Raw genomic sequence first — 114,567 nt, forward strand, 5'->3', positions numbered from 1 at the left:
ACGTCCTGGAACGTGACGACCCTCCCCAGCAGCTCGCGGTCCCCGGTCAGGATCGGAGACGCATGCACCTGGACATGAAGCGCGGCGGCGCCCGGCAGGTCGGGAGCGCTCAGCGCGAGCTCATGGAGAACCGGCTCGTGCGCCGCCGCGCCGCCGCGTCCGAACGACGCTTCGGCTTCTTCCGGAGGCGGCCCTTGGGAGCGCAGATAGGCGTCCAGATCGAAGCGGTCGCCGCTCTGTACGCTCAGGTAGCGCTGGAGCGAGCGGTTGGCCTCGAGCACGGTGCCTTCCGCATCGAGCACGAGCAGTCCCGCCGACATCGAATCGGCGATGTCCTGCTGGGCGATGCGCACGATGTCGAACACGCGGTAGCGGTCGATGGAGATGCAGAAATAAAGGGCCGACAGCGCGAGGCCGAACGAGGAGATGCCGGCGATGTCCGGGAAGCGGCTGTCGTAGACGACGTTGACGAGCAGGTCCAGCCAGCCGAACAGCAGGAACAGCAGCAGTCCCTTGAGCGCCATGCCGACCTGCTTGCGGTGGCGAAGGGTCGTCCCGCCGCGCAGCGCCGAGACGATGCAGGCGATCGACAGCGCCGCGAACAGCACGAGCTGGGCGCACAGCACCCAGAACAGCGGGCCGAGCTCCCGATCCGACGCCACGCCATGCTCGGAGCGGACGAACAGATGCAGCGGATTAGCGAGCACGAGCGCCGCAAGCAGCACGGTCGGTCCGGCCAGCAGCGCGAGCGCCCGTCGGGTCAGCAGGTAGGAGCGCCCCGTCAGGAAGCAGACGAAGACAAGCCACCCGAGGCCTTGCAGCGACAGCGCCGCGAAGGAGATCGAGAGGAAAAAGAGCTGATGCGGAACTACGTCCGTCGTATGGATGAGGAATTGGGAGAACGGCCACAAGAGCATGAAAAAATGAAACACCAAATACGCCTTGTGCAGGCGTGTTATTGGATTATGGATAAAAATATAAAAAAACAGGCCCAGCATGAAGACAGACAAACTGAAATCAATCCAAATCCATGATTCCAAGCCCTTCACCCATCCCTGCATCATTCCATTGTCTTCCATTATAGCACAGGATGGAGGCAATACCAGCACGGATTGAGACGAGGGACGGGAGGGCGGAGCCTCTTCCGCCGGGCCTGAAGGCGCGTCAGTCGGGGAGCCTTCCGGCCTGCCGAAGCATTCCCTCCAGAGCGGGATCGAGGCTCAGCGAGTCGCGATAGCGGCCGTACTCCTCCCACTTTTGGCGGCGGCGCTCGGCAGCCTGCGCCGACTCCCGGCGCCGGACGGCGCGGATGAGCAGGTTTTTGGGCGTATGCTCCGGATCGATGAACTCCAGCACCTGCGTCCGGTAGCCGGCCGCTTCGAGCAGCGAGGTGCGGGCCGCATCGGTCGCGAGCGCGGCGAACCGCTCCTTGAGCAGGCCATGGCCGAGCAGCGGCGCGAGCGTCTCGCTGCGGATCTGGCGGAACGCCTCATGCTGGCAGCACGGCACCGACAGGATGACGGAGGCGTCCCAGCCGACCGCCTTGGCCAGCGCGGCGTCGGTCGCCGTATCGCAGGCATGGAGCGTCACGACCATGTCGGCCTGCTCCAGCCCTCCGAACTGCCCGATATCGCCCACTTGGAACGACAGCTTGTCATAGCCGAGGCGCTCCGCCAGCTGCGAGCAGAATGCGATCACGTCCTCCTTCAGATCGAGTCCGATGACCCGGAGCGGCCGCTTCTGCTCGACGGCCAGCAGGTGGTAGAGGGCGAACGTAAGATACGACTTGCCGCAGCCGAAGTCGACGATCGTCAGCTCGCGTCCCGTCGGCAGCTCCGCCGCCACGTCCTGCACCATCTCGAGAAAGCGGTTGATCTGGCGGTACTTGTCCTGCTTGTCCGCCTTGACCTTGCCGTCGCGGGTCAGGATGCCCAGCTCCTGGAGGAATGCGGGCGGCTCGCCCTCGGCCAGCACGCGCTTCTTCGCCCGGTCATGGGACGGAGCCTCGGCGTCCGCCTTGCCGGTCGGCGGCTTGCGCAGCAGGGCGGCTTTTCCTTTTTTGCCGATCAGGATCTGCAGGTCCGCCTCCTTCGTCTTGACGAGCGCCTGCCGGTAGCCGGCGCGGAGCAGCTCCGCCATCCGGGCGGCCGCTTCGCCGGCCTCGACGTTCTCATGCAGCACCTTCGTCCGGTAGTGCTTCTCGAACTGGTAGCGCAGCCCGGACTTCAGGCGCACCGGCCGGACGACCGTGCGCGGAGGCAGGCCGCCTTCCTCTTCGGCCTTTCCTTTCGCTCCGCTGAACGTCGCCTGCAGCAGCGCCTGCCGCTCGACCGCCTCCTCCAGCGCCTGTTCCCATCCCTCGTTCATCATGCTTGTGTTCGGCCCCTTTCCATTCCGCGGCTAAAAGCAAGGGCCCCGAGCCGCATGCGCCGGCTGGGGCCGCTTTCGCCATCGGCGCCGCTTGCGGCGCCCGGTCGTCATTCCTTGCCTGTCTCGGCGAGCCAAGGCTCGGCCGCCTCCTGCAGCTCCTGCCGGCTCAGCCCTCCGCGCTCGAGGCTCTCATCCGTCAGAAGCAGCAGGCGGCCATAGAACCGGCCCAGCTCGCCCGGCTCCAGCCGGCCGTCCTCGTGCAGCTCGTACCATAGATCCTCCGCGCGGTCGTACCGCCCCTGCTCTTCGCGCCAGGCGGCGATCCGACGCTTGCTGTCCGGCGGTAGCTCGTAGGCGGACAGCTCGGCGAGCAGCCGCTCGGCCGCTTCGTCCGGACTCGGCTGCGCGCCGTACGAGGAGGCGCGCAGCAGCAGGTGCAGCGCCTTCAGCCGCGTCTGGAACGCGCCGCCCTCCCGGCCGAGATCGTCCTGCACGGTCGCCTCCTCCCGCAGCAGCAGACCCAGGCCTAGCAGCATGGACGGATCGGGATCGCCGGATCGGGACAGCATGCGGACGAGATCCTCCTCGGACAAGCTGCGGATCAGCCGGCCGTTCATGCCGAACTGCCGGTCGAGCAGCTCCTCGACGACCTGCAGCGCCTCCTCTTGCTTGCCGGCCCTGCGCAAGCCGAGGATGGCCGCCGATACCTGCGCCATCCCCTCGATCATCCGCATGATGTAATCCCGCTGGAACATGCCGATTCCTCCTTCGTGGATGCCTCGCGACGGCCGTCAGACGACTTTCTCCGGCCCCGCCTGCCCCCGCTAGCGGCTCTGCGCCAGAGAGGAAAGCCAGTCCTGAATGAGGCCGGCCATCCGTTCCGGCTGCTCCATCATGCCCATGTGGCCGGCCCCGTCCAACGTTTCCTTGCGCGTCCGGGGCGCTTCGGCGGCAAACGCCTTGGCCGGCGGAACGACGCCGTCCTCGCTGCCCGCGACGAGCAGCAGGGGCACCTCCAGCGCCTGCAGCACGGAGCTGCGGTCGGGGCGCGCCTTCATGCCGCGGGCCGCCGCGGCAGCTGCGGACGCGGCCGTGCCGTAGCCGATCTCCCTGGCCTTGTCCAGCAAGGAACCGTCGGCACCGGGAGCGAACAGCTTCGGAACGAGTCCGTCCACGAACGGCACGATGCCGTCCGCAGCGAGCGCGGCCGCGGCCTTGTCCCGGCCCTCGCGGGCTTCGGGGCTGTCCGGCAGCGGCGTCGAGTGGATCAGGCCCAGCCCTAAGAGCAGCTGGGGATGCCGCTCGGCCAGCGCGAGCGAGGCGTAGCCGCCCATTGAGTGGCCGAGCACGACCGCAGGTCCCGTCTCGAGCGTCTCCAGCAGCTCCGCGACGTCATCGGCCAGCATCTCCATGCCGATGATCTCCTCGCCGCCGCCGGAAGACTGGCCATGCCCGCGCAGATCGACGGCGATGACCCTCCCGTGCGGCTCGAGCAGCGGCAGCAGCGGCTCCCAGTAGGCGGAGCTGCCGCAGAATCCGTGCAGCAGCACGAGCGCCGTTCCGTCCTCGCCGGCCCTTCCGTTGTCGCGATAGGCGAGATCGGAGCCTCCTTGAAGCGTCAGCCTGCGATTGGCAACCGTTCGATTCGACATGTCTTCCTCATCCTCTCTGATTAGGTTCGACCCTTTCTTACCGCGGCAAGCCCGGCATCAAACCTGCCGTACCCGCCGAGGGCCCCTCCGAGCCCGGCCAGGCGGCAGCGGCCGCATCCGCGATCGTGCGCGCCATGCCGAGCACCCGATACAGGCTCGTCGTCTGGATGATCCAATACGGCTTGTGTCCTTGCGTATTGACGACCGCCGCCACGCTGTAATCGCCGACCGGCGGCAGATGCTGCCCGATCGCCTGGCCCGGCTGCAGCGGACCGCTGCGCACCAGATACAAGCCGGTCGACTCCGCCCGTCCGAGACAAGCGTCGATCGCCACGACGCAGCGCGCCTCCTGCAGCGTCGCGAGGATCGGCCCGACCTGCTCGGAGTCGCATGGATGCTCCAGCGTGCCCAGCACGCGGGGAAATCCCATCTCCGCCAGCAGGGAGCCGGCAAGCGGCCCCAGCGAGTCGCCGGTCGAGCGGTCGCTGCCGATGCAGAGGAAGACCACTTCCTCCCGGGCCGGAAACTTCGCCGCTACCGCCTCGAAAAACGTCTGCAATCCGGCCTTTTCCACGCGAGCCCATTTGGCCGAATCTTCCATTTGGTTCGTTCTTGGTTCCCGATTCATCATCCGCACCCTCATTATTGCGGGCGAAGCGGCGCCTGCTGCCGCCCTCCGCTCCTGCCCGCCCGTCTCGCTTCATTGTAACGGATGAGCGGGAGCAGATTCAACGAAGCCTCGGCGAGCGGCCGCATTCATGGTACAATGGACCGAAACCAGAGCAAGTCCACAGGAGGAACCTATGCCGGATCTCAACGAGCCCACCCCGCAAAACGTCGAATTCATGATCGAGGCGATCAAGGAGAAGCTGCGCATGGCGACGGCCGCCGCCATGCAGGCCTCTTCCTTCTCCACCGACCGCTACGAGGACATCCGCGAGCTGTACGAGGTCGTCGCCTCCAAGCCTTCCTTCAGCATCTCCGAGGTGGAGGCGCTCGTCTCCGAGCTCGGCAAGCTGCGTCAGATCGGCTGACGGCAGCGGCGACATCCGCCCGGCAGCCGGACCGAAACGCCCTTCGGGCATTCCGCCGGCCATCTGCCGACACGCAAAAACAAGGTACCCGCTGCAGCCAGCGGGTACCTTATTTTGCGTGCTTTGCCGTCCAGCCATCCGAATCAGACGGCCGCTTGCTCTTCTTCCGTCGCTTCTTCGTCCGCAGGAGCTTCCTCGGCGGCCGCTTCCACGGCGAGGCGCACCGATACGCTCTTCTGCTCGCCGCGCAGGAAGGCCGCGAGGCGCTCCAGCTTGTCCGCCAGCTCCGGTCCGGTCAGCGTCACGTTGAGCTGGTAGCCGAACTGGTCGGCAGGCAGCTTCTGCTCGCGAGCCGGGTAGGCGTAGCTCGCGCGCTCGCCGGCCGCTGCCGTGGTGCCGTTCAGCTGGTCCGGATAGAATTTATCGGACTTGTTGACGACGCGCTCGTAGATGCGCAGCTTCTTGAGCAGCATGTAGTACTGGGCGGAATGCTTGAAATTCCAGGCTTCGCGGATGTCCTTGAGCGTATAGTCGGCCTTCCAGCGCTTCAGCTTCTCGACCTGGGTGTCCGAATCCAATTTCAGAAATTCCTCAAGCGGCATAATTTGCATCGTGCTCGTTTCCCCTCCACTTTTAACATATCGAACGTGATAATAGTCAATTTATTAACGTTTATATATAAAAAAATACCATAGAAATGAACCTTCTACAATTGATTTTTAATTTTATTTTCAATAAACCTTCCTAGATGACGTCTTTTCTTACCGTTCTCTGAACATCGGTAAATTTCGACCGGAAATTTTGTTCATCCTCCGTCCGAATCGACATGATTCTCCAGCCGATGCGCGATGCAAGCAAAAAAGACGAAGGTCCGAGGGCTATGCCTCGGACCTTCGTCTGATAGTGACATGCGCTTCCAATCGGCTCGGACAGCCGATTCCGTCAGGTCGCGGGCACAAGCCCCGCGAAGGCCAGGAAGCGCCCGAACGCGGCGCGCCCGAACGCGCTCTGCTTGTAGACGCCGGCATCCTGCAGCACTTGCAGGAACTTGTCGCCGGCCGAAGCTTCGACGAGCCGCAGCGCCTCGCCGCCATCCAGCGCCCGGTCCCCGGCCGAAGCCCGGAGCTCCTCCAGCCATCCCCGATGCTGCGCCATCGTCGGCGGTCCATCCGCCAGCGCCTGCTCCCATGTCGCCGAGCCGTCGAGGCAGGAGGCGAGCAGCTCCATCTCCTGCTTGAGCCGGCCCGGCAGCACGGCGAGTCCCATCACCTCGATCAGGCCGATGTTCTCCTTCTTGAGATGATGCAGCTCGCGATGGGGATGGAAGATGCCCTCCGGATGCTCGTCGCTCGTGCGGTTGTTGCGCAGCACGAGATCGAGCTCGTACGAGCCGTCCGCCCCCCTGCGGGCGACGGGCGTGATCGTGTTGTGCGGCACTGGCTCCGCACCCTCGGCGCTGAACGCGAGCACCTCCGCCTCGGGATCGCTGTAGCCGCGCCATGCCGCCAGCAGCTCGCCCGCCGCCTGCCGCAGCCGGTCCGGATCGCGGCCGCTGACGCGCAGCACGCTCATCGGCCAGCGGACGATGCCGAAGCGGAGATCCTCGTAGCCGGGATGGCGGAAGCCGGCCTCGATCGGAGCCGCCTGCATCGGGAACGCATGGCGGCCCCCCTGGAAATGGTCGTGGCTCAGGATGGAGCCGCCGACGATCGGCAGATCGGCGTTGGAGCCGACGAAATAATGCGGCAGCTGCCGGACGAAGTCGAGCAGCCGCCCGAAGCTCTCCTCGCTGATCGCCATCGGCACGTGCTCAGCGCGGAAGACGATGCAATGCTCCTTGTAGTACACATAAGGAGAATACTGCAGGAACCACGCCTCGCCGCTCAGCCCGAGCGGGAGGATGCGGTGGTTCTGGCGGGCCGGGTGGTCCGCTCGTCCGGCATAGCCCATGTTCTCCTTGCAGAGCAGGCATTTGGGATAGCTGGACGGAGGCAGCGTCTTGAGCAGGGCGATCTCGGCAGGGTCCTTTTCGGGCTTGGACAGGTTGACCGTAATCTCCAGCTCGCCGTACTCCGTCTTGTGCGCCCAGCTCCGATTGAGCTCGACCCGGTCCATCCGAATATAGTTGCTGTCGACGTTGAGCCGGTAGAACCAGTCGGTCGCCGCCTGCACGCCGCTCCGGGCCGCCGTCAGGGCGAACCGCGCCTGCGTCTCCGACGGTCGCGGGAGCAGCAGCCCCATGATGCGCGCATCCAGAAGATCCCGCTGCGTCACGGTCCGGTCCGGCACGATGCCCGCCGCAGCCGCATAGTCGAGCAGCGGCGCGAGCAGCTCCGGCATGCTCTCCCCGACCGGGGACGGCAGTGCCGCCGGGTCGCCGGACGTCCAAGCCGGAGGCTCCAGCAGGGCTTGGCGCCAGACCGGCTGCTCCTCCGTGCCGGGCAGCGGAGCGTCGAAGCCGAGCAGGTCGAGCACGGCGTTGCGGGCCGCGCCTGCGTCGAGCGGCTCCAGCAGGCCGCGCTTCAGCGCGCCGGCAATCAGAGCCTCGACCGCCTGCAGCGCCTGTTCGGCGGACGGAGCGGATTGATGCGTTGTCATGGGGTGCAGCTCCTTTCAAGATAGGAAGAACTCGGGCTTAGCCGCGATACCCTTGCGGACGGGCCCGATGCCAGCCCCAGGCGGAGGCGATGATCGCTTCCAGCTCGCTGCGGCGAGGGTTCCAGCCCAGCTCGGCGCGGGCCTTGTCCGAGGCCGCGATCAGCACCGCCGGGTCGCCGGAGCGGCGCGGCTCGATGACCGCCGGGATGTCCCGTCCGGTCACGCGGCGGGCGATGTCGATCACTTGCTTGACCGAGAAGCCCTGTCCGTTGCCGAGGTTGTACACGGCGCTCGCCTCTCCCCGCCGCAGGCGCTCCACCGCCAGGATATGCGCATCCGCCAGGTCGCTGACATGGATGTAGTCGCGCACGCAGCTGCCGTCCTCGGTCGGGTAGTCCTCGCCGAACACCGAGACATGGGGCCTTTGGCCCAGCGCCGCCTGGAGCACGATCGGGATCAGATGCGTCTCCGGATCGTGATCCTCGCCGATCTTGCCGCTCTCGTGCGCGCCGGCCGCGTTGAAGTAGCGCAGCGATACGTAGCGGAACTCGTGGGCCGTCTCGAACCAGCGGATCATCTTCTCCATCGCGAGCTTCGTCTCGCCGTAGGCGTTGGTCGGCTCGGTGCGGTCCGTCTCCCGGATCGGAACGCTCTCCGGCTCGCCGTACGTCGCCGCCGTGCTGGAGAAGACGATGCGCTTCACGCCGGCGCGGTTCATCGCCTCCAGCAGGCACAGCGTGCCGTACACGTTGTTGTGGTAATACTTGCCGGGAAGCTTCATGCTCTCGCCGACGAGCGAGTTCGCCGCGAAGTGAATGACGGAGTCGATCTCGTTCTCGCGGAAGATCCGGTCCAGCAGCTCCTCGTCGCGAAGGTCCCCCTCGTAGAGGCGCCCTCCCGTGACGGCCTCGCGATGGCCTTGCTGGAGGTTGTCGACGACGACGACCTCTTCTCCCTTTTCCAAAAGCGCGGCTACGGCATGCGAGCCGATATAGCCCGCGCCTCCCGTTACCAGTACTGCCATGCTGATCTCTCCTCTCCCAAGCTCATGCGGTCTCTGCTAGGCTTGCCGCCTCTACGATCATACGACAAACCTCGTCCTCCGGCATATGGTCCGCAGAGGCTAGACGTCGATCCGGGACACGCCGTCGCCGATCGAGCAGACGTAGAAGTCCGCCTGCAGCCCCGTCGCCTCGGCGTACTCCGCTCCGACCTGCTCGCGGAACCGGTCCACGCTGTCCCGATGGACGAGCGAGACCGTGCAGCCGCCGAAGCCGGCGCCTGTCATGCGCGAGCCGAGCACGCCCGGCACTTTGCGCGCGGCTTCGACCATCGCGTCGAGCTCCCGCCCCGTCACCTCGTACAGGTCGCGCAGCGAGTCATGCGAGGCGTTCATCAGCCGGCCGAACGCCGCCAGATCGCCCTGCTCCAGCACGTCGACCGACTGCAGCACGCGGTCGATCTCCTCCACGACATGGCGGGCGCGGCGGCGCACCGTCTCGCTGGCGATGCGGCCTTCCTCGGCGCTCAGCTGCTCCGGCGTCAGCTGCCCGAGCAGCGCCAGCTCCGGATAGGCGGCGCGCAGCTCCTGGACCGCCTGCTCGCACTCGGCGCGGCGCTCGTTGTACTTGGAGTCGACGAGTCCGCGCCGCTTGTTGGTGTTGCCGATGACGAGCACATGGTCCGCCGGCTCGAACGGCACATGCCGGAACTCCAGCGTATCGCACATCAGCAGCATCGCCTCGCCGGCGCGGCCGTTCGCCACCGCGAACTGGTCCATGATGCCGCTCTGCACGCCGTTGAAGCCGTTCTCGGCTCTCTGCGCCAGCAGCGCCAGCTCCGTGAGGTCGACCGGATGGCCGCCCTCGGACAGCAGGGCGTAGCCGGTGACGACCTCGATCGAGGCGGAGGAGGACAAGCCTGCGCCGTTCGGAATTTCACCGTGGTAGAGCAGGTCGAAGCCGGTCTGCGGCCCGCGGCCGCTCTGCTGCAGCTCGTGGACGACGCCCTTAGGATAGTTGCTCCAATCGTCCTCCGCGCGGTGCTCGATGCCGTCCAGCGGAATGTCGAACCGCTTGTCCGGGAAGTTCGTCGAGGCGAAGCGCAGCAGGCGGTCCTCCCGCTCCCGCAGCAGCAGCGTCGTGCCGAACGTGAGCGCGGCCGGGAATACGTAGCCGCCGTTGTAGTCCGTATGCTCGCCGATCAGGTTGACGCGGCCCGGAGCCTGATAGTACCGGATGCCCTCCGCCTCTCCGCCAAACCATGTCAGGAACGAGTCCGTCAGCTGTTTCAAATCCGCCATGTCCATCATCCTTTTGTTTGAAATGGTCTTTATAGACAAATCAGGCCCGACCGGCCAATCTTCGCGGATTCGGGTCCGCCTCGCCCCGGCTTGACGCCGCGCTTCTTTCTTGCCTTCAGTATACGTCCGGCTACGCTCGCACGGAATGGGAGCATGTGAACTGGCCATGGATAAATGTGACTTCTTCTGTTCAAGTCCACCCGTCTTGGATACAATGCCTATAGAAAAGGAGGCGATCGCCGTGAAGCCGTTCTACTATCGGGTCGTGTCCGGCGCGGAGGCCGGGTCCGGGCAGCCGCTCGAAGTCCTGTTCGCCGGGGAAAGCCAGACGAGGCCGGGCCACCGGCTCGGGCCGAAGGTGTACGACTTCTACCTGCTCCACTACGTGCTGTCCGGCCGCGGCCGCTTCTCCAGCGGCGGCGCCGAGCATGAGCTCGGCCCGGGCGAGTCGTTCCTGATCGAGCCGGAGCAGCTCGTCTCTTACGAGGCCGACCGCGTCGACCCGTGGGCGTACCGCTGGATCGCCTTTCGCGGCCCTTGGGCGCAGGAGGCCGCATCCGCCTTCGGCGGCGGACGCAGCGTCGCCGACACGGGACGCAGCCGCCGGCCGGCCGCTGCCCTGCGCCTGGCGATGGATGCCCTGCGCCAGCCGGCGGGCGCGCAGCTCGCTGCGGCCGGCGGCCTGCAGCTGGCGCTCGGCGAGATCGCCCGCGCCTGCGCGCGCCGCGAGGAACCGGGCGAGGCTGCGGACGGCGCGGAGGACAACTCGCTCGTGCGCGCGCTGCTGAGGCTGCTGTCGACGCAGTACGCGGAGCCCGTGACGATGGAAGGCATCGCGGAGTCGCTCGGCTACAGCCGGGCGTACCTGTCCCGCGTCTTCAAGCGCTCGACCGGCTCGACGCCGGTCTCCTACCTGCTGCGGCTGCGCATCGACAAGGGCCGGCTCATGCTGCGCGAGCGCAAGGACCTGACGGTCGAGCAGGTGGCCTCCTCCGTCGGGCTGCAGGACGCGCTTTATTTCTCCCGGCAATTCCGACGCTTCTACGGCGAGTCGCCGAGCGAGTACCGCCGTTCGGTATGGGGCTCCTGAAGTCCGGCCAGCGGCTGCGAAGGGAGGGCCTTTCGACCGGCCCTCCGCGCAAAGAAAGGCTGTCCCGACGGGACAGCCTTTCTTTGCCTCCTCCTAGCGCCACTCGAGCTGGAAGGCCGGCCGCAGAAAGCCGGTCTCGGCGCCCGTCGAGCTGACCATCCGTTCCGGGAACTGGGCCCGCACGCCCTCGGCCGCGTCGGACAGCAGCCTCTCCAGGCCGATCCGATCCTCCGGGTGGACGCCTGCCAGGTCCAGCCCGACGCGCAGCTGGTCGAGCAGCTCTGCCGCGATGACGGGCCAGGCGGACTCGCCGCCGTCGTCGACCTGGATCGCCGCGCCGATCCCGGCTTGCGGCACGGCCAGCGCGAACATCCCTTGCGCGCCGCTTTTGGCGAGGATGCCGTGCTCCAGCAGCACGCTCGCGAGCCGGCCCTCGCCTTCGACGAGGGCCGGATGCGCCAGCATCGCCGCCGCCACGCGCCTGGCGGCGGACAGCGCATCGTCGTCCGACACAGCGGCCTCCGGAAGCGCGAGCCGCGCGTAGGTCAGCGCCATCGCCTCGAGAGGCAGCCGGAATACCGGCAGGCCGCAGCCGTCGACCGCGCGGCCGATCTCCTCCGGCTCTAGATCCGCAAAGGCGGCGACCGCCTCCAGCATCCGCCGCTGCAGCGGATGCTCCGGCTCCGTATAGCCTTCGAGCGGCCAGCCCATCATCCGGCAGTAGGCCAGCATGCCGACATGCTTGCCGGAGCACGTATGATAAAGCTTGCGCGGCGAAGCCCCGGCCCGCATCGCCTGGTCGCGCTCCTGCCGTCCGAGCGGCAGATCGTCGTGGAACGCGAGCTGCTCCTCGCGCACGCCCGTAAGCTCCAGCATGCGCTCCAGCAGCGCGATGTGCTCCGGCGCTCCGCGATGCGAGGCCGACAGGAGGGCGATCGCCTCCTCCGGCAGCCCGAAGCGCTCCATGAGGCCCGCTGCGACGGCCGGGGCCGCCTGCACCGGCTTGGCGGTCGAGCGCATGAACGCCTCGGCGTCGGCATCGCCAGCGGCGGCCAGCAGGCGGCCCGAAGCGTCCACGACCGCGATGCGGCCGGTATGGATGTTTTCAGCCCATGGTCCTCGCGTCGTGCCGGACAGCGGCACGCCGGGACGATGCTGTTGCATATAGTCCATCTGCGTCAAGCTTCCTTTCGTCGATCGTGCTGATCGTGCTGATCGTGCTGATTCTATCGTTCTATTCCCGCCGCCTTGGACGCGTGACGTCCGAAGCGGCCGGCATTCCATTATACCAGTCCGCTTCGTCCAAGCACCACCGCGCTCGTTTCAACCGTGCGAATAGCGGTTATCTATCCTCAACGACGAATTAAAGGAGATGAACGGATATGGCAAAGGAAACCGTTAATGGCGGAGGCGTAACGAAAGGCATTCTGATCGGAGGCGCGATCGGCGCGGCTGCCGCCCTTCTGTTCGCACCGAAATCGGGCAGGGAGCTTCGCTCCGATCTCGCCCGCAAGTCCACGGACGCGGCCGAATACGCCAAGAAGCAAGGGGCTCTGCTCGCAGAGCAGGCCAAGTCGACGGCAGCCGTAGCCGGCGAAAAGGCATCCGCGCTCGGCACCAAGGTGCAGGAGCTCGCCGTCAAGGCGAAGGAAGCCGCGCTCGTCCAGCAGGACGCCATCAAGGAAACGGCGGCTACAGCGATGTCCGAGACGAAGGACGCGATCGCGGACGTGAAGGATCACGCCCAGCAGGTGTCTTCCGAAGCGAACCGCCACATCGACAACATCAAGGAAGAAGCCGATGCGAACAAGAAGGACGCGCAGGCTTCCGCCAACGTGTTCAAGAACGGCAACAGCGGAGCCACCTTCTCCAACTAAAGGAGCGATTCCGATGAGCAGCCCTGATCCGAAGGACGACCCGCCGATCCGCGGCGGACAGGCCGGCGCTTCCCACCGGGACATCGGCGAAGCCGAAAACGGGTCGATGGTCCAGGACGTGGAGGACATGAAACGGCTGGGCAACGACATGGAGCGCGTGCGCACCAATGCCGAGCTGGAAGAGGAAGGGCTCGTGCCCGATCCGGTTCAGGAGTAGGCAGCCGGCCTCCCAAGCCCCGCCCCCATCTCTCGAGGATGAGGGCGGGGCTTTTGCCGCGTTCCCGCTCCCCTGCCGGGGAAGGCTCGCGCACGGGCACGCGCATAGCCGCTTCGCCGCCTGGGCCATATTATCAGCAGGAGATGATCTGTCTATGAACGACCACCATGCCGGCAAGCTGTACTGGCCGCTGACGATGACGCATGTGAAGTCCTACCCCGCTCTGACCGGAAAGCAGCAAGTCGAAGTGGCCATCATCGGCGGCGGGATGTCCGGCATCTGCTGCGGCCTCGTCCTTGCGCGCAGCGGCATTTCCGCCTGCGTGCTGGAGCGCGACGCGGTAGCCGGGGCGAGCACGTCGGCCAATACGGGCCTGCTGCAATTTTCCAACGACGTCATGCTCACGGAGCTGATCGAGCAGATCGGCCGAACCGATGCGGTGCGCTTCTACCGCGAATGCCTGCATGCCGTCGAGCAGCTGGCGCTGACGGCTGCCACCCTGCCCGGCGAGATCGGCTTCCGCCGCCGGAGCAGCCTTTATTACGCCAGCACCGAGCAGGACCTTCCCCAGCTCCGCAAGGAGTACGAGGCGCTGCGGGAGCACGGGTTCCCCGTCCATTATTGGGAAGCCGAAGACATCGCCTCGCGCTTCCCGTTCTCCAAGCCGGGCGCCATCGTCACGGCCGGCGATGCGGAGGTGAATCCGTTCCAGTTCGTGCAGGCGATGGCCGATGCGGCATCGGAGGCGGGACTGCTCATTCGGGAGCGGACGGAAATCGCGCTCCACCGCTCGATAGGCGGCAAGCAGGTGCTGGAGACGGCGGACGGCGCGAGAATCGAAGCGAAGCATGTCATTTATGCCGTGGGCTACGAGCCGGAGGAGCTGCGCGGGCAGCTCATCAAAGCCGCGATCAACCGCTCCTTTGCCGGCGTGACGCGCATGCAGCAGTCGCTGGCGCCGTGGCATGAAAGTATGATGCTGTGGGAGACGGCCCGGCCGTATCTGTACCTGCGCACGACGATCGACGGCAGGATCGTCATCGGCGGCCTCGACGAGGAGCGGCCCGATCCCGTCCAAGGCGAAGCGGCCCGCCAAAAGCGCATCGCCAAGCTGTCGCGGCAGCTGGCGGAGCTGTTTCCGATGCTGGACAGCGAGCTGGAGTACGAATGGAGCGCCGCCTTCGGCGAATCGAGGGACAACCTGCCGTTCATCGGCCGCGATCCGGAGCGGGACGGCGTCTACTATTGCCTCGGCTACGGCGGCAACGGCACCGTCTACAGCATGATGGCGGCGCATCTGCTGCGCGACCTGATCCGAGGCGAGTCGCATCCGATGGAGAGCATCGTCGGGCTGTCGCGTCCTTCCCTTCAATAGAGGCAGCAGCCATGTCAAAAGGCCCGCGCGTATGCGCGGGCCTTTGCACGTCGAGAGAGCCCTATCCTTCCAGCTTGCCTTTCGCCGCAGACGAAGCGGCGGCCGCAGCGGCCGGAACCGGCTGCACGACGGCTTCCTGCGGAGACGTCTTGCGAATGAAGAACGCCAGCGCCAGCGCCGCGACGGAAATCCAAGCGGCCAGCAGGAAGGCCGAATTGATGCCGTGGATGTACGCCTCCTGGGTGATATGCGCGACCGCCGCCTGGTTGGCCGCGTCGCTCGGGTCGATGCCCGCCTCGCGGATCATGTCCGCTCCCTGCTGCTTGGCCTGGCTGCTCATGATCGATACGAGCAGCGCCGTGCCGAGCGCGCCGCCGACGGTGCGCAGCGTGTTGGACATCGCCGTGCCGTGGGCGAGCAGCTCGCGCGGCAGCTGGTTGAGCCCTGCCGTCATGATCGGCATCATGAGCAGCGACATGCCGAACATCCGAGCCGTGTACAGCAGGATCAGCGCTTGATAGGACGTCGAGTCCGTGAGCCGGCTGAACTCGAACGTCGTGACGACCGTGATAATGAGGCCCGCGACGGCGAGCCAGCGGGCGCCGACGCGGTCGAAGATCATGCCCGTGATCGGGCTCATGATGCCCATGAGGATCGCGCCCGGCAGCAGCAGCAGCCCGGCCTTGATCGGCGTGAAGCCGAGGATGTTCTGCAGGTAGAGCGGCAGCAGGATCATTGCGCCGAACATCGACATCGTGACGAGGATGTTGATGACTGTCGTCAGGGCGTACATGTTGAATTTGAAAACGCGGAACTCCAGGATCGGCGTCTTGATCGACAGCTGGCGCACGACGAGCAGGATGAGGCTGACAGCGCCGATCGCCAGCATGGCCAGCACGAGCGTGCTGTCCCAACCCTTGGTGCCGGCTTCGCTGAAGCCGTACAGCAGGCCGCCGAATCCGAGCGTGGACAGCACGACGCCCAGGTAATCGAGCTTCACCTCGCGGCGCGGCAGCACGTTTTTCATCGTGAAGGCTCCAAGCAGCAGCGAGGCGATGGCGATGGGCAGCACGATGTAGAACAGCACCTGCCAGTCGTAATGCTGCACGACCCAGCCCGACAGCGTCGGTCCGACAGCCGGCGCGAAAATCATCGCGATGCCCATGAGGCCCATCGCCTGACCGCGCTTCTCCACCGGGAAGATCGTCAGGAAGATGACGTTCATGAGCGGCATGAGCACGCCCGCTCCGGCGGCCTGGACGATCCGGCCGGCCATCAGGACGGGAAACTGCCCGGAGAGAGCGCAGATGACGGTGCCGATGGAGAATAGGATCATGGAAACGAGAAACAGCAGGCGCGTCGTGAAGCGCCCGACGAGATAAGCGCTGAGCGGCACGAGGATGCCGTTGACGAGCATGAAACCCGTCGTCAGCCATTGGGCCGTGCTCGGCTCGATCGACAGATCGGCCGAGATCGTCGGCAGCGCGACGTTGATGAGCGTCTGGTTGAGGAGCGAGACGAAGGCTCCGATGATGAGCGCGGCGACGATCGGCCCTTTGCGGACGGTAGCCGCGGCGGCGCTTGGGGCGCCGGCAGCCGGCATGGACTTGCTCAAGGACAATCCCCTCTTTCCTTCTCATGTTCTTGACAGAAGTATATCTTACTTCTAAAGTATAAGTCAGTCAATGACCGTTTTTCAGGGGATTCTGTCTGTTGAAGACGCCGCGAAAAAACGCAAAGCGGGACGAAGCGGAAAGGTTCTCCGCTTCGTCCCGCTTATAAGCTGCTGCCTTAAAGAATCTTGACCGCTCCGTTCGCCCGGAGCAGCGTCTCGGCTTCGCCGAGGGCGGCATCCGTCGGGCCGTCGGCCACGTAGCGCCCATCCGCATCGTCGTCGCGGTCCGCGATGATGACGATGCGTCCTTCGGAGACGGCGTCGCGGCAAGCTTCCGCTTCGCTTTCGCCGAGGCCGAAATCCTTGAAGATGTTTTCGAACGGGGTATCGCCGTCGTCGATGAGGCCGCCGGCGACAGCGGGGTAGGCGCCTCCCAGATACGGGGCGACGCCCGTGCCGGACAGCGTGCCGCCGCCGAGCGGGGCTGCGCCTACGACGAACGCTCCCGGCACGCCGGGCCCTTCGCCGCCGCGTGCATCCCGAATCTCCTGCAGCTCGTCGGCATGCACGTCCGTATCCGCTTCGACGAACCTCACCGCGTCGCGGTCGCGTCCGACGACCTTGATCTCGTCCGCGGCATAGCCGCCGTCGCGCAGCGCCTGCACGGCCTTGACCGCCTGCTCCTGATTGTCGAAAATCCCGATGGTTCTGCTCATTTCGATCTCCTCCTTTTGCAAGCTAGACTGCCCTTCGCACCGTTCCTTCATCCTCGAGCGGCGTCAGCTCCAGAGCTGGATGCCGGCGCTAGAACATGGGGATGATATATTTGATGAGGAAGTACAGGGCGCCGAAGAAGATGATGATGTATGCGGCGTATTTAATGAACGTAGATGCGACCAGGCTGGAGTCCGATTTGTGCTCTACATGTCTTTCCTCGACTTGCACGTTCCGATTGTCCATGGATGAGGACCTCCTTTGGTTTGGCTCTGCTTATTGCTGTATTAACCCCGCCGCGCGGAACAAAAACCGCTGTTCCCGCAAAAAAAGGACGATTTTCCCAAGGATATCCCGTTTCATTCCTCCGAGAATCGGTTATTATCTTGCTATGAGCTTTATCTATAAAGAAGAAGACCTTATCACTCATGAACCAGGAGAGGGATCTATGAACCAGAATGAGAAGTTTCAACTACGCACCGAGACTCAGGAAGGCCGTTGCATCGTCTACCTGAGCGGAGAGCTCGATCTCGACTCCGCGTCCCAGCTGCGCGCCGCGATGGCGCCCCTTATGGAGCTGACGGACCGCGAGTTGATCCTGAACCTGCGCGACCTCAAATATATCGACAGCACCGGAATCGGCATTTTCGTTTCCGTCCTGAAAGCCCGTCACGCGAAAAATGCCCCCTTCGAAGTCGAGGCCATCCCGCCCGGCATCCGCAAGCTGTTCGACATGACCGGAATCACCTCCTTCCTTACCAAATCCTGAAGCCTCCGGCGCCCAGAAAGGACCGAATCAACCATGACTGCTGAAGAACGAATCACGCTGCGCCTGCCGGCCAAATCCGACTATCTGGACCTGATCCGGCTGACGCTTTACGGAGTCGCCACGAAGGTCGGCTTTACGTACGAGGAGATCGAGGACATGAAAGTCGCCGTATCGGAGGCGTGCAACAATGCTGTGCTGTACGCCTATGCGGGGCGCGCCGACAGCGAGCCGGCCGGCGAGATGGAAGTAAGCTTCGTACGCGCCGGCGATGCGCTGTCGATCGTCGTCCGGGACGAAGGGGACAGCTTCGACGCCGCGTCCGTGGCCCAAAAGGCCGAGCCGCTCCACGGCAAGTCCATTCATGACATTCAAGCGGGAGGTCTCGGCCTTTACCTGATGCAAGCTCTTATGGACGAAGTCGAAGTGCGGAGCGAAAAAGGGACGGAGGTCGTGCTTACCAAACGTCTGGTAAAAAGTGGGGAGATGGCATGAGCATGCAACCGGCCAGCCCTTCTCCGCAGGCAGGAACAGCCCTGATTCTGGAGTATCAGAACAATCCGAACAACGATCTTGCGACGCAGCTCATCCTGCATTACGAGCCGATGGTCAAGATGGCGGCCGGCAAGATCGCCCGCAACCGCCCCGATCTGTACGAGGATCTGTATCAGGTCGGCCAGATGGCGCTGCTGCGGCTGTTCGCCCAGTTCGACGCCTCGATGGGCGTGCAGTTCGAGCCGTACGCGATGAAGAGCATCATCGGCCATATGAAGAACTACCTGCGGGACAAATCCTGGTACATCCAGGTTCCGCGGCGCATCAAGGAAAAAGGCATCGCGGTGCAGCAAGCGATCGACGAGCTGACCGTGCAGCTGGAGCGTTCCCCCCGGATGGAGGAGATCGCCGAGCGCATGGACCTTACCGTCGAGGAGACGCTGGAAATTCTCGGCGGCCGGGACTTATATCATTATATCTCCCTCGACACCCCGATCTCGGAGGATGAGAGCACGACGACGCTCGGCGAGCTCATCGGCTCGCAGGCGGACGACTTCGACACCGTGGACAAGAAGATGGACCTGCAGACCGCGCTCGAGCAGCTCAAGCCCGAGGAGCAGCAGGTGCTGCAGCTCGCCTTCGAGGAAGGCATCCCGCAGAGATTGATCGCCGATCGGCTCGGCGTCTCGCAGATGAGCATCTCGCGCATCCAGCGCCGCGCCATCGAGAAGCTCAAGCGGCTGCTGTCCGAGGACGGGCAGCCGTACGACGAGGCGTGACGTCCTGACGGCAAAAGGCCGCATCCGGCACTTCGGATGCGGCTTTTTTGGCGCTGTCACAGGCGCCGCGCTTGCGACGCAGGACGCCCTGGCTCGGCGACGCAGGACGCCCTGGCTTGGCGACGCAGGACGCCCTGGCTTGGCGACGCAGGACGCCCTGGCTCGGCGACGCAGGACGCCCTGGCCGCCGTCTTGCGGTACCGGAGCCGGTTGTTAAGCGCAGCCGCTTCGGGGTATGATGGAAAGATCGACGCCACGCGCGGGAGGAGGACGAAGCCGATGATTCATCGCCAGCTGAACTACAAGGCCGGATGGGAATGGCATGTCATCCAGGACGACGTCCGCTCCCGCTCCGTCCTCCCGGACGAGGAGGCGCACCCTGTCCTGTCGCGCGCGGCAAGCGGCGGGCGCCGCCCATCCGATCCGGCGAAGGGGCAGGCCGCATGGCTGGCTGTGCGGATCGCCGAGCAGCGGGACGAGCAGCTCCGGGCGCTCGTCGCCGAGCTGCCCTTCTGCTCTCCGTGGCTTCGCGAGACGGAGGGCCGCCGCCGCAACGAGGTGCATTTCAGCCTGGACGAGCGGCAGCAGCCGCTGCTGTCCGGCACCCTCATGGTTCAGGCCGACGCGCGCAGGACGGAGCTGCAGCCGCTGCATTACTGGCTGTGCGGCTCCCGGCTCGTCACCTGGCATGAGGACCCTTGCTTGCCGCTGAAGCTGCAGGCCGGATCCTGGTCCGAATGGATGGAAGGCAGCCCGGGCGCGCGCGAGGCGTTCCTCGTGCTGCTCGGCGCGCTGCTGGAGGTGTTCCATGGCGGCCTCGACGAGTACGAGAGCCGGCTCACGGAGCTGGAGCGAGCGGTGCATAGCCGCAACCGCACCGCCCTGCTGCCCGTCATTTTCGAGCGCCGCCACGAGCTGCTGCACTGGACGCACCTGTTCCTGCCGATCCGCGAGGTGCAGGATTCCTTCAAGGAAGCCTACGTGGACACCGTGCTCGAGACGCCGGAGTTCCAGCGCCTCGGCTACAAGCTCGAACGCATCGACTCCCTGCTGACCCGCTACACGTCGGAGATCGACACGCTCATCGCCATGGACGACGCCATCGCCAGCTTTCGCGGCAACGACATCATGAAGACGCTGACGATCTTTACCGCGCTGTTCGTGCCGCCGACGATCGCCGGCACGCTGTGGGGCGTGAACTTCCGCTATCTGCCGGGCATCGACAGCCGCTGGGGCTTTCCGATCCTGTGCGCCTCCGTCGTGCTGTTCGCCGCCGCCCTGTACGCCTGGCTCTGGTCCAAAGGCTGGACGGGCGACCTGCTGACCGATCGCGCCGAATCGCGCAAGCGCAGCCGGAGGCGCGAGAGCCAGGCCGCCCCGCAGTCCGCCGCAGCGGCGCCGATGCGCTCGCGGCCGGCCAAGGCCAAGCGTCCGCCGGCAGCCGCCGTCGGCAGCCGCAGCCGGCGGCCATATCCCGGCCAAGACGGCGGCTCTGCGGAGCCGCCGCCATCCTGACTGCATCGGATCTCCACTCCCCTTCATGCCGACGATCGCGAGAGGTTCCCTCCCGCGCGTCGGCTGTTTTCATTCATGCCGGTTCCGCCGAAGGTTTTTTAAAAAAAGTGCCCTCGCGTTGAACGATTCGGCTCCCTCCGACGACTTATAGGCAGAATAAAGACAGGGGGCGATGCAAACATGATCCGGTTCGACAACGTGACGAAACGATTCGGAGAAAAGACGGCGCTGCAAGGATTCAGCGCGCAGATCGAGCCCGGTTCGATCACCGGCTTGATCGGGCCGAACGGCGCCGGCAAGACGACGCTCATCCGGCTGCTGAATGGCTTGCTGCTGCCGGACGAAGGCTCGATTTCCGTGGACGGGCTCACTCCGCTGCAGGATGGAGACGAAGTGAGGCGGCGCTGCGGCACGCTGACGGAGCAGCCGGGGCTCTACGAGGACATGACGGGAAGGGCGAATCTGCGCTTCTACGCGGACCTGTACGGCATCCCGGCGGACAAGCGCATCGAGGAGCTGGCCGACGTGCTGTCTCTGCATGCCTTTCTCGATCGGGCGACCGGAACGTACAGCACCGGCATGAAAAAAAGGCTCGGCCTTGCGCGCGCGATGCTGCATCGCCCGTCGACGCTGTTGCTCGACGAGCCGACGAACGGACTCGATCCCGACGGCACGCGGGACGTGCTCCGCTACCTGCGGCGCCTGAACGAGCAGGAAGGCGTGACCGTGCTCATCTGCTCCCATGTGCTGGCCCAGCTTGAAACCGTCTGCAGCCGGTACATCTTTCTCGAGCAGGGGGTCAAGAAAGCCGAAGGCACGCTGGATCAGCTGCGCTCCCGCTACATCCGCAGCCTGCGGGTGGAGCTGCGTGCGGACGGCTGGCAGGGCCGGGACGGCCGCTTCGTCGTCGAGGCGCCATCCTATGACGAGCTGCCGGCGCTCATCGCCCGCGCCGCTGCGGAAAGCCGGCTGTACGAGGCGCGCATCCTGAACGACGATCTCGAGTCGGTCTATTTCCAGATCCGAAAGGAGGAGGTACGATGAACAGAACGGACCATGCTTCGCGCCGCAGCCGCACAGGACCGACATGGGCGATCGCCCTCAAGGACATGCGCGCGCTCAAGGCGAGCCTGCAGCTGTGGCTGCCGATGCTCATCGTGCCGCTGATGTTCGGCGGCATCCTGCCGGCGGTCTTCGTCCTGCTCGTCCGCTTCTACGTCCTCCCCGCCGGTCCCGAGGGGCTGGAGCGGATGGGCGACATGGGCTTCGTGCTGGAGCTCATGCGTACGTCCGCCCCTCCCGCTCTTCAAGCGGAGCTCGCGACGCTGCCGGGCGACATCGAGCGGGTGCTTTATTTCGGCCTGACCTACCTGCTCGCGCCGATGTTCCTCCTCATCCCCGTCATGGCCGCCAGCATCATCACCGCCAACAGCTTCGCCGGGGAAAAGGAGCGCAAGACGCTGGAAGGGCTGCTGTACGCGCCGATCTCCATGAACCAGCTGCTGATCGGCAAGGCGCTGTCGGCCTTCCTGCCGGCCCTCGGCCTGACGCTCGGCAGCTTCGTCTTGTACGGGACGGTCGTCAACACGCTCGCCTACCCGATCTATGGACGGCTGATCTTCCCGACGTGGAACTGGCTGCCGCTGATGGGGCTCGTCGTGCCGGCGCTGACGGCCGTCATCGTGCTGGCGACGATGATCGTATCCGCCAAGGTCAAGGGCTTCCAGGAAGCGTACCAGCTCGGAGGCATCCTCGTGCTGCCGGTGCTCGCCCTGACGGGAGGGCAAGCGACGGGACTGCTGCTGCTCGGCAGCGGAGCGATGCTGGTGATGGGGGCGGCTTTGGCGGCGATCGCCTGGCTGCTGCTGCGCTCGGCTCGCCGTCTGGCGAAGCGGCACCAATTTCTCGAGAAGCTCGGCTGACCGCGCTCGGCGCGGCGGCAACAAGGAAAGGAGGCGGGAGCCGTCAAGATCGGAGCATGGAGCAAGCGTCGGGCGGAAGACCCCCGTCTTCGGCGAGCCGCTCGGGGCGATGCGGAGGCGATGGCCTCGCTGCTGCAGGAGCAGTACGGCTTCTTGCGGAACTACTTGCTCAAGCTGTGCCTGAGCCAGCCGCTGGCGGAGGATCTCGCGCAGGAGACGATGATCCGTGCCGTGGAGAGCATCCGCAGGTTCCGGGGCGAGTCCGCGTTCTCGACGTGGCTCCTCGCGATCGCGACCCGCGTCTATCTCGATGAGAAGCGCAAGGCCGCGAGGCGGGGACGGAAGCTGTCCGCCTACGCGGAAGCGGAGCGCCTGCAGCTGGCGCAAAGCCATCCGGAGCTGCGCCTGGAGCTGCTCGAGGCGCTCGCTTCCCTGCCGGATGAGCAGCGCGCAGCGGTGTTGCTGAAGCATTATTACGGGTATTCGTACGAGGAGATCGGAGAGCTGTCCGGCGTCGCCGCCGGCACGGCCAAGTCGCGGGTCCATCACGGACTCGCCAAGCTGCGGAAGGAGCTGACGGTGGAATGAAGGAGAAGGAGCGTCCGGAGGCGGAACGGACGAATGCAAGTCGGAACGGCGCAGCGCGGTCGGAGGCGGAGTCGGAACAGCCTGGCGCAGCAAGGACCGATGCCGGACGGACTCTCGGGGATCGCTCGGAGGCGAAACAGCCTGGCGAGGATAAGGCGGATGCCGGTCCGACGGCCGCGCAGCGGCTCGAGTCCGACTGCTCCGATGAGCAGGCGCAGGAAGCGTTCGTGCTTCAGCTTCAGCTGGAGCTGAAGCAAATGGACGATTCGCTGTCGGAGGCGGAGCCCGATCCGCAGCAGATGCTCGCCCTCGTCCGCGAGGTCCAGGCCGGCCAGAGACGGCGGCTGCTGCGCGATCTGCTGCGCTTCTGGCTGGCGGCGGCGGTCGTGCTCGCCGGGGGCATCTGGGCTGCCGGAGCGGCGCCGGCGTATTACGTCGGGGCGCAGCTCGCTCTGACGGCGGCCACGTTCGCGCTCGTGGCGCTGGCGGGCCTGCTGCGGCGGCCGCTCGAAGCTCGGCGGTCCGGGAAGCCTGCGGAGAGAGGAGGGGATGCCGCATGAACCGCTCCGATTGGGAAGCGCTGACCAGCCTCCCGCTTTACGTGTGGATATCGATCTTCGCCGCCTTGCTCGCCCAGAGCACCTGGCTGTTCATCGATGCGACCCGGCACGGGCGCAGCCGCTGGTTCTGGGGGCTCTGGGGGCTGATCCAGGTGCCGACGCCGCTGCTCGTCTACTGGCTCTGGCAGGCGTGGGAGCGACGCCGCGACAGGCGAGCCTAAATCGAACGGATGGCCGGCGGGCCGGGTTTCCCGCCATTCGGCCGCGGCGCTTTCTACTCCCTCATGTAGCGGATGCGCCGCGCAGCCGCGAGCCCACGCATGTTCGGCTGCTCGGCCATGCCTGTCTCCACGAACCGATGTGGCATCCGCCGGGCTCACGCTCTGGAACGATCATGGCGCAGGAAGCTCCCCTCAACTAAAAAAGGCCTCAAGCTCCGCATGGCAGAGCTCGAGGCCTTTCTTGATTCTACGGCTGCAATGGGACAGATCGGAGCATCCGCTAGCGGATGCCGATCTGCACGAGGCAGCAGTCATCCGGCCGAGGCCCTTCCTCGGCGAGCAGCAGCTCATGCAGCGAGCCGCTCGCGCGCAGTTCTCCGGCCATGCGCTCCATCAGCATGTCCAGCCGGCCCTCCTCCGGGCCGGTCACCAGCTCCAGCAAGCCGTCGGTGAACAGCAGCAGCTGGTCGCCCGGCCGCACCTCCACGACCTGCTTCTCGAAGGAAACGCCCTCGAACAGCCCGACCGCCATGCCGCCGCCGGATAGCGGCTCCGCCGCCCCGTCTTCGCCCGCGCGCACGAGAAGGCCCGGCGGATGTCCCGCATTGACGTATTCGACCGTGCCTTTCCGAAGATCCACGACCATATACAGCGCGGTGAAATAATACTGGATCAGCTGATCGGCGAACTGCAGCTGCAGCGCGCGGCGGTTGAGCTCCTCCATGACAAGCACCGGCTCGACCTTGGTCACCATCGCGTCCCTCAGCACGGACGCGATGAACATGCACACCAGGGACGAAGAGATGCCATGGCCCATCGCGTCGATGATGGCGATGCCGTAGCGGTGCTCATCGATGCGGTTCCAGGCATACAGGTCGCCCGACAGCTCCTCCGAAGGCTGGTAGATGGCATCGATGACGATGCCGCCTTCCTCCAGCTTCGGCGGGAGAGCCGCCGACTGCACTTCCTTGGCCAGCTGCAGCTCCTCGCGGATGCGGCGATCGCGCTCGCGGTGCCAATCCTTCTCCTGCTTGAGACGCAGCGCCACGCGGATGCGGGCCAGCAGCTCGATCCGGTTGATCGGCTTGGTCACGTAGTCGATCGCGCCGGCGTCAAGCGCCTCGGCGAGCTTCTTGGAATCTCCGATGGCCGTCACCATGATGACCGGGATGTCCCGGAGCCGCTCCGACGCCTGGATCGCCTGGCAAGCCGCAATGCCGTCGATACGGGGCATCATCATGTCCAGCAGGATGAGGTCCACGTCCGGCGTCGGAATTCCTTCGGCCGGCTCTGCCCCGGACTCCTCCAATCCGAGCATGGCGAACAGCTCCATGCCGGAGGAGGCGGCCCGCACGTCCCAATAGCCCGCTCGCTTGAGCATCTCCTGAACGACCGTTATATTCATCGCGTTATCGTCGACAACTACTATCCGCATGATGATTCATTCTCCCCGAAATCGCGGCAAAGGCAAGGCGGCCGAAACGGCCCCCCTGCCTGCCTTTATCGCCAAACATTGGTTCTATCCTAAAACAACTTGCCAGCAAAGTCCAGCCGTCGGACAGCGCGGCTCCTGCAAATCAAGCCTTGGTGCGGCTCGAGCGGATCAGGCGCGCCGCCTGGATGCCGACGTCCAGCCAGCCGAGCCAGGCGGGGGAGCCGGAAGCTTCCTCGGTCAGCACCGGAACCTTCTTCGGCGCTTGACCGGCAGAGGTGCCGCCGGAGCGCAGCGGCACGGCCGTGCCGGCGTAAGCGGCAGCGCTGCCGCTGAGCGGGTCGGTGCCGGCGGCAGGCAGGTTGGCCTTTACGCCTTGGTCCTCAAGCTCGGCCGCGACGGCCGACTCATGCGCCTTGCGGCGCAGGCGGTTCGTCCAGCCGGACGAGAACTCGCGGGCGGCGGCGGCGACTTCATGGACCGTCGTGCCGACTTCGCGCACCGAAGCCATCAGCGGATCGACGGCGTCGATCTGATGGTTGACCTGCTTGGTCAGATCCTTCACGCTGACGACGAGCTCATCGACGTCGCCTTTCCACTCCTGCACCGCTCCTTGGACCTCGCGGATCGCTCCGCTCGCCGCGTCCAGCGACGTCTGCACCTTCTTGAGCGTCTGAGCCAAATAAACGACGAGCACCGCGATCGAAACGGCGATGATCAACACGCTGATCCCAATCAAATAATCCATGTTCCATATCCTCCTCAGACGGCTCTTGTCGACCGAATTTGATTTAAGCGTTAATACCCTCGCCCCAAGCGATCCAATCAACGGATCGCCCGGCTGGAAATCTTTTCAGGCGCTTCACGCCGTCCGGACCGGAGGCGAGGATCGCCTGAAAAATCGTATAAGATGAAAGGCAGGACGGGCTTGCGGAACGATTGTTTAGGCCTCAAGGGTCAGGGTTAATACAGCTACAACAGCGGACGACAAGCAAGCGTCCGGCGGATTCGGAAGTCTCGGACGCCTCCCCAAAAGGCAGCCCGGAACAGCCGAATCCGCAACAACTACTCCCAATTGAAAGGTATGGTGGATTCCATGTTGAGATGGGCCGTTATTTTTCTGATCATCGCCATCGTCGCCGCAATCTTCGGCTTCGGCGGCATCGTAGGAGCCGCAGCCGGCATCGCCAAAGTCCTGTTCTTCGTCTTCCTGGTGCTGTTCGTCATCTCCCTCATTACCGGACGCCGAACAACCCCTTAACGGGCGGTTGAAAGCAGGAACGACATCAGACTGATCGAAGAAGCATCCCGATCCCTTATGACGAGGGTCGGGATGTTTCTGCTTTCCGACAAAGGAGGAATCCGGTCATGAGGCTGGCAAGCGCGCAAGAAATTCGGAAATGGGAACAAGGCGTCATGGAGGACGGGCTGCTGACCGCTGCGGCGCTGATGGAGACGGCCGGACGGGCGCTGGCGGAAGCGGTGCTTCGATATGCCGGCGGCTTGCCGCTGGACGGTCCATTTATGGAAAGGCTGCTCGGCTCTTCAACGCCGACAGCGCTGCTGCTCGGCTCCTCAACGCCGACAGCGCGAAGCGATGGCGATGGCGTTGCGGCCAGCTGCCGCCCGCATGCCGGGGCCGCGCAGCACGGCACGCGGAAGCCCAAGCCGTGGGCGATCCTCGTCGGCAAAGGCCGCAACGGCGGCGACGGCCTCGCAGCGGCACGGCATCTTGCTGTTGCCGGCATCGAGGTGCTGGCCGTGCTCGCCGCGCCGCCGGACGGGCTGCAGGGCGAAGCGCTCCGGCAGCATCGCCTGGCCGAGCGTGCCGGCGTGAGGAGCATCCACTACCGTCCCGGCGAGCTGGACTGGAGCCGCTTCGGCGGCATCGTCGACGCGCTGCTCGGCACCGGCTCCTCGGGCAGCGCTCCTCGCGAGCCGCTCGCTTCGCTCATTCGCGAGGCGAACGGCAGCGGCCTGCCGATCCTCGCCGCGGACCTGCCGAGCGGCGTCGATCCCGATACCGGAGCCGCCGCAGAGCCCGCGATCCGCGCCGCGGCAACCATTACGTTCGGCCTCCCCAAGCGCGGCCTGGCGCAGCATCCCGGCGCGGAGCTGGCCGGGGAGGTGCTCGTAGCTCCGCTCGGCATCGCGCTTGAGCCCGCGAACTCGACGGACGGCGACGCCTTCGAGCAAGAGGGCGGCGACACGGCCCGTAGCAGCCGGGAAGCGACGAGCGAGAGCGGCTCCGCAGCGAGGCCCGTCTTCCTGCTCCGCCCCGAGACGCTGCGCGAACGGCTGTCCGCCGAGCCGCTCGACCGGCGTGCCGCCGACAGCCACAAAGGCACGTACGGCCACGTGCTCGTCGCCGCCGGCACGAAGCTCATGAGCGGCGCGGGGCTGCTGTCCGCCAGCGCCGCTCTAAGGGCGGGAGCCGGCCTCGTCACCTGGGCGCTTCCCGCCGGCGTCGCCTCCGCCGCGATCGGGCTGCGGCCCGAGCTCATGCTCGCCGCTGTGCCGGACGGCGGCAGCGGCGACTGGAGCGATTCGTCGCCAGAGGAGCTCGCCGCCTTGGCCGAGGGCAAGGACGCGCTCGTGCTCGGGCCGGGCATCGGCCGGCTGCCCGGCGGATGGCTGCGGCGGCTGTGGGAGCGGCTGCCGCCGCGGCTGCCGCTCGTCCTCGACGCGGACGCGCTGAACCATCTTGCGGCGGAGGACTTTACCGCCTGGCCCCGCCGGGAAGGCGGCGTCGTGCTGACGCCTCATCCCGGCGAGATGGCGCGGCTGGCGAATCGGCCGACCGCCGATGTCCAGCGCGACCGCATCGGCTCCGCGATGGCCTATGCGGACGGGCATGGCGCCGTTGTCGTGCTCAAGGGCGCGCGTACGGTCATCGCCGCCCCGCTCGGCGCCGCCTACGTCAATCCGACCGGCAACGCCGGCATGGCGACCGGCGGCACGGGCGACGTGCTCGCCGGCATCATCGGCAGCCTGCTCGCGCAGGGACGCCCCGCGATCGAAGCGGCCGCGATCGGCGTCTGGCGTCACGGAGCGGCCGGAGACCGCGCCGCGGCTTCCCGCCCGTCGCCGGCTTCGCTGATCGCCGGCGATGTGATCGAGCATTTGTAGCCTGGCCGCGCGCGTCTTCCCCTCCTCCCCCGCCCGCTCATCGCGGGCATCCGCTTCGGCTCGGCCACGGTCTCCTGCCGTCCCATCCGGCTTAGGCGCAACCGGATGCTCTGGTGCATATACTGCCCTACAAGCACTCTAGCGCCAAAGGAGCTGGGCAGCGTGAGCCGAAAAGTGAAACTCAGCAGCGCCACCCCTGTCATGGATCCGCACACGGCCTTGTTTCTCGCGGCCGTGTGCGGACAAACCTATCTGTTGCTGAAAGGAACCGGCCAAGTGCGGCTGCCGGACGATTACGAGGTCGTCGGCGTCTTTCAATCCGGCGGGCATGGCGGGGCTCCTGCCCAGCCGTTCGGCTTCGTCGCTGAATCGCCGCATGCGGTCGTCGCCGCGTTTCGCGGCACGAGCTCGACCTCGGAATGGCTGACCGACTTCATGGCCGAGCAGATCGAATACACTGTCGTCAAAGACGGCGGCAAAACCCATCGCGGCTTTACTTCCCTCTACGAAAGCCTGCGGCCGCAGCTGCGGGAGCTGCTGGAGCGGACCGGAGCGCGCAAGCCGCTGTTCCTTACCGGACATAGCCTCGGGGGCGCGCTCGCGACGCTGGCCGCGCTCGACCTGGCGAAGAACGGGCCGGGCCGGAACCCGATCGTCTATACGTTCGCCGCGCCGCGCGTCGGCGATTCCGAGTTCGCCGAGTCGTATGCCAAAGCCGTGCCGCGCAGCTTCCGGCTGGCCAACAGCAACGACATCGTCACCTATCTGCCGCCGCTCGTCTACCAGGACCCGCGGACGAAGCTGATCTACTACTACTCCCATGTGAGCGAGCTGGCCGAGCTCGACTTCAGCGGCGGCAGCTTTTCCGGCAATCATGTGCTGCTCGGCTACTTCAACGCGCTGGCCGCCCGGGAGCCCGAGTTCGCCGCCGCCATGTGCCGCAGCCCGATCGGCTGGTGTCCGAACGCGCAGAAGCTGCCCGGCGAGGGCAGCTAGCTAGGATGGCGCCCTTCCCCGGCGGTCGGGGGGAGGGCTTTTTGGATGGGTATTGTGGAAGAGGCGTCTTTCGCTCGTGTCCGGGACGCGCTGCGGGCAAGGCTTCTGCATGTCCGCGCTGCGCTGTGGGGGAATGCTTCTGCCTGTCCGCTCTGCGCTGTGGGGAATGCTTCTGCCTGTCCGCGCTGCGCTGTGGGGAACGCTTCTTTCATGCTTGTCCGCGCTGCGCTATAATGAAGCGATTCCGTGCCGGCTGTCCGGCCAAAGGAGGCTTTTGAACCATGACCACGTCGGACATCCCCGGCCGCGATGGCCTTGGCGGCCGGCTGCGCGCGCAGCGGAAGCGGCTCGGCTGGACGCAGCAGCGGCTAGCGGACGAGCTTTCCATCGCCAAGTCGACCGTGTCCCAGTACGAGAACAGCGTCAATGCCCCCGACTATGACATGCTGCTCCGGCTATGCGGCTTGTTCGAGGTGTCCGCCGACTACCTGCTCGGTGTCCCGGCCTCCCCCGCAGGCGGCCTCGGCATTTCCGGGAAGGCGGCCGCCGGCTCGCCCAGCCCGCCCGCCCCTGCGGCCCGATCCCGGCAGCCGGACGAGGCGGCTTTGGCCGATGAGCCGCTCATGCTGGCAGGGCTTACCGCAGATGAGCGCCAGTTCCTGCTCGCGAGCCTCGACGCTTACCGCGCGGCGCTCGGGCGGCGCGGCTTCTAAGCCCGCGCCTTTCTAAACGGACGAAGGATGCGGCGGATCGTGAGCCCCCTGACGCAGCATGCGCATGCGCGGGTCAATCGCAGACGGGCGACAGCCCGTGGAGGCCGGTCCCCGCATTGACTTTCGCGGCGGGCTCCCTTACAACAGGAGGAAAGAACGAAGGCGGCTGAACGGAGCTTGCTCCGGCAGCCGCTGATCTCAAGGAGAAGAGGGATGGAATGATCGTGAAGTCGAAGGAAGAGCTGGCCGTCATGCGCCAGGCCGGCCGGATCGTGGCGGAGTGCCATGAGCTGCTGAAGGAACGGGTGAAGCCCGGCGTCACGACGCTGGAGCTGGACCGCCTCGTCGAAGAGAAGATCCGCCAGCGGGGCGCCGTTCCGAGCTTCAAGGGGCATCACGGCTTCGCCTATTCGATCTGCTCCGCCCCGAACGACGTCATCTGCCATGGCTTTCCCGACGGCCGGCCGCTTGCGGAAGGCGACGTCATCTCCATCGACATCGGCGCTTTCTATCAGGGCTTCCACGGCGACTCGGCCTGGACCTACGCGGTCGGCGACGTCTCCGAGCCGATCCGCCGGCTGATGCACGACTGCCACGAGGCGCTTTTCCTCGGCATCGGAGAGGCCGTCGCAGGACGGCATGTCGGCGACATCGGAGCGGGCATCGACCGGCTCGCCCGCGCCCGGGGATACGGCAATGTCCGCGACTTCAGCGGCCATGGAGTCGGCCGCGAGCTGTGGGAAGAGCCGTCCGTGCCGCATTACGGCCTCCCAGGGAAAGGCCCGCTGCTCCAGAACGGCCTCGTGCTCGCCATCGAGCCGATGTTCACGCTCGGCGATTGGCGCGCCTTCGTCGACAGCGACGGCTGGACCGCCCGCACGGCCGACGGCTCCATCTGCGTCCAGTATGAGCACTCCGTCGCGATTACGGAGGACGGGCCGCAGATTTTGACCGTGCTGTAGTTCCCAGCTCCAAGGCCTAAAACGGCCTTGAATCTGCGCGATCCTACCTATTCCCCATACCCAAGGCGCATAACTGCCTTGAATCCATTGCATCCGGCTTATTCGTCCTGATCCAAGGCACATTTGTGCCCTGAATCTCTAACTACCGGCTAAAACAAAAAGTCCAAGGCACAAAAGTGCCTTGGACTCAAAAATCGCTGCCGGTTCTATACGGCCGCCTCGCGCCGCCGCCCCGGCCATCCGCACCATACCGGTGCCTCGCGCGGCCGCTCCGGCCATCCCGGTCCAGCTGCCTCCGACGCTTGCCGTGCGCATGCTCCGCGTCGTCGCTGCACGCCGGCTTCACCTCTGCCTCGTCCGTTGGACGCTACAGCACCTTGGACAGGAACTCCTTGGTCCGGGCATGCTGCGGGGCCGCCATGACTTCGCGCGGGTCCCCCTCTTCGACGATGTAGCCGCCGTCCATGAAGATCAGCCGGTCCGCGACCTCGCGCGCGAAGCCCATCTCGTGCGTGACGATAATCATCGTCATGCCGTTCTGCGCGAGCCGCTTCATGACGTCGAGCACCTCGCCGACCATCTCGGGGTCGAGCGCCGACGTCGGCTCGTCGAACAGCATCACCTCCGGCTGCATCGCCAGCGCCCGCGCGATCGCGATGCGCTGCTTCTGGCCGCCGGACAGGCTGTCGGGACGCGCGTCCCGCTTGTCCTCCAGGCCGACGGAGCGCAGCAGCTCCATCGCGATCTTCTCCGCCTCTTCCTTGCCCATCCCCTTGACTTTACGCGGGGTAATCGTCAGGTTGTCGAGCACGGACATATGAGGGAACAGGTTGAAATGCTGGAACACCATGCCCATCTTCTGGCGGATCCCGTTGAGCTCCTTCTGGGCCGCGGTCACGTCGCGGTCCTTGAACCGGATCGTGCCGCCGGTCGGCTCCTCGAGCCGGTTCAGGCAGCGCAGGAACGTGCTCTTGCCCGAGCCGCTCGGTCCGATCACGGCGACGACTTCGCCTTTCTGGATGCTGGCGTCGATGCCTTTGAGCACCTCATTGCTGCCGAATGACTTGCGCAATCCCTGGATCTCGATCATCGCTTGCCCAGCCTCCTCTCCAGCACGCCCAGCAGCTGCGAGAGCGTGAAGGTCATGATGAAGTAGACGCCTGCCGCTACGATGAGCGGCTCCAGCGGAATGAACGTGTTGCCCTGCACCGTGCGGGCGTTGTAGAGCAGCTCCGCGATGCCGATCGTCGAGACGAGCGAGGAGTCCTTGATGATGACGATCAGCTCGTTGCCGATCGCCGGCAGCATGTTGCGGAACGCCTGCGGCAGCACGATCAGGCGCATCGCCTGCGTGCGCGACATGCCGAGCGAGCGGGCCGCTTCCATCTGGCCCTTGTCGATCGCCTGGATGCCGGCGCGGAACACCTCCGCCATGTAGGCGGCGCTGTTGATCGTCAGCGCGACGACGCCGGATGCGAAGGCAGGCAGGTTGACGCCGAAGTTCGTCAGGCCGTAGTGGATGATGAGGATCTGCACGAGCATCGGCGTGCCGCGGATGATCTCGATGTAGGCGCTCGCCAGGAATCGGACGATCCAGATCCGCGACAGCCGCATGAGGGCGAAGCCGATGCCGAACAGCGTTCCGAGCAGCACGCCGAAGAACGACAGCTGCAGCGTCACCCATGCGCCGCTGATGAAGTACGAGCCGTACTCATCCAGAAAGGAAAAGTTCAAGTTCATCTATAGAACGCTCCGTCCGTCGTTTATTCGCCGACGAGCTCGTTCGCTTCCACGACGAAGCGGTCGATGTCGCCGTTCGCCTGCAGGCGGTCGATCGTCTTGTTCACGGCGTCCAGCAGCTTCTGGTTGCCCTTCTTGATCGCGATCGCCGAGCCGGCTTCTTCTTCCGACTGCTCGATCTTGACGTTCGCCAGCGCGATGCTGTCCTGCGTCTTGACGTATTGGTCCGCGACCGGCTTCTCCACGATCAGCGCGTCCACGCGTCCGCTAGTCAGCTCCAGGATCAGCTCCGGAATCTTCGCCAGCGACGTCAGCTTCGCGCCTTCGACTTCCTTGGCGATGCCTTCCTGGATCGAGCCCTTCTGCACGCCGATCTTCTTGCCTTTCAGGTCGTCGAGGGAGCCGTAGCTGCCTTCCTCGCCCTTCTTCACGATGACGCCTTGCTCCGCTTTATAGTAGATCTTGGAGAAGTCGACGTTCTGCTTGCGCTCCTCGGTCGGCGTCATCCCGGAGATGACGAGGTCGACCTTGCCGCCGTTCAGCGCCAGCAGCAGACCGTCGAAGTCCGAGTCGCTGATTTCCAGCTCGGCGCCGAGATCCTTGGCGATCTCCTTGGCGATCTCGATGTCGAAGCCGACGATCTGGTCCTTGCCGTCGATCTTCTTGTGGAATTCATAGGGCGCGTAGTCCGCGCTCGTGCCCAGCACGAGCTTGTCCATCTGCAGTCCGCCCGGCGCTGCCGATGCCCCTGCCGTCGGCGCCGGGGATGACGTCGCTCCCGCTCCGCCCTCGTTCGTCGTCGCCTTCTGTCCGCATGCCGTCAGCAGCAGCGCTGCGGCGATCGTCACCGTCCATACCTTTTTCATTGGCTCTATCTCCCCTGCTTAATAAGTTGTGATGAATTATGCATGAAAAGTAATATTTAATTACCGGAAGCCAGTATAACATTGGAGGACTTCCAGCACAACCGCCGAGCATAAATAGGCAATTAACCTAACATTATTACCCAATATAATCGGTTTTATTCACGAATAAACCATAATTCAAGCGGAAATGAGGCTTTATTGCATCAACGCAATGCCGCTACGCCTCCGCCGCCTCGAAGCAGCAAGAAAGAACTGCCCGCGGGCAGTCCTTTCCATGCATGCGCTGCACGAGGATTCGATCAGGATACCGCCAGCAGACGGCTGACGATGACCGCCGCCTGAGCGCGGTTCGCGTCGCCCTTGGGCGTGAACTTGCCGTCGCCGGTGCCGAGGATGATGCCGCTGCTTGCCAGAAGCGCGACGGCATCCTTGGCATAGCTGCCGATCTTGCCCTTGTCGGAGAATCCGGCAAGCGCTGCGGCGGTGTCCGGAGCGGCTGGCTGCGACGCGCGCTTCCAGACGTTCGCGGCCATGATCGCCATCTCCTCGCGGGTGACGGCGCGGGTCGGCTCGAAGGTGCCGGAGCCGGTGCCCTGCACGATGCCGGCTGCGACTGCGCTGGATACCGCCTCGCTGTACCAGGCTCCCGCCGGCACGTCGCTGAAGCGGGACGCGCCGCTTGCTGCAGGCAGCTCGTAAGCGCGCGTCAGCATCGTCAGGAACTCGGCGCGGGTCAGCGTCTTTTTCGGTCCGAACGTCGTCTCCGTCAGGCCTTTCAGGATGCCCTTGGCCGCCAGCTCCTGAATCGCCGCTCCCGCCCAGCCCAGCACCGGACCGAGATCCTTGAAGTCCGGCACGACGATCGGGGTCGGCGTCGGGCTAGGGCTTGGCGTAGGCGTAGGCTCTGCCGACGGGATCGGGCTCGGCGTAGGCGTCGGCACGACGACCGGAGGAACCGAGCCGCCGCCGTTGCCGCCGGACGCGCCTGCATCCGCGAACTCGGCCTTCGTCGCTGCGTTGTAGATCGCATTGGCCAGCAGGCGGTACTGCGCCTGCGGATGCGCCTTGTTCGTCAGCTCGTTGGCGAATGCCGTCACGTACGTCAGATCCTTGCGGTACGTGAAGCCGATCGTCTGGCCTTGGACCGCGTCATGGCCCGGCCACCAGCCGGCGATGAAGAAGTCTGGAGCCCCGCTTGCCTTGGCGACGACGGTCGCGCCGCTCGGCACGCTCGTCACGAACGTCCCGGACTGCGTGTACAGATAATCGTCCGCTTCGTAAGGAGCGCCGATGACGCTGTCCTGGCTGATCGTCGCTTTGAACAGGCCTTCATGCGTGCTGCCCGTCGTCTTGAAGTCGAAGCCCGGCAGCAGACCGGACGTTTTCAGCGTGCCCATCGCCGCGCGGCCATAGCCGACGAACGGCTTGCCCGCTTCGACGAGCGTCTTGTTCCACGTATTGACGAGCACGTCGCTCGCGGCGGCGTCCGTCGTCACGTTGAAGCCGAGATCCTTGAGCGCGAAGGCCGGCACGCCGGAAGCGGCGACCTTCACCGCCGGCAGCGCCTTGCCGTACACCGCGCCGCCCGGGTAGCGGACGGCTTGCAGCGAGTACTTGGCGAGCAGCGGCTTCAAGCTGTCGTAGGAGACGAGGTAGTCGCCCTTCTCGTAGCCCGAGCCGCCGGCCGTCAGCAGCGTGACGGACTTGCCGGCCGCCGTCAGCTCGTTCACCGCGCGGATCGCGTCGTTGTTCGTGCTGCGGATGACATAGGCGTCGCCGCTTCCCGTCAGGGAGCTGGACGGCTTGGCCGCCTTGGCCACGCGCTCGGCAGCGCCTGCGAATGCGCCTTTGTCGTACACGGCATAGCGGTCGAATCCTCTCATATAAGAGAAGCTCTGCACGATGTCCGCGTACATCTCGCCGAAGTCGGACACGTCGATGCCGTCGTACAGTACCAGGTTCGCGAAGCTGCGCTTGGCCTGATTCATCGGCACGATGTACGTGCCGGCCGGGTACAGCTCGCCGCCGGCCAGGACCGGACGGGTCGTGCGCTCGACCTTGACGCCGTTCCGGATGAGGTAGTCCGCCATGTTGGCCGCTTCAAGCGCGTTCTTTTGCAGCGATGCGTCTACAGGAAGAACATAGAAGTCCGGGAAGAAGCTCTTGCCTTCCGGACGCGGACGTCCGATCGGCTCGTACTCGGCGTTGACGAGGTATTTGTCGACGTTCGGGCTGTCGACGTTGTCCACGCCGCGCTTGTACACCTCCAGCTGGTTCAGGAACAGCTTTTCCTTGTTGTTCACGACGTAGTCGGTCGAGGCGAGCAGCGTGTAGAGCAGCGCCGTCGTCGACTCCTCGTTGAGCTCCGGAATCTCGATCGTATGGCCGAGCGCTCCGTGGTGCATCGCGTAGACCGCCGTGTAGGCCGGGGAAGCGTCGTCCCATCCGGTCGCGTTCGCGATCACCTCGCCCTCCTTGCCTTCGGCCAGCTTCTTGGCTTCGAGATAAGGAATGTGGTACTCGTCATAGTAGGTGTTGGCGATCGCCGCGCGGCCCATCGCGTTCGCCTGGTCGACCATGTTGTCGATGAGCAGGTCGTAGTCGATGTTCGGATCATGCGGCGGCGTGCACGGCTCGATCAGGAACTCGCCTACGAACCCATGCAGGTCCAGGAACGACAGCGGCGACCACTTCGCGATCTCGCTGGCCACGATCTGCGTCTCCGGCTGCGTCTGGTACGAGTTGTCGCGGTTCAGGTCGAAGCCGTTGGCGTTGGCGCGGGTGTTCAGGAAGCGCCCGTCCGGGTTCTGGGTGAAGTTCATCAGGAAAATGACGTTGTCGAGCGCGTCCGCGATGTCGATCGTCACCTGCTGCTTCTGTCCGGCCGCGTCGGTCGTCTCGTACGAGATCGTGTCCTTCTTCGTCATCTCCTCGAAGAAGTTCAGGATCGCGTCGACGCCCGGCGCCTCGTCCGGATGGATGTTGTTGATCCAGATCGGCACCTTGTAGCCGGTCAGCTGGCCGCTGCGGATCTTCGCCTGCAGCGCGGCCGGATCGTCCATCATGAGCGGCAGCGTCTCGTTCACGTACTGGTCGACGGACGCCTTGTCCTTGGCCAGCACGGTGAAGGTGATGTCGCGGCCCTGCACGGACTTGCCGAGCACCTCCGTCTCGATGTAGCGGCCCGGCTTGGACTCGGCCGTGATGCGGTCGACCTCCGGCCGGATCTCGTCGTACGTGCGGTACGTATCGTAGACGTTCAGCTTGATCGGGGCGGACGCGAGGCGCAGGCCGTTCTTGCTCTTGATGGCCAGCTCATGCGTGCCCAGCAGGCTCGGGTAGTCGCGGCGCAGCACGGACGGCGAGACGTTCAGCTGCGCGTACGGCTGGTTGCTGACCTTGTAGGCCTGGTCGAATACGACCGTCGCCGTCACTTTGCCGCTTGCCACGACCGGCTTGTCCTTCAGATAAATGAAGGCATTGCTCGTCGGCTTGGCGCTGGCGTCGCGCTGCTTCCAGTCGGACAGCGGCTTGCCGCCGAAGCTCCAATTCAAGTAGGTATCATCGGCCACGGTGTAGCCCGTCGGCAGGTCGAACTCGACCGCGATCTCGCGCTTTTGCGTCAACGAAGCCTTGTCGCTGCTCGTCGTCAGCTGGGCGCCCGGCTCCTTGATTTCCCGGAGCAGCTGCGTCAGGACGCCGGCGAACGTGCTCAGACGCTCCTCGATGCGGCCTGGATAGTTCGCATTCAGATCGTCCAGCGTATCCTTGCCGGTATGCCAGATCGCTCCGTCCTGCACCGTCTGGGTGTAGCCGTCCTTGTCGCCGAGGCTCCAGTTGGTCGCTTCCAGGTAGCCGTACGGAATGCCGGCGGCTTTGAACGGCGCATGGTCGCTCCAGTCGCCCGTCGTTCCGGCTGGATACTCAGGGTTGTCGCCCGGCTGCGTCTGCACGTTCAGATTCAGCCGCTGCGAGATGGCGAGCGCCTGCTCGCGGACGAAGCCGAACTCTCCGGCATTGCCGTAGACGTACATGTTGTCGCCGGCGGCGAGGCTGTCGAGGTTGATCATCGCGACCGTGTTCGCCTTTTCCTCCGCCGTCATCGCGGCGACGTAGGCTTTGGAGCCCTGCAGGCCGTTTTCTTCCGAGCCGAAGGCGACGAACTTGATCGTGTAAGGAAGATCCTGCTGTTGCGATACCGCTTTAGCGGATTCCAGCATGACGGCGACGCCGGAGGCATTGTCATCCGCTCCCTTGCTCGGCGCGTTCACGCTGTCATAGTGAGCGCCCACAATGACGGTGCGCGGCGACTTGCCGTGCTTGACGGCGACGACGTTGCTCGACTTGCCTTGACTTGTTTTCGTCGTATACGTGAACTCCGTCACCGTAGGGCTGTAGCCCATGTCCTCGAATTGCAGCCGGATGTAGTCCCGAGCCGCCTGCTCCTGGACCGAGCCCGCCGGCCGGGTGCCGATCGTGCCTGCCAGATGATTCAGATGCACATAAGCGTCGTAGCCGGCTTGCCCCGGCTGCAGCGACGTGCCTGCCAGCACGTTGAATGGGACGACGGCTGCCGGCTCCTGTACGGCTGCGGCTGCCGCTTCCTTGGCGTAAGCCCTCGTAGACCATCCAGCCGGCGACACCAGCGTGCCTGCGACGGACAGCGCGACGACCGCCGCCAGGAACGGCTTCTTCGCCTTTTTGCTGCGCTTCTGTTCGACCACCATTCATTCCTCCCCGAATGAAATCTCTCTTCTTCCCCATGCTTCGTCGACTCTATGTATACAATATTCATAACATTGTATATTGTATGGGAGAGATTATAACACCCGGTTCGGTTTCTGCCCAGCCTTTTTTGAATGAAACAGCGAAAAACCGCGAAACGACGCGAATCGGAGCCGTTCTGCATCTTTATCCATCGATTCCGAAACCAAACAAAACCGAACGAATGATTATGCATGCGAAACGAAACCTGCTTGCCCTTCGCTATCTTCCAGGGAGAAAAAAAGACAGTCCCCAGCTTCAAGCGCCTCGCTTGGGGACTGCCTTAAAACAACCTACAGAATCCGCTTGCCGAGCAGCGACGCAGCCAGCTCGACGGCCAGGCGCGACGTGCGGCGGCTCGGATCGAGCAGCGGGTTCACCTCGACCAGCTCCAGCGACGTGGCGAGGCCGCTCTCGGCCAGCAGCTCCATCGCGTAGTGCGCCTCGCGATAGTTCAGGCCGCCCGGCACCGGCGTGCCGACGCCGCAGGCTTCGAGCGGATCGAGCACGTCGAGGTCGAAGCTGACGTGCACGCCGTCCGTGCCGTCGCCGGCGATGGCGATCGCCTGCTCCATGACGGCGTGGATGCCCATGCGGTCGATCTCATGCATCGTGAAGCAGCGGATGCCCTCCGCGCGGATGTACTCCCGCTCGCCCGGATCGAGGTCGCGGGCGCCGATGATGACGACATTCTCCTTGCGGATGAACGGTCCTGCGCCGGGAATGTCCGCCAGCGTGAAGCTGCCGCGTCCGATCGCGGCGGCCAGCGCCATGCCGTGGATGTTGCCGGAAGGCGTCGTATCCTCCGTGTTGAGGTCGCCGTGCGCGTCGAACCAGATGAGGCCGAGATTGCCCCGATGTCCCGTCAGTCCGGCCAGCGTGCCGATCGCGATGCTGTGGTCGCCGCCCAGAACGAGCGGGAACCGCCCGCCCGCAGCGGCCCGGTGCACCTGCTCGCCCAGCAGGCCGGCCATCTCCTTCACTTCGGCCAGATATTTCATCTTGGTGCCGGAGGCGGCCGGCTCGGCGGCGAGCCGCGGCACGTCGACGACGATCTCCTCCGCCAGCTCGAGGCCCATATGCATCAGCTGGCGCTTCATGCCCGCTTCGACGATGCTCTCCGGGCCGAGCTCGGCGCCCGCCCTTCCTCCTCCGAGCCAGAACGGAGCATGGATCAGCTGGATCTTTTTCGCCGCTTCCGGGCGGCTCAGGAACGATTCGGCATAGCTGAACATATCGGACTTCCCCTTTATCGATAGGATGGGAATGGCTGCAACCTCGTGTTCCGTTCCATTCGCTTCAGTTGCTTCGTTCGACCCGACCCTTCACTCGCCGTCGCCGACGAGCACGAGCCGCAGGCGCTCCAGCGCCCATTCGAGCTCCTCCTCCGTGATCGTCAGCGGCGGAGCCAGGCGGATCGTGTTCTCATGCGTCTCCTTGCACAGCAGACCGAGCTGCATGAGCTGCTCGCAGTACGGACGCGCCGGCCCGTGCAGCTCGATGCCGATGAACAGGCCGCTGCCGCGAATCTCCTTGACCGCAGGGCTGCCCATCGCGCGCAGCCGCTCCATGACGAGGCCGCCTAGACGGAGCGAACGGCCGGCCAGATCCTCTTCCTCCAGCACGTCAAGCGCGGCCGCAGCAACGGCGCAGGCGAGCGGATTGCCGCCGAACGTCGAGCCATGCGAGCCGGGCTCGAACAGCCCGAGCACCTCGTCGCTCGACGCGACGGCCGAGATCGGCAGGATGCCGCCGCCGAGCGCTTTGCCCATGATGTACAGATCCGGCACGACGCCTTCGCGGTCGCAGGCGAACGGATAGCCCGTACGGCCGAAGCCGGTCTGGATCTCGTCCGCGGCCATCAGCACGCGGTGGCGGTCGCACAGCTCGCGGATGCCTTGCAGATAGCCGTCCGGAGGAAGCACGATGCCGGCTTCGCCCTGGATCGGCTCGACGAGGATCGCCGCCGTATGCGGCGTGATCGCCGCTTCCATCGCCGCCAGATCGCCGTACGGAACGATCGTGAAGCCCGGCAGGAACGGGCCGAAGCCGCTCTTGTACTCCTCATGCGACGAGAACGAGGTGATGGCGATCGTGCGCCCGTGGAAGTTGCCGCTGCAGACGATGATGTCCGCGAGGCCTTCGGGGACGCCCTTGACGCGGTACGCCCAGCGGCGGACCGCCTTGAGCGCCGTCTCCACCGCCTCCGCTCCCGTATTCATGGCGATGAGGCGGCTTTTGCCCGTATAGCGGGCCAGCTTCTCGTAGAAATCGCCGGCGGCGGTGCTGTGGAACGCGCGCGAGGTGAGCGTCACCTTATCGGCCTGCTCCTTGAGGGCGGCGACGAGCTTCGGATGGCGATGGCCGTGGTTGAGCGCGGAGTAGGCGCTCAGGAAGTCCATGTACGTCTTGCCCTCCGGGCTTTTCACCCATACGCCTTGCGCTTCTTCGATCACGACCGGCAGCGGATGATAATTGCGCGCCGCATACCTCTCGGAAAGTTCAATCGTGCGAGTCGAGTTCATAAATCCTCTCCCGTCTGCATCAATATGCATATTGTATTTTGTATACAAATCATTCGGGTAAAAAACCCGGATGCCTCAGCATCCAGGCGATACGACGGCTTTCTTTCCTTGCCCCTTGCCGGAAGACCCTCTGCTTCCTTCAAGCAGAAGCGTTGCTGCTCTATCCTATTCGCGCCAAGCCTGTCCGATTCCTGCCTCCGCCGGAACAGGCGGTCGTCCAAGCTGCCGGTTCGTCGGCGGCCTCCTCATTATGTATACAATATTCAAATTCGCTCAAAAAAAGAGAGCATCATGGAAGAGATCATAACATAGGATCGGAGAACCATCAACGGAATTTTCAGACGTTTCGGACAGCAGCCTCGAACCGCCGCCTTTTATTTCCATTTCGGGACCGAAAGAAGCTTGATGAGGCCGGAAGGCAGTGATATGATGGCGATAGATCATTTGTATACATTATATTGCATAACCATACATAGCAGGATGATCGCCATTACGCCGCAAAGGAGTCTTCGGCATGCAGCTCAAATATCAGTCGTTGAAGGACCATGTCTATGAATATATCGCCCAGCGCATCCAGGACGGCAGCCTGCAGCCCGGCTCCAAGATCAACGAGGCGGAAATCTGCAAGCGGCTCGACATCAGCCGCACGCCGACGCGCGAAGCGCTGTTCCAGCTGTCGTCCGACAACCTGCTCGACTACTTGCCGCGACGCGGCTTCACCGTCAAGGCATTCGACCGCAAGAAGAAGGAGGACTACTCCCTCCTGCTCGGCACGCTCGACGCGCTGGCCGCCTCGCTCGCCTGCGACCGGCTGGAGGAGCGCGACTGGCGGCAGCTCGACCGGCTCGTCGAGGCGATCGAGGACGATCTGGACGCGCATGACTTCGGGGGCTACTACGCTCGCCAAGCCGAATTCCACGACTGCTATCAAGCGCGCTGCGGCAACTCGCTGCTCGTCGACAGCCTCCACTCGCTCAAGAACGGATTCATGCGCCAGAGCTACGCGAGCGACGACAAGGAGCGGCTCGCCTCGCTGCTCCGCCAGGTGAACGCCGAGCACCGGCTGATCGCGCAGCTGTTCCGCGAGCGCGACAAGCTCCGGCTGGAGCAGGCGATCAAGCATCATTGGCGGATCATCGACTTCGATATGATCTGATCTTTTTCCAACCGGCAGCATCAAAAAAAAGCCCGCCCTATCGCGCTTGGACCAAGGGGGTCCGAAGCGCCGAGAGGGCGGGCTTGCTGCATCCGTCTCAGCGGGGAAGCACATACAGCAGGATGGTGAAGAAATGCGCGATCGACCCCGCCAGCACGAACAGATGCCAGACGGCGTGATGGTAAGGGAAGCTGCGCCAGACGTAGAACACCGTGCCGAATGTGTACAGCAGGCCGCCGGCGATCAGCAGCGCCAATCCCGCCGGAGCGAGGCTGGCGGTGAGGGGCCCCCAGGCGAAGACGACGATCCAGCCCATCAGGATGTACAGCAGCGTCGACGTGAACAGGAAGCGCTTGGTGAAGTACGCCTTGAACACGACGCCGGCGACGGCGATTCCCCAGACGACGCCGAACAGCGTCCAGCCGAGCGATCCGCCGATCGTATGCAGCACGAGCGGCGTGTACGTGCCGGCGATGAACACGTAGATGAACGAATGGTCGAGCACCTCGAGGATGTCCTTCATCCGTCCGTCGCGGAAGCTGTGCACGAGCGTCGACGCCGTGTACAGCAGCAGCATCGCCGTGCCGTAGATGGTGAAGCTGACGACATGCATCGCCGTGCCTTTCCACGAGGCGAAGACGATGAGCAGCACGAGCGCCGCGATGCTGAGCGCCGTGCCGATGCCGTGGGTGACCGCGTTCGCGACCTCCTCGCGGCGGGTGTACGTATGCGTGTTGGCCATGGGGCCCCTCCTTTCCGGTCTGCTCCATCCTATGGCGCTTGGGCCTGGGCGGTTCCGGCATCGCTCCTTAGACGAGCGGCTCGTCCTTAAAGTCTACACCTGCTCGTTGGAATACGCCACCCTGGCGTTCACCTCGAAGATCGCCTCGCCCGTCGCCGGGTCGTACTGGTAGGCGGGCTCGTCCAGATCGTACAGCCAGTACTTGCGGACGCGCTCCTCGCCGCCGTCCGTCTCCGTGATGAAGTGGAAGAAGTTCAGCTGGCCGACGTTCGCTCCGATGTAGTCGGCCTCGCGCGGCGTCAGCGCGCTGACGGTGATGATCCAGCCGCGGCCGCCCTCCTCGACATGCGCGGTGAGCTTGTGCTCGGCCGTGTCGATGAGCGTCCGTCCGATGACGAGCTTGATGAGCAGCTTCTCGCTGCGCTTTTGGCTCATGCGTCCTCTCCTCCGCCGGCCGGCGAGCCTGCGCCCATGTCGATCAGCAGCAGCCTCGTTCCGCCCGCGCCGCCCTTCAAAGAAAGCTTCGACAGGCCGTCCGCGCGCAGCGCGTCGCCCTTGGCGAGCGCTCCGATGCCCGCGACCTCCGCCTCGCCGTCGATGGCGAACAGATGCAGCAGCCGCTCCTCGCGCGTGAAATGCTCCGCCTCCATCCCCTCGTCCAGCACGGTCAGATAGATCGTGACGTCCTGATGGATGCCGGCCGCGCCGGGCCCCGCCGCATCGCGGGAGACGATCGGCAGCAGCTGGCCGCGCGCCGACCGAGGATCGAAGACGCTCGTCTCGTAGGACGGCTCGAGCCGCCGCGTCTGCGGCATGATCCAAATCTGCAGCAGATGGACCGGCTCCTCCGGATCGGGATTGACCTCGGAATGGACGATGCCGGTGCCCGCCGTCATGCGCTGCACCCCTCCGTAGGTCGTGACGGCGGTATTCCCCGCGCTGTCCTCATGCTTGAGACGTCCGCTCAGGACGATGGAGACGATCTCCATCTCCCGATGCGGATGCGCGCCGAAGCCTCTGCCCCCGGCGATGACGTCCTCGTTGAACACGCACAGCGGTCCGAAGCTGCGGTTCGCCTCGTCGTAGTACTCCCCGAAGCTGAAGCTGAAGCTGCTCTTCAGCCAGTCGCTCTCGCGGTGATTCCGGTCCTCGTTGCGGATGATGGCCTGCATAGAGATTCCCCTTCCCTTTTTGTATCAGCTAACCATTTATAAGTGTAGGGGATGAGTAGCCCGCTTTCAACCAGGAAAAGATCGCGTCGACCGTCTTTTCGAGGTTGCTGCGCGAGCTGCCGTCCACGTACGGGAGCTGATGCCGGAAATAGTTCGTATGGCCGCCGATGACCGCCAGCCCCTCGACATGGCCGGGCGCATGGCGGGTGCGGCTCCACTGCGGCACCCGTCCCGGATCGCCCCGCCAGCCGCCCCAGCCGCCGATGCGGGTGATCGGATCGTCCGGCTTGCCGGACGGGCCGGCGGCGTAGAAATAAGCGACCGAAGGCCGCAGCGCGTCGTCGATCGGCGTCTTGGGCGAGCCGACCTGGGCGACGCGCAGCAGCCCGGCGTCCATGCCGCGCTGATGAAGCAGGCGGGCGGCCTGATAGGCGGCCACGCCTCCTCCGCTGTGCCCGATGAACAGGATCGGGCCCTCTCCTCCATAGGTGCGCTCGATATCCCGCAGCATGGAGCGCCCGCCGATCCGCGACGGCAGCACTCGCCGGGCCAGATCGGAGCGCACCTCCCACACCTGCCTCCACATGCTCCGCGAATAATCGCCGTAAGGGAACAGCGTCTCGAATACGGCCTCCGTGCCGCACAGGCCGAGCAGCCGCTCGAGGCGGCGCCGGCATTCGTAGAAGGTGGACGGATACGTCGCGACGCCCGCGACATGGTACACCGTCATCTTCGGCGGAAGCTGCTGCTCCATCCTCCGTCCCCCCTTTTTTCCGATGGCTGAATTGTAGCATGTTCCGAATCCTCGGCGCCAATCCGGCCGGCGACGGGCAGCGACCTCAGACCGGCAGGGAACGGACGGATGAAGCTCCAGCATCAGGAACATACTTTACCCATCGCATGCGCGGCTTGAAGCCGCATACGGAGGTGAAGCGGGAGATGACGATGATCCAGATCCGCGACGTGAACAAAACCTATGACGACGGCTTCCATGCCCTCAAGAACATCAACCTCGACTTCCGCAAAGGCGAGATGACCGTGCTCATCGGTCCGAGCGGCTGCGGCAAGTCGACGACGATGCGGCTCGTCAACCGGCTCGTCTCGCCGACGAGCGGCTCGATCGAGATCGGCGGCCGCGACATCCGCTCGATCGACCCGGTCGAGCTGCGGCGCAGCATCGGCTATGTCATCCAGAGCGTCGGCCTGTTCCCCCATATGACGATCGGACGCAACGTCGCCGTCGTGCCGAGGCTGAAGCGCTGGGACGCGGACAAGACGGCCCGGCGCGTCGACGAGCTGCTCGACATGGTCGGGCTGAAGCCCGACCTGTACCGCGACCGCTATCCGTCGGAGCTGAGCGGCGGGCAGCAGCAGCGGGTCGGCGTCGTGCGCGCGCTGGCCGCCGATCCCGACATCATCCTGATGGACGAGCCGTTCAGCGCGCTCGATCCGCTCAGCCGCGAGCAGCTCCAGGAGGACGTGGCGCGGCTGCAGCAGGAGCTGCACAAGACGATCGTGTTCGTCACCCACGACATGGACGAGGCGCTCAAGATCGCCGACCGGATCGTGCTCATGAAGGACGGCGAGGTCGTGCAGAGCGACACGCCGGACCGCATCCTGCGGCGGCCGGCGAACGACTTCGTGCGCACGTTCATCGGGCAGAAAAGGCTCGAGACGAGCGGCGGGCCGGACGAGGCGCGGGAGCGCGAGGCCGGTCCGGACCTCGGCGGCTTCGTCATCGGAGGCGCGCCGACGGTGAACGACGTCATGGTGACGCAGCCGGCCGTCACCTATCCGGGACGCGGCCTCGCCGAGGCGATCACGACGATGGAGCGGCGCAAGGTCGACTCGCTCTACGTCGTCGACCGCCAGCGCAAGCTGCTCGGCAGCGTGTCCATCTACAACGTGATGGACAGCTACGGCGACGAGGACAAGACGGTCGCCGACGTCATGATGCCGGCGCGCTACTCCGTCACGTCGGGCACGCCGCTGACGCAGGCGGTCGAGCTGCTGGCGAGCCACCGGCTGCACAACGTGGCCGTCGTCGACGAGGGCGGCCGCTTCATCGGCCTCATCACGCGCGGCAGCGTCGTGCGCCATCTGGCGGAGAAGCTGCCGATGCTGGAGGCGGATGGCAGCGGCAGCGCACGCCCCGGGACGCCGGATGCAAGTCCGAGCGGTCGAGCTCAGGATGCAAGCGCGGGCGGCCCGACGCCGGAGGACGGCGCGCGCGGCCTGGCGTCGGATGCAAGCGCGGCCGGCCCGGCGACGGGCATAGAGGAGGAGCGCTGATGCTCCTCGACTTCTTCCGCTTCCTCGGCGAGCGGCTGCCGGACATCCTGCTCGCGCTGCGCGAGCATCTGACGCTGTCGCTGCTCGCCGTGCTCATCGGCTCGGCGATCTCCCTGCCGCTCGGCGTGCTGCTCGTCTACAGCCGGATCGGCTGGCTGAACAGCGCCGTCTTTTTCGTCGCGAACCTGCTGCAGACGATCCCGAGCCTCGCGCTGCTCGCTATCCTCATCCCGCTGCTGGGCATCGGGATGCGGCCGGCGGTGCTCGCCCTGCTGCTCTACTCGATCATGCCGGTGCTGCGCAACACGTACGAGGGGTTCCGCTCCGTCGACCCGCATGTGCTGGAGGCGGCGCGGGGCCTCGGCTACTCCGCCGCCCAGCGGCTGCTGCGGGTGCAGCTGCCGCTGGCCCTGCCGTACCTCATGTCGGGCATCCGGCTGACGACGGTGTACATCATCAGCTGGGCGACGCTGGCGACGCTCGTCGGCGCGGGCGGCCTCGGCCAGCTGATCGTCTCCGGCATGGGCGTCAACCAGCCGTACCTGATCGTCGCCGGCGCGCTCGGCGCGATCCTGCTGGCGCTCGTCGCCGACCTGCTGCTCGGCTGGATTGAGTCGGCGCTCGGCCGGCGCTTCGGCCTGAGGGGAGGCGCGGCGGCATGAGGATCGCATGGCGAGACCGAGGCAAGCTCGGCGACAGGAGGATCGCATGGCGGAAACGAGGCAGGCGCCCCGGCGGCTCGCCGATGGCGCTTGCCGGATCGCTGCGCGCGGAATCGGCGCGGACGGCCCGGCTGGCGGCGCTCGCCGGACTCGTCCTGCTGCTCGCGCTCGCCGCGGGCGGCTGCGGCGGCAGGCCCGACCTGCGCATCGGGGCGCAGACGTTCACCAAGACGAAAATCCTCGCCGAGATGTACAAGGCGCTCATCGAGCGGAAGACCGGCCTCGACGTCAAGGTCATTCCCGACCTGGCGGCCAGCCCGCTCGTCTTCAGCGCGCTGGACCGCGGCGACATCGACCTGGCGACGCTGTACTCGGGCGAGATTTTCAACAACCACTTCCCGCTCGAGAGCATGACCAAGGACCGCGCCGAGGTGCTGCGGCAGGCGCAGGAGGGCTTCGACCGCTACTACGATTTTGACTGGATGGACCCGCTCGGCTTCGAGAACACGTACGCCTTCACCGTGCGCCGCCAAGTCGCGGAGGCGAAGGGCTACCGCAGCATCTCGGACATCAAGCCGGACGCGGCCTCGATGCGCTTCGGCGTCGACACGTCCTGGCTGGAGCGGGCAAGCGACGGCTATCCGGCCTTCCGGCAGGAATACGGCATCGCGTTCGCCCGGGCGTACCCGATGGAGCTGAGCCTCGTCTACACGGCTGTCAAGAACGAGCAGGTCGACATCGTGCTCGCCTACTCGACCGACGCCCGGCTCAAGGCGTTCCAGCTCGAGACGCTGCAGGACGACCGGCATTTCTTCCCTCCCTATGACGCCTCGCCGGTCATGCGCAAGGAGATGGAGGAGCGCCACCCGGGCGTGAAGGAAGCGCTCCAGCCGCTGATCGGCGCGATCGACGCGGAGACGATGATCGGGCTCAACTATCAGGTCGACATCGAGAAGAAGAGCGAGCGCGAGGTCGCCCTCGCCTATCTGAAGCAGAAGGGACTGATTCCGAAGTGACGGAGCCGCGCATGACGTTCGCCGACTTCCTGGACTACTTCTGGCGCAACCGCGGGCTCATGGGCGAGTACTTCCTGCAGCATGTGCAGATGGTCGCCGCCGGGGTCGGGCTCGCCCTGCTGGCCGGCGTGCCGCTGGGCATCCTGTGCATGCGCGGCCGCTGGACGGCGCGCCTCATCCTGTCCGCCACCGGCATCCTGCAGGTCGTGCCCTCGCTCGCCATGCTCGTGCTGCTCATGCTGTGGATGGGGCTCGGCAACGCGACCGTCATGGCCGGATTGTTCCTCTACTCGCTCAATCCGATCGTGCGCAACACCTACGTCGGGCTGCAGCAGGTGAGCGGCAGCCTCGTCGACGCCGCGCGAGGGCTCGGCATGAGCCGCTGGCAGCAGCTGTGGCGCGTGCGCGTGCCGCTCGCGCTGCCGTACATGATGACCGGCCTGCGCGTCGCGGCCGTCATCGCCATCGGCGTCGCCACGATCGCGCCGCTCGTCGGCGGCGACGGCCTCGGCCGCGAGGTATACGCCGGCATCAACGGCCAGAACTCGCTGCGCATCTACGCCGGCGCGCTGCCGGCCGCCCTGCTTGCGATCGCGGCCGACATCGGGCTCGGCGCGCTCCAGCGGCGGCTCGATCCGGCTGCGGTCCGCTCGCGGCGGCCGCGCGCCGGCAGGAGCGGCGGCTCCGACGGCGGCTCCGGCAAGGCCGCCGCCGACGCGGCGGTGCCGCCGACGCCGAAGGCGCAGGGCTGAGCGCAGCCTGCGAGGCCTTGCCGATGCAGCCTGCGCTCGCGGATAGGCTCCGCACGGATCGGCGGTCCGTGCAGGCGCTCTTTCTCGGGGCGGCCGGCCGTGCGGGCGCTGGGTCATTTTGCGGCGGCGGGGGTATAAGGAAAAACGGACTTGCAGCAGCAAAGGAGAGGAACGCCGGATGAAACTGACCCACGAGCAAGTGATTCAGCTGCACGGCTTCAACAACTTGACGAAGTCGCTCAGCTTCAACATGTACGACATCTGCTACACGCGCACCAAGGAAGAGCGCGAGGCGTACCTCGCCTACATCGACGAGCAGTACAACTCGGAGCGGCTCAATCAGATCCTCCGCCATGTCGCCGACATCATCGGCGCGCATGTGCTGAATACGGCCAAGCAGGACTACGAGCCCCAAGGCGCGAGCGTGACGCTGCTCGTCTCGGAGGGGCCGGTCGTCCAAGTGCCGAAGGAAGCGTTCGACGAGTCGCCGGGCCCGATGCCGGCCAACGTCGTGCTGCAGCTCGACAAGAGCCACATCACCGTGCATACGTATCCCGAATTCCATCCGGACGAGGGCATCAGCACGTTCCGCGCGGACATCGACGTCTCCACCTGCGGCGAGATCAGCCCGCTGAAGGCGCTGACGTACCTGATCTCCTCGTTCGACACCGACATCATGACGCTGGACTACCGGGTGCGCGGCTTCACGCGCGACATCACCGGGCACAAGCTGTTCATCGACCATGACATCAGCTCCATCCAGAACTACATTCCGGACGAGGCCAAGGACCTGTTCCACATGATCGACGTCAACGTCTACCAGGAGAACATCTTCCATACGAAGTGCAAGCTCAAGCAGTTCGACCTCAACAACTACTTGTTCGGCTACACCAAGGACAAGCTGAGCCGCGCCGAGCAGGACGAGATCACCGAGAAGCTCAAGGCCGAGATGGACGAGATCTTCTACGGGAAAAACATGAGCTAGCTCGGGCGCAGGGACTGCGAACCGTTCGAATTGCCGATGGCGCCCTGACCGCTATCCGGCGATTGCAAGCGCGGCATCGGCCTGGAAGGCTCCCATCCGTGCCTTTCTTGGACATTCGGATGGCATGCTTTGAAAAAAACCCGTTCTCTTTTCCGCAGGGCATGAGCCTTGCGCGGAGAAGAGAACGGGTTTTTGCCGATCCGGCGCGGGGGTGAGATTCAAGGCGCATTTCTGCCTTGGATTCCACCGATCCGGCCGCCGTGGAATGATCCTGCGCGGGGCGCGCTTTTGCCTGACCTGCGCGTGATGCGGAACGGATTTTTTTGTACCGAGGGGAAGGCGCCTGCTCGGCTCAATGGCCGCTGCTGCTTTCCAGCCTAGCGGTCAGCTTCGGCCACCGCGTGTCAAGCGGAGCCGCCTTCGTTCCTGCGGCCTTCCGGCTTGCCGGGTTCCGGCACGGGGAAGCTGCTCGGGTCCTTGGAAAACAGCAGGATGCCGCTCCGCTTCGTCCATCCGGTCCGGCTCCAGAAAGCCGCTCCGCTCTCGTTGTCCTCCAGCACCATCAGATGGCAGCGCTCGATGCCGGCCTCTCCGAGCGCCGCGAGCGAGCGCTCCGCCAGCTGCCGGCCGATGCCGCAGCCCCGCATCGACGGGTCGACCGCGAGATGGTACAGATAGCCGCGGCGCCCGTCATGGCCGCACATCGACGTGCCGACGACGCGGCTGCCGCTCAGGCAGACGAAGCTCATCCCGGGATTGCGCTCCAGGTAGGCGGCGACCGCCTCCAGCGAATCCGCCCCGCTCAGGACGAGCCCTTCCGTTCGGCTCCATAACGCATACGCTCCTGCATAATGGACGATCGTCATCGGCAGCACCTGCAGCTTCTGCTCTACCTGTTCGACCATGGCCGCTCCTCCTTCCGTTTCTCCAATCGTCAATGTGCCGCGTGCGTGCCGAGCTGCTCGTTCTCATGCAGGCTCGCTTCGCGGTAGTTCACATACACGCGCAGCTTGGCCGCGAGCTTGCGGTCGATGCCGCCTTCCTCGAACAGCCGCTGGATCTCGTTGCGCTCGGCCTGCACCGCCTTCTGCTCCAGCTCGCGGCGCTCGGCGGCCGTGCCGGTCTCGCCCCGTCCGAGCTGGGCTCCGCGCAGGCGCAGCGCCATCTCGCGGTAGTGGCCCATCATCGCCTGGATCAGGTCCGGGCTGTACTGGTCCTCGAGCTCGCGCACCCGCTCGATCGAGGCGGCGATAGCCGCCTGCTTGAGCTCCTTGTACTCTTCCTTGACCCGCTCGGCCTTCAGGCGCGCCTTGCGCAGGCGGCCGCGCTTGGTGAACAGCCGGATGAACAGGCTGTACAGCAACGCCGCCAACAGCTTGAACCGGTTCGTCAGCGCCAGCTCGACGCGGTTCAGCGACGACTGGAACGCCTCCTCCAGCTGCGGCGTGATGCGTCCGTCGGCCAGCCATTCGCGGGCTAGCCGGCGCTCGGCCTCGAGCGCTTCCAGCCGCAGCGGCACGACCGCCGAACGGGACTCCGTCTCGGCCGCCAGCCCGATGCGCAGCTCCTGCAGCCGCTGCGCGTAATCGGCCTTGATCGCCAGCGCGGCCGCCTGGTTGTCCTCGCGCAGCTCGTCCTGCACCGTGCGCAAGCCGGCTTCCAGCACCTTGATGCGCGCCCGTCGCTCCGCTTCCTTGGCGGCGGCCTCCGCGCTCCCGGCCTGTGCCGCGCCCGGCTCGCGGGTGAGCAGCGGCAGGAAGATGCTCGCGATGACGAGCGTCAGCAGGATGACGCCGGCGCAGATGAACAGGATGAGGCTGCGCTCGGGGAACGGCGATCCGTCGCCGAGAAGCAGCGGGATCGAGAAGGCGCCCGCCAGCGTCACCGCGCCGCGCACCCCGGAGAGCGCGGTCAGCAGCGACGGCTTCCAGCGGCGCTCGCTCGCCCATACCCAGACGAAGCGCAGCGCCAGCAGCAGCGCCGTGATGGCGAAGATGTAGCCGATGACCTGGCCGTTGTTGTAGTTCGGGTCCTCCCAGATGTTCGTAATGACGGCCGGGATCTCGAAGCCGAGCAGCATGAACACGAGGCCGTTCAGGCAGAACAGGATGACCGACCAGGTGCTGTCGGACACGACGTTGAGGCGGATCGTCGACGGTCCCATCCGGTCCCGCTCGACCGCATGCACGACGCCTGCCGCGACGACGGCGAGGATGCCCGACACATGCAGATGCTCGGCGGCGAGGAAGATGAGGAACGGCGTCAGGATGAGGATGAGCATGTGGACCGTGACGTCCTCCATCCCCCAGCGCCGCAGCCACACCCGCAGCCAGACGGCCGCGAAGCCGAGCGCCGCGCCGACGGCGAGTCCTCCGAGCGCGATGACGACGAAGCTGCCGGCCGCATGCGTGATCGAGAAGTAGCCCGTCACGGTCGCGGCGATGGCGAAGTTGAAGGCCACAAGGCCCGAGGCGTCGTTCATGAGCGCCTCGCCCTCGAGCAGGCGCAGGATGCCGCCCGGCAGCTTGGCCCGGCCGGAGATCGAGCCGACCGCGACCGCGTCGGTCGGCGACAGGATCGCCGCGAGCGCGAACGCGGCCGACAGCGGAATCGCCGGGATCAGCCAGTGGATGAACGGCCCGACGAGCAGGACGGTGGCGAACACGAGTCCGAGCGCCAGCAGCAGGATCGGCGAGCGCAGCCGCCACAGCTCCTCGCGCGGGGTGATCTTGCCGTCATTGAACAGCAGCGGGGCGATGAACAGCACGAAAAACAGCTCCGGCTCGAACGGCACATGGTGCACGAACGGCATGTACGCCGCCGCGATGCCGAGCCCGATCTGGATGATCGGCACCGGAACGAACGGGATGAGGCGCTGGATGACGTTGGATGCTCCGATCAGCACCAGCAGCGCCATCGTCAGCAGAAAAATCTCCATGGTTCGATCAAGCTCCTTCTGCGATGGAAACAGCCTTACGAGGCATTATCTTATTACTTTACCATAAGGAAGCGCCGACCGCCCAATCGCGACGGGCTTGGCAGGCCGGAGGCAAGGGCTAGCGGCATGGATGATTGTCGGCGTGGATGATTTTCGGCGTGGTTTGGCTCGCGCATCGCTCCATGGCCGGGTAGACAAAAATCCAAGGCAGATTTCTGCCTTGGATTGCGTCATTTTATGAAAAAAAGCCGATTCAAGATAGAAATCTGCCTTGGTTCTAGCCTTTTCCTTTCAGCACAGCCGATTCAAGGCAGAAAGACGCCTTGAATCGATCCGTTTGCCCTGGATTCAGCAAATCCAAGGCAGAAGGGTGCCCTCGCTTCAGCCCTCACCTTCGAAAGCATTCCGACTTCCTCCACCTGTCAACCCGCGACGGAGGAAAAGGCTTCCGGCTGCCGATGCCGCTGCCGGATCAAGCCGAGCAGCAGCCCGAGCATCGCCATCTCACCAAGCAATGGGTGGAATAGGCTGGATCCTATCTCGTTTTTATTCTACATACAGCCTCTCGCGTACGACTAAAAGCCCCGCCGAAGCTCGCTCCGGCGGGGTTTTCCTTATCCAACAGTGGGGGGCATCGGCAGCAGCTGCCGACCGGCTTTCCTTCAACTACTGTGTCGATTAGCGTGAGCTCCGCTCGCTACGAGACCAGGCTTATGCCTCGCCTCTTGCGGATCCGTTCGTAATCGTTCAGCAGAGCATCCAGCTCCTGGGACAGAAACAGCACCAATTCGGATCGGAATCCGCATTGTTCCGCGGCTTTAATCATTTCCGAGCGCTTTTGCTCGACTGCTTCCAATATCCGGGACACGTTCAGGTCCATGGGCTATCCCCTCCTGCTTCATATATCGGCAAGGGGAGGATATTTTTCCATCTATTCTCAACCTATTTCTGGCATAATTTCCTTGGCCGCGAGCTGAAGGAACGCCTCCAGCTCCATCGCCCCGAGATCGCCTCCGCCCCGGCTGCGCACCGCCGCCCGGCCTGCTTCCGCCTCAGCCGCTCCGACGACGAGCATATACGGAACCTTGGCGAGCTGCGCGTCCCGGATGCGGCTGCCGAGCTTCTCGCTGCGGCTATCCGTATCCGCGCGCAGGCCCGCCTCGACGAGCCGCTCCCGCATCCGCTCGGCGGCTTCGCGCTGCGCCTCCGATACCGGCAGCACGCGCGCCTGCACCGGCGCGAGCCACATCGGGAACGCGCCGGCGAAGTGTTCCGTCAGGATGCCGAGAAAGCGGTCGATCGAGCCGTAGACGGCCCGGTGGATGACGACCGGCCGATGGCGCGCGCCGTCTTCGCCGACGTAGCCGAGATCGAATTTGTCCGGCATCTGGAAATCGAGCTGGATCGTGCCGCATTGCCAGCTGCGCCCGAGCGCGTCGAGCACATGGTAGTCGATCTTCGGCCCGTAGAAGGCGCCGTCGCCTGCATTCAGCCGGTAGTCCGCCCCGCGCCGCACCAGCACGTCCCGCAGCGCTCCCTCCGCCTGCTCCCACAGCTCCTCGGAGCCCATGCTGTCCTGCGGCCTCGTCGACAGCTCCATCCGGTAGGTGAAGCCGAACGCGCCGTACGTGTCGTCGATCAGTTCCATGACGCGGCCGATCTCCTCCCCGATCTGGTCCGGTCGGACGAACAGATGGGCGTCGTCCTGGCAGAACGAGCGGACGCGCATCATGCCGCTCAGCGCCCCCGAGAACTCGTGGCGATGGACCTGGCCGAACTCCGCCAGCCGCAGCGGCAGCTCGCGGTACGAGCGGAGCCGGCTGCCGAAGATCAGCATGTGGCCCGGGCAGTTCATCGGCTTGAGCGCATACGGGCTGCCGTCCACGTCGCAGAAGTACATCTGGTCCTGGTAATGGTCCCAGTGGCCCGACTCCTCCCACAGCCTGCGGTTCATCAGCAACGGCGTGCGAACCTCTTCGTAGCCTCGGCGCAGCTGCAGCCGGCGGGAGAAGTCCTCCAGCGCCGTCCGCACCGCCATGCCGCGAGGCAGGTAGAACGGCATGCCCGGAGCTTCTTCGGTGAACAGAAACAGCCCCAGCTCCTTGCCGAGCTTGCGGTGGTCGCGCCTGCGCGCTTCCTCCAGCCGCTCCAGATGCTCGCCCAGCTGCGCTTTTTTCCAAAAAGCCGCGCCGTGGATCCGCTGCAGCATCGGCCGCTCGGAATCGCCCCGCCAGTAGGCGCCCGCGACGCTCATCAGCCGCAGCGCCTTGAGCCGTCCCGTCGACGGCAGCAGCGGTCCCGCCTCGACCGCCTCGAACCGGCCGTGCGCATAGAGCTCGATAGGACCGTCGTCCGCACGCTCCCGCAGCAGCTCCAGCTGCAGCGACTCCCCTCGCTCCGCCAGCCGCTCCTCCGCCTCCGAACGGCCAAGCTCCATGCGCGAAAACGGCAGATCCTCGGCGACGATCCGCTCCATCTCCTTCTCGATCCGCGCCAGCTCGCCCGCTCCGATCGGCTCGGCCAGCAGCACGTCGCAGCCGAAGCCGTCGGCGCTGGCGAAGCAGCTCCCAAGCTGCACGGCGGCGTCTCCGTACAGCTGCCCGAGCGCATGGGCCAGCACATGGGCCGCGCTCCGGCGCAGCAGCTCCAGCGCTTCCGGCGACTCCGGCAAGAGCAGCTCCAGCGCTCCGCCGCCCGGCAGCGGCTGGCCGAGGTCGACGAGCCGCCCGTCCAGCCGGGCCGCAGCGGCCTTGGCGCGCAGGCCCGGGCGGATCGAGTCCGCGACGGCCGCGGCGGTCGTGCCGGCAGGATACCTCCTGACTTGTCCGCTCGGCAGGGCGATGACGATCTCGCCGCCGCTGGATGCTCTTTCTTCTCTGATTTCCATGCGATTCTCCTCCTTTCTTCGAATGGGAACGACAAAAAACGCGCTTCATCCCGAGAAGGGACGAGCGCGCTTAGGACCCGTGGTTCCACCCTGATTCGACCTCCCGCATGAGCGTCCGCAAAAAGCGCATCGGCACGGAAAGTCCTTCATTGGCGTCCGATAGCGGGGACGATCCGGCAGGCTTACGGCCGCGCGGCACTTGCCGGCGAATTCAGCGCTGCAGCTATCAGAGGGGTAATCCCGGCATCCGGCACCGAAGAAGCTCGCAGCGTTCGCTTCTCTCTCTGGGCGGCCCGCGAAGGGGATCCTGTCTCTGGTCATGGCTCACTGAAGAATGAGATTGGAGCCTATCTTACCCGCTCGGAGGCGGGCAAGTCAAGACCCTGTTTGAAACCCGATGCCGAACGTTGATAGACTAACATAAAGGAGAGGATGAGAAGCATGCCAACCATGATCTGCCTGCACGGCCTGACGCCGGAGCAGGAAGCGCGCGTGCGCGAGGCCGCGCCGGGCTGGAACATCGTATTCGGCCGTCCCAAGGAGCTGGACGACAAGCTGTTCCGCGAAGCGGAGGTCATCTGCGGATGGAGCCCCGCCATCGAGAAGGAGTCTCTCGGCGAGGGCGGCTCGCTCAAGTGGCTGCAATCGTGGTCCGCCGGCGTGGACAAGATGCCGCTGGACAAGCTGGAGCAGGCCGGCGTCATCCTGACGACGGCGAGCGGCGTGCATCCCGTGCCGATGTCGGAGACGGCGCTGGCGATGATGCTCGCCTTCTCGCGCGGCCTGCACCATTCGGTGCGCAGCCAGCTCCGGGGCAAATGGGAGCCGCGCGAGCCGTACGCGGAGCTGAATGGAGCGACGCTCGCGATCATCGGAGCGGGCGAGATCGGCACCGAGCTCGGCCGGCTCGGCCAGGCGCTCGGCATGCGCACGATCGGCGTGCGCCGCACGGCGCGGCCGACGCCGCATATGGACGAGACACTGGCGATCGGGCAGCTGCATGACGCGCTCGCCCAGGCGGACTACGTCGTCAACGTCCTGCCTCACACGCCGGATACGGAGCGCGTCTACGGCGCCGCCGAATTCGCGGCGATGAAAGAGAGCGCCGTATTCATCAACATCGGCCGCGGCGTATCGGTCGATACCGAAGCGCTCGTCGAGGCGCTGCGCAGCGGCGCGATCGGAGGAGCCGGACTCGACGTGACCGATCCGGAGCCGCTGCCGGAGGGCCATCCGCTGTGGGCGATGGAGCAGGTCATCCTCACGCCGCATATGGGCGGCAGCTCCGGCCGCTACAAGGAGCGCGTCACCGACCTGTTCGTCCGCAACCTCAAGAGCTACCTGGAGGACGGACGCCCGGCGCGCAACATCGTCGACTACGAGCGGGGATACTGAACCCCCTTTTTCCATGCCGGCAAGATTCCATGGCGTCCATGGTATCGTTCGTTCCCGTCGAGCTGCCCGCCGCATTCTAGCCGCGAATCCAGCCGTCCGGGAGATGAAGCTCACGGATGGCTTTGGCCGGCGTACCGCCGACGACGGTGCGGGCGGGAACGTCGCGGATGACGACGCTCCCGGCAGCGATGACCGCGCCGTCTCCGATCGTCACTCCCGCCAGAATGGTGCACCGCGTGCCGATCCAGACGTTGTTGCCGATGAAGACCGGCTTCTTGAGCTGCCCGTAGTCCACATCCGCATCCAGCCGATGGTAATCGCTGTCCATGATGCTGGTCCGGGGCCCGATCCGCACGTCGTTGCCGATGACGATTTCGCGAGTGGCGGCGATGCCGCAGCCGGCGTTGATGAACACATTGTCGCCGATATGCAGCTTCGCTCCCGGCTCCACCGTCAGCTGGCTCGCCCACGGCTTGCCCGCCATCGAGAATTTACGTCCCACTTTCAAGTCGCCGAAACGATTCACGTAAATCCTTCCGCGAATCATCGGAGCATCCCGAAACGAATGCCCACCGCTGCCGAGCTTGGCGATGCCCTTGATTCTGCGGTATACCTGGATCCACTTCTGCTTCAGGCCCATCGCTCCGCCGCCTTTCCATTCGTTTATATTATTCATTATGAATAATATTTATAATGAAATCTACCTTTCGAGACTTTTTGTCCTTTTTGACCGTAAAAAAAGAGCGATCCCGATTCGGGACCGCTTCTTTTTCTTTGCCATGCTTCGTCCTTAGTCCGCCAGGCGCAGCTGGCGCACGAGCCGCGTCAGATGCTCCAGCGCATACAGGACGCGCTGCTTGACCTTGTCGCTGGCCGGCTCGCCGTCCGCGCCGAACGAGCGCGCGTCTCCGCCGATCGACACCCACTCCGTGCAGTTGATGCCGTGCAGGTTGCGGACGACCGTCTGCAGCTGCGTCAGCGAGCTGACGCCGACGGCGCCGGCCGCGGAGCTGGCGACGAGCACCGGCTTGCCTTCGAACTGCGCCGCTCCGAGGTAGTCGAGCGCGTTTTTGAGCGTGCCGGAGAACGAGCCGTGATACTCCGGCGTGCCGAGAATGACGCCGTCCGCGCCGGCGACGGCCTGCACGAGCAGGTCGATCTGCTCGCTCGGCTCCACGGCATCGGCCGAGTAGAGCGGCAGCTCATGCCGGTACAGATCGATGAACGTCACCTCGATATCCTTCTCCTGAAGCGCCTTCTCCATATAGCGGAGCAGCTGCGTGCTGGTCGCTTCCTTGCGGTTGCCTCCGGCAATGATGGCAATCTTCATCCGTCGATCATCCTTTCGTTTCCAGCTAGGGTTCCTGTATCCCATTATAGCCGGCTTGCGAACTTTCTCAAGTATTTTATTTAAAAAGTCGCAGATGGCTCCTCATGAAGACCCGCTTCGATCTCGAAAACGGCTGCCGCCCCCTGCTCCAGCGGCTTCAGCTCGATGCGCCCGTTCATCCGTTCGACGAGCGAGCGGCAGATCGCGAGCCCCAGCCCCGTGCCCCCGTACAAGCGCGAGATGGATGAATCGCTTTGCGTGAACGGCTTGAACAGCAGCGGAAGCTTGTCGTCCGGTATGCCGATGCCGGTGTCCCGGATGCGGAACTCCAAGCGGATTACACCGCCTTTTCGCCAGGCTTCCCTGACTTTGACGGAGATGCCGCCTTGCTCCGTGAACTTGACCGCGTTGCTGATGAGGTTGTGGAGCACCTGGCGCAGCCGCTTGCCGTCGCCGATCAGCACCTCCGGCAGGCCCGGCTCGAGCTCGAGGATAGCGTCGAGCTTCTTTTCTCTCAGCTTGCCGAGAAACAGCTGCAGGGACCCGACGACGACGTCGCGCAGCTCGAACGGCTCTTGCGCGAGCGGGATTTCCCCGCCCGACTCCATCCGCGAATAGTCGAGCACGTCGTCCATGACGTCCATCAAGCCGCTGCCGCTGCTGCGGATGATGCGCACGTACTCCCGCTGGCTCTCGTCGAGATCGGTGTCGAGCAGCAGCTCGCTCATGCCGAGCACGCCGTTCAATGGCGTGCGGATCTCATGGCTCATGACGGCGAGGAACTCGCTCTTGATCTTGAGCGCCTCCTCGGCCTGCGACCGGGCGTGCCACGCTTCCCGCAGCGCCGTATTCCGCGGAGTCAGATCGGTGGAGATCGTGTAGATGTCCATCCGTCCGTCGCGTCCGTCCCACGGGACGAATACCGTGCTCAGCTCCAGCACCCGCCCTTCCTTGGTGCGGACGCGCAGCTCGGATGTCTGCGCCCGGCCTTGCTTCGCCCGCAGGAAGCAGCGCCTGACGCGCAGCTGATCCGCCGGGTCCAGGATGGACCAGAAGCGGCTCCCTTCCAGCTCGCCGGCGCTGTAGCCCGTCAGCCGGACCGCCGCCGGATTGATGCGCAGCAGACTCCCGTCGCGGCTGAACAGGCACACCATGTCGGGATTGTACTCGAAAATGGAATCGTAGCGGCTGCGGTTTCCGGCCGCTTCTTTCCAGGCGGCCTTCTTTTCGAGCATCAAGCTCAGCGCGAACAGGACGAGCGTCAGCACGGCGACGACGACGATCGCCTCGACTCCATTCCACTCCTCCATGCCGCACCGCTCCTCTCCTTGACCGATCCTCTATGAGGTGCATTAACCTCACGGCCTTGAATAGAACCGGAAAGGCGCGGAAGCGGGAACGGTTCGGACGGTGGCGCGAAGGGTAGAATAGCGGCATGACCCTAATTGCAGAAGGAGTGGAGCATTATGGCAACGGAGCTTTCCCGCGAGGAGCTGGAGGAGAAGATCGCGGCGCGCCTGCAGAAGGAGAAATACGGCGTGCTGTCGACGGTGGAGGAGGATCGTCCGCGTTCGAGGTACATGTCGATTTTCCATGATGGGCTGACCGTGCTGCTGCTGGCGGATCGGCGCTCCTGGAAGGTCGACCAGCTGGAGGCCAATCCCCATGCGAACCTGCTGATGGGCCTGGAAGGCCACATGTGGCCCAAGGACATCGTCGACGTGCAGGGACGCGCGAGCATCCAGGACGACCGCTCGGTCATCCGCGACCTGTGGGAGTCGGACATGAACCGCTATTGGGAAGGTCCGGACGATCCCAACATCGTCGTGCTGAAGCTCGTGCCGGACACGATCGTGCTGACCGAAGGGCACAACGACGAGAAGGTGTGGAAGCGCGAGGGCTAGGCTCTGCGCGGCTGCAGCTCGAAAACCCGTTCTCCGTCCTGCCGAAGCGCTGCTTCTGCGGAACGGAGAACGGGTTTTTTGCGCCGGCGCCCGGCTAGCCCCGCAGGAAGATCGCCCCGATCGCCAGCGCGCCGAGAATGCCCCAGACGGCGTTCAGCTTCAGGTACTGCACGAGGATGAAAAACGCCGCCGCGATCAGGAACGGCATGAAATGGAGCAAGCCGGAGCTTTCCTTGAAGGCGAACTTGGAGAAATCGTACGCCAGCATCGCCATCATGACGAAGATGACCGGCTGGATGCCCTTTATCATGCCTTTGATGACGGGGTTGCCGCTCAGCTTCATCATGATGCCCGAAAGCGCCACCATGACGAGCGCCGTCGGCAGCACGACCGCGACGAGCGCGACGGCGCTGCCGGCCACCCCTGCGACCTTGTAGCCGATGTAGGCCGCCAGCTTGGTCGCGATCGGTCCGGGCAGCGCGTTGCCGAAGGCGAGCGCCTTGCCGAATTCGTCGGTCGTCATCCAGCCGTAGCGGCCGACTACCTGATCCTGATAGATCGGGATGATCGACGGCCCTCCGCCGTAGCCGAGCAGCGTCGCCACCCCGAACGAGTAAAAGAGATTCCATAATGTCGCCAGCACTCGCGATGCTCCTTTCTGTGCCGTCGGGTGGCCAAGTCCTACCGGCTTACCAGCCGATCGCCAGGCCGTCGCCGCGCGGATCGGCCGCGCCGGTCATCAGGCCGCCCGCGTCGATGACGATGCCCTGCGCCTGGCCGGTGAGGCCATCCCAGGCGTCGACCAGCTCGACCCGGTGCCCCCATCCGCGCAGCGTCGCCGCCGCAGCGGCCAGGCCGCGGTTTTCGAGCTTGAGGCTGTCGCTGTCCTGCCCCCACGTCCGGCCGTAGATCCAGCGCGGCAGCGAGAGCGCCTCCTGGACGGTGCAGCCGTAGTCGATCAGGCCGGTGATGACGGACAGCTGCGTCTGCGGCTGGCCCTCGCCGCCCTGCGAGCCGACGAGCGCCCACGGCTTGCCCCCGCGCAGGATCATCGCCGGCATGAGCGTGTGGAACGAGCGCTTGCCCGGAGCGAGCACGTTCGGGGCGGACGGATCGAGCGAGAAGAACGAGCCGCGGTTCTGCAGCAGCACGCCGGTGTCGTCGGGCATGTAGGCCGCTCCGAAATCGTAATACAGGCTTTGGATGAAGGAAACGGCGTTGCCCTCGCCGTCCACGACCGCCGCGTAGGCGGTGTCCTGCCCCATCGCCGGCGACAGATGCGGAGCGGGATTCGGGAAGCTGCGGCCGATCTCGTCGTACAGATGGCGCGCGTACGATTTGGACAGCAGCCGCTCCAGCGGAATATGCGCGAAGTCCGGATCGGTCAAGTAGCGGTCGCGGTCGCGGAACGTCTTTTTGACCGTCTCGGCCATCAGGTGGTAGAACGCGGCCGAATCGCGCGGGATCGCGGACAGGTCGGCGTTCTCCAGCACGTTCAGCATCATGAGCGCGGAGAAGCCCTGCGAGTTCGGCGGCATCTGATGCACCTCGCAGCCCCGATAGCTCACCGACACGGTGCGCACCCACTCGCCGCGATGGGCGGCGAAGTCCCCGCGCGTCAGCAGGCCGCCGTCCCGCTCCATCCCGGCGACGATGCGCTCCATGACCGACCCTGCATAAAAGCCGTCCCGGCCCGCCGCCTGCAGCTCCCGCAGCGTGCGCGCGAGCGCCGGCTGCATGAGCCGGTCGCCGGCCCGCAGCAGCCGGCCCTGCGGCAGGTAGAGCTCCGCCAGCGCGGGGCAGGCGGTAAGCTCGCGCTCGCCGAGCCGCATCCAATGCGCCAGATTGCGCGAGATCGGAAAGCCCTGTTCGGCGTACTGGGCCGCCGGCTCCAGCAGCTCCTCCCACGGCATCCGGCCGCCGCGCCGCCACACCTCCCACCAGGCGTCGACCATGCCCGGCACCGTGATCGAGCTGCGCACGCCGCGCCGAGGAATTTCCTGCTCTCCCGCGTCCGCATAGACGGACGGCGACACGCCGCTGCCGGCGCGGCCGCTGCCATTGTAGCCGGCGATCTCTCCACTCGCCGCGTCGTAGAGCATGAAGAACGCGTCGCCGCCGACGCCGGTCATATGCGGATAGACGACGCCGAGCGCCGCGCTGACGGCCACGGCCGCATCGGCGGCGCTGCCGCCTCGGCGCACGATGTCCCGTCCAATCTCGCTGGCGATGTAATGGGGCGTCGCGACCATCCCCTGGTAGCCCATCGGCATGACCGGCTTCATACGCTTCCCTCCTCGTAGATGTCGAGCGCCGCCTGCACCGCCGCTCCGGCCTCGAGCCGCGCGCCGTGGCGCAGCAGCACCGCCTCCAGCGCGACGAGCAGCAGGAGCACGTTGCGCTTCGAGCAGCTGTAGCCCATCGTGCCGATGCGCCAGATGCGGCCCTTGAGCGGGCCGAAGCTGCTCGCGATCTCGATGCCGAACTGCTCCAGCAGCATCGAGCGCACGGATTCCCCGTCGATGCCCTCGGGAATCTCGACGCAGGCGACGACGGCCAGCTTGCACGACGGATCGCCGTACAGCCGCTGGCCCATCGCCTCCAGTCCCGCGACGAGCGCCGACTCATGCCGGCGGTGGCGGGCGAAGCGCGCCTCGAGCCCTTCCTCCAGCACGAGCCGCACGCCCTCGCGCAGCGCATACAGCATCGACGTCATCTCGGTGTGGTGGTTGAGCCGCGCCGGGCTCCAGTAGTCCTGCAGCTGGCTGAGGTCGAGGTAGTTGCTGCGGATGACGCTGCCGCCGAGCTCGCTCGACGGCGGCGGCTGCAGCTTCGGCGCGGCGGACGCGAGCGCGGCATGGCCCGCGCTGCCGGGTCCGGCGGCGGACTCGGGCCGAGCGGCCGCGCCGCTTGAGCCAGGCAAGCCAGCGGCGGCCAGAGCGCCGGGCGGCTCCTCCGCTGCCGCAGCCGGAGGCTGCAGCCCGCGCTCGACGCGCTTGCGGCGGAGCAGCTTCGCCTCGGCGCGCTCGTTGTACGTGATCGGCGCCATGCCGGACGGCACCGACAGGCATTTCTGCGCGCCGCCGACGACGGCGTCGAGACGCCAGGCGTCGGTCTCGACCGGCACGCCGCCGATCGTCGCCACTGCGTCGACGACGATCAGGATATCGCGCTCCCGGCAGGCCTTTCCGATCGCCTCCAGCGGCTGCACGCGGCCGGTCGACGTCTCGCCGTGGACGATCGCCACAAGATCCGGCCGGCAGGCGTCGATCGCCTCGATCACCTCGCGCGGCTCGAACACCTCGCCCCATGGCTTCTCGATCGTATATACCTCCGCCCCGAGCCGCTGCGCCAGCTCCGTCAGCAGATGGCCGAACCGGCCGAAGATCGGCACGAGCACCCGGTCCCCCGGCTCGATCAGCCCGGTCAGCACCGCTTCCAGCCCGGAACGGGACGTGCCGTCGACCGGATACGCCCAGCGGTTGCCGGTGCGGAACAGCTCCCGCAGCATCTCCATCGTCTCGTTCATGAGGGCGGTGAACTCCGGGTCGAACTGGCCGAGCACCGTATGGCTCATCGCCCGCAGCACGCGCGGGTCGGCCTCCACCGGCCCCGGCGTCAGGATCGTCCTCGGCGTCGGCGCCAGATCGGCATATCGTTTCATGGCACTCTCTCCTCGTAGGCAAGCTCGTAAAGCGCATCGATCAAAACCGCCAAGCCCGCGGCCAGCTGCGCCTCCTCCGTAAATTCCAGCGGGGAATGGCTGATGCCGGCCCGGCTCGGCACGAACAGCATCGCGGCCGGACAAAGCTCCGACAGGAGCTGCGCGTCATGCCCCGCTCCGCTCGCCATGCGGCGGACCGCCAGGCCCCGCCGCGCGGCCGCCCGCTCGAGCCGTTCGGCCAGACCCGCGTCCATCGGGGCCGGCGGCGCGTCCATCCACAGCTCGCCCTGCAGCTCGAGGCCGCGCCGGGCGGCGATGCCGTCCAGCTCCTCCAGCAGCTCCCGGCAGAACGCCTCCAGCGCCTGCGCGTCGTCATGCCGGACGTCCAGCGTGAACACGACCCGGCCCGGCACGACGTTCGGCGTGCCGGGCTCGGCGGCGATCCGGCCGACCGTGGCGACCATCGGCTCGCCCCGGCGGACGGCCGCCCGCTCGGCCGCGAGCGCCATCTCCGCCGCTCCGGCGAGCGCGTCGCGCCGCAGGCGCATCGGCGTCGTGCCGGCGTGGTTGGCTTCGCCGGCCACCGTGAACGTGTAGCGGCGCTGGCCGACGATCGCCTGCACGACGCCGATGCCTTCGCCGCCCCGTTCCAGCACGATGCCCTGCTCGACGTGGAGCTCGACGAACGCGGCCAGGTCGCCGCGCCGAGGATGCGGCTGCTCGGGGCGGCCGAAGCCCGCCGAGAGCATCGCCTCCTCCAGCGTCGTTCCGCCCGCGTCGCGATAGCGCGCGGCCCCCTCGAGGCCGTAGCGGCCGATCATCGTGCCGGAGCCCCAGTAGGAGAGCGGGAAGCGGCTGCCTTCCTCCTCGCACAGCGACACGACCTCCAGCGTCCGCTGCGGCGGTCCGCAGAAGCGTCTCAGCGCCGCCAGCGCGGCGATGCCGGCGGCGACGCCGTAGGCGCCGTCATAGGGGCCGCCGCGCCGCACGGTGTCGATGTGGGAGCCGGTCAGCACGACGCCGCTCCCGGCTTCCGTCCCCGCCAGGCGGCCGTACAGGCTGCCCGCGCGGTCGAAGCGCGGCTCCAGGCCGGCTTCGGCGAGCCGCCGCTCCAGCCGGCGCTGGGCCTCCAGCCATGCGCCGTCGTACAGCAGGCGCGTCACGCCGAGCGCGCCGGCCGGGCCGATCAGGCCGGCCGAGTCCGCCGGCTGGGCGGACGCGGCGGGCTCGCCGGAGCAGCCGCTCGAACGCATCGCCGCCCCGGCCTGCTCGCCGCCTAGCGCGGCCTGCGGTGCCGGCCCTCGCTCCGCCCAAGCTGTCCCGCCAGCTGCGGCCGCCTGCTCCGCCGCCCCGGCAAGCTGCGGCTCCTGGCCATGCGCAGGCACGGCGCCTTCCGCGCCGATCCAGGCCAGCTCCCGCAGCAGCTCCATCATGAAGGAGGCCGCCTGCTCCATCTGCTCGCTTGTCAGCGCCATCCGCGCCCCCTCCTTTCTTCCGCTTCCAGCGTCAGACGCTTCAGCGCGCGCCGAACGGCCCGCCTGCCCCGGCCTCCGCGGCCAGCCGCCGCTCGGCCGGCGCGCCGAGGCCGCCCGGCGTGCGCATGCCCCCGGCCGGCACGACTCCGCCTTCGAGCGAATAGGCGACGCGCCCCCGCAGCAGCGTGCGGACGACCCGCACGTCCATCCGCATGCCCGTGTACGGGCTGTGCGGGTGCAGGTACTGCAACTGGCTGCTCTGCAGCGTGTAGCCGGCGCGGCGGTCGATCAGCGCCAGATCGGCGTCCTTGCCGACGGCGATGGCGCCCTTGCCGGCCAGGCCGAACCGCTCCGCCGGCGCCCCGGACAGGACGCGGGCGAGCCGGCCGGCCGGGATGCCGCGCCGCAGCCCTTCGCCGAGCACGAGCTCGACCGTGCTCTGCGCGCCGGAGATGCCGCCCCAGGCGTCGAAGAAGCTCAGCCCCGGCCGCGCCTTCAGCTCGATCGGGCTCGGGCTGTGGTCGGAGGCGACGAGGTCGATCTTGCCCTCCGCCAGCTGCGCCCACAGCCGCTCGACGCTTTCGGCGTCCCTCAGCGGCGGCGCGCATTTGGCCACCGGCCCGATCCGCGCCATGTCGTCCGCCGTCAGCATCAGGTAGTGCGGGCACGTCTCCACGGTCACATCCAGGCCGTCCCGCCGCGCGCGGTGTATCCGCTCCACGCTGTCCGGATGGCTGATGTGCACGAAGTGCAGGCGGCAGCCGGTGAGCTCCGCATAGAACAGCGCCCGGTGCACCGCCTCCAGCTCCGCGACCGGCGGCCGCGAAGCGGCGAAGTCGAGCGCCCCGAAGCGGCCTGCCCGCCGCATCGAATCGCCGAGCGCGGTCGTCATGCTGTCGTTCTCCGCATGCAGCGCCAGCACGCCCCCGAACGAGGCGATGCGCCGCATCCCCTCGTACAGCGTCCAGTCGTCCGCCTCGACGAAGCGGCCCTCTCCTTCGCCCCCCGGCTTGGAGACGAACGCCTTGAAGCCGACGACGCCGGCTTCCGCCATGGGCTCGAGCTCCTCCAGCTTGCCCGGGACGAGCCCGCCCCAGAACGCGTAGTCGACGGCGGAGCGGCCCTCGGCGCAAGCCGCCTTGAGGGCGAGCGCGGCCCGGTCGACCGTGGCCGGCAGCCCGTTCAGCGGCATGTCCGCGTAGGCGGTCACGCCCCCGGCCGCGAGCGCGGCGGAGCCGGTCGGGAACCCTTCCCAATAGCCCATGTTCGGCTCGTTGAAATGCACGTGCACGTCCACGCCGCCCGGCAGCACGAGCAGCCCCGACGCGTCGACCGTCTGCGCCCCGGCCGCGTCCAGCTCCGGCCCGATCGCGGCGATCCGACCGCCCGCGATCGCGATGTCGAGCCGCTGCGGCTCCGCGAAGTCCGGCAGGACGACGTCTCCGCCCTTAATCAGCGTCTCCCAGCCCTTGCCCTCCGGCACCGTGTTCTTCGTCATGATGTTCGCCCCTTCCCTACGCCGCAATCCTCGCCATGCCTCGCCATGCCTCGCCCTAGCTGCCGTCCGTCCCGTCCGCGCGTCGCCCGGCTCCTTCATCGGGAGGCCTGCCGGCGCATCAGCCGGCTCGCTCAGCTGCCCCGGTAGCTGCTGTACCCTCCCGGCGCGACGATCAGCGGCACGTGGTACGGCTGCGACGCGTCCGCGATCGTGAACCGGATCGGAATCTGCTCCAAAAACGCCATGCCTTGAGCGGCGCCGACTCCCGCCGCGCGGAAATACGCGCCGGCCTCGAACAGCAGCTCGTACGTGCCGGGCGTCAGCTCATCCCCGGCCAGCAGCGGGCCGTCGATGCGGCCGTCGGCGTTCGTGAGCGCCTCGCGCAGCAGGCCGGCCTCCCCTTCTCCGGCGAGGCGCGTCAGCGTCAGCGCCATGCCTGCCGCCGGGCCGCCTTTCGACGTGTCCAGCACATGCGTCGTCAATTTTCCGCTCATGCCGCTCCCCCTTCCCTTTGCCTAGCCGTCGATGAGATCCGCCAGCCGGAAGCCGGTGATGCGCCCGATCTCCCGCAGCGCCTGCTCCAGCTCCGCCTCGCGCTCCCGCAGCGTCCGCTCGCGCAGCGCCTGCAGGATGCCGTCCTTGTCCTTGCCCTTCACCGCGAGGATGAACGGAAACCCGAATCGCTCGACGTACTGCCGGTTGAGCGCGGAAAACGTCTCGAACTCCTCCGGACTCAGCCGGTCGAGGCCCGCGCCCTGCTGCTCGGCGACGGAATGCTCGCTCATCGCGAGCCGCGCCCCGAGGTCGGGATGCTGCCGCAGCAGCGTCAGCACCGCTTGCTCGCCCGACTCGCGCACGGTCCGCTCCATCGCGGCATGCAGCTCCTGGCGGCTGGCGTACGGCCGGCCCGCTGCCGCCCGCTCCGCGACCCAAGGCGAGTGCTCGTAGATGCCGCCGAGCGCCTCGACGAGCCTTTCCGGCGTCATGCCGTTCAGCTCCCCGATCGTCACGCGCGCGCTCATGTCCAGTACCCCTCGTGCACCGCGACGATCGCCTCGTCGAGCTCCGCGAACGGCCCGATGACCTCCACCGGCTTCTGGCCGGCGGCGAACACCTCGCGGCACGGCAGGTCCAGCGTCGGGTTCTGCTCGTCGTCGCCGGTCAGCTCCAGCAGCCTCTTCTCGCTGATGCCGTACACGACGGTGCCGACGTTGCCCCAGTAGATGGAGCCCGCGCACATCGCGCACGGCTCGACGGACGTGTACAGCGCGCAGTCCCACAGGAACTTCTTGTCGAAAAGGCCGGAAGCGCGCTCCATCAGCGTCGTCTCGGCATGGCCGGTGCAGGTGCGCCCGGTCACCTCGATATTGCCCTGCTCCAGCAGGATCTCGCCGTCCGGGCCGACGAGCAAGGCCCCGAACGGCGTATTGCCGGACTCGCGCGCCGCCCTCGACACCTCGACGGCCCGCTTCAGGTAGCGGATATGGTCTCTTTCGCTCATCGCATTCTCTCCTTCTTGGATCGGGTTCGCTCTAGGGCTGCCGATCGTCCTCGCCAAGCCGGTCAGCCCCGGCTTGCCGGCCTGCCGCGCTTATCCCGCGCCACCTTCCCTGGCCGGCTCGCCCGCCGAAGCCCGGCATACCGCCCGGAAGATGCTGCCGTAGCCGGTGCAGCGGCAAATGTTTCCGGCCAGCGCCTCCTCCGTCTCGGCCCGGGACGGGCAAGGATTGGCCTCCAGCATCGACGTCGCGCTGACGACCATGCCGGGCGTGCAATAGCCGCACTGGAAGCCGCCTTCCTCGAGAAAGGCGCTCTTCACGCGCTCGGCCCGCTCGCTCCGCAGTCCCTCGATCGTGACGATGTCGGCGCCCTGGCACTGATAGGCGGACAGCAAGCAGCTGTTCATCGGCTCGCCGTCCACGAGCACCATGCAGGCGCCGCAGCGGCCGATCTCGCAGGATCGCTTCGTGCCGGTCAGGCCGTGATCCTCGCGGATGACCGCCAGCAGGCGGCGCGACGGATCGGCCCGCAGCGAGCGCGGCTCGCCGTTCAGGCGGAAGCGGAGCTCGATCGCGCCGCCATCGGGAGGCCCCGATGCGGCTTCTGCCGGTGCCGCGCCGGCATCGAGCCGCTCCGGCGCCAGCACGGCTTGCGCCGAAGCCTGCTCCGCGAGCGCGGAAGCGGCTCCTTCTTCTCCGGCGGGAGGGACCGGCTCCGCGCGGCTTGCCTGTTCCGGCACGGCCGCATCGGCGGGGCTATCTTCGGGAAGCGCGTCCGGCACGCTGTTCGCACGCTCCGGCGCCTCTGCCAAGGCATCCGTCGCGTCCGCAGCCCGCTCCGCCAGCTGGCGCCGCTCGGGCTCCGACTCGCCGACGGGATACCGCTTCGTCTCGTCACGCATCGCTTCCGCCTCCTTTGGCCTGCCATCCGGCGCTCCAGGGCCGCAGCAGCTCGCCCGGCTCGACCGGGAGCCGGCGCACCCGCACGCCGACCGCGTCGCGGATCGCCGCCGTGATCGCCGGAGCCAGCGCCACCGAGCCGATCTCGCCGACGCCGCGCGGACCGTAGCTGTCGTCCTCCGGCAGCTCCTCGATCGCCTCGACCGTCAGCCGCCCGACATCGGCGGCCGACGGCACGAGATACGTGTCGAAGTTGCGCGTCGCATAACGCCCTTCCTCCATGACCGCATCCTCGCTCAGCGTGAAGCCGAGCGCCATCGAGGCCCCGCCCTCGATCTGGCCGAGATAGCCCTGCGGGTTGGCGACGGGGCCGGCGGCGACCGCATGATGCTGGTCGGTCACCTTGACCCGGCCGCTCCGCAGGTCGACCTCGACGCGGGCGGCGACCGCCGCGTAGGTGTACAGGAAATGCGCGCCGACGTGCGGCTTGCTCGTGACCGGATAGTGGAACGTCGTCTCGCAGGCGATCGGCTCGGCCGCCGACCGGCGGGCCAGCTCCGCGTACGTGGCGACGATGCTGCCGTCCTCGTCCACGACGCCGCCCGCGCCGGTGCGCAGCCGCTCCGCCGGCACCCCGGAGCCCGCGGCCGCGGAAGCCGCTTCCGTCAGCCGCCGCGTCAGCTCGGGCCGCAGCCGCCGCAGCGCCATCCACATCATGCTGGTGGCGCGGGAAGCGGTCGACGAGCCGCTGTTCGGGACGATGTCGGTGTCGCCGATGAGGATGCGGATGTCGTCCGGCGCGAAGCCGAACTGCTCGATCAGCATGCCGCTCAGCGTCGCGAGCAGCCCTTGGCCGAACTCCTCGTAGCCGAACACCGCCTCGATGACGCCGTCCGCCGCCAGCCGCAGGATGCCGCCCGCCGGGTCGGGAATGCCGTAGCCGAGGCCGGCTCCGTGCATCGTCAGCGCCGCGCCGTAGCCGACGCGCACCCACGGCGCGCGCACGCGGGAGGCCTCAGCAACGGCCAACGCGGCGTCTTGTCTCGACAGATACCGGTCCGGCTCCGCCGCTGCCAGCCGCGCTTCTTCCGCCGCGCCGGTCGCGCTGCCGGCTCTCGTCCCGCTTCCCCCCTCGATACCTGCCGCCGCCGCGATCAAGCGGACCGCTGGACGCGACTGCCAGAGCGGGGAGCGCTCGAGCGCCTCCCACACCTGCCGCGCGCCGTCGGTCGGCGCGATCGGCTGGCCGAGCGGTCCGGGATCGGACGGCTCGCGCATGTTCATCCGCCGGAATTCCCATGGATCGATGCCGTGAAGCTCCGCCAGCTCGTCGAGCTGGCTCTCCAGCGCGAAAATAGCCTGGTTGCCGCCGAAGCCGCGGAACTCGCCCGACACGCCGTTGTTCGTGTACACCGCATGGCCCTCGACATCGAGCTGGCCCCAGCGGTACGGCCCGATCACATGCTCGGTGGAGAAGTTGAGCACCTCCGCGCCGAGCGTCGCGTACGCCCCCGTATCCGACAGGATGCGGACGCGATGGGCGAGCAGCCGTCCGTCCCGGTCCGTCCCGGTGCGCATCGAGATGAGCATCGGGTGCCGCTTCAGCCCGGCTCGCACCGACTCCGCCCGGGAGTTGTGCAGCCGCACCGGCCGCCCGGTCTTCAGCGCCAGCAGCGAGCCGTACGGCTGCACGTTCAGCTCGTCCTTGCCGCCGAACGAGCCGCCGATCGGGCTCGATACGACGCGGATGCGCTCCTCCTCCCAATCCAGCATGCGGGCAAGCTGCATCCGGTCCATGAGGCCGTGCTGCGTCGCCGAGTAGACGGTCAGCCTGCCATCCGCTTCCGGGATGAACAGGCCGCCCTCGGTCTCCATATAAGCGTGCATCTGGCGAGGCGTCGCGTACTCCCGCTCGACGATGTGCGCGCAGCGGGCGAACAGCGCCTCCAGCTCCTCCGGCTCGCCGGTGCGGTATTCCGTGCGGTGCAGCAGGTTGCCGTCCTCATGCAGCTGCGGCGCGTCCGGCAGCAGCGCGAGGCGGGGATCGGTGAGCGGAGGCAGCGGCTCGTACTCGACGTCGATCCGCGTGAGCGCCTGCGCCGCGATCTCCGGCGTCTCGGCGGCGACGGCCGCTACGGCGTCGCCGACGTAGCGCACCCGGTCGCTGCACAGCGCAGGCTGATGCGGAAACGCGATGCCGAACCGGTTCAGCCCCGGCACGTCGCGATGGGTGATGACCGCATGCACGCCCGGCAGCGCCTCCGCCCGCTCGATGCTTATCGAGCGGATGCGCGCATGCGCGTGCTCGCTGCGCAGCACCCGCGCCCACAGCGCGTCCGGGCGGCTCATGTCCGTCAAGTACGCCAAGCTGCCGTCCACCTTGGCCGCGCCGTCCGGGCGGACCCGCCAGCGATCGCCGCTTCCTTCCCGGGTCAGGATCATGGCCGCTCTCCTCCTCTCGCTGTCCATCCTTCCCATACGGCGGCCGCAGCCAGATTGGCCGCGCAGCGGCGGCGGTACTCCGCATCGGCGAAAGCATCGCCCGCCGGCGTGTACTCCGCCAGCGCGGCCTCATGTGCGGCGCTGGCCGCGCGTGCCGGATCGCCGCTTGTCGCGAGCGCCGCCAGCGCCGCCCGCTCGGCGAGCCGCAGCCGCTGCGGCGGCGCGGAGCCGCCTCCGGCGGCGAGCCGCAGCCATGCGCCCGATGCGGCGGGGCCGCCTCCGGCCGCCGCGACGCAGACGAGCGCCGGCGTGAACGACTCGCGCCGCCCGACCTTGCGCCAGGCGTGCCAGCGGCCGCCCTCGCTGCGGGCGCCTTCGCCAGGGGCGGCCTCGCTCCATACGCTCTCGCTGCGCGCGCCTGCGCTAGGGCCGTCCTCGCTCCAAGCGCCCTCGCGGCCGCGCAGGCTGGCCGCGCCCTCCGCTTTCGGAGCAGCCGGGGCCACGGCTCCCGCTGCGGCCGCCGGCGCCGGCAGCGTCACCGCCGCCAGCAGGCGGCGCTCCGGAGCCGCTCCGGCCCGGCGCTGCTCCAGCCACGCCTCGACGCTCTGCCCGGCGAGCGAGGCGCCGTCGTACCAATCCAGCTCGGCGTCCAGCGCGAGCAGCGCCGGCAGGCTGTCTCCGACCGCCGACGCGATGTTGCCGCCCAGCGTGCCGAGATTGCGAACGCCCGGCGCGGCGATCGTGCGCAGCGCCTCGCGCAGCATCGGCCAGCCCGCGCTCTGCGGCGCCTTCAGCACGGCGGAGAGCGTCGCCTGCGAGCCGATGCGCAGGCTGCCGTCCGGCTGATGCTCGATGTCCGCGAGGCCGCGGATGCGGCGCAGGTCGAGCAGGACGGACGGCGGCGCCAGTACGCCGTTCTCCCACTGCGTGCGCAGCAGCGTCCCTCCGGCGACGGGCAAGGCGGCGAAGCCATGCCGCGCCCGGAGCCGCCAGGCTTCTTCCAGCGTGGCCGGCTGCAGCAGCAGGGGCCCGGCCGTTTCCCTCAAGCTCATGCTTGTTCCTCCTTCGCCTCTCGCTCCGATGGCGGCCCGGCCCGGCACGCTTCGCGCGTCCCGCGCTTTTGCGTCCCGTGTTCCGTGTCCCGTGTTCCGTGTTCCGTATCTTGTGTCTCGTATCTTGGTAACCCGTGTCTCGTGCCTCGTGTCCCGTATCTCGTGTCCGTATCTTGTGTCCCGTGTCCCGTGTCTCGTGTCCCGTCTGCCGCGTCCGCCGCGCCTATGCCCTCGACGTCCGCCGGCTCCTTCCTTCTACAGCCGCTGCTCGCGGATATACGGCAGGCCGAGCGACTCCGGCGAGCCGGACGGCTTGCCGCGTCCCCGCCATCCCAGGTACATGAGCACGAGGATCGTGACGACGTACGGGATCATCTTGAGGAAATACGACGGGATGAGCGAGCCCTCCAGCTGGATGCGGAAGCCGATGGAGTCCAGCGCCCCGAAGAAATACGCGCACAGCACCGCTCGCAGCGGATTCCAGCGGGCGAAGATGATGAGCGCGACGGCGATCCAGCCGCGGCCGGCGGTCATCCCTTCGTTCCACGTGGGCGAGTAGACGAGCAGCATGTTCGCTCCCGCCAGGCCGATCAGCACCGCCCCGCCGATGACATAGGCGTACCGAGACAGCTGTACGGAGACGCCCATGACGTCGGCCGTCGCCGGGTTGTCGCCGATCGCCCGCAGATGCAGCCCGAGCGAGGTGCGGTGGAGGAGCAGATGCAGCCCGAGCGCGAGCGCGAAGCTGAACCAGGTGAACCAGTCGAGCCGGCCGAAGATCGGTCCGAGGAACGGCACGCCGTCGAGAAACGGCAGGTCGAGCTTCGGAAAGACGCCCGGCAGCGGCTGGCCGGCGACCGGCTTGCCGAGATAGGCGCTGAGGCCGGCTCCGAACAGCGTCATCGCCAAGCCGCTGACGATATGGTTGGCGCGCAGCGTCACCGTCAGGAACGCGTGCACGAGGCCGAGGACGGCCGAGACGAGCACGGCGGCGAAGAGCGCCAGAGACAGGCTGCCCGAGCGGATGTAGACGAGGCAGGCGCTGACCGCGCCCATGAGCATGATACCCTCGGTGCCGAGCTGGATGATGCCGGCGCGCTCGCTCAGGATGCCGCCGAGCGTCGCGATCAGGAGCGGCGTGCCGGAGGCGATCGCGGCGGCGAGCAGCAAGGTGATGAAGTCCATGTGAGATTCCTCCCGATCGGTGTTGGGTCATGCTTGCTCCCCGCTCAAGGGCGTGCTTCGCCGCCTTTTCGGCCCTGCCTCCTTGGAAGGCTGCGGACACGCCCTAGGCGGCGCGGCGGATGCGGAAGCGCGCCGCCATGTCGCCGGCGATGAGGCAGAACAGGATCGCGCCTTGGATCATCGACGAGATCGACGAAGGCATGCCGATCGTTTGCACGCTGTAGCCGCCGACGATGAGTCCGCCGAACAGGAATGACGTGACGAGCAGGCCGGCGGGATGCAGCTTGGCGAGCCAGGCGACGATGATTGCCGTATAGCCGTAGCCCGGCGAGATGCCGTACATGAGCCGGTGCGAGACGCCCGCCACCTCCGCCATGCCGGCGATGCCGGCGAGTCCGCCGCTGATCGCCATGACGAGGAGGATATGCTTGCGGATGTTGATGCCGGCCCCGCGCGCGGCGTCCGGATTGGCCCCGATCAGGCGCAGCTCGTAGCCCCAGCGGGTATAGCGGATGAGGACGGCGTACAGGACGACGGCGCCTAGGGCGAAGACGAGGCCCAGATGCAGCCGCGTATCGCCGAGCACCGGCAGCATCTGGTTGTCTCCGAACATCGGCGTGCCGGGGAAGTTGAAGCCCTTGGGGTCCTTCCACGGGCCGAAGACGACGTAGTTGAGCGCGAGCAGCGCGATGTAGTTCAGCATGAGCGACGTGATGAGCTCGTTGACTTGAAAATACGTGCGCGGGATCGCGGTGAGCAGGCCCCACAGCGCGCCGGCCGCCATGCCGGCGAGCAGCATGGCCGGGATCGTCAGCCAAAGGGACAGCCCCGGCAGGTAGATCGTGATCGCGGTCGCGCCCATCGCGCCGGCGATCAGCTGCCCCTCCGCGCCGATGTTCCACACCGAGATGCGGTAGGCGATCGAGACACCGAGGCCGCACAGCAGCAGCGGAATCGCCTTGACAAGCGTCTCGGTCAAGCCGAAGCTGGAGCCGAACGCGCCGTTCAACATCTTGGCGTAGACGGTCAGCGGATTCATCCCGTTCGCGGCGATGAAGACGGCGCATAGGACAAGCGCCGCCACGACCGAGACGATCGGCGTCCACCACGGCGAGCCCTTGCCCGCCGGGTCAAGCTCGAAGCGCAGCGGCAGGCGGGCCCGCCGCGCGGCTTGCGGTGTTGCGTTCATACGATGGCCTCCTCGCCGCTTGGATCTGGCTGCTGCTGCTCCGCCGGCTGCGCTCTGCCCGCCGCCGCTTCCTCCGCGCCGGTGGAGCCGGTCATGAGCAGGCCGATGCGCGGGCGGTCCGCCTCGTCATGCGCCATCTCCCCGATGATGCGCCCGCCGAAGACGACGAGCACCCGGTCGGACAGCTGCAGGATCTCGTCGAGATCCTCGGAGATGAGCAGCACGCCGCTCCCGGAGGCGCGCAGCTCCATGAGCATGCGGTGCACGCTGTCGGCCGCCCCGACATCCAGTCCCTGCGTCGGATGCACGGCGACCATCAGCTTGGGCCGCAGGCTGATCTCGCGGGCGAACAGCAGCTTCTGCTGGTTGCCGCCCGAGAGCATCCGCACCGGCGTATCGAGGCTCGGCGTGCGCACGTCGAACCGCTCGACCAGCTCCTGCGCCCAGCGGCGGTTGGCGCCGCCGCGCAGCAGGCCGAAGCGCGAGCGCTCCGGACCGCGGTATGACTTGGCGAGCAGGTTGTCGGCGATCGCCAGGCTGCCGGCAAGGCCGCTCTTCATCCGGTTCTCCGGAATATGCGCGATGCCCGACTCGATCGCCTCCCTTGCCGAAGCCTGCTTCCATATCGCGCCGTCGAACTCGATTTCGCCGGAGGTCCACGGATGCAGGCCGTTCAGCACCTCCGCCAGCTCCTTCTGGCCGTTGCCGGCGACGCCGGCGATGCCGACGATCTCGCCCTTGCGCACCGTCAGGTCGAGCCCGTCGAGCGCCTTGCGGCCGCCGTGGCCGGCCGCCTTCAGGCCGCGAAGCGCGAGCAGCGGCTCCATGCCGGCCGGCTCCCGCTCCTGGCGCCGGAGGACGACCTCCTTGCCGACCATGAGCTGCGCGAGCTGCCGCTCGTCGGTCTCCTCGCGGGAGAGCGAGGCGATCATGCGGCCCTTGCGCATGACGGAGATACGGTCGGCGACGCTCATCACTTCCTTCATCTTGTGCGTCGTGAGGAGGATCGTCTTGCCGGCCGCGCGCATCCGGCGCAGCGTGGCGAACAGCTGGTCGGCCTCTCCCGGCGTGAGCACCGAGGTCGGCTCGTCGAGGATGATGATGTCGGCGCCGCGGTACAGCGTCTTGACGATCTCCACCCGCTGCTGCTCGCCGACGGACAGCTGCCAGACCGGCCGGTCGACCGGACAGCCGAGGCCGTAGCGCTCGGCCAGCCCGGCGATCTCCTCCGTCTTGCGCCTCATCCAGCCGGGGCCGCGCCAAAAGCCGCCTTTTTCGCCAAGCACCATGTTCTCCGCCGCCGTCAGCGTCTGCACGAGCCGGAAGTTCTGGAACACCATGCCGATGCCCAGGTCGGCCGCCTCCTTGGGCGAGCGGATGCGGGCCGTCTGCCCATGGATCCGGATCTCGCCCTCGGTCGCGCGGTAGACGCCGGACAGCATGCACATCATCGTGCTCTTGCCCGCGCCGTTCTCTCCGAGCAGGGCATGGATCTCGCCCCGGTCCGCCGTGAAGTCCACCTGATCGTTGGCCGTCACGCTGCCGAAGCGCTTGACGATCTTCCTCATCTCGACCGCTGGATGGGCACTCATCTGCTTTTCGCCTCCTTGATGGGCGTCAGTTCGGGATCGTTCCCTCCACGCCTTTCACGAACCAGTTCATGCTCAGAATCTCGTCCATCGTCAGCGACTTGCCGTCCTCCACCTTGGCCGCGCCGCTCTGGTCGCGGATCGGGCCCTGGAAGACGTCGAGCGTGCCGTCCATCGCCTTCTTGTGCTGCTCCTCGACGAGCGCCTTGACGTCGTCCGGCACCTTGGCGCCGAGCGGCGCGAGGCCGACCATGCCGTCCTTCATGCTGCCCATGTGCTGCTGGCTCTTCCATGTTCCCTCCATGACGGATTGGACGACCGACGCGTAGTACGGTCCCCAGTTCCAGACCGGATTGGTCATGTACGTGTCCGGGGCGAAGCGGCTCATGTCCGAATCGTTGCCGCCGGCGAAAGCTCCGCGCTCTGCCGCCGCCTGGATCGTCGCCGGGCTGTCCTGGTACGCCATCAGCACGTCGGCGCCTTTGTCCAGCAGGCTGACCGCCGCCTGGCGCTCGGTCGTCGGATCGAACCAGGTGTTGGACCAGACGACGCTCACCTTGGCGTCCGGGTTGACGCTTTGCGCGCCGAGCGCGAAGGCGTTGATGTTGTAGATGACCTCGGGGATCGGGAAAGCGCCGACGTAGCCGATCTGATTGTTCTTCGTCAGCTTGCCGGCCGCGATGCCCGACAGGTAGCTGGCCTCGAAGTTCTTGCCGAAGTAGGTGCTCATGTTGCCGTTCGTCTTATAGCCTGCGGCATGCTCGAAGACCACCTTCGGAAACTTCTTCGCGACGTTCAGCGTGTAGTCCATGTAGCCGAAGCTCGTCGTGAAGACGATGTCGTGGTTTTGCGCCAGCTCGGTGATGATGCGCTCGGCGTCCGCGCTTTCCGGCACGTTCTCGACCGTATCGGCCTTGAGGCCGGTCTGCTCCTCCATGTACTGGCGGCCCTTGTCATGCTCGTACGTCCAGCCGCCGTCTCCCGGAGGACCGATGTAGACGAAGGCGACGCGGGGCTTCTCGATCTTCGGCATCGCGGCGCTTTCGCCGCCTGCGTTTTCGGCCGCCGCGCCGGCGTTCGACGCTGCGCCGCCATTCGATGCTCCATTGTCGGCAGCCGCCGCCCCTTGGTTCGAGCTGCCGCCTGCGGAGCATCCGGCAAGCACGAGCACGACCGCCACGCATAGCCACATGGCGCTTTTGAACGTTCTGACCCTCTTTTTCATCCTTATCCTCCTCCGAATGGCTGCGCGCCCTCTGCTGGCCGGACGGCGCAGGATGTGCTGGAAGTACGGGCATGCGGCGCTTTGCCGCGCTGCTATGCCTTTCACTATAGGAGGCGTCTCGATCTTACGTCAACTTATCTAACGTATATTTGTGCATGACGGGAAATGGATCGGCTTTCATTGGGCGCGGCGCACGAAAAGAGGTGGAATCCGTTGCGGAACGGGGTTGTTCCGGCTCTATTTTATGTCATATATATGTAATATATTGACGATAGAGAGGATGGCATGCTCCGTGCCGCACGACTAGGAAGGCGCGCGGCGGCAACGGCAAAAAAGCAGCCGCGTCCTTCGCGGCTGCTATTTGGACAGGCTGCATTCGACTGCACGCCGGCTTGTTCCCGGCTGCACCGGCGGCTCGGCCGGGAGTACGGCCGGATCGCCCCCGGCAACGCGACAGGCTCGGTCCGGCAACGCGACCGGCTCGGCCCCGGCAACTCGGCTGGCTCGGTCCGGCAGCACGGCCGGCTCGGTCCGGCAGCACGGCCGGCTCGGCCCCGGCAACTCGGCTGGCTCGGTCCGGCAGCACGGCCGGCTCGACCCCGGCAACGCGGCTGGCTCGGTCCGGCAGCACGGCCGGCTCGGCCCCGCCAGTACGGCCGGCTCGGCCCCGGCAACGCGGCTGGCTCGGTCCGGCAGCACGACCGGCTCGGCCCTGGCAACGCGGCTGGCTCGGTCCGGCAGCACGGCCGGATTGCCCCCGGCAACGCGACCGGCTCGGTCCGGCAGCAACGGCCGGCTCGGCCCCGGCAGCACGGCCGGCTCGATCCCGGAGCACGGCCGGCTCGGCCCCGGCAACGCGGCTAGCTTGGTCCGGCAACGCGGCTGGCTCGATCCCGCCAGCACGGCCGGATCGGCCCCGGCAACGCGGCTGGCTCGGTCCGGCAGCACGGCCGGCTCGGCCCCGGCAACGCGGCCAGCTCGTCCCGCCAGTGCCGCCGGCTCGCTCCTAGCGCTTTTTCGGCAGGCTATGGTACACGAACGTCCTGGCCTCCTCGCCCTCTGCTCCTGCGGTGAACAGGCTAACGATACTCAGGAGCGCTATTCCCCCTTTTTCGCCTCTTCAGAACAGCTAACGAAACTCAGGAGCGCTATTCGACCGGATTGGCAGTAAAATCACCTGTTTTCGACTAAATAGCGCTCGTCAGTTTCGTTAGCATTCAAAACCCGGTCATTTCGCCCGAATAGCGTCCTGTAGTTTCGTTAGATCTGCTGCTGCGTCCGCCGGTCTGCCTAAAAACATCGACTTCCATGCTTGCCGCAGCCGCTCCAGCTCTTCCGGGATATCGGCGTCGAGGAGCATCCGCATCGGCACATCGAGCAGGGTCTCGCCATGGAAAGATTCGTCCCGCAAAAGCTTCCGGGCGCCTTGATCGCCGCTCAAGCGTCGGACTGCGCCGAACATGGTGGACCGAAGCGCTACAGGAGGCACGGGCGTCCCGTCCGCTCCGCCACATGCCGTCCAATCCAGCTCCGGACACTCGGCCAGGCGAGCGAGGAGGCGCCGCATCAAAGCCGCGTCCACGAAGGGCTGGTCCGCCAGCGCAATCAGGACCACGTCCGGACTCGTTCCGCTTGCGTCCAGCCTTGTCCCGCAAGCGCCGCCCGGCTTCATTTCGTCTGCATACGGCTTCATTTCGTCTGCATACGGCTCCATTTCGTCTGCATCCGCCTTTACTCCTGCCGCGGCTGGTTTCATCCCGTCCACGTCCGAATTCGTCGGGTCAGTATCCACCTTCAACTCCGCGGCGACTGTCTCCATCCCGTCGGCATCCGGCTTCACTTCCGCAGCGTCCGTTTCCATCCCCTCACCATCCAGCTCTGTTCCATCCACGTCTCCCATCCCGTTGGGGCCTAGCCGCCGCTCGTCGCCGCTCCCGCCGATCGCGGCGGCAAGGCCGCAGCGCAGCGAATGCGCCATGCCCCGATCGGCGTCGGAGCAATCCGCCCGCTCGATCAGGGGGCGCCGGCCGGCCAGCGCGGCCGACTCGGCTCCCCCAGGATCTGCCGCATCCGGCAGCCACATCCCGTCGTCGCCAGGCCGCATAACGGCCACCACCCGCTCGACGCCGCACGCCGCGAGCTCGCTCAGCACCGCCGAGCCGAGGCTGATGCCCGGCACCAGCTCGCGCGCAGGCTTGGCTCCGCCCATTCGCGAGCCGGCTCCTGCCGCGAGGCAGATGCCGACGGCCCGCAGCGGCGGCCCGCTCGCGCCGTCGGAGCAGCCGGGCGACACGCCTCCTTTGCCAAGCCTGCCGGGCAGCACGCCTCTTTCGCCTGACGCATCGCGCGGCACGTTCCCGGCTCCCTGACTCCGATGGGCCTTCACCGGAAGCCGCCGTTCTCGGCCAAGACGCGCCCCGGCCGGAGCAGGCAGCTGTCCGCAAGTCCCGCCTCTGAGACGAAGGATCGTGTCTCCAGGCTCCTGCCGCGAGCAAACGAATCCGCGGCGTCGCGCTCGCCGCTTGGCAGCGCCAAGGCCTCGGCAGCGGGAGGACTCGTCTCAGATCTCCTGCCGCCAGCAAGACCGACTGCCTCGGCAAGCACAGCCTCCCCGCCATTCCCGTCGCTCGCAGCCGCAGCGACTCTCGCTTCCTCGCGCAGGCTCACCAGCGGCACAGCCGCTGCCGCAGCTCGGGCCAGCGCGGGCTGCGGCAGCACGCCACGCCTGCGGACGGCGACGAGCTCCGCCGCGATGCTGAGGGCGATCTCCTCGGCGCCGTCGCCGCCGATGTCGAGCCCGACCGGACCCGAGAGCAGGCCCGGATAGTCGAGGCCGTCCAGCAGCAGCGCGATCCGGCGGCGGGAGCCGAGCACGCCGGCATAATGCGGCGGCTCCATCGCCAGGCGCTCCAGCAGCTCGCGCTCGAAGCGGAACCTATGGCTGCACAGCAGCATATAGTCGGCCGGGCCGATGCGCAGCTCGCCCAGCAGCTCCTCCGGCGTGCCGCAGCGCAGCTCGCAGCCCGGGAACCGCTCCGGCGCGCACAACGCTTCCCGCCAATCCGCGACCACGACGCGGAACCCTGCACGCTGCGCCAGCTCGGCGATGGGAATGCTGTCATCGCCGGCGCCGAACAGGATCAGCCGCGGGCGCTCCGCTAGATGCGTCACATAGCGGACCATGTCCCTGTCCGCAGCGTCCGCAGCGTCCGCAGCCTCCGCAGGCCGCAGCGGCTGAGCGAGCAGCCGATAGGCGATGCGCCCCTGCTGCAGCCGGCGCTCCAGCCATCGCTCCTCGCCCTGGCCGGCCGCCTCCCGCAGCACGGCCGCCAGCGCGCCTTCGATACGCTCCAGCAGAACCGTAAGCGAGCCTCCGCAGCCGGTCGCTTCGCCCCACAGCAGATCATCCGGCGAGCTCATGTCGTAGAGAATGCGCTGCCAGCCCGGTCCGCCTTCCTTGCCGCGCTCCGCTTCATCCAGCAGCAGCTCGGCGCGCTGCGCCAGATCCGCCTCCAGGCAGCCGGGGCTGATGCTCCCGCGTCTGAGGCCGCCGCGTCCCAGCAGCATGCACGCTCCTGGCTTGCGATAGGAGTGGCCGATCGTCTTCACGATCGTCGCCAGCACGAGCGGCTCCGATCCGTCCCAGCCTTCCAGCACTCGTCCTGCGTCCATCCCTCATCCCCCTCTCTATCAGTCCACGCTGGAGCGCCTCCCTCCCTACTTCCGGCTCGCGGATCGGACGGCGGCAGGCACCGGATCGACGGCTTTGCTCGCCGGGGCGGCATGTGCGCGAACGCCCGATTTCGCCGCCGGTGCGGCAAGGGCGGGATCAACGGCTTTGCTCGCCGGAGCGGCATGTGCCCGAACGCCTGATTTCGCCGCCGGTGCCGCAGGGGCCGGATCGACGGCTTTGCTCGCCGGTGCGGCAGGGGCCCGAACGCCCGATTTCGCCGCCGGTGCCGCAGGGGCCGGATCGACGGCTCTCGCCGCCATGCCGCGCAGCTGGAACGCCAGCTTCAGCCGCAGCAGGTCGTCCGTCTTCTTGAGGTCGACGCCGAGCAGCTCGCTGATCCGCTCCAGCCGATACGAGGCGGTGTTGCGGTGGATGTAGAGCTTTTTGGCCGTCTCGGCCAGCTGGCCGTCCTGCTCGAGATACACCTCGAGCGTGCGCAGCATCTCCTGGCTGTACTCCGGCTCCTTGCGCAGCAGTCCCTCCAGCACCCGGTCGCAATAAGCGGCGATCCGGCTTCCCGGCACGTCCTCGAACAATGCCGCCAGCTCCATCCGCCGGGCCGGAATGACCGCCTCCGCCACGCCCCAGCGGCGCGCCGTGCGCAGCGCTTCGCGCAGCTCCGCCCAAGCGCCGGCAAGCGCGGCCTCGCCCGTGCGGCGGCTGCCGACGACGATCCGCGCCGCGCCGCCCGACGCCTTGCGCAGGCTCGCCGCGCAAGCGGCCAGCCCGGCCTCCAGCCCGCTCCCCGCGGCCGGCTCCGGGAACAGCGAGAGCAGCCCTTCCTGGAGCCGCACATGCAGCGCGCCGCTGCGCCCGAGCTCCGGATGCCGGGCATACTCAAGCCGCGCCCGCTCCAGGCGCGCTTCCCATCCCGCCTCGTCCGGCGCCGAGCCCGCGTCGGTCAGCACGGGCACATACGCGCCGGCCATCGCCGCCGCCCCGGCCGCCCCGGAGTGCGCCGCCAGCTCGGAGGCGGCGATGCCGCCCTCCAGATAGCTCCGGACGAGCGCTTCATAGCTGCGGGCCGCGCTGCCGGCTGCCGCGTGGCGCGCTTCCAGCTGGTAGGCGATCAGCTCCGCCGCCTGACGGAACAGGCTCTCCTCCAGCGTGGTGAAAAAAGGCTCCTCCGTCACGAAGCAGGCGAAGCCCTGGATGTCCGCTCCCGCTCCGCCGTCCGCCTCCAGCGGAATCCGGTAGCAGTGCCAGCCGGCGCCCTTCGTCCACGGATGGCGTCCCGCCGTCCACGGCCAGCCCTGCAGCAGCTCCGCCGCCTCCGCGCGGCTGGAATTGTAGATCATCTCGCCGCTGCGGTCGACGACGGCGAGCGGATAGCCGACGACGCCCGCGATCTCGTCCAGCAGATGCCGGATCGGATCGCTTTGCATGGCGAAGCGCAGGAGCTGCTTCTGCTTCTCCAGCGCGGCCTGCAAGGCGTTGGTGCTGCGCTGCATCTCCGCCCGGTACAGCCCGTTCATCTGATCGGAGAACGTGTAGGCGTACGGGAGCTCGATCAGCGGGAACCCGAGCTCGTCGGCCGCCGCGATGAGCTCCGCCGGAATCTCCGGCCAGAAGCGTCCCGGCTTGATGCCGAGCCCCGACGAGCCTCGGCGGTCGAGCTGGCGCAGCAGCCCCGCCCCTCCTTCGGGATCGTCCTTGATGAGATAACCGGTCGTAAGCAGCATCTCGCCTTCTTTGATCCAATCCCAGATATCCGGCGCGTCCATGACGTTGACGGACTTCACGATCCTCCCCTTGCCTGCGGCCCCCGCGACGAGCCTGCCCTCCGACAGCGGATATACGGACAGCGCCTCTTCGACCGTCATGTGCATGCCTGCGCCCCCCTTGTTCGCTCTTCGTCCGGCTGCTTCCTTCCAGCCGCGAGCCCCATTCTCATGTTAGATTATCTAACATTATAAGCCTCCGAAGGCGAGGCAACAATGATTTTTTATGGCGCCTAGCCTCAGACTATAGCCAGCTATTCCTATTTGCAATTAGGCAGATCGCCGTCTCTTCGGCATAATGAAGCCTATATTCGAGACAGGCGTACGGCCTGCACAGGAGGTTGGAAGCGATGGGCAGCACGGTGAAGAGCAGCAGCCTCGGCTACCCCAATATCGGGGAGAATCGGGAGTGGAAAAAGACGCTGGAGGCGTTCTGGTCCGGCAAGATCGAGGAGCCGCAGTTCCAAGAGGAGATGGAAGCGATCCGCCTGGAGCGGCTGCGCCGCCAGCAGCAGTCGGGCCTGGACCTGATCCCGGTCGGCGACTTCACGTTTTATGACCGCGTGCTGGATACGGCGGCGATGTTCGGCATCGTGCCGCAGCGCTACGGCTATGCAGGCGGGGAAGTATCGCTCTCGCTGTACTTCTCGATGGCTCGGGGCAACGCTTCCGCGACGGCCTGCGAGATGACGAAGTGGTTCAACACGAACTACCACTATATCGTGCCTGAGCTCGGCGGCGCGGAGCCGGCCCTCACGGCCAACCTGCCGCTGCAGGCGTACCGCGAGGCCAAGCAGAAGCTCGGTATCGACGGCAAGCCGGTGCTGATCGGACCGCTGACGTTCCTCAAGCTGTCCAAGGGCTATGCCGCTTCCGAGACGGACGCGTGGCTGGACCGCCTGCTGCCGCTGTACGGCCAGGTGCTGGCCGAGCTCCAGGCAGCCGGAGCCGCTTGGGCGCAGCTGGACGAGCCGGTCGTCTGCGGCGATCTCGCCGAAGGGGATGCGGCGCGCCTGCAGCGCATCTACGCCGAGCTGGCGAAGGCGGCTCCCGAGCTGAAGCTGATCGTGCAGACGTACTTCGACGCGCCGGACGACTACAAAACGCTGACGAGCCTGCCGGTCGCCGCCGTCGGCCTCGACTTCGTGCATGACCGCGGCCGCAACCTGCAGGCGATCGCCGAGCACGGCTTCCCGGACGGCCTGACGCTGGCCGCCGGCATCCTCGACGGCCGCGGCATCTGGCGCGCCGACCTCGACGCGGCGCTGGCGCTCGTCCGCCAGCTGCAAGCCGCCGTGCCGGCCGAGCGCCTGCTGCTGCAGCCGTCGAGCAGCCTGCTGCATGTGCCGGTCTCCCTCTCCGGCGAAGCCAAGCTCGACCCTGCGCTGCAGGGCGCGCTGGCCGGTGCCGACGAGAAGCTTGCCGAGCTGGCGCTGCTCGCCGCTGCCGCCTCGCTTGATGCGGACGAGCAGAGCGAGACGGTGACCGCCGGCTTCGCCGCGAGCCGCGAGACGCTGGCCGCGCTGAACGCGCTGCCGGAGCGCCGCGTGGCGGCGGTGCGGGATAGCGTGGAGCAGCATGGAGGCAAGCGCTCCGAGCGGACAAGCGCCTTCGCCGAGCGCCGCGCCGAGCAGCAAGAGCGCTGGCGGCTGCCGCTGCTGCCGACGACGACGATCGGCAGCTTCCCGCAGACGGCGGAGATCCGTTCCGCCCGCGCCAAATGGCGCAAGGGCACGCTGGACGAAGCCTCGTACGAGACGTTCATCCGCGAGCAGATCCAGGACTGGATCTCGCTGCAGGAAGAGATCGGCCTCGACGTGCTCGTGCACGGCGAGTTCGAGCGCACCGACATGGTCGAGTTTTTCGGAGAGAAGCTCGCCGGCTTCGCCTTCACCTCGAACGGCTGGGTGCAGTCGTACGGCTCCCGCTGCGTGAAGCCTCCGGTCATCTACGGCGATGTGGACTTCGTCGATCCGATGACGGTCCAGGAAACCGTCTATGCCCAGTCGCTCACCGGCAAGCCGGTCAAAGGCATGCTCACCGGCCCGATTACGATCCTCAACTGGTCGTTCGTGCGCAATGACCTGCCGCGCAGCGAGGTGGCGCTGCAGATCGCGCTAGCGCTCCGCCAGGAGGTCGCCGTGCTGGAACATGCCGGCATCGGCATGATCCAGGTCGACGAGCCGGCGCTGCGCGAAGGGCTGCCGCTCAAGAAAAGCCGCTGGCCCGAAGAGCTGCGCGGCGCGGTCGACGCCTTCCGCCTCGCCACGACCGGCGTAAGCGATACGACGCAGATTCATACCCATATGTGCTATTGCGAGTTCTCCGATATCATTGATACAATTCGCGACCTGGATGCCGACGTCATCTCGATCGAGACGTCCCGCTCGCATGGCGAGCTCATCCACAGCTTCGAGGAGAACACCTACGAAAAAGGCATCGGCCTCGGCGTCTACGACATCCACAGCCCGCGCGTGCCGTCCGTCTCCGAGATGGTCTCGATGATCGAGCGCTCGCTGCGCAGCCTCGATCCCGAGCTGTTCTGGATCAATCCCGACTGCGGCCTCAAGACGCGCGGACGCGAAGAAACGGCCGCGTCGCTTCGCAATATGGTCGCCGCCGCCCGCGAGATCCGCTCGTCCAAGCCGTTCGCGGCGAGCCCGCTCTGACCGCATCCGCCCCAACAGGGCTCGAACCAAAGAGACCGTCGTTCCTCCGATTCGCTCGGATGGGTCGGCGGTCTCTTTTTGTTCGCTTTTCGAGGAAATCAAAATCGGTAAGAAAGAAAGAAAAATGAAAAATCGTGATAAAAATAGTACAAATCTCCCGATATTAATCCGATATAACAATCAACTAGGTCATTGGACTTACATATTAAGGAAAGGGAGTTTGCTATGAGCACAACCAGCACGTATGACAAAGCGACCCATCGCATCCAGAGCAATCTGGAAACGCTGATCCGCCAGTATTTCATCGACGAATCGACGAATTCGCTTCTTCCGATCCGTGCCTACGCGGAGCTCAGCAGCGACGCGAAACGGCTGTACAAGCCGCTGACCAAAGGAGCGCTGGCCCGTCTGGCCGGCGTGCGTCCGAACGTCATCACGGAAATCTGCCATCTGCAGCGCGGCACGATCAACATCTATCATCTAAGCTCCATTGCGGACGCGCTGAAGATTCGAAACATCAACGAAATCATCGAGCTCAAGTAGTCGAGCCCGGTGACGCCGCTCCCCCGACCGGGCATCGGGGGAGCTTTTTTTGCTTCATATTCCGCAGCTTTTCGCATACATCTGAAAACGGAACGACGTGCCGGCCAGCAGCGGCAGAAAGGACTTTTTCATCATGCCCTTTGTCAACCGTTTCTTGTTGAATCAGAATGGTGCCATCACGTATGCGGGCAATACGCTGGGCCTCAGCCGATCGGATACGGTCGGACAGCCCGGCACGATAGACAGCATCGGAGCTTTCACGACGATCGATACGTCCCAGACCTTCGGATTGTACCCGCCCGGGACGACGTCGAATTTTCAGCAGAACAGCTCGACCGCGCTGCTGAACCTTCCTGCCGGCGCCAGCGTGCTGTATGCCGAGCTGATCTGGGGCGGCACCTACATCAACAACGGCGTCGACTTCAGCGCTTTCGTGGATGATCCCGTCAGCCTGACGACGCCGGTCGGTCCCGCCAGCATCGTCCCGGACCCTGCTACCGCGTTCAACGTGCTGCTCTCCAACACCCCTCCCTTTCCTCCCGCCTATGCCTACGTCCGGTCGGCGGACGTGACCGCCATCGTGCAGGCGGCCGGTGCGGGGGCTTATACGACCAGCGGCGTCGTCGGCACGATCGTCGTGCCCGATCCGACTTCCAACCATGCCGTCTGGACGCTTGCCGTCGCTTACGCGGATCCGTCCATGCCGCTGCGCAACCTGTCGATTCGGGTCGGGGCGGTCGTCATCTTGGCGACCTCGGGACCGGTCAGCACGGTCGTCAACGGCTTCGCGACTCCCTTTCAAGGTCCGCTGGACGGCCGAGCCGCGATCAGCGCCCAGGAAGGAGACGCCAACAAGACAGGCGACCAAGCCCAGTTCGGCCCGACGGCCGCGACGCTCACCACGCTGTCCGGCCCGAACAACTTCGCCAACAACTTCTTCGCCTCCCAGGTCAACGGCGACAACGGACTGCTCGTCACGACAGGTACCTTCGGGAGCCGCAACCAGCTGAACGGCACCCCCGGCTCGAATATACCCGCCGGCCGCCAAGGCTATGACGTCACCAACGTCAGCCTCGCCGGCGCGCTGCTCAACGCCCAGACCTCCGCGGTCTTCCAGCTGACGACGAACGGAGACGGCTATCTGGTCGACTCGGTGGGCATCCAGCTCGACATCGCGCAGCCGATCCTGACGATCGTCAAGTCGGCGTCGGCCGGCGATGCCGTCGTGGGCGACATTATCACCTATACGCTGACAGTGCGCAACACCGGCAGCGTGACGGCCAGCGACGTGCAGGTGACGGACAGCATCGACGATACCTCGGCCTCCTTCGTGCCCGGCAGCGTCACCTTGAACGGCATGCCCGTGCCCGGCGCCAATCCGGATGCGGGCGTGACCGTCGGCACGCTGGCGGCAGGCGCCTCGGCCGTCGTGACCTTCCAGTATCAAGTGACGGCCATTCCGTTCGGCGAAACGCTGGACGATCAGGGGCGCGTCGCGTATACGTATCAGCCGACGCCTGGGTCGCCGGTCATCTCCACCTTCGTTCCGTCCAACATCGTGAAAATTCCCGTCTTCCAGCCGATCCTCTCGCTCGTCAAAAGCGGCGATCCGTCCCCGGCTCCGCTCGGAGGCATCGTCACCTACACGCTCCTCGTCTCCAATACCGGCAACATCTTGGCGAGCGTCACCATCACCGATCCGCTTCCCCCGGCGACAACGTTCGTTCCGGGCAGCGTGACGGTCCGCGGCGTGTCCGCCCCGGGACAAAGCCCCGTCACCGGCATCGTCGTCGGCGCTCTTCTTCCCGATACGTCCGCCGTCGTCACGTTCCAGGTCCAGGTGACCTCCATTCCGCCCGAAGGCGAGCTCGTCAATCAATCGACCGCGGCCTATACGTACCAGCCTCCGGACGGACGCATCCTGACCGGACAGACGCCTTCCAATACCGTCATCATTCCGGTCGTCGCGCCAGTCAATCCGCCCAGCGTCGACGTCGTCAAGTCCGCCGGCGCAGCCGGCGCGATCGTGGGCGAAACGATTTCCTTTACCGTAACGGCGACGAACCGGAGCATCGCCACAATCGCGGACGCCGTTCTCACCGATCCGCTGCCGGACGGGTACGCCTTCGTCGCCGGGAGCGTCACGGTCAATGGCGTGCCGGCTCCGGCCGCCGATCCGACAGCCGGCATTTCCGTCGGCACGCTCGCTTCAGGCGCGACGTCAACGGTGACGTTCGAGCTGACCGTCGTCACCTTGCCGGACCCGCCCGTGCTGACGAACGAAGCCTCGCTTGCGTTCACGTTCTTCGGCACGCCGTACGACATCCCGTCCAACCCGGCGGACGTCGATATCCTGCAGCCGGTCATCGGCCTGACGAAGCGGGCTTCCGCGTTCGTCGCCGCGGTCGGAGACGTCGTCTCCTACTCGGTCACGGCGACCAATACCGGCAACGTCGCGGCGGTCGTCACGATCGTCGACCCGCTCAACGCCTACAGCGATTTCGTCCCCGGCACGGCCCGGGTCCAGGGCGTCCCGGTGCCGGGAGCCGATCCGACGACCGGCATCGTCGCCGGCACCGTCGCGCCGGGAGACAGCATCGCCGTCAGCTACGACGTGCTTCTGACCGCATCGCCGCCGGACGGATTTTTCGACAACCAAGCATCCGCCGCGTTCACGTACTCGTCCCCGTCGGGAGCTGCCGGGGCCGGCTCCGCGCTGTCCAATCTGGTCCGCATCGTGGAGACGAATTCACAGCTCGTCGTCCAGAAAACCGCTTCGCAAAGCTATGCTCTCGTCGGCGATCGCGTCACCTACACGATCGTCGTCGAGAACGTCTCCTCCGCGCCCGCCCCGGACGTTGTGCTTGTCGACACGACGACCCCCGGCGCGGCATTCGTCGCCGGCAGCCTGGTCGTGGACGGCGTCCCTGCCGCCGGCAGCATCGCGACCGGCATCAGCCTCGGCACGCTCGCCCCCGGCCAGCGGGTCGTCGTCGCTTTTGCAGAGGAGATCGTCGCCCTCGCCGTGCCCGATTACGACGTAGACGATCTTGCGACGGCTACCTTCGTCTCGGAAGGCTCGACGGTATCCTCGCTCTCGAATCTCGTCGTCGTCTCGGTCGCCATCCCGTCGGTCACCGGGACCAAGAGGGCATTGACTCCGTTCGCCTTCGTCGGGGACGAAGTGCTGTACGAGGTCGACATCACCAATGTCGGCAACTATAACGGGGACATCGTCTGGAGCGACCGCCTGCCGGAAGGCAGCGTCTTCGTGGAGAACAGCCTGCTGCTGGACGGCGTTCCCGTTCCGGGGGTGAACATGTATACGGGAGCGTTCATCGGTACGGTCGAGGCCAAATCCACTGCCGTCGTCTCCTTCAAGCTGAAGGTAACGGCCTTCCCGCCGGGCGGCGTGCTCACCAATCAAGCCCGGCTCGATCTGACCTTCCGGCTGCCGAACGGACGTCCCTTCACCGCGACGGTATCCACCAATCCGGTATCGGTGCCCGTACTCGGGCTCGCCACCCTCGTCAAGCGCTCCAGCGTGTCGACGGTAGGCGTCGGGGGCTCCGTGCGCTTCGAGCTCGCCGTGCTCAACCCCAATCCGCAGCCGATCGATCACGTTTTTGTCTACGACTCGCTGCCAGCCGGGCTTGGCTTCGTTCCCGGCAGCCTGACCGTCAGCGGGGCGGCCTTGCCGGCCGAAGTGACGCCTTCCCGCATCCCCGTCGGCACGGTGCCGGCAGGAAGCTCCGTCATCGTCGCGTTCCAAGCGCTCGCCCTATTCGCGCCGCCGAATCCGGTCGTCGTCAATTCCGCATCCTCGGGGTATGAGATTCTCGTGCCTGGGGGCGGACGCCTCCCGCGCGTAGCTCTGTCCAATCCCGTTCAGGTGCTGATCGAGGAAGAAGAGGAATAGCGCTGCGAGACCGCCTTTCTTCAAAATCAAAAACACCCCGCAAGGACGCGTCATCCGCGTCTTTCGGGGTGTTTGCTTATAGGGACGAATTTTAGAAGTCGAACCGGAAATCCTCGTCGCGCAGCGGCTCGACATTGAGCGTACGGACGTAGCCGTTGCCCTTCTTGGAGAAGAAGTCATGCTGCTTCGTCCGGGTGCTGATGCCGTTGAGCACGATCGGATTGATGTCCTCGTCCTCGAAGATCGGCTCCAGCCCCAGGTTCATCATCGCCTTGTTGGCGTTGTAGCGCACGAACTTCTTGACCTCGTCCTGCAGGCCGATGCCGGCATAGAGCTCGTCCGTGTACAGCTCCTCGTTGGCATGCAGCTCGCGCAGCAGCCGGTCCAGCTCCTGCAGCGTCTCCGCCTGCTCCTGCTCGCTCAGCGACGCATGCACTTCCTGCGCCAGCACGCCGACGTACAGGCCGTGGATGCTCTCGTCCCGCAGGATCAGGTCGATGATCTCCCCGCTGCTCGTCATCTTGCCTTGGCCGGCCAGATAGAGCGGGTAGAAGAAGCCGCTGTAGAACAAGTAGCTCTCGAGCAGCACGGAGGCGGCCATCGCCATGTACAGGTCGCGAGGCGACTCGATGTTCCGGTAATAGCCGGAGATGACGGAGGCTTTCTTTTGCAGCTGCGGATGCTTCTCCACCCAGCGGAATACGGCGTCGATCTCTTCCGTCGATGCCAGCGTCGTGAAGATGCTGCTGTACGACTTGGCGTGGATCTGCTCCATCATGCCCATGAAGCCGAGCACCGCCTTGCGCTGCAGGCCTTCGACATGCTCGACGAGGCTCGGCATGCCGACGCCTCCCTGCACCGTATCGAGCAGCGTCAGGCCGCCCAGCACCTTCATGTACGTGTCGCGCTCCTGGTCGTTGAGGTACATCCAGCTCATCTTGTCGTCGGACAGCGGAATCTCCTCGTCCGTCCAGAACTGCATCAGGTTCTGGCTCCAGAACGTCGCCGTGAAGTCGTCGTCGGGACGGTTCCAGTTGACGGCGCGCAGCGGCGCGGCAGCGGCGGCGCCAGAGGCCGGGGCTTCCGGCGTGGCGAGATCGATCGGTTTCATGGGTGGTTCCTCCTTAGGTTAGACCGCGCAGCTGACGCACTCCTCCACGCCGAGCCGGTTCGTGCGGGTGTAGTAGAGGGACTTCAGTCCCTTTTTGGCCGCGTACAGATAGTACCGGGCCAGCTCGCGCGTCGTCACGCTGCTGTTGACGTGCAGCACGGCGGAGATGCCCTGGTCGACATGCTCCTGGATTTCGGCGATCAGGTCGATGACCTTGAACTGGTCCATCGCGTAAGCCGATTTATAGTAGAAGAAATTGTCCTGCGACAGGAACGGCATCGGATAGTACGTCGTCGAGTTCGCGTAGGTCCGCGTCTCGATCGGCTCGACGATCGGCATGACGCTCGAGGTGGCGTTCTGCACGTAAGAGATGCTCTGCGTCGGAGCGATCGCGAGGCGGTACGCATGGTACAGCCCTTGGCGGGCGACCTTGGCCTTGAGCTCGGCCCAGTCCTGCGGGGACGGGATGTCGATGCCGGCGAACAGCTCCTTGACCCGATCCGTCACGGGACGGTAGTCCGTCGCCAGGTAGCGGTCGAAGTACGTGCCCTTGGCATACTCCGAGCGGTCGTAGTCGCGGAAGCGCTCGTTCTTCTCGGCGGCGATGTCCGAGCTCTTGTCGAGCGAGTAGAAGTTCATCATCATGAAGAACGTGCGGACGAAGTCGCGGGCTTCCGGGCTTTCGTAGGCGATCTTCATCTTGGCCAGATAGCCGTGCAGGTTCATCGCGCCGAGGCCGACGGAGTGCATCTCCTCGTTGGCCTTGACGACGCCCGGCGCGTTGGAGACGCGCGTCATGTCGCTGACGGACGTCAAGCCGGCGATGCCTTCCCGCACCGTCTCGCGAATCTTGCCGTGCGCCATGACGTTCGCGATGTTGAGCGAAGCCAGGTTGCAGCTGATGTCGCGGCGGATCGTATCCGGCTCGCCGAAGTCGCCGATCTCCGACGTCTCCTGCAGCTGGTAGATTTCCGTGCACAGATTGGACATCTTGATGCTGCCGATATCCTTGAGCGCATGGAAGCGGTTGGCGTTGCTCTTGTTCATGATGTACGGATAGCCGGATTCCAGCTGGATCGTCGCGATCTTGACCAGCATGTCGCGCGCGCCCATGATGAGCTTCTTGCGGACGGCCGGATTGGCCATCAGCTCGTCATACATCTCGTCCATGTCCATGTCGTCGAGGTGCTTGCCGTACGCCTTGAAGACGGAGAACGGAGCGAACACATGCAGCGGCTGGTTGTCCTCGGCGAGCTTGTAGAAGCGGTTCGGGACGATCAGGCCGATCGACAGCGTCTTCAGGCGCGTCTTCTCGTCGGCGTTGATCTTCTTGCTGTCGAGGAACTCCATGATGTCCCAGCCGAAAATATTGTAGTAGGCCGCTCCGGAGCCCTTGCGCTGGCCCATCTGATCGGCGTAGGAAAAGGCGTCCTCCATCAGCTTGAGCACCGGCATGATGCCCTTGGCCGCGCCTTCGACGCCCTTGATCGGCTCGCCGCGCCCGCGCAGCTTGCTCAGGTTGACCGCTACGCCGCCGCCGATCTTGGACAGCTGCATGCAGGTCGAGAGGTTGTAGTTGATGGAGTTGAGCGAGTCGTCCATCTCCAGCAGGAAGCAGCTGACCATCTCGCCGCGGCGGCTCTTGCCGGCGTTGAGGAACGTCGGCGTCGCCGGCTGCAGGCGCTGCTCCATCATCGAGACGGCCAGCGACTTGGCGAGCTCCGCGTCGCCGCGGCCGAGATGCAGGGCCGTGATCGCCACCCGGTCCGGGTAGTGCTCCAGGAACTGGCTGCGGTCGTTGCTGCGCATCGCATAGTCCGTATAGAACTTGGACGCCGCCATATAGGAAGGAAACTCGAATTCGAGGCTATGGGCCAGCTCGAATACGGAAACCGCTTCTTCTTCGGAATAGTGCTTGTATACGTTCTCGTAGTAGTCGTTCTCGATCAGATAATCGATCTTTTCTTTATGGCTTCCGAATGCCGGGCTTTTGGCCCGGGCCTCCTCCATGAACGCCGCCACGGCTTCACGGTCCTTTTCCAGCTTGAAGAATCCGTCCGCTCCGCGCTTCATGATCTCGTTGTTCAGCTCAATATGCCGCAAGGGGCTGCACCTCCCGCATGAATTGTTCGACATCCCGAGCCGTTCCCGACAGCTCGAACTTGCAGATGACCGGCACTTCGTACCGCTCCGATACTTTGTCCGCGCTGCCGGCGAAGCAGGTTCCCCAGTTGCGGTTGCCGCTGGCCGATACGCCGCGCAGATAAGTTCGGTTCTTTTCGAGGAAGGCGTCGACCGCCGGGGGCACCTCGCCGAATCCCGTCGTATAGGTGACCAAGACGAACGGCTCTTCCATCGTCGTCGAGTCGCTGATCTGCACGGCCGGATAGCCGAGCTTGCTGACAAACTTGCGCACGTTGCCCGTGCGGGACGTGTAGGCGATAAGCATGGCGGTCCACTCCTTCTCTTGTTGATCGATGCCGCTTCCGAGCAGCCGGCGAAGCCCCGCTACTAGATCTAGTGGCTCCTCCGCCGGGAGGGTACGGGGCTCGGTCGGCCAAACGACGGCCAATGGGATTCGTAAAAACAGCCGAAACAACCCGAGCGGAGCGTTCCATCCCTTGGTGCTCTCCGTCCGGGCCTTGCCTGAGTTGTCGATCCTGGCTGCGCCCGCATTGCCGCTCCCGCCGCGTCGGCGCGCGCGGAATGCGGCTGGCCGGACGGCGTCCGGCGCATCCTGGCTGACAATGGTCAGAGGAGCCTGCGGGCGTCCAGCCAAAGGCTATTTTTGGGACTTGACAGCTTGTCCGCTTCGTGCTTAATTATCCATATGTAGAGGCTAGGAGTTAAATTTACCTCAATATATTGTGGTTGTCAAGCCGACGGACTGGTATTACCCTCCAGATCCAGGACCGAAACCTAGCGGTTGCCCACAGCTGTGAATAAGCAAAAAAGAGCCCGTCCGACGGGCTCTTTTTCGTTTATCCCAAGCTTATCCACAACGCTAGAGAGGGAACGTTGTGGATGGCTTCTCGTCGCTCATCCGCAACATTTTTCTTTTTCGGAACGCTTTTCGCGCCCGTACCCCGGCGAACGCGATCGTCAGCACAAGCAGGAACGCGAGATAGGCGAAGATGAGCAGGCGGAGGTCATGGCCGGGGAAAATCAGCGAGCTGCTAATGAGGCCGAACATCCATATATGGGATAGGTTGCCGATGACCGACGACCACAGATAAGGCATGAACTTGACCGGCGCGACGGCCGACATGAACGAGATCAGGTTGTTCGGCATGACCGGAATCGTACGCAGCAGGATGACCATCCAGCCCCCGTATTCGTCGAGCGACGCCTGATAGCGCTCGTAGCGCGCGAGGCGCGCCTGGAAGCGTCGCTGCACCTTGCCGTAGAAGAAGTAGCGGAACAGGAGGTAGACGACGAGCGCGGCTACCGTGCCGGCGAGCCAGCTGGCGAGCAGGCCCCCCGCGATGCCGAGGATCGAGATATGGATGAGGATGATCGTGGCGAACGGAAATAGGCCGAACAGCCCCTGCAGCACGGCGAGCGGAATCGTAAGCAGCAGGATGGCCGGCCCGTCAAGTCCGCTCGCGGCGACGAGCGCGTCGATCCAGCCGTTCATGCGATCCAGCATCTCCGCTCCCTCCCTCTTCGCTCCATTTTTTTAAGTTGCTTAATAAGTGTAGTCTATTCCGACCCATTCGCACAAATACATGGATTTCCAGGCGGAGCAGCCGCTTGCGCGCTCCTGCTCCTCTCCATTCGACGGGGATGCGGGCATCCCTGTCGGAGCGGGAAGGGAGTCCGGCATTTTATTCAAGCCATAAAGGGACATAAGAAAAAAACAGCCGTCCTGGAAAGGACGGCTGGAGGAGGTTCGGTTCATTGCTGCCGAAGGTAGGTTTCCGCCTGCTCGAGCTTGGCGTAGTTGGTCACCTGCTGCCGGTCTGCTTCGCCGAGCAGATCGTACGCGGTGCGGGCGCGGGACACAGCGCGTTCCAGCACCTGCCTTTCTGCATTCAAGCGGATCTGCTCGATCGCATTGCTGACCGCCCTCGGCAAAATGACGGCTTGCGGCATGTAGGAAAAGCGAGTGAAACCGATTGGGCGATAATTCGCATCGTAGAGATAAAGAGTGCGTTGCTGCGCATCTGGAGCAGGATGGTCTCCAGCCGCTCCGCCGATCAAGGAATTTCCGCTTGCCAGAGCGAACTGGCTAACGTCCGCCGCCTGCTGGTAAGAAGGAGCGGAGTCATTCCCATTTGCCAGCGCGACATAGCGGATGGACGAATCAAGCGCCGCGGAGTTGACCCTGAGCTGCGTGTAGCTGAAGAAGCCTTGCGAATTCGCAAAATAATTCAGGATCTGGAGATTGAACTCATCCGATGTTGCGGAAACCGGCTGATCGACGGTCATTTCCGGCAACGCATTGAAATTGTATTTTTTCTCCGTTCGTTCCGACAGGACCCCATTTTCTTCTGTTGCGATCCATATGCTTCCGGCTTTTGAAGAGTCGATCGGAAAGCGGAACCATGTCGTTGCCGGGAAGGCGCCCGGTTCTGTAGACGGAGCAGCTCCATGGACGACATCGTAGGCATTGATGTCTTCTTTCGTGCCATATACATGAAGCGCAACGCCTTCCCTGAGACCCGAAGCGAGGCCGCTGAACGTCGTCAGCTGAATCGACAACTCGCTTCGAACCGAAAGCCAGTAAAACTGCTCGTTCTGGTTGAGCTTGGACTTTACGGTCACCATGATGGTCTGCCCCTGCTGCGGCGGATAGTTGAAGCGGAAGCTTTTTCCTTCTACCCGGACCGGTGCCGCATGCAGCCCTTGCACCGAGACATAGACCTCCGAAATCGATTCGTCGTATCCCAGGCTCAGGACAGCTTCTTTCTTCTCGAAGCCAAGCTTTCCTGTCGCCGAGTAGAAGGTGTTCCAATTGCTGAACGGTTCGCTGAATTCCAAGTCCGACAAGGAAAGCGAGCTCAGCTTGGTCGAGTTCTGCGATTGCTGGCTCAGGCGGTCCAACTCCGCCAGCGCTGCCTGCAGCACGCTGTAGTTGACGACTTTCTTCTGCTCCTCCGCGCTCAAGCGGTTGTAAAGCTCAAGTGCTTCATAAACAGGCTGAATATCTTTCAGCTGCACCGGTACGGGAAGGCGGGAGATCGCATGAATGACTTGAGCCGAGGTCAGATTGACCTTGACGTCCACAGGGAGGAAGTCATAGCCAATCGGCTTCCGGTCCTTGTCGTAGTAGAACACCTTGAACGCGCCTGTAAAATCGGCGCCTTTCGAACCGATGAAATCGCTAAGAACAGGATGCGCCGTTTCCAGCTTGCTCAAGACCGGTGTTCCTAACATCGCTTGTCTGGCTTCCTCTATGGAAACGAACGGAGCATCAAAGTATGGTTGGTAGCTGTCCCACCAGAAAGTTTTCAAGTATACCGCTCCGGAAGGAAGTTCCGAAGAAGGATCGCGCAGCAGTTGGACATTAAAGGTTATGAACGGTCCATAGATGGCTTCCATCTCCGCCGCGGTAAGGCTGCGCGCCTTGAGGCCTCCCGACGTTTTGGCCAGAGGCGAAAAGTCATACTCCACCTTTTGGCGCGGCTGCTCCGGCTCGGCAGGATATTGGATGCTGATCCAGAACTGCCCTTTCTGTCCTTTCAGGACATCCGAGTCCATGCCGACGAAAGGCGTCATGCCGATTTCCCGCCCGTCTTCTGTCTGAGTCACTTCCGAATAGGGCTGTGCATCCGATTCCGAACGATACGTCCTCACGGTAGCGCCTCTGGAAATTTTCTGGACGATTATTTCGCCGTTGATGGTTGTCCTCGTCTTTTCAGCCAGCGTAGGCTCGTAAAGCACGCGGATGGAATATCCGCTCAGAAGCTCCCCATCCGCTTTTTCAAGCGAAACGGAAAGGTTGGTCTTCTCGCGAGCGTTCTGGAGATAGCTGGTCTTGCCCCCGGCGAAAGCTTTCCAATCCGCAATCGTCTCCATGAACTCGTCCCGCACAAGCAGCCTGATCCTCGCGCCGGAAACGTTCGTTGCAGCGGTAAGTTCAATCTCTCCCGTAGCATAATCGACCGGAAGGACAAGGTCGTACTCCATCACTTTTGGATCGAAGCCAGACTTGCCCGACACAAACTGGACGAGGGGATAGTTCCCGATGGATAAGCTTGTCAGGAATTCGCTCGAAGCTGGCGTAGCCGTCGGCGTCGCCTGAGGAGTCGGGACAGGAGTCGCGGTCGGCGACACGGTCGGCGTCGCCGTAGGGCTCGGACTCGGATTGCCCGGCACACCGGGGAATCCAGGGAAGAAGCCGCCGCCCCCGCCGGCTCCAGGCGTAGGGCTCGGCGAGGCGCTAGGCGTCGGCAGCGTCTTGGAGCCCGGCTCCTTTTCAAAGACGCTGTCCTTGGCCGCTTCCGAAAGCTTCGCCTGGGACACCGTGCCCTGGCCGGACACGAATGTCTTGCCCTCCAGCTGCAGCACGTCGATCCGGCTGCCCGCGCCGAGAGCGACGACAGAGCCTGTAGACTGCTGCGACACGGTCACCGTGCCGAGACGGCTCGTCCCTTCGAGGGACAAGCGGACCGGGGACGTTTTTTCGACCGCTACGTGGCCGAGATTGCTGTTGAGGATATGAATGGAACGAACGCCGCCGCCGCGGACGATCGTCTTGCCATCCACCTGGATGCCGGACAGCGTGACGTCTCCTTCGCCGACCGCCTCCGTGACGATCAGGTCGCCGCGCACCCGCAGGTTGCGCAGCGAGACGCCGCCCGCTTCGACGCGGACGTCTCCCTTGACCTCGCTCTGGCCGCTGGCCGGGCCATAGACGCCTGCCTTGGCGTAGGACGCGGCTCCGCTCCGCGCTTCAGCCGCCTTGCCGATGGCCGTAACGGCCTCGGCCCGCGTCAGCCGGCCTGCCGGCTTGAAGCTGCCGTCCGGATAGCCGCCGAGCACGCCTTGCGCGGCGAGCGCCGCGACGAACGGCCGGCTCCACGCGCCGAGCTTCGCCCTGTCGCGGAACGCAGGCTCCGCAGCGGAAGCCTCGATGCCCGAGGCCTTGCCGAGCATGACCGCCGCCTCCTGGCGCGTCACTTGGCCCGCCGGGCGGAACGTGCCGTCCTCATAGCCCGAAGCATAGCCCGCATATACCGCCGTCGAGACCGTGGCATAGTCCCATGCTTGCGGCTTGACGTCCTTGAACGACAGCTGCGCCGTTCCTTGCAGCGCGAAGGCCCGGTTGACGAGCGCCGCGAATTCGCTGCGGCTGATCGGCTGATCCGGACGCAGCTCGCCTTTGCCGTAACCGGACAGCCATCCCGCCGCCGCCCATACAGAGAGCTGCTGCTCCGCCCAATGGCCCTTGATGTCCAGGTAGCCGGAGCTGCCTGCTCCCGATGCCGCCTGCCCGGCTCCTGCCGCTCCGGCCGCGCCGAAGGCCGGCCCTACCGCCAGCAGCAGAGACAGTCCCGCCGCCATGGCGCTTGTTGCGTATGTTGCTTTCCACCCCATAACTATTCCTCCGACAGATCATTTGGATACATACATGCTCGTTATACCATCGAAGATAGAATCTGGCAACGAAAGAATTAGATGGATATATAGCTTGGTCGTCCATCTGTTTTTGAACAGTTGGAATCGCTTACCCATGTACTCCAAGCGGCGCAGCCTTTCTAACAAAAAAGCGTCCGAACCGGCTGAATCATCAGCCGGTTCGGACGCTTTGAATTGGATCAAGCTTGCATCGCGCCATCCCTCGCCAGAGGCGGGGCGTCCGTCGTCCGACGAGCCTTGACCGCGAAGTACAGACCGGTAAAGGCAAGCGCGACAGCGGCGTAAATGCCCAGGTAGCTCAGCTGCTCGTACACGACCGCCGAGTCTCCGCTCGAGATGGCGGCCTTGAGGCCGGCAATGCTGTGCGACATCGGCAGCCACGGATGGACCGCCTGCATCCAGTCGGGCAGCAGCTCCTTCGGGAACGTGCCCGCGCTGGACGTCAGCTGCAGGATCATGATGAGGACGGCCACGTAGCGGCCGACCTGATCGCCCCAGGTGACGAGCGCCTGGATGATGAGGGTGAAGGTCAGGCTCGCGGCGAACACGAACGCGATGAAAAGAGGCACGTCCCCGACGTCGAGCTTCAGCCCGTACAGCAGGATCAGCACCGCCGCCAGCGACTGGCTGACGCTCATCAGCACGTACGTCGCCGTGCGGCTGAGGAAGCGGCCGAGCCGCGTCGCGTCCGGCTGGAACGAATCGCGCGAGGAGATGACGGTCGTGAAGAACAGGCCGCCGACGAACAGCGCGATCGAGATGAAGTACGGCGCGATGCCGAGGCCGTAAGTCTCCACCTTGCGGCTGTCGTCCTCCTTGATGCGGACCGGATCGGCGAACATTGACACCGTATCGTCGCCATCCTTGACGCTCGCGGTCTTGTCGGCCGCCTCGCCGAGCTTGCTCTGCAGCTCGCCCGAGCCGTCGACGAGCTTGAGCGTGCCGTCCTGCAGCTTGACGGCTCCGTCCTCCAGCTGAACCGCGCCGCCGGCGACCGTGCCGACGCCATCGGCCAGCTGGCCGATGCCGCTCTTCAGCTGAGACGCGCCGCTGCTCAGCGTCTTGGCGCCGCCGGCGACCTTGGCGCTGCCGCTCGCGGCCTCGCCCAGCTTGGCGCCGAACTGCCGCAGCCCGCCGCTCAGCTGCGTCGTGCCTGCATGCAGCTGCCGAGCGCCGGCCTGCAACTGCTGCTGGCCCGCGCTCAGCTCGCCGCTGCCCTGCAGAAGCTGCTGCTGCGCCTCCTGCAAGGAGGCCGCGCCGGCCTGCAGCTGCTGCTGGCTGTCCGCCAGCTGGCGGCCGCCCGCGGTGAGCTGCTGCTGCGCCGCGCTCAGCTGGCTGCTGCCCTCGGCCAGCTGCTGGCTCGCCGCGAGCAGCTGCTTGCCCTGCTCGGACTCCGCCAGCTGCGGATTCGCCTGCAGCAATGCCTCGAGGCCGGCGCTCAGCTGCGCGGCGCCGTCCGATACCTTGCCGCCCGCTTCCTCGGCGGCCGCCAGAGAGTCGGCCAGCTTGGCGCTGCCGGCCGCGGATTGCCCGAGGCCGTCCGCCAGCTTGGCGCTGCCTTGCTCCGACTGCTCCAGTCCCTGCTGCAGCTTGGCCGCGCCATCGGCCGACGCCGCTAGCCCTTGCTCCAGCCGAGCGGCTCCCTCGTCGGCAGCGGCGGCTCCATCCGTCAGCTGCCCGCTTGCCTGCTGCAGCTGAGCGAGGCCCGAAGCGAGCGACCCGCTGCCCTGAACCAGCGACGCCGTGCCGTCCTGGAGCTTGAGCGCTCCGCTGGCGAGCGGCGACACGCCATCCTGGAGCTTGCCGGTGCCGTCCGCGAGCTTGGCGAGATTTTCCTGAAGCGTGCGTGCGCCCTCGTCGAGCTTACCGGCTCCGTCCTTGAGCTCGCCGGCTCCGTCCGCGGCCTCCGTGAAGCCCTCCGACACTTCCTTCACCTGCGACAGCATGCTGCGCGCATACGCCTCCGTGATGCTCGCGTTGAGCTCCGCGCGCACGTCCTTCATCGCCGTCGAGCCGATCTGGCCCGCGATGAAGTTGTAGTCGCCGTTCGGCTCGAAGACGATCTCGGCCTGCTGCGGCTTGTCGTCCATGAGCGTGGCGGCCTTGGCGGAAAAGTCCTTCGGAATCTTGACGGCCATATAGTAGTCGTTGGCCTCGATTCCCTTCGCCGCCTGCTCCGGCGTGACGAAGGTCCAGTCGAACTTCGCGTTCGCCTTCAGCTCGTCGACGAACTCCTGGCCGACGTCCATCCGCTCGCCCTCGTACACGGTGCCCTGATCCTCGTTCACGACCGCGACCGGAATTTTCTCCAGCTGGCCGTACGGGTCCCACGACGCCTCGATTAAAAAGCCGCTATATAAAATAGGAACAAACGCGACGGCGATGAAGGAGATGGCGAGCATCGGCTTCTTGAACATCGCTTTCATGTCCTGGCCGATCGTTTTCAAAGCCTTCATGATTCTTCCTTTCCCCTTTCTGACTAAAAATCTAATTTGGTCACTTGGTCAGAATCCTACTTTATCATGCCTCTTTTCAAGATGCAACCCGCTCTTTCCGGCCGCTTGTCCGCTTTTTCCCGCTGAAGCGATTCCATTTCTGAAACCTGGATGCGCGGTTTACCGTATAAAATCCTTATGCTACGATCAGAATGACCAGAAGAACCATTATCGTTCTGCAGTCATAAACGGGAGGTCTGCTTGCCATGTCGATCGATCGGAGAGCCGAAATCGTCCAGGCCGCCGCGAGGTCGTTCGCCTTGTTCGGCTACAAGGCGACGACGATGGATCAGGTCGCCAAAATCGCGCGTGTCGGGAAAGGGACGATCTACACCTTTTTTGACAACAAGGAGCAGCTGTTCGAGGAAATCATGAACGCGTTCGTGGAGGAGATCGTGCAGCTGGCGGAAAAGGCGGTCGATCCGGCCAAGCCGTTCGCCGAGAACCTGCACCGCGCCCTGCTCGACGTGCTCAATTACCGCCGGGAGCATGAGCTGTTCACGAGGCTGTCGCTGGAAATGAAGGAGATCGGGACCGCCGCAGCCGGCTTCGGCATCCGCATGATGGAGGAGGCGCTGCTGGAGTTCGTCGCGCGGCATGTCGAGGACGCGGTCGCCAAGGGCGAGCTCAAGCCCTGCGATCCTCAGCTGACCGCCTACGTGCTGGTCAAGCTGTTCATCACGCTCGTCGTGGACTGGCCGGCCGTCTCGGGACGGCCGTTCCAGGAGGAGGACGTCATGCGGCTGTTCGAGCTGTACTTCCTGAACGGCATCTCGGACAAGAGCGGCACCGTTACGGCCTGATCCTCGGCCGCAGCGCTTCCAGTCAACGCCCGCCCTTTCTATTCGGCGCAAAAAAAGCTGCCTCCGCCAATCTCTTGGCGGGGGCAGCTTTTTTGAGCAGATGGCACGGCTTAGCGGAACAGGCTCCGGTATTCGCCGTAGCCCTCGTCCTCCAGCTGCGATGCCGGCACGAACCGGAGCGCGGCGGAGTTGATGCAGTAGCGCAGGCCGCCCTGGTCCTTGGGCCCATCGTCGAACACATGGCCCAAGTGGGAATCGGCGCTTGCGCTCCGCACCTCGGTGCGGACCATGAAATGGCTCGTGTCCGTCTTCTCCTTGACGCTCGGCTTGGCCAGCGGCTTCGTGAAGCTCGGCCAGCCGCAGCCGGAATCGTACTTGTCGAGCGAGCTGAACAGCGGCTCGCCGGAGACGATGTCGACGTAGATGCCTTCTTCCTTATGGTCCCAGAACTCGTTGCGGAACGGCGGCTCCGTGCCGTTGTTCTGCGTCACCTCGTATTGCAGCGGCGACAGCCGGGCGCGCAGCTCGTCCTCGTTCTTGTCCATTTTCCAGTGGCTCTCGATGAACTGGTCGCGGCCGGAGCCCTTGCGGTACATCTTGTAGCGGAACGGATGCGTCTTGTGGTAATCCTGGTGGTAGTCCTCCGCCTCGTAGAAAGGAGCCGCCGGCTCGATCGTCACGACGATCGGCTTGTCGAAGCGGCCGCTCTCCTGCAGCGCGCGCTTGGATTCCTCCGCCAGCTTGCGCTGCTCCTCCGTATGGTAGAAGATGACGGGACGGTACGAATCGCCGCGGTCGGCGAACTGTCCCAGCGCGTCGGTCGGATCGACCTGCTGCCAGTACGTGTCGAGCAGCTTGCTGTACGGGAACACATCCGCGTCATACGTGATCTGCACGGCTTCCGTATGGCCGGTATTGCCTTCGCATACCTGGTCGTACGTCGGATTCTCCACATGCCCGGCCGTGTAGCCGGAGACGACGCGGATGATGCCCGGCAGCTCCTCGAACGGCGAGATCATGCACCAGAAGCAGCCGCCGGCGAATGTCGCCAGCTGTTCGTTGTTGTTTGCCATATTGCCATCCCTCCTCAGACTTCTATTATAGCGGACGCCCCGATCCGAAGTCCAAGACACTACTCCCGCAGCGCGTCCTTGAGCCGCGAATGCATCATGTCGGGCGCTCCGCCCAGCCTGCGCCTTAGCCGTTGCGCTTCTGCGGCGAGCTTCGCCGCCTCGGCGGTCAGCCGTTCCCGCTCCGCTTCCGATGCAGCCAGCCTGCTCTCGAGCTCATCGCAGCGAGCGCGCAGCTGCCGCAGCTCCTGCTCCGAACCGCCTTCAGCCGAATGGTCGTTCATGCTCGTTCGTCCCCTCTCCCTGCTCCTCCGCCGCTCCGCACCCGCCGCCGCCTTGCTCCGTCGAAGCGGCCGTCCCGGCAAGGCTGCCGCCATGCGCAGGAACATACAGCCTTTCTTTCAAAAAGCCCGCCGCGAGCCGCAGCGAATGCTCCGCTTCCGGCAGCCAGCCCGGCATCATCGCCGTAAAATCGTGGATCATGCCCGCATAGCAGCGCGATTCGGCAATTCCGCCCGCCGCGCGCAGCCGCTCGGCGTACAGCCTGCCCTGGTCCCGCAGCGGATCAAGCTCCGCCGTGACGACGAGCGCCGGCGGCAGCCCGCCCAGATCGGGCGCCAGCAGCGGCGATACATGCGGCAGCATCCGCAGCTCCTCCGGCGCATAGCCGTCGGCGAACTGCCGCAGCAGCCGCAGCGTCAGCATATACTGCCGGCCGTTCTGCCGCAGCGACGGCTGGCTCTCCGCCCCCGGCCCGCCTCGTCCGGTCAGGTCGACCGCCGGATAGAGCAGCGCCTGCCCCCGGATCGGCGGCCCGCCGGCATCGCGGGCGCGCAGCGCCGTCACCGCCGCGATGTTGCCGCCGGCGCTCTCGCCGGCGACGGCGAGCCGCGTCGGATCGCCGCCGAGCGAGCCGGCCGCGCGCGATGCCCACAGCAGAGCTTCGTAGGCATCGTCCGCCCCCTTCGGGAACGCATGCTCCGGCGCCAGCCGATAGCCGACCGACAGCACGAGGCAGCCGCTCAGCTGCGCCCAAGCCCGATTGTAGCGATGACGCAGCCGATGGCCGCCGAGCGCAAAGCCTCCTCCATGATAATACAGAATGACCGGCAGCGGCTCCCCATGGCCGTCCTCGGAGGCTTTGCGCCGCGGTCTGTACCAGCGCGCCGGCACGAGTCGGCCGTCCCGGACCTGCAGGTCGATGTCTCCCCACTCGACCCGGCCGGGCAGGCGCAGGCAGGCGGCGACATCCATCGCCCGCATGAATGCGGCCATCCGCCCGCGCATGCCGGCCAGCGGACGGCCGGTCATCCAAGCTCCGGCGTGCAAGCCCGCCAGCAGCAGGCGCAGCGGAAGCGCGAGCCGGCCGGCCGTCGGACATTTTCGGCTCAGCCGCTTCCCGGCTGGCCGCCCCCGATTACTTTCCTCCATCTTGGACACGCTCGATCATCTCCGTCTTGAGCTTCCATAGCTCCGGGCTGAACGATACCGGATACGGCTCCGGATGCAGCTTGCGCAGATGCGGCTGCCGGAACAGCGCCAGCTGCTGCTGATGATAGCACCGGATCGATTCCAGATCCGGCAGATCGCGCACGAGCTCCCCTTGCCGCAGCAGCGGCTGCAGCAGCTCCACCGCCTCGTACCGGGTCAGCACCGACTTCACGTACGGGTGGGCCGGGTCGATGCGGCGCAGCGGCTCGCCCGACGGGGCCGCCTCCGCGCTCAGCGCCAGGTAATCGCCAGCGGCGTATCCCGTCGCCGGATCGAGGAGCCGATACGCCGTCTTGGAGCCTGGGTTGGTCACCTTGTCGAGGTTGCCCGACAGCTTGATGACCGGCTCGTAGCCGCCGCCCCGGTCGATCGCGGCCAGCTTGTACACGCCGCCGAGCGAGGGCTGGTCCGCCGCCGTAATCAACTGCGTGCCGACGCCCCAGGTGTCGATCGCCGCGCCTTGCGCCTTGAGGTTCAGGATGATGTTCTCGTCCAGGTCGTTCGAAGCGACGATGCGCACGTCCGGGAAGCCCGCCTCGTCCAGCATGCGCCGCGACTCCTTGGACAGGACGGCGAGGTCGCCGCTGTCCAGCCGGATCCCCTGCAGCTCCTTCCCGCCGGCGCGGAGTCGGCGCGCGACCTCGATCGCGTTCGGCACGCCGCTGCCGAGCGTATCGTAGGTGTCGACCAACAGCGTCACGCCGTCCGGAAGCGCCTCGGCATAGCGCTCGAACGCCTCCAGCTCCGACTCATGCGCCTGCACCCAGGCATGGGCGTGGGTGCCTTTGGCGGGGATGCCGAACCGCCAGCCCGCCCGCAGGTTGCTCGTCGCGTCGAAGCCGGCGATATAGGCCGCGCGCGCTCCCCATATGGCCGCGTCCATCTCCTGGGCGCGGCGGGTTCCGAACTCCAGCAGCGCGTCCGAGCCGGCGACCTGCTTGATTCGGGATGCCTTGGTCGCGATGAGCGTCTGGTAGTTGGCCATGTTGAGGATCGCCGTCTCCACGAGCTGCGCCTCGAAAATCCGTCCCTCGACGCGCACGAGCGGCTCGTTCGGAAAGACGAGCGTGCCCTCCGGCACGGCGTCGATGCTGCCGCTGAACCGGAAGCGCCGCAGCTCCTCGATGAACGCCGGCTCGTACCGCTCCTCCTGCTCCTCCAGGTAAGCCAGCTCCTCCTCGGTGAAGCTCAGGCCGAGCATATAGTCGGCGATCCGCTGGAGCCCCGCGAATACCGCGTAGCCGTTGCCGAACGGCAGCTTTCGGAAGTACATTTCAAAAACGGCTTTGCGGTCATGCGTCCCCATCTTCCAGTGGGCATACATCATGTTGATCTGATATTTATCGGTATGCAGCGCCAGCTTCGCCGTTTCCATCCGCGCGTCCTCCTCTTCATCGGCATCCCGCGGCGCTTGGCCTGCGGGCTCTGCCCTCGCCCAAAAAGACAAAAGCTGCGCCGGGCGGCGCAGCTCATCGATTCCGATCCGTTACTCGGCCGAAGGCCGTACCGCCGGCTCCGCCTCGATCGCGCTTGCCGGCAGCGGGCCATCCGCAAGCGCAGGCGCGGTTTCCAAGCGATCTTGCGTTCGCAGTCCGTCCAGCTCCTTCTGCTGGGCTTTGAGCCGCTTCTGCAGCTTGAACGAGCGGATGATGCCGAACAGGCCTACGCTTGCTCCGCCCAGCAGAGCCGAGCCGAGAATGACGAGGATGAGCGGCAGGCTCGTCTGCGCGAACAGGAAATTCACCTGGACGGAGTCGACGTTGATGACCGCAAAGATGGCAATCAGCAAAGCAAAGACAAGACCCGATAGGAGCAACCCCTGCGTTCTCATGTTCTAACCACCCTATCCGCATTGTGTCCTTAATGACCCTTTTTTACCCAGGCTGCCCGTGATCAAACCTTGCGCCGGGGCAGCCACACCTCCAGCAGCGAGCTGAGCCGCTCTAGCTGGAGCGGTTTGGTGATATAGTCGGTCGCTCCCGCTTGCAGGCACAGCTCCCGGTCCTGCGGCATCGCCTTGGCGGTCAGGGCGATGATCGGCAGCCCTCGATGCGTCTGGCTGGAGCGAATCTCGCGGATCGTGTCATACCCGTCCAGCACCGGCATCATCATGTCCATCAGGATGAGATCGCAGCCGCAGGCGTCCAGCGCGTCGAGGGCTTCCCGGCCGTTGGTCGCCGTCAGCACTTCGATGCCCAGCTGCTCGAGGAAGCTCGTCAAGCTATAGACGTTGCGGATGTCGTCATCGACGACAAGCACGCGCATTCCGCGATACCGGCTGCCGCGCCGGGGCTCCTCGACGGCTGCCGGCTGCAGGCGGAGCCGCCCGCCCGGCAGCTCCGCCAAGGTGCGGCCTGGCGGCGCCGCTTCGTCCAGGTCCGCCGCAGTCTCCGCCAGGCCGGGCGTCCGAAGCGGGGCTTCGGCTTGGACGGCCTCGCCCAGGCTCGGCACATACAGCGTGAACGCGCTGCCCAGACCGGGCTGGCTTTCGACATGAAGGCAGCCCTGCAGCAGTCCCGCCAGCTGGCGGGAGATCGACAAGCCGAGTCCCGTGCCGCCGAACTGCCGGCTCGTCGTGCCGTCCGCTTGTCGGAACGCTTCGAAGATCAGATCAAGCTTGGACGGATCGATGCCGATGCCCGTGTCCCGCACCTCGAACGCCACGACCTGCCGCCCGGCCTGGGACGGCAGATGCCGCAGCACCTCCCGTTCCGAAGCCTGCGAGATCGTCACCGTCACGCCGCCCTGCTGCGTGAACTTGAACGCGTTGGACAGCAGGTTCTTGAGAATCTGCATCAGCCGCTGCTCGTCGCTGACGATCCGATCCGGCACGTTCAGCCGGCGGATGACCGCGTACTCCAGCCCGGTCCGCTCGGCATGCGCGCGGAAGCTCGCTTGCAGCAGCGCCGGGAGCTCGCTCAGATTGAGCGGCTCCAAGCTGATCTCCATCTTGCCGGCTTCGATTTTGGACAGGTCCAGGATATCGTTGATGAGCGCCAGCAGATCCTCGCCCGCCGAATGGATGACCTTGGCGAACTCCTCTTCCTTGGGCGACAGCCCTCCCCCCGCGTTCTCCGCCAGCATCTGAGAGAGGATCAGCATGCTGTTGAGCGGCGTCCGCAGCTCATGGGACATGTTGGCCATGAACTCGTTCTTGTAGCGGGAGCTGCGCTCCAGCTCCGCGGCATACAGCGTCAGCTCCTGCTGGATGCTCTGCAGCTCCTGCGACTTCTCTTCCGACAGGCGCGCTTGTCGGCCAAGCTGCTCATTGGATGCGGCCAGCTCCTCCTGCTGGGTCTGCAGCTCCTCCGCTTGCTGCTGCAGCTCCTCCGTCATCGACTGCGACTCCTGCAGCAGCGTGCGGATCTCCTCGCCCGTATGGACGCGATGCAGCGCGAGCGCCAGCTGCGCGGCAGCCTCCAGCGCCAGATCCTGCTCCAGCGGCGTGAACGGCTCGAACCGCGCCGCCTCAAGCACCGCGAGCGTTCGGCCTTCGAAGATCGCCGGTACGAGCAGCAGCTGCGGCAGGTTCGCCTCGCCGAAGGCCGAGGCGATCTTCACATACGACTCCGGCATGTCATAGTGGCTCATCCGCTGCTCGGCCAAGCAGCGTCCGACGAGTCCTTCTCCATGCTCGATGAAGGGCGGCAGGCCGGCCGGCCCGTCGCCGCTGCCGGTCACGGAGCACGCGAGCTTGAGCCGGCGGCTCGGCTTGAGCGATTCCACCGCGTAAAGCGCCGCGAACGGCGCCCGGAGCGCTTCGGAAGCGAAGCGCAGGAACGCCTCCTGCGTCTCGGCCGCCCCTCCGGTCTGCTGCAGCGCGGAGCCGATCGCGAGCGCCTGCCTCTGCTTCCAGTCGTTGCCTTCGACCTCGTCGAGCAGCCGATTCGTCGCTGCCGCCAGGTCGGCGATCTCATCGCGCGAGCGGATCTCGACCCGCTCGCGGAGCTGCGCCGAGTCCCGATTCCGTGAATCCGCCATGCCGGCGATCGACTCCGTGACGCTGCCGATCGTGCGCACGATCGAGCGCGAGATCAGCCAGCCGAACAGCCCCGACAGAACGATGGAGATGAGGAACAGGGAGAGCAGCGTCGTCCGCAGCAGGCTGTTGCTTCGGTCCAGCATCTCCAGCCGCTGCTTGGCCAGCTTCTGCTCCGCTTGGCGGAACGCATCGAAGCTGCCGCGAAGCTGGTCCATGTTCTGCTTGCCGCGGTCGATGGCGTAAAACTCGCGGATGGCAGCCTCGTCGCCGTTCTGCTTGGCTTCGATGATCGGCATCGTGATCGTAAGCCATTGCTCGATCGAGCCTCTCGCCAGCTCCAGCACCTTCGTCTGGCTTGGATTGTCGCTCACGAGCGCCAGGAGCTCGCTGTAATGGTTCTGCCACTGGGAAAAGCCCGAGCGGTACGGCTCGAGGTAGGACTCCTCCCCGGTGAGGATGAATCCCCGCTGTCCCGTCTCCATGTCGAGCAGGTCCTTCTCGATGGCGTTGGTCAGATTCATGACGGAGATGTCGTGCTCCGTCACGTATTCGGTCTCTTCCTGCACCGACGACAGCTGCAGGAAGACGATCAGGATCGAGACGGCGAGGCAGGCCAGGATGACGGCGTAGCCGGAGATGATTTTGAAGCGGATCGTAACTCGGCCCCGTCGGCTCGGGCGCCCGCTGTGGGATGCTTCCATCGGATCGTCGTGCTCCTATCTGCGCGCAGACGCGAGGGCATCTGCTTGTATGGTATCCAGCCGCCTTCAGGTGACGGGCGACTTGCCCCCGTCGAGGTTCATGGCGGTCCCTGTAATATAGGAGGCCGCTCCGGAAGCGAGGAAGACGATCGCGTTCGCAGCTTCCTCCGTATCTCCGATCCGCCCAAGCGGAATGTCGTGCCGGGGATCGCGCGCGAACTGCTCCCAGGTCTGGCCGGGACTCGTCCGCCGCCACTGGTCTTCGATCTGGGCGCTGCGGATGAGTCCGATGCAGACGGCGTTGACCCGGATGCCTTCCGGCGCCAGATCGCGGCTCATCGCCTTGGTGAGCGCCAGTCCGGCCGCCCGCGAGACGGACGACGGCAGCGACGCCTTCGGCGGCGTCTTGCCGCCGATCGCCGTCACGTTGACGACCGCTCCTCCGCCTGCCGCCTTCAGGCCCGAGAGGGCCGCCTGCGTCATATGGACGGCGCCGAGCAGCTTCAGGTCGAGATCGGCCGTCCACGCGGCCGGACCGACTTCCGCGAACGGAGCGGCGGCGGCCGTGCCGGCGTTGTTCACCAGGATGTCGAAGATACCGTCCCAGCGCTCCGCGATCGCGTTCACCGCTTCCGCCGCCGACTCCTGCCGGGAGACGTCGCCGACGATCGCCAGCACCTCGCCGCCCGTCTCGACACGGATGCGGGCCGCCGCGTCCTCAAGCTCTTCCTTCGTGCGGGCCACCAGGGCCACCTTGGCCCCTTGGCGGGACAGCTCCAGCGCGGTCGCATAGCCGATCCCCTTGCTGCCTCCCGTTACGATCGCCTTCTTGCCTTCCAGCTTCAGCTTCACTTGCGGTTCCTCCTTCGGACTTGGGATTGCAGCTATCTCGCGGCCTTCTAGCGGCTTGTCGAGCCGATCCGAGACATTTCCCGGGAAATCGACAGCCCTTCTTCTCCGTCTAGGAGGGACGGGATTTCACATACAGGCGGGCCCGCTCTTCCCAGATTTCGCCCGGCTCCAGGCCGAACAGCCCGATCTCCTCCGCAGGCAGCCCCGTGTTCGGGGCGTTGACCAGGCTGACCTGCGGCTCCGGACAGATGAACCCGCCTCTGCCGCCGTTGTTGTAGAGCATCCATTGCTTGTACGAGGTGCCGACATCGTAAACGAGCGTCATTCCACGCTTGCGGTCGGTCAATTCCATCCGGTTGCGGCCCATCTGCGGCTCGGCCGTGTAATGATGATCGAGCGAAGTCCAGAACGGATCGGCTCCGTCCCCTTTCATCGCCTCTTCCTCAGGAGCGAGCTCCATGAACGTCCCGGTCGGCAGCATGCGCTCGTTCATTTCCCAGCGGCGACCGGCCGTCAGCTTGAAGCTGTAGTCGCTCTCCCGGCTGCCCGGAGCGAACGGCACGTTCAGCGTCGTATGGAAGGCCAGCAGGCAAGGCATCGGCTCGTCGCCGTCGTTGCGCACCGTCACTTGCTGGGCGAGCCCGTCCGGTCCAAGCGCGTAGCGCAGGCGGACCGTAAAGCGGAACGGAAAGCGCCGATAGACCGGATGGTCCTCGTCGATGCGGACCGCGACCGTGACGAAGCTTTCGGAGCCTTTGCTGCCGAAGCTTTCGACCTCCCATGGAATCTGATGCAGGAAGCCGTGCAAGTGATTGTCGCGCTCCCTTTCGTTGACCGGCAGCTGATAGATCCGTCCCTGCCAGGGGAAGCGGCCGTCCTCATACCGATTGGGCGGGAAGAGCAACGGAATTCCCCAGACGACCGGATTCTCGCGAAAGCTCGCCATTTCCTCCTGCGAAGGCTCTCTCAGAAACCGGCATCCGGTGATTCGGTCCTGGAAGGCGATGAGATTGCCTCCGGCTTCGGGGAGCAGGACCGCCTCGTAGGCGTCCGCTCTCAAATAGATCGCCCTCTGGCCCTGGTAGATTCCTTCGAACGCACTGCTCGTTGCCATGACGCGACCGCTCCTCTCTCTACTCTAGTAGTAGAGTACCATATCGTCATCGGGATTTTCTATGAAAAGAGACGGCTGATCGGGCCAGGATGCGGCGAAAGCCCCGAAGCGCGGGCTTCGGGGCTTTCTTCGTCTGCGATGCGGCAGCGCGCGGGCCGGCCGCGGCAGGCGCGGAAGAAGGACTAGCGGTCGGCCGGCAAGCCCGGCTCCGGCGCAGGAACCGGATGCTCCCGCTCCTCGCGTCCGCCCAGGAACGGCCACCAGTTCGCCGTCCCGAACAGGCGCACCATGACCGGAATGAACAGCGGCAGGATCAGCACGGCGTACAGCAGCAGGCCGATCAGCACGACCGTCGCGATCTGCATCAAGGACAGCACGCCGGACGGCAGCATCGCCGCGAACGTGCCGCCGAGGATGACCGCGGCCGACAGGATGACGGAGCCCATGCGGCGCATCGCCAGCAGGATCGCCTCCTGAGGCGGCAGATGCCGGTACTCGCGGAAGCGGTCGAGCAGGAAGATGCTGTAGTCGACGCCCAGCGCGATCAGCAGCACGAAGCTGAAGAACGGCACGGGCCAGCTGATGCCGGAGTAGTCGAGCGCCCGGCTGAAGATCGCTTCTGCCGCCGCCATCGACGTATAGTAGGTGAGCAGCAGCGACGCCATGATATACGCCGGGATGACGAGCGAGCGGAACAGCGCGATCAAGATGAGAGAGATGCCCGCCATCATGAGCATGACCGTGCGCGAATAGTCCGCCTGGGAGATCGTGTTCAGGTCATGCTGCACGCTCGTGATGCCGCCGATCGCATGCTGCGAATCCGCATATGCCGTCCCCTCCAGCCCGCGCGCGACCGCTGCGTCCAGTTCGGGAATTTTGCGGAGCGTCTGCTCCTCGTACGGATTGGACTCGAACACGACATCCAGCGTCGCCATCGTTCCTTGCGGCGACAGGTAGGCTTCGACCGCCTGGCGGAACTCCTCGTCCTGGAGCGCCGCGTCCGGCAGGTTCCAGCCGGTCAGACTGCGGCTCGGCGCGTCCGCCAGCTCGGTCAAGTACGACTTCGCCTCCGCGAGTCCGCCGCTCACCTGCGAGATGCCGTCGACGCTCTGGTCGAGGCCGCCCGTCAGCTGGCCGAGCTGCTCGTTCAGCTCGGCAAAGCCTCGCTGCAGCTCCTGCTGGCCGCCCTGCAGCTGCTCGAAGCCGGCCGTCACCTGAGGCAGCTCTCCGATGGCTCGGCCTTGGCCGTCCGCAGCCTGCTCGATGCCCTTCTGCAGCGCATCGAGGCCGGAGGCCAGCTCGCGCAGGCCGCTGCCGAGCGCGGCCTGGCCGGCGCTCGCCTGCTCCAGGCCGCCGTTCGCCTTGCCGATGCCGGCAGCCGCTCCGGCCAGCTGGGCATTGGCCTGCTCCAGGCCGGCCGCCGACTGCTCGGCGCCGCCCTGCAGCTGAACGAGCGACTGGAGCGCCGCTTGGTACTGCTCGTCGGAGCCGAGCTCCGGGTATTTCCCTCCCAGCGCTTCGAACGCTTGCTGCACGCCGCTCAGCCCTTGCGCAAGCTGCTGCTGGCTCGAGGCCAGCCGCTCATACGCGCCCTGGAGCTGCTCCAGCCCTCCGGCCGCCTCGCGGTAGCCTTGCAGCAGCTCGTCGCTCGCCTGGGCGAGCCGAGCGGCGCTGGCTTGCGCCTGCCTCAGCCCGGCGCCGAGCTCCTTCGCTCCGACAGAGCCGTCCTGAAGCCCTCGGTGGATGCGCCGCAAACCTTGCTCCAGCTCCTCGACGCCGGCTTGCAGCCTGGCCGTGCCCTGCGTCAGCTCGCCCGCTCCGGCCTCCGCCTCTTCCAGCTTGGGCGCGTTGGCCGCCAAGCTTGAGCTCGCCTCGGACAGCCCTTGGCCGATCCGGTCGAGCCCCTCCGCGCTCCTTCCGATGCCGCTCTCGAGCGTGCCCGCCTGCGAGGCGACCTCCAGGTCCGTCAGCGGCTCTCCTGCCGGGCGCGTCGCGCTGCGCACGCTCTTGACGCCCGGCACCTTCGCCAGCTCGCGGCTCACCTGCTCCAGTGCGGCGAGGCCTTCCTTGTTGTCGAAGCTCTTCTCCGCCTTGAGCACGACCGTGCTCGGCATTGAATCTCCCGGCCCGAAGCTGTCCGAGATCAGGTTGAACGCCTTGACCGAATCGTACTTGTCGCCGATCTCGTCCAGCGAATTGAACGAGATCGCGTTGCGGTACGAGAGGAGCAGCGGCAAAACGATGACGGCCAGCACGAGCAGCGCCCAGACCGGGCGGCGCAGCGAGAAGCGGCCCATCCGCCCCCAGAGCCGGTTCTCGCTGTGCGAGAGCGAGCCTTTCTGCGGCCAGAACAGGGCAGGCCCGAGCACGGCCATGAAAAACGGCACGAGCGTCGCGAGCGCGAGCATCAGCACCGCCACGCCGACCGCGACGGCGACGGCCGAGCGATAGAGGCCGAAGGTCGAGAAGCCGATCGAGGCGAAGCCGATGAGCACGGCGAGCCCGGAGATGAGCACCGTCCGCCCGGCGTTCCGGTACGTCCGTACGATCGCCTCCGTCCGGTCGAGGCCGCTCGCCAGCTCTTCCTTGTAGCGGCTGATGAGCAGGATGCAGTAGTCCGTCCCGATGCCGAACAGGATCGCCACCATGAAGATCTGCGTGAACGTGGACAGCGGGAAGCCCGCGTATTCCGCCAGATAAGCGACGACCGACTGCGACAGCAGATAGCTGAGTCCGACGACGACGAGCGGGACGAACGGAGCGACTGCCGACCGGAAGACGAGGAACAGGATGACGAGAATGAAGATGACCGTAATATATTCGGTTTTCGCAAGCCCTTCCATCGAGCTGCGGATCTGATCCTCGTTGATCATCCATTCCGATGTATAGGAGTGGTCCACTTGGATCGTCGAAGCCGCCTCCGCGAGCACGTCTTGAAGCTCCTTCGGCTCCCTCCCGTCCGCCTCGATCGAGACGAGGGCGAGCATCGTCCTGCCGTCCTCGGCGATGAGCT

General features: G+C 65.8%; 96 protein-coding genes and 2 pseudogenes (2 of these 98 cut by a window edge). 31 read left to right on the forward strand and 67 right to left on the reverse strand.

Annotated elements, in window-relative coordinates; all coding sequences use genetic code 11:
* The 5 genes from HGI30_RS18575 to yyaC form a co-directional block, all read right to left on the reverse strand.
* Positions 1-1,079, reverse strand: the 5' portion of a protein-coding gene (locus HGI30_RS18575; protein WP_328805165.1) for a histidine kinase N-terminal 7TM domain-containing diguanylate cyclase. Its footprint begins 652 nt before the window's first position; only the first 1,079 of its 1,731 coding nucleotides appear in the window; it begins with the start codon at positions 1,077-1,079; the stop codon falls past the left edge of the window.
* Positions 1,080-1,164: 85 nt separating this feature from the next.
* Complete coding sequence (locus tag HGI30_RS18580) at positions 1,165-2,367, reverse strand: class I SAM-dependent methyltransferase (protein ID WP_168909965.1); 1,203 nt, start codon at positions 2,365-2,367, stop codon at positions 1,165-1,167.
* Positions 2,368-2,477: 110 nt separating this feature from the next.
* Positions 2,478-3,125 carry a DUF6483 family protein gene (locus HGI30_RS18585; RefSeq protein WP_168908917.1) on the reverse strand — a complete coding sequence of 216 codons (648 nt, stop codon included), beginning with the start codon at positions 3,123-3,125 and terminating at the stop codon, positions 2,478-2,480.
* Positions 3,126-3,194: 69 nt separating this feature from the next.
* The gene (locus tag HGI30_RS18590; protein ID WP_168908918.1) at positions 3,195-4,022 is read right to left on the reverse strand and encodes an alpha/beta fold hydrolase; all 828 of its coding nucleotides are present in this window, start codon (positions 4,020-4,022) and stop codon (positions 3,195-3,197) included.
* A 37-nt stretch (positions 4,023-4,059) separates the two neighbouring features.
* On the reverse strand, positions 4,060-4,653 hold the full coding sequence (yyaC, locus tag HGI30_RS18595; RefSeq protein WP_235680186.1) for a spore protease YyaC: 594 nt from the start codon (positions 4,651-4,653) through the stop codon (positions 4,060-4,062).
* A 172-nt stretch (positions 4,654-4,825) separates the two neighbouring features.
* On the opposite strand from yyaC, the gene HGI30_RS18600 reads away from it, so the two are divergent.
* Positions 4,826-5,056, forward strand: coding sequence for a DUF1128 domain-containing protein (locus HGI30_RS18600; RefSeq protein ID WP_168908919.1), 231 nt, complete (start codon positions 4,826-4,828; stop codon positions 5,054-5,056).
* A gap of 143 nt (positions 5,057-5,199) precedes the next feature.
* On the opposite strand, the gene HGI30_RS18605 is transcribed toward HGI30_RS18600, so the two are convergent.
* From HGI30_RS18605 to HGI30_RS18620, 4 genes are all read right to left on the reverse strand, one after another.
* Positions 5,200-5,634: a hypothetical protein gene (locus HGI30_RS18605; protein ID WP_235680187.1), complete on the reverse strand. Its 435-nt coding sequence runs from the start codon at positions 5,632-5,634 to the stop codon at positions 5,200-5,202.
* Between the two features lie 364 nt (positions 5,635-5,998).
* Entirely contained in the window at positions 5,999-7,654 is a 1,656-nt protein-coding gene (locus tag HGI30_RS18610) for a UDP-glucose--hexose-1-phosphate uridylyltransferase (RefSeq protein ID WP_168908921.1), read from the reverse strand.
* A 37-nt stretch (positions 7,655-7,691) separates the two neighbouring features.
* Entirely contained in the window at positions 7,692-8,678 is a 987-nt protein-coding gene (gene galE / locus HGI30_RS18615) for a UDP-glucose 4-epimerase GalE (RefSeq protein ID WP_168908922.1), read from the reverse strand.
* Positions 8,679-8,777: 99 nt separating this feature from the next.
* A complete protein-coding gene (locus tag HGI30_RS18620) occupies positions 8,778-9,956 on the reverse strand; it encodes a galactokinase (RefSeq protein ID WP_168908923.1) in 1,179 nt (392 codons plus the stop codon).
* 241 nt (positions 9,957-10,197) lie between these two features.
* Between HGI30_RS18620 and HGI30_RS18625 the strand changes: the two genes are divergently transcribed.
* Positions 10,198-11,046, forward strand: coding sequence for an AraC family transcriptional regulator (locus HGI30_RS18625; RefSeq protein WP_235680188.1), 849 nt, complete (start codon positions 10,198-10,200; stop codon positions 11,044-11,046).
* Between the two features lie 93 nt (positions 11,047-11,139).
* On the opposite strand, the gene HGI30_RS18630 is transcribed toward HGI30_RS18625, so the two are convergent.
* A complete protein-coding gene (locus HGI30_RS18630; protein ID WP_168908925.1) occupies positions 11,140-12,219 on the reverse strand; it encodes an asparaginase in 1,080 nt (359 codons plus the stop codon).
* 209 nt (positions 12,220-12,428) lie between these two features.
* Here HGI30_RS18630 and HGI30_RS18635 point away from each other — a divergent pair, with 209 nt between their 5' ends.
* The 3 genes from HGI30_RS18635 to HGI30_RS18645 all read left to right on the forward strand — a co-directional run bounded on the left by HGI30_RS18635 (position 12,429) and on the right by HGI30_RS18645 (position 14,515).
* Positions 12,429-12,923, forward strand: a complete 495-nt coding sequence (locus HGI30_RS18635; RefSeq protein WP_168908926.1) for a YtxH domain-containing protein — start codon at positions 12,429-12,431, stop codon at positions 12,921-12,923.
* Positions 12,924-12,936: 13 nt separating this feature from the next.
* Positions 12,937-13,140: a hypothetical protein gene (locus tag HGI30_RS18640; RefSeq protein WP_168905842.1), complete on the forward strand. Its 204-nt coding sequence runs from the start codon at positions 12,937-12,939 to the stop codon at positions 13,138-13,140.
* 154 nt (positions 13,141-13,294) lie between these two features.
* Positions 13,295-14,515 carry an NAD(P)/FAD-dependent oxidoreductase gene (locus tag HGI30_RS18645; RefSeq protein ID WP_168908927.1) on the forward strand — a complete coding sequence of 407 codons (1,221 nt, stop codon included), beginning with the start codon at positions 13,295-13,297 and terminating at the stop codon, positions 14,513-14,515.
* Positions 14,516-14,576: 61 nt separating this feature from the next.
* On the opposite strand, the gene HGI30_RS18650 is transcribed toward HGI30_RS18645, so the two are convergent.
* The 3 genes from HGI30_RS18650 to HGI30_RS18660 all read right to left on the reverse strand — a co-directional run bounded on the left by HGI30_RS18650 (position 14,577) and on the right by HGI30_RS18660 (position 17,090).
* Positions 14,577-16,118: a DHA2 family efflux MFS transporter permease subunit gene (locus HGI30_RS18650; protein ID WP_168909967.1), complete on the reverse strand. Its 1,542-nt coding sequence runs from the start codon at positions 16,116-16,118 to the stop codon at positions 14,577-14,579.
* 188 nt (positions 16,119-16,306) lie between these two features.
* The gene (locus tag HGI30_RS18655) at positions 16,307-16,846 is read right to left on the reverse strand and encodes a general stress protein (RefSeq protein WP_168908928.1); all 540 of its coding nucleotides are present in this window, start codon (positions 16,844-16,846) and stop codon (positions 16,307-16,309) included.
* Between the two features lie 88 nt (positions 16,847-16,934).
* Positions 16,935-17,090 carry a hypothetical protein gene (locus HGI30_RS18660; protein ID WP_168908929.1) on the reverse strand — a complete coding sequence of 52 codons (156 nt, stop codon included), beginning with the start codon at positions 17,088-17,090 and terminating at the stop codon, positions 16,935-16,937.
* 202 nt (positions 17,091-17,292) lie between these two features.
* Here HGI30_RS18660 and HGI30_RS18665 point away from each other — a divergent pair, with 202 nt between their 5' ends.
* The 9 genes from HGI30_RS18665 to HGI30_RS18705 all read left to right on the forward strand — a co-directional run bounded on the left by HGI30_RS18665 (position 17,293) and on the right by HGI30_RS18705 (position 23,690).
* Positions 17,293-17,613: an STAS domain-containing protein gene (locus tag HGI30_RS18665; RefSeq protein ID WP_028600769.1), complete on the forward strand. Its 321-nt coding sequence runs from the start codon at positions 17,293-17,295 to the stop codon at positions 17,611-17,613.
* Between the two features lie 33 nt (positions 17,614-17,646).
* Positions 17,647-18,105, forward strand: a complete 459-nt coding sequence (rsbW, locus tag HGI30_RS18670) for an anti-sigma B factor RsbW (protein WP_168908930.1) — start codon at positions 17,647-17,649, stop codon at positions 18,103-18,105.
* A complete protein-coding gene (locus tag HGI30_RS18675; RefSeq protein WP_168908931.1) occupies positions 18,102-18,884 on the forward strand; it encodes a sigma-70 family RNA polymerase sigma factor in 783 nt (260 codons plus the stop codon). The genes rsbW and HGI30_RS18675 overlap by 4 nt, the downstream gene beginning before the upstream one ends.
* A 279-nt stretch (positions 18,885-19,163) precedes the next feature.
* The gene (locus HGI30_RS18680; RefSeq protein WP_168908932.1) at positions 19,164-20,399 is read left to right on the forward strand and encodes a magnesium transporter CorA family protein; all 1,236 of its coding nucleotides are present in this window, start codon (positions 19,164-19,166) and stop codon (positions 20,397-20,399) included.
* A gap of 180 nt (positions 20,400-20,579) precedes the next feature.
* A complete protein-coding gene (locus tag HGI30_RS18685) occupies positions 20,580-21,443 on the forward strand; it encodes an ABC transporter ATP-binding protein (protein ID WP_168908933.1) in 864 nt (287 codons plus the stop codon).
* Entirely contained in the window at positions 21,440-22,321 is an 882-nt protein-coding gene (locus HGI30_RS18690) for an ABC transporter permease subunit (RefSeq protein ID WP_168908934.1), read from the forward strand. Before HGI30_RS18685 ends, HGI30_RS18690 begins: the two co-directional genes overlap by 4 nt.
* Positions 22,322-22,369: 48 nt before the next feature.
* Positions 22,370-22,909 (forward strand): sigma-70 family RNA polymerase sigma factor, encoded by a 540-nt coding sequence (locus tag HGI30_RS18695; RefSeq protein ID WP_328805289.1) that lies wholly within the window; start codon positions 22,370-22,372, stop codon positions 22,907-22,909.
* Positions 22,906-23,469: a DUF5345 family protein gene (locus HGI30_RS18700; RefSeq protein WP_168908936.1), complete on the forward strand. Its 564-nt coding sequence runs from the start codon at positions 22,906-22,908 to the stop codon at positions 23,467-23,469. Before HGI30_RS18695 ends, HGI30_RS18700 begins: the two co-directional genes overlap by 4 nt.
* Positions 23,466-23,690: a hypothetical protein gene (locus HGI30_RS18705; RefSeq protein ID WP_168908937.1), complete on the forward strand. Its 225-nt coding sequence runs from the start codon at positions 23,466-23,468 to the stop codon at positions 23,688-23,690. The genes HGI30_RS18700 and HGI30_RS18705 overlap by 4 nt, the downstream gene beginning before the upstream one ends.
* Positions 23,691-23,970: 280 nt before the next feature.
* Here HGI30_RS18705 and HGI30_RS18710 read toward each other — a convergent pair whose 3' ends face one another.
* Together HGI30_RS18710 and HGI30_RS18715 are read right to left on the reverse strand one after the other, a co-directional pair.
* Positions 23,971-25,125 carry a PP2C family protein-serine/threonine phosphatase gene (locus tag HGI30_RS18710; RefSeq protein ID WP_168908938.1) on the reverse strand — a complete coding sequence of 385 codons (1,155 nt, stop codon included), beginning with the start codon at positions 25,123-25,125 and terminating at the stop codon, positions 23,971-23,973.
* Positions 25,126-25,267: 142 nt separating this feature from the next.
* The gene (locus HGI30_RS18715) at positions 25,268-25,870 is read right to left on the reverse strand and encodes a DUF948 domain-containing protein (protein ID WP_168908939.1); all 603 of its coding nucleotides are present in this window, start codon (positions 25,868-25,870) and stop codon (positions 25,268-25,270) included.
* Between the two features lie 348 nt (positions 25,871-26,218).
* Between HGI30_RS18715 and HGI30_RS18720 the strand changes: the two genes are divergently transcribed.
* The 5 genes from HGI30_RS18720 (at position 26,219) to map (ending at position 30,922) form a co-directional block, all read left to right on the forward strand.
* Positions 26,219-26,383 (forward strand): DUF1328 domain-containing protein, encoded by a 165-nt coding sequence (locus tag HGI30_RS18720; RefSeq protein ID WP_168908940.1) that lies wholly within the window; start codon positions 26,219-26,221, stop codon positions 26,381-26,383.
* Positions 26,384-26,490: 107 nt separating this feature from the next.
* Positions 26,491-28,251, forward strand: coding sequence for an NAD(P)H-hydrate dehydratase (locus HGI30_RS18725; RefSeq protein ID WP_168908941.1), 1,761 nt, complete (start codon positions 26,491-26,493; stop codon positions 28,249-28,251).
* 162 nt (positions 28,252-28,413) lie between these two features.
* Positions 28,414-29,247, forward strand: a complete 834-nt coding sequence (locus HGI30_RS18730; protein WP_235680189.1) for a lipase family protein — start codon at positions 28,414-28,416, stop codon at positions 29,245-29,247.
* Positions 29,248-29,528: 281 nt separating this feature from the next.
* Positions 29,529-29,960, forward strand: coding sequence for a helix-turn-helix domain-containing protein (locus tag HGI30_RS18735; RefSeq protein ID WP_168908942.1), 432 nt, complete (start codon positions 29,529-29,531; stop codon positions 29,958-29,960).
* 218 nt (positions 29,961-30,178) lie between these two features.
* Complete coding sequence (gene map / locus HGI30_RS18740; RefSeq protein ID WP_168908943.1) at positions 30,179-30,922, forward strand: type I methionyl aminopeptidase; 744 nt, start codon at positions 30,179-30,181, stop codon at positions 30,920-30,922.
* A gap of 367 nt (positions 30,923-31,289) precedes the next feature.
* Here the strand turns inward: map and HGI30_RS18745 are convergent, their stop codons facing one another.
* The 6 genes from HGI30_RS18745 to rocD all read right to left on the reverse strand — a co-directional run bounded on the left by HGI30_RS18745 (position 31,290) and on the right by rocD (position 40,817).
* Positions 31,290-32,012: an amino acid ABC transporter ATP-binding protein gene (locus HGI30_RS18745; protein ID WP_168908944.1), complete on the reverse strand. Its 723-nt coding sequence runs from the start codon at positions 32,010-32,012 to the stop codon at positions 31,290-31,292.
* On the reverse strand, positions 32,009-32,662 hold the full coding sequence (locus HGI30_RS18750) for an amino acid ABC transporter permease (RefSeq protein WP_328805166.1): 654 nt from the start codon (positions 32,660-32,662) through the stop codon (positions 32,009-32,011). The genes HGI30_RS18745 and HGI30_RS18750 overlap by 4 nt, the downstream gene beginning before the upstream one ends.
* Positions 32,663-32,685: 23 nt before the next feature.
* A complete protein-coding gene (locus HGI30_RS18755; RefSeq protein WP_168908945.1) occupies positions 32,686-33,528 on the reverse strand; it encodes an ABC transporter substrate-binding protein in 843 nt (280 codons plus the stop codon).
* A 299-nt stretch (positions 33,529-33,827) separates the two neighbouring features.
* Positions 33,828-38,255 carry a M20/M25/M40 family metallo-hydrolase gene (locus HGI30_RS18760; protein WP_168908946.1) on the reverse strand — a complete coding sequence of 1,476 codons (4,428 nt, stop codon included), beginning with the start codon at positions 38,253-38,255 and terminating at the stop codon, positions 33,828-33,830.
* A gap of 330 nt (positions 38,256-38,585) precedes the next feature.
* Complete coding sequence (gene rocF, locus HGI30_RS18765) at positions 38,586-39,527, reverse strand: arginase (protein WP_168908947.1); 942 nt, start codon at positions 39,525-39,527, stop codon at positions 38,586-38,588.
* Positions 39,528-39,617: 90 nt separating this feature from the next.
* Complete coding sequence (gene rocD, locus HGI30_RS18770; protein WP_168908948.1) at positions 39,618-40,817, reverse strand: ornithine--oxo-acid transaminase; 1,200 nt, start codon at positions 40,815-40,817, stop codon at positions 39,618-39,620.
* 514 nt (positions 40,818-41,331) lie between these two features.
* Here rocD and HGI30_RS18775 point away from each other — a divergent pair.
* Positions 41,332-41,973, forward strand: a complete 642-nt coding sequence (locus HGI30_RS18775) for a GntR family transcriptional regulator (protein WP_168908949.1) — start codon at positions 41,332-41,334, stop codon at positions 41,971-41,973.
* A 97-nt stretch (positions 41,974-42,070) separates the two neighbouring features.
* On the opposite strand, the gene trhA is transcribed toward HGI30_RS18775, so the two are convergent.
* The 4 genes from trhA to HGI30_RS18795 all read right to left on the reverse strand — a co-directional run bounded on the left by trhA (position 42,071) and on the right by HGI30_RS18795 (position 44,641).
* Positions 42,071-42,715: a PAQR family membrane homeostasis protein TrhA gene (trhA, locus tag HGI30_RS18780; RefSeq protein WP_168908950.1), complete on the reverse strand. Its 645-nt coding sequence runs from the start codon at positions 42,713-42,715 to the stop codon at positions 42,071-42,073.
* Between the two features lie 93 nt (positions 42,716-42,808).
* Positions 42,809-43,150 (reverse strand): hypothetical protein, encoded by a 342-nt coding sequence (locus HGI30_RS18785; RefSeq protein ID WP_168908951.1) that lies wholly within the window; start codon positions 43,148-43,150, stop codon positions 42,809-42,811.
* A complete protein-coding gene (locus HGI30_RS18790) occupies positions 43,147-43,887 on the reverse strand; it encodes a pirin family protein (RefSeq protein ID WP_168908952.1) in 741 nt (246 codons plus the stop codon). Before HGI30_RS18790 ends, HGI30_RS18785 begins: the two co-directional genes overlap by 4 nt.
* Before the next feature lie 28 nt (positions 43,888-43,915).
* Positions 43,916-44,641: an alpha/beta hydrolase family protein gene (locus HGI30_RS18795; RefSeq protein WP_168908953.1), complete on the reverse strand. Its 726-nt coding sequence runs from the start codon at positions 44,639-44,641 to the stop codon at positions 43,916-43,918.
* A gap of 191 nt (positions 44,642-44,832) precedes the next feature.
* Here HGI30_RS18795 and HGI30_RS18800 point away from each other — a divergent pair, with 191 nt between their 5' ends.
* The 5 genes from HGI30_RS18800 (at position 44,833) to speD (ending at position 49,594) form a co-directional block, all read left to right on the forward strand.
* Positions 44,833-46,179, forward strand: coding sequence for a betaine/proline/choline family ABC transporter ATP-binding protein (locus HGI30_RS18800; RefSeq protein WP_168909970.1), 1,347 nt, complete (start codon positions 44,833-44,835; stop codon positions 46,177-46,179).
* Complete coding sequence (locus HGI30_RS18805; RefSeq protein ID WP_168908954.1) at positions 46,179-46,841, forward strand: ABC transporter permease; 663 nt, start codon at positions 46,179-46,181, stop codon at positions 46,839-46,841. The genes HGI30_RS18800 and HGI30_RS18805 overlap by 1 nt, the downstream gene beginning before the upstream one ends.
* Before the next feature lie 83 nt (positions 46,842-46,924).
* Positions 46,925-47,857 (forward strand): glycine betaine ABC transporter substrate-binding protein, encoded by a 933-nt coding sequence (locus HGI30_RS18810; protein ID WP_168909971.1) that lies wholly within the window; start codon positions 46,925-46,927, stop codon positions 47,855-47,857.
* Entirely contained in the window at positions 47,854-48,609 is a 756-nt protein-coding gene (locus tag HGI30_RS18815) for an ABC transporter permease (RefSeq protein ID WP_407944994.1), read from the forward strand. Before HGI30_RS18810 ends, HGI30_RS18815 begins: the two co-directional genes overlap by 4 nt.
* A gap of 178 nt (positions 48,610-48,787) precedes the next feature.
* The gene (gene speD / locus HGI30_RS18820) at positions 48,788-49,594 is read left to right on the forward strand and encodes an adenosylmethionine decarboxylase (RefSeq protein WP_168908955.1); all 807 of its coding nucleotides are present in this window, start codon (positions 48,788-48,790) and stop codon (positions 49,592-49,594) included.
* A gap of 404 nt (positions 49,595-49,998) precedes the next feature.
* Here speD and HGI30_RS18825 read toward each other — a convergent pair whose 3' ends face one another.
* From HGI30_RS18825 to thrS, 4 genes are all read right to left on the reverse strand, one after another.
* Positions 49,999-50,499 (reverse strand): GNAT family N-acetyltransferase, encoded by a 501-nt coding sequence (locus tag HGI30_RS18825; RefSeq protein WP_235680191.1) that lies wholly within the window; start codon positions 50,497-50,499, stop codon positions 49,999-50,001.
* 29 nt (positions 50,500-50,528) lie between these two features.
* Complete coding sequence (locus HGI30_RS18830) at positions 50,529-52,532, reverse strand: Na+/H+ antiporter (RefSeq protein ID WP_168908956.1); 2,004 nt, start codon at positions 52,530-52,532, stop codon at positions 50,529-50,531.
* A gap of 697 nt (positions 52,533-53,229) precedes the next feature.
* Positions 53,230-53,412 (reverse strand): aspartyl-phosphate phosphatase Spo0E family protein, encoded by a 183-nt coding sequence (locus HGI30_RS18835; RefSeq protein ID WP_168908957.1) that lies wholly within the window; start codon positions 53,410-53,412, stop codon positions 53,230-53,232.
* Between the two features lie 57 nt (positions 53,413-53,469).
* Complete coding sequence (thrS, locus tag HGI30_RS18840; RefSeq protein WP_168908958.1) at positions 53,470-55,419, reverse strand: threonine--tRNA ligase; 1,950 nt, start codon at positions 55,417-55,419, stop codon at positions 53,470-53,472.
* Between the two features lie 441 nt (positions 55,420-55,860).
* On the opposite strand from thrS, the gene HGI30_RS18845 reads away from it, so the two are divergent.
* Complete coding sequence (locus HGI30_RS18845; RefSeq protein ID WP_168908959.1) at positions 55,861-56,814, forward strand: D-2-hydroxyacid dehydrogenase; 954 nt, start codon at positions 55,861-55,863, stop codon at positions 56,812-56,814.
* Positions 56,815-56,890: 76 nt separating this feature from the next.
* Here HGI30_RS18845 and HGI30_RS23615 read toward each other — a convergent pair whose 3' ends face one another.
* The 3 genes from HGI30_RS23615 to HGI30_RS18860 form a co-directional block, all read right to left on the reverse strand.
* Positions 56,891-57,454, reverse strand: coding sequence for an acyltransferase (locus tag HGI30_RS23615; RefSeq protein WP_168908960.1), 564 nt, complete (start codon positions 57,452-57,454; stop codon positions 56,891-56,893).
* Positions 57,455-57,604: 150 nt separating this feature from the next.
* Entirely contained in the window at positions 57,605-58,144 is a 540-nt protein-coding gene (locus HGI30_RS18855) for an NADPH-dependent FMN reductase (RefSeq protein WP_168908961.1), read from the reverse strand.
* Between the two features lie 80 nt (positions 58,145-58,224).
* Positions 58,225-59,454, reverse strand: coding sequence for a PAS domain-containing hybrid sensor histidine kinase/response regulator (locus HGI30_RS18860; protein WP_168908962.1), 1,230 nt, complete (start codon positions 59,452-59,454; stop codon positions 58,225-58,227).
* Between the two features lie 156 nt (positions 59,455-59,610).
* Between HGI30_RS18860 and HGI30_RS18865 the strand changes: the two genes are divergently transcribed.
* Complete coding sequence (locus HGI30_RS18865) at positions 59,611-60,048, forward strand: pyridoxamine 5'-phosphate oxidase family protein (protein WP_168908963.1); 438 nt, start codon at positions 59,611-59,613, stop codon at positions 60,046-60,048.
* Positions 60,049-60,142: 94 nt separating this feature from the next.
* Here HGI30_RS18865 and HGI30_RS18870 read toward each other — a convergent pair whose 3' ends face one another.
* From HGI30_RS18870 to HGI30_RS18955, 18 genes are all read right to left on the reverse strand, one after another.
* Positions 60,143-60,691 (reverse strand): chromate transporter, encoded by a 549-nt coding sequence (locus tag HGI30_RS18870; protein WP_168908964.1) that lies wholly within the window; start codon positions 60,689-60,691, stop codon positions 60,143-60,145.
* A gap of 46 nt (positions 60,692-60,737) precedes the next feature.
* Positions 60,738-62,333: a gamma-glutamyltransferase gene (ggt, locus tag HGI30_RS18875; protein ID WP_168908965.1), complete on the reverse strand. Its 1,596-nt coding sequence runs from the start codon at positions 62,331-62,333 to the stop codon at positions 60,738-60,740.
* Complete coding sequence (locus tag HGI30_RS23325) at positions 62,330-63,712, reverse strand: pyridoxal-phosphate-dependent aminotransferase family protein (protein WP_235680192.1); 1,383 nt, start codon at positions 63,710-63,712, stop codon at positions 62,330-62,332. The genes ggt and HGI30_RS23325 overlap by 4 nt, the downstream gene beginning before the upstream one ends.
* Entirely contained in the window at positions 63,709-65,187 is a 1,479-nt protein-coding gene (locus tag HGI30_RS18885; RefSeq protein WP_235680193.1) for a Zn-dependent hydrolase, read from the reverse strand. Before HGI30_RS18885 ends, HGI30_RS23325 begins: the two co-directional genes overlap by 4 nt.
* A 40-nt stretch (positions 65,188-65,227) precedes the next feature.
* The gene (gene allB, locus HGI30_RS18890; protein WP_168908966.1) at positions 65,228-66,685 is read right to left on the reverse strand and encodes an allantoinase AllB; all 1,458 of its coding nucleotides are present in this window, start codon (positions 66,683-66,685) and stop codon (positions 65,228-65,230) included.
* A 131-nt stretch (positions 66,686-66,816) separates the two neighbouring features.
* Positions 66,817-67,179 carry a hydroxyisourate hydrolase gene (uraH, locus tag HGI30_RS18895; RefSeq protein WP_168908967.1) on the reverse strand — a complete coding sequence of 121 codons (363 nt, stop codon included), beginning with the start codon at positions 67,177-67,179 and terminating at the stop codon, positions 66,817-66,819.
* Between the two features lie 21 nt (positions 67,180-67,200).
* Positions 67,201-67,707 (reverse strand): 2-oxo-4-hydroxy-4-carboxy-5-ureidoimidazoline decarboxylase, encoded by a 507-nt coding sequence (gene uraD, locus HGI30_RS18900; protein ID WP_168908968.1) that lies wholly within the window; start codon positions 67,705-67,707, stop codon positions 67,201-67,203.
* Positions 67,704-68,186 (reverse strand): nucleoside deaminase, encoded by a 483-nt coding sequence (locus tag HGI30_RS18905; RefSeq protein WP_168908969.1) that lies wholly within the window; start codon positions 68,184-68,186, stop codon positions 67,704-67,706. The genes uraD and HGI30_RS18905 overlap by 4 nt, the downstream gene beginning before the upstream one ends.
* 90 nt (positions 68,187-68,276) lie before the next feature.
* The gene (locus HGI30_RS23675) at positions 68,277-69,086 is read right to left on the reverse strand and encodes a (2Fe-2S)-binding protein (RefSeq protein ID WP_168908970.1); all 810 of its coding nucleotides are present in this window, start codon (positions 69,084-69,086) and stop codon (positions 68,277-68,279) included.
* Complete coding sequence (locus HGI30_RS18915; protein ID WP_168908971.1) at positions 69,079-71,526, reverse strand: molybdopterin cofactor-binding domain-containing protein; 2,448 nt, start codon at positions 71,524-71,526, stop codon at positions 69,079-69,081. Before HGI30_RS18915 ends, HGI30_RS23675 begins: the two co-directional genes overlap by 8 nt.
* Complete coding sequence (locus HGI30_RS18920; protein WP_168908972.1) at positions 71,523-72,578, reverse strand: FAD binding domain-containing protein; 1,056 nt, start codon at positions 72,576-72,578, stop codon at positions 71,523-71,525. The genes HGI30_RS18915 and HGI30_RS18920 overlap by 4 nt, the downstream gene beginning before the upstream one ends.
* 255 nt (positions 72,579-72,833) lie before the next feature.
* Positions 72,834-73,763: an ABC transporter permease gene (locus tag HGI30_RS18925; protein ID WP_168908973.1), complete on the reverse strand. Its 930-nt coding sequence runs from the start codon at positions 73,761-73,763 to the stop codon at positions 72,834-72,836.
* Between the two features lie 103 nt (positions 73,764-73,866).
* Positions 73,867-74,952, reverse strand: coding sequence for an ABC transporter permease (locus tag HGI30_RS18930; RefSeq protein WP_168908974.1), 1,086 nt, complete (start codon positions 74,950-74,952; stop codon positions 73,867-73,869).
* The gene (locus tag HGI30_RS18935; protein WP_168908975.1) at positions 74,949-76,544 is read right to left on the reverse strand and encodes an ABC transporter ATP-binding protein; all 1,596 of its coding nucleotides are present in this window, start codon (positions 76,542-76,544) and stop codon (positions 74,949-74,951) included. Before HGI30_RS18935 ends, HGI30_RS18930 begins: the two co-directional genes overlap by 4 nt.
* A 25-nt stretch (positions 76,545-76,569) precedes the next feature.
* Positions 76,570-77,766: a BMP family ABC transporter substrate-binding protein gene (locus HGI30_RS18940; protein WP_235680194.1), complete on the reverse strand. Its 1,197-nt coding sequence runs from the start codon at positions 77,764-77,766 to the stop codon at positions 76,570-76,572.
* Between the two features lie 1,228 nt (positions 77,767-78,994).
* Entirely contained in the window at positions 78,995-80,152 is a 1,158-nt protein-coding gene (locus HGI30_RS18945; RefSeq protein WP_328805168.1) for a nucleotidyltransferase family protein, read from the reverse strand.
* The gene (locus HGI30_RS18950) at positions 80,149-81,438 is read right to left on the reverse strand and encodes an XdhC family protein (protein WP_168908977.1); all 1,290 of its coding nucleotides are present in this window, start codon (positions 81,436-81,438) and stop codon (positions 80,149-80,151) included. Before HGI30_RS18950 ends, HGI30_RS18945 begins: the two co-directional genes overlap by 4 nt.
* Positions 81,439-81,483: 45 nt before the next feature.
* Positions 81,484-83,328 (reverse strand): PucR family transcriptional regulator, encoded by a 1,845-nt coding sequence (locus HGI30_RS18955; RefSeq protein ID WP_206109947.1) that lies wholly within the window; start codon positions 83,326-83,328, stop codon positions 81,484-81,486.
* Between the two features lie 242 nt (positions 83,329-83,570).
* On the opposite strand from HGI30_RS18955, the gene metE reads away from it, so the two are divergent.
* The 3 genes from metE (at position 83,571) to HGI30_RS18970 (ending at position 90,351) form a co-directional block, all read left to right on the forward strand.
* Positions 83,571-85,889: a 5-methyltetrahydropteroyltriglutamate--homocysteine S-methyltransferase gene (metE, locus tag HGI30_RS18960; protein WP_168908978.1), complete on the forward strand. Its 2,319-nt coding sequence runs from the start codon at positions 83,571-83,573 to the stop codon at positions 85,887-85,889.
* 225 nt (positions 85,890-86,114) lie between these two features.
* Positions 86,115-86,432, forward strand: a complete 318-nt coding sequence (locus HGI30_RS23335) for a hypothetical protein (protein WP_235680195.1) — start codon at positions 86,115-86,117, stop codon at positions 86,430-86,432.
* A gap of 133 nt (positions 86,433-86,565) precedes the next feature.
* A complete protein-coding gene (locus HGI30_RS18970) occupies positions 86,566-90,351 on the forward strand; it encodes a DUF7507 domain-containing protein (RefSeq protein ID WP_168908979.1) in 3,786 nt (1,261 codons plus the stop codon).
* 91 nt (positions 90,352-90,442) lie between these two features.
* Here the strand turns inward: HGI30_RS18970 and nrdF are convergent, their stop codons facing one another.
* The 8 genes and pseudogenes from nrdF to HGI30_RS19000 form a co-directional block, all read right to left on the reverse strand.
* Positions 90,443-91,399: a class 1b ribonucleoside-diphosphate reductase subunit beta gene (gene nrdF, locus HGI30_RS18975; protein ID WP_168909978.1), complete on the reverse strand. Its 957-nt coding sequence runs from the start codon at positions 91,397-91,399 to the stop codon at positions 90,443-90,445.
* 81 nt (positions 91,400-91,480) lie between these two features.
* On the reverse strand, positions 91,481-93,565 hold the full coding sequence (gene nrdE / locus HGI30_RS18980) for a class 1b ribonucleoside-diphosphate reductase subunit alpha (RefSeq protein WP_168908980.1): 2,085 nt from the start codon (positions 93,563-93,565) through the stop codon (positions 91,481-91,483).
* Positions 93,552-93,911, reverse strand: coding sequence for a class Ib ribonucleoside-diphosphate reductase assembly flavoprotein NrdI (gene nrdI, locus HGI30_RS18985; RefSeq protein WP_168908981.1), 360 nt, complete (start codon positions 93,909-93,911; stop codon positions 93,552-93,554). Before nrdI ends, nrdE begins: the two co-directional genes overlap by 14 nt.
* 555 nt (positions 93,912-94,466) lie before the next feature.
* Positions 94,467-95,111: a TVP38/TMEM64 family protein gene (locus HGI30_RS18990; protein WP_235680196.1), complete on the reverse strand. Its 645-nt coding sequence runs from the start codon at positions 95,109-95,111 to the stop codon at positions 94,467-94,469.
* 248 nt (positions 95,112-95,359) lie between these two features.
* On the reverse strand, positions 95,360-98,563 hold the full coding sequence (locus HGI30_RS23480) for an S-layer homology domain-containing protein (protein ID WP_268957809.1): 3,204 nt from the start codon (positions 98,561-98,563) through the stop codon (positions 95,360-95,362).
* 15 nt (positions 98,564-98,578) lie between these two features.
* Positions 98,579-99,004 (reverse strand): annotated as a pseudogene (locus HGI30_RS23680) (S-layer homology domain-containing protein); the annotation flags it as partial.
* Between the two features lie 221 nt (positions 99,005-99,225).
* Entirely contained in the window at positions 99,226-99,843 is a 618-nt protein-coding gene (locus HGI30_RS23685; protein ID WP_407945045.1) for a YhgE/Pip family protein, read from the reverse strand.
* 156 nt (positions 99,844-99,999) lie between these two features.
* Positions 100,000-101,502, reverse strand: a pseudogene (locus HGI30_RS19000) (YhgE/Pip family protein); the annotation flags it as partial.
* Positions 101,503-101,747: 245 nt separating this feature from the next.
* Here HGI30_RS19000 and HGI30_RS19005 point away from each other — a divergent pair.
* Positions 101,748-102,344, forward strand: coding sequence for a TetR/AcrR family transcriptional regulator (locus HGI30_RS19005; protein WP_168908984.1), 597 nt, complete (start codon positions 101,748-101,750; stop codon positions 102,342-102,344).
* A gap of 110 nt (positions 102,345-102,454) precedes the next feature.
* Here HGI30_RS19005 and msrB read toward each other — a convergent pair whose 3' ends face one another.
* The 9 genes from msrB to HGI30_RS19050 form a co-directional block, all read right to left on the reverse strand.
* Entirely contained in the window at positions 102,455-103,417 is a 963-nt protein-coding gene (gene msrB / locus HGI30_RS19010) for a peptide-methionine (R)-S-oxide reductase MsrB (protein ID WP_168908985.1), read from the reverse strand.
* Positions 103,418-103,476: 59 nt separating this feature from the next.
* The gene (locus tag HGI30_RS19015) at positions 103,477-103,698 is read right to left on the reverse strand and encodes a hypothetical protein (RefSeq protein ID WP_168908986.1); all 222 of its coding nucleotides are present in this window, start codon (positions 103,696-103,698) and stop codon (positions 103,477-103,479) included.
* Positions 103,679-104,845 carry an alpha/beta hydrolase gene (locus HGI30_RS19020; protein WP_235680456.1) on the reverse strand — a complete coding sequence of 389 codons (1,167 nt, stop codon included), beginning with the start codon at positions 104,843-104,845 and terminating at the stop codon, positions 103,679-103,681. The genes HGI30_RS19015 and HGI30_RS19020 overlap by 20 nt, the downstream gene beginning before the upstream one ends.
* Positions 104,832-106,280 (reverse strand): nicotinate phosphoribosyltransferase, encoded by a 1,449-nt coding sequence (locus tag HGI30_RS19025; RefSeq protein WP_168908988.1) that lies wholly within the window; start codon positions 106,278-106,280, stop codon positions 104,832-104,834. Before HGI30_RS19025 ends, HGI30_RS19020 begins: the two co-directional genes overlap by 14 nt.
* 111 nt (positions 106,281-106,391) lie before the next feature.
* Positions 106,392-106,736 (reverse strand): LapA family protein, encoded by a 345-nt coding sequence (locus tag HGI30_RS19030; protein WP_168908989.1) that lies wholly within the window; start codon positions 106,734-106,736, stop codon positions 106,392-106,394.
* A gap of 62 nt (positions 106,737-106,798) precedes the next feature.
* Positions 106,799-109,588, reverse strand: coding sequence for a CHASE3 domain-containing protein (locus tag HGI30_RS19035; protein ID WP_168908990.1), 2,790 nt, complete (start codon positions 109,586-109,588; stop codon positions 106,799-106,801).
* A 66-nt stretch (positions 109,589-109,654) separates the two neighbouring features.
* Positions 109,655-110,440, reverse strand: a complete 786-nt coding sequence (locus HGI30_RS19040) for an SDR family NAD(P)-dependent oxidoreductase (RefSeq protein ID WP_168908991.1) — start codon at positions 110,438-110,440, stop codon at positions 109,655-109,657.
* 109 nt (positions 110,441-110,549) lie between these two features.
* Entirely contained in the window at positions 110,550-111,554 is a 1,005-nt protein-coding gene (locus HGI30_RS19045; protein WP_168908992.1) for an aldose 1-epimerase, read from the reverse strand.
* 182 nt (positions 111,555-111,736) lie between these two features.
* On the reverse strand, positions 111,737-114,567 hold the 3' portion of the coding sequence (locus HGI30_RS19050; RefSeq protein ID WP_168908993.1) for an MMPL family transporter. 361 nt of this gene lie beyond the right edge of the window; 2,831 of the gene's 3,192 nt are visible here — the last part of the coding sequence; its start codon lies off the right edge, out of view; the stop codon is at positions 111,737-111,739.

Source organism: Paenibacillus albicereus (assembly GCF_012676905.1).
Taxonomy (GTDB): Bacteria; Bacillota; Bacilli; order Paenibacillales; family Paenibacillaceae; genus Paenibacillus_O; species Paenibacillus_O albicereus.

Excerpts from the sequence above, each read along its gene's own strand:
- HGI30_RS18590 (WP_168908918.1), bottom strand. The coding sequence starts at position 4,022 with ATGTCGAATCGAACGGTTGCCAATCGCAGGCTGACGCTTCAAGGAGGC.
- HGI30_RS18620 (WP_168908923.1), bottom strand. The coding sequence starts at position 9,956 with ATGGCGGATTTGAAACAGCTGACGGACTCGTTCCTGACATGGTTTGGC.
- HGI30_RS18640 (WP_168905842.1), top strand. The coding sequence starts at position 12,937 with ATGAGCAGCCCTGATCCGAAGGACGACCCGCCGATCCGCGGCGGACAG.
- rocF (WP_168908947.1), bottom strand. The coding sequence starts at position 39,527 with ATGTTCAGCTATGCCGAATCGTTCCTGAGCCGCCCGGAAGCGGCGAAA.
- HGI30_RS18600 (WP_168908919.1), top strand. The coding sequence starts at position 4,826 with ATGCCGGATCTCAACGAGCCCACCCCGCAAAACGTCGAATTCATGATC.
- rsbW (WP_168908930.1), top strand. The coding sequence starts at position 17,647 with ATGACTGCTGAAGAACGAATCACGCTGCGCCTGCCGGCCAAATCCGAC.
- rocD (WP_168908948.1), bottom strand. The coding sequence starts at position 40,817 with ATGAACTCGACTCGCACGATTGAACTTTCCGAGAGGTATGCGGCGCGC.
- HGI30_RS18650 (WP_168909967.1), bottom strand. The coding sequence starts at position 16,118 with ATGCCGGCTGCCGGCGCCCCAAGCGCCGCCGCGGCTACCGTCCGCAAA.
- speD (WP_168908955.1), top strand. The coding sequence starts at position 48,788 with ATGAAACTGACCCACGAGCAAGTGATTCAGCTGCACGGCTTCAACAAC.
- HGI30_RS18925 (WP_168908973.1), bottom strand. The coding sequence starts at position 73,763 with ATGGACTTCATCACCTTGCTGCTCGCCGCCGCGATCGCCTCCGGCACG.
- HGI30_RS23335 (WP_235680195.1), top strand. The coding sequence starts at position 86,115 with ATGAGCACAACCAGCACGTATGACAAAGCGACCCATCGCATCCAGAGC.
- HGI30_RS18655 (WP_168908928.1), bottom strand. The coding sequence starts at position 16,846 with ATGAGCAGAACCATCGGGATTTTCGACAATCAGGAGCAGGCGGTCAAG.
- HGI30_RS18720 (WP_168908940.1), top strand. The coding sequence starts at position 26,219 with ATGTTGAGATGGGCCGTTATTTTTCTGATCATCGCCATCGTCGCCGCA.
- HGI30_RS23675 (WP_168908970.1), bottom strand. The coding sequence starts at position 69,086 with ATGCGTGACGAGACGAAGCGGTATCCCGTCGGCGAGTCGGAGCCCGAG.
- galE (WP_168908922.1), bottom strand. The coding sequence starts at position 8,678 with ATGGCAGTACTGGTAACGGGAGGCGCGGGCTATATCGGCTCGCATGCC.
- HGI30_RS18865 (WP_168908963.1), top strand. The coding sequence starts at position 59,611 with ATGGCAACGGAGCTTTCCCGCGAGGAGCTGGAGGAGAAGATCGCGGCG.
- HGI30_RS18930 (WP_168908974.1), bottom strand. The coding sequence starts at position 74,952 with ATGAACGCAACACCGCAAGCCGCGCGGCGGGCCCGCCTGCCGCTGCGC.
- HGI30_RS18860 (WP_168908962.1), bottom strand. The coding sequence starts at position 59,454 with ATGGAGGAGTGGAATGGAGTCGAGGCGATCGTCGTCGTCGCCGTGCTG.
- HGI30_RS23325 (WP_235680192.1), bottom strand. The coding sequence starts at position 63,712 with ATGAAACGATATGCCGATCTGGCGCCGACGCCGAGGACGATCCTGACG.
- uraD (WP_168908968.1), bottom strand. The coding sequence starts at position 67,707 with ATGAGCGCGCGCGTGACGATCGGGGAGCTGAACGGCATGACGCCGGAA.
- HGI30_RS18855 (WP_168908961.1), bottom strand. The coding sequence starts at position 58,144 with ATGAAGATTGCCATCATTGCCGGAGGCAACCGCAAGGAAGCGACCAGC.
- HGI30_RS18835 (WP_168908957.1), bottom strand. The coding sequence starts at position 53,412 with ATGGACCTGAACGTGTCCCGGATATTGGAAGCAGTCGAGCAAAAGCGC.
- msrB (WP_168908985.1), bottom strand. The coding sequence starts at position 103,417 with ATGGCAAACAACAACGAACAGCTGGCGACATTCGCCGGCGGCTGCTTC.
- HGI30_RS18715 (WP_168908939.1), bottom strand. The coding sequence starts at position 25,870 with ATGGATTATTTGATTGGGATCAGCGTGTTGATCATCGCCGTTTCGATC.
- HGI30_RS18725 (WP_168908941.1), top strand. The coding sequence starts at position 26,491 with ATGAGGCTGGCAAGCGCGCAAGAAATTCGGAAATGGGAACAAGGCGTC.
- HGI30_RS18750 (WP_328805166.1), bottom strand. The coding sequence starts at position 32,662 with ATGAACTTGAACTTTTCCTTTCTGGATGAGTACGGCTCGTACTTCATC.
- HGI30_RS19005 (WP_168908984.1), top strand. The coding sequence starts at position 101,748 with ATGTCGATCGATCGGAGAGCCGAAATCGTCCAGGCCGCCGCGAGGTCG.
- thrS (WP_168908958.1), bottom strand. The coding sequence starts at position 55,419 with ATGGAAATCAGAGAAGAAAGAGCATCCAGCGGCGGCGAGATCGTCATC.
- HGI30_RS18610 (WP_168908921.1), bottom strand. The coding sequence starts at position 7,654 with ATGACAACGCATCAATCCGCTCCGTCCGCCGAACAGGCGCTGCAGGCG.
- HGI30_RS18915 (WP_168908971.1), bottom strand. The coding sequence starts at position 71,526 with ATGATCCTGACCCGGGAAGGAAGCGGCGATCGCTGGCGGGTCCGCCCG.
- HGI30_RS19030 (WP_168908989.1), bottom strand. The coding sequence starts at position 106,736 with ATGAGAACGCAGGGGTTGCTCCTATCGGGTCTTGTCTTTGCTTTGCTG.
- allB (WP_168908966.1), bottom strand. The coding sequence starts at position 66,685 with ATGACGAAGAACACGGTGCCGGAGGGCAAGGGCTGGGAGACGCTGATT.
- HGI30_RS18705 (WP_168908937.1), top strand. The coding sequence starts at position 23,466 with ATGAACCGCTCCGATTGGGAAGCGCTGACCAGCCTCCCGCTTTACGTG.
- HGI30_RS18630 (WP_168908925.1), bottom strand. The coding sequence starts at position 12,219 with ATGGACTATATGCAACAGCATCGTCCCGGCGTGCCGCTGTCCGGCACG.
- yyaC (WP_235680186.1), bottom strand. The coding sequence starts at position 4,653 with ATGATGAATCGGGAACCAAGAACGAACCAAATGGAAGATTCGGCCAAA.
- HGI30_RS18935 (WP_168908975.1), bottom strand. The coding sequence starts at position 76,544 with ATGAGTGCCCATCCAGCGGTCGAGATGAGGAAGATCGTCAAGCGCTTC.
- HGI30_RS18760 (WP_168908946.1), bottom strand. The coding sequence starts at position 38,255 with ATGGTGGTCGAACAGAAGCGCAGCAAAAAGGCGAAGAAGCCGTTCCTG.
- HGI30_RS19035 (WP_168908990.1), bottom strand. The coding sequence starts at position 109,588 with ATGGAAGCATCCCACAGCGGGCGCCCGAGCCGACGGGGCCGAGTTACG.
- HGI30_RS18955 (WP_206109947.1), bottom strand. The coding sequence starts at position 83,328 with ATGCACATGACGGTCGAAGAGGCGCTGTCCGTATATCCGCTGTCGGAG.
- HGI30_RS18675 (WP_168908931.1), top strand. The coding sequence starts at position 18,102 with ATGAGCATGCAACCGGCCAGCCCTTCTCCGCAGGCAGGAACAGCCCTG.
- HGI30_RS18800 (WP_168909970.1), top strand. The coding sequence starts at position 44,833 with ATGATCCAGATCCGCGACGTGAACAAAACCTATGACGACGGCTTCCAT.
- HGI30_RS18805 (WP_168908954.1), top strand. The coding sequence starts at position 46,179 with ATGCTCCTCGACTTCTTCCGCTTCCTCGGCGAGCGGCTGCCGGACATC.
- HGI30_RS18830 (WP_168908956.1), bottom strand. The coding sequence starts at position 52,532 with ATGGAGATTTTTCTGCTGACGATGGCGCTGCTGGTGCTGATCGGAGCA.
- HGI30_RS19025 (WP_168908988.1), bottom strand. The coding sequence starts at position 106,280 with ATGGAAACGGCGAAGCTGGCGCTGCATACCGATAAATATCAGATCAAC.
- HGI30_RS18660 (WP_168908929.1), bottom strand. The coding sequence starts at position 17,090 with ATGGACAATCGGAACGTGCAAGTCGAGGAAAGACATGTAGAGCACAAA.
- HGI30_RS18920 (WP_168908972.1), bottom strand. The coding sequence starts at position 72,578 with ATGAGCTTGAGGGAAACGGCCGGGCCCCTGCTGCTGCAGCCGGCCACG.
- HGI30_RS18710 (WP_168908938.1), bottom strand. The coding sequence starts at position 25,125 with ATGCGGATAGTAGTTGTCGACGATAACGCGATGAATATAACGGTCGTT.
- HGI30_RS18665 (WP_028600769.1), top strand. The coding sequence starts at position 17,293 with ATGAACCAGAATGAGAAGTTTCAACTACGCACCGAGACTCAGGAAGGC.
- ggt (WP_168908965.1), bottom strand. The coding sequence starts at position 62,333 with ATGAAGCCGGTCATGCCGATGGGCTACCAGGGGATGGTCGCGACGCCC.
- HGI30_RS18990 (WP_235680196.1), bottom strand. The coding sequence starts at position 95,111 with ATGCTGGATCGCATGAACGGCTGGATCGACGCGCTCGTCGCCGCGAGC.
- HGI30_RS18905 (WP_168908969.1), bottom strand. The coding sequence starts at position 68,186 with ATGAGCGAAAGAGACCATATCCGCTACCTGAAGCGGGCCGTCGAGGTG.
- HGI30_RS18885 (WP_235680193.1), bottom strand. The coding sequence starts at position 65,187 with ATGGCGCTGACAAGCGAGCAGATGGAGCAGGCGGCCTCCTTCATGATG.
- HGI30_RS18745 (WP_168908944.1), bottom strand. The coding sequence starts at position 32,012 with ATGATCGAGATCCAGGGATTGCGCAAGTCATTCGGCAGCAATGAGGTG.
- metE (WP_168908978.1), top strand. The coding sequence starts at position 83,571 with ATGGGCAGCACGGTGAAGAGCAGCAGCCTCGGCTACCCCAATATCGGG.
- HGI30_RS18735 (WP_168908942.1), top strand. The coding sequence starts at position 29,529 with ATGACCACGTCGGACATCCCCGGCCGCGATGGCCTTGGCGGCCGGCTG.
- HGI30_RS18950 (WP_168908977.1), bottom strand. The coding sequence starts at position 81,438 with ATGGACGCAGGACGAGTGCTGGAAGGCTGGGACGGATCGGAGCCGCTC.
- HGI30_RS19020 (WP_235680456.1), bottom strand. The coding sequence starts at position 104,845 with ATGGAGGAAAGTAATCGGGGGCGGCCAGCCGGGAAGCGGCTGAGCCGA.
- HGI30_RS18690 (WP_168908934.1), top strand. The coding sequence starts at position 21,440 with ATGAACAGAACGGACCATGCTTCGCGCCGCAGCCGCACAGGACCGACA.
- HGI30_RS18810 (WP_168909971.1), top strand. The coding sequence starts at position 46,925 with ATGGCGCTTGCCGGATCGCTGCGCGCGGAATCGGCGCGGACGGCCCGG.
- HGI30_RS18585 (WP_168908917.1), bottom strand. The coding sequence starts at position 3,125 with ATGTTCCAGCGGGATTACATCATGCGGATGATCGAGGGGATGGCGCAG.
- trhA (WP_168908950.1), bottom strand. The coding sequence starts at position 42,715 with ATGGCCAACACGCATACGTACACCCGCCGCGAGGAGGTCGCGAACGCG.
- HGI30_RS19045 (WP_168908992.1), bottom strand. The coding sequence starts at position 111,554 with ATGGCAACGAGCAGTGCGTTCGAAGGAATCTACCAGGGCCAGAGGGCG.
- HGI30_RS18700 (WP_168908936.1), top strand. The coding sequence starts at position 22,906 with ATGAAGGAGAAGGAGCGTCCGGAGGCGGAACGGACGAATGCAAGTCGG.
- HGI30_RS18685 (WP_168908933.1), top strand. The coding sequence starts at position 20,580 with ATGATCCGGTTCGACAACGTGACGAAACGATTCGGAGAAAAGACGGCG.
- HGI30_RS18825 (WP_235680191.1), bottom strand. The coding sequence starts at position 50,499 with ATGGTCGAACAGGTAGAGCAGAAGCTGCAGGTGCTGCCGATGACGATC.
- HGI30_RS18970 (WP_168908979.1), top strand. The coding sequence starts at position 86,566 with ATGCCCTTTGTCAACCGTTTCTTGTTGAATCAGAATGGTGCCATCACG.
- HGI30_RS18580 (WP_168909965.1), bottom strand. The coding sequence starts at position 2,367 with ATGAACGAGGGATGGGAACAGGCGCTGGAGGAGGCGGTCGAGCGGCAG.
- HGI30_RS18940 (WP_235680194.1), bottom strand. The coding sequence starts at position 77,766 with ATGAAAAAGAGGGTCAGAACGTTCAAAAGCGCCATGTGGCTATGCGTG.
- HGI30_RS19015 (WP_168908986.1), bottom strand. The coding sequence starts at position 103,698 with ATGAACGACCATTCGGCTGAAGGCGGTTCGGAGCAGGAGCTGCGGCAG.
- HGI30_RS23480 (WP_268957809.1), bottom strand. The coding sequence starts at position 98,563 with ATGCTCGGCAAGGCCTCGGGCATCGAGGCTTCCGCTGCGGAGCCTGCG.
- HGI30_RS18755 (WP_168908945.1), bottom strand. The coding sequence starts at position 33,528 with ATGAAAAAGGTATGGACGGTGACGATCGCCGCAGCGCTGCTGCTGACG.
- HGI30_RS18680 (WP_168908932.1), top strand. The coding sequence starts at position 19,164 with ATGATTCATCGCCAGCTGAACTACAAGGCCGGATGGGAATGGCATGTC.
- HGI30_RS18845 (WP_168908959.1), top strand. The coding sequence starts at position 55,861 with ATGCCAACCATGATCTGCCTGCACGGCCTGACGCCGGAGCAGGAAGCG.
- HGI30_RS18790 (WP_168908952.1), bottom strand. The coding sequence starts at position 43,887 with ATGCAGGCCATCATCCGCAACGAGGACCGGAATCACCGCGAGAGCGAC.
- HGI30_RS18785 (WP_168908951.1), bottom strand. The coding sequence starts at position 43,150 with ATGAGCCAAAAGCGCAGCGAGAAGCTGCTCATCAAGCTCGTCATCGGA.
- HGI30_RS18645 (WP_168908927.1), top strand. The coding sequence starts at position 13,295 with ATGAACGACCACCATGCCGGCAAGCTGTACTGGCCGCTGACGATGACG.
- map (WP_168908943.1), top strand. The coding sequence starts at position 30,179 with ATGATCGTGAAGTCGAAGGAAGAGCTGGCCGTCATGCGCCAGGCCGGC.
- HGI30_RS23615 (WP_168908960.1), bottom strand. The coding sequence starts at position 57,454 with ATGGGCCTGAAGCAGAAGTGGATCCAGGTATACCGCAGAATCAAGGGC.
- HGI30_RS18795 (WP_168908953.1), bottom strand. The coding sequence starts at position 44,641 with ATGGAGCAGCAGCTTCCGCCGAAGATGACGGTGTACCATGTCGCGGGC.
- nrdI (WP_168908981.1), bottom strand. The coding sequence starts at position 93,911 with ATGCTTATCGCCTACACGTCCCGCACGGGCAACGTGCGCAAGTTTGTC.
- uraH (WP_168908967.1), bottom strand. The coding sequence starts at position 67,179 with ATGAGCGGAAAATTGACGACGCATGTGCTGGACACGTCGAAAGGCGGC.
- HGI30_RS18635 (WP_168908926.1), top strand. The coding sequence starts at position 12,429 with ATGGCAAAGGAAACCGTTAATGGCGGAGGCGTAACGAAAGGCATTCTG.
- HGI30_RS18775 (WP_168908949.1), top strand. The coding sequence starts at position 41,332 with ATGCAGCTCAAATATCAGTCGTTGAAGGACCATGTCTATGAATATATC.